Source organism: Brevundimonas sp. (assembly GCF_030682035.1).
GTDB lineage: Bacteria > Pseudomonadota > Alphaproteobacteria > Caulobacterales > Caulobacteraceae > Brevundimonas.
In genome coordinates this window covers 54,212-166,595 of the sequence record NZ_JAUXQZ010000031.1, presented here as the reverse complement: position 1 = coordinate 166,595, position 112,384 = coordinate 54,212, and the positions used below count along the sequence as shown (strand labels likewise).

At 67.3% G+C, this 112,384-nt stretch carries 111 protein-coding genes (2 of these 111 cut by a window edge); 55 read left to right on the top strand and 56 right to left on the bottom strand.

Annotated features, from left to right (window positions below; translation table 11 throughout):
• A protein-coding gene (locus Q8K49_RS09425) for a TetR/AcrR family transcriptional regulator (protein WP_305305522.1) crosses the window boundary here: on the top strand, positions 1-188 show its end. Its footprint begins 439 nt before the window's first position; only the last 188 of its 627 coding nucleotides appear in the window; its start codon lies beyond the left edge, outside the window; its stop codon occupies positions 186-188.
• 4 nt (positions 189-192) lie between these two features.
• Here the strand turns inward: Q8K49_RS09425 and pdxH are convergent, their stop codons facing one another.
• Positions 193-867, bottom strand: a complete 675-nt coding sequence (pdxH, locus tag Q8K49_RS09420) for a pyridoxamine 5'-phosphate oxidase (protein ID WP_305305566.1) — start codon at positions 865-867, stop codon at positions 193-195.
• Positions 868-954: 87 nt separating this feature from the next.
• Here pdxH and Q8K49_RS09415 point away from each other — a divergent pair, with 87 nt between their 5' ends.
• The 5 genes from Q8K49_RS09415 to Q8K49_RS09395 all read left to right on the top strand — a co-directional run bounded on the left by Q8K49_RS09415 (position 955) and on the right by Q8K49_RS09395 (position 4,563).
• On the top strand, positions 955-1,680 hold the full coding sequence (locus Q8K49_RS09415) for a DnaJ C-terminal domain-containing protein (RefSeq protein WP_305305520.1): 726 nt from the start codon (positions 955-957) through the stop codon (positions 1,678-1,680).
• 63 nt (positions 1,681-1,743) lie between these two features.
• Complete coding sequence (locus tag Q8K49_RS09410; RefSeq protein ID WP_305305519.1) at positions 1,744-1,953, top strand: type II toxin-antitoxin system VapB family antitoxin; 210 nt, start codon at positions 1,744-1,746, stop codon at positions 1,951-1,953.
• Positions 1,949-2,326, top strand: a complete 378-nt coding sequence (locus Q8K49_RS09405; RefSeq protein WP_370867761.1) for a type II toxin-antitoxin system VapC family toxin — start codon at positions 1,949-1,951, stop codon at positions 2,324-2,326. Before Q8K49_RS09410 ends, Q8K49_RS09405 begins: the two co-directional genes overlap by 5 nt.
• A 2-nt stretch (positions 2,327-2,328) precedes the next feature.
• A complete protein-coding gene (gene aroC, locus Q8K49_RS09400; RefSeq protein ID WP_305305515.1) occupies positions 2,329-3,414 on the top strand; it encodes a chorismate synthase in 1,086 nt (361 codons plus the stop codon).
• A gap of 453 nt (positions 3,415-3,867) precedes the next feature.
• A complete protein-coding gene (locus Q8K49_RS09395) occupies positions 3,868-4,563 on the top strand; it encodes a pirin family protein (RefSeq protein WP_305305513.1) in 696 nt (231 codons plus the stop codon).
• Positions 4,564-4,740: 177 nt separating this feature from the next.
• Here the strand turns inward: Q8K49_RS09395 and lon are convergent, their stop codons facing one another.
• Positions 4,741-7,137, bottom strand: a complete 2,397-nt coding sequence (gene lon, locus Q8K49_RS09390) for an endopeptidase La (protein WP_305305512.1) — start codon at positions 7,135-7,137, stop codon at positions 4,741-4,743.
• A 376-nt stretch (positions 7,138-7,513) separates the two neighbouring features.
• Entirely contained in the window at positions 7,514-8,788 is a 1,275-nt protein-coding gene (clpX, locus tag Q8K49_RS09385; RefSeq protein WP_305305510.1) for an ATP-dependent Clp protease ATP-binding subunit ClpX, read from the bottom strand.
• A gap of 189 nt (positions 8,789-8,977) precedes the next feature.
• On the opposite strand from clpX, the gene Q8K49_RS09380 reads away from it, so the two are divergent.
• Positions 8,978-9,619, top strand: a complete 642-nt coding sequence (locus Q8K49_RS09380; protein WP_305305508.1) for an HAD-IB family hydrolase — start codon at positions 8,978-8,980, stop codon at positions 9,617-9,619.
• 4 nt (positions 9,620-9,623) lie between these two features.
• On the opposite strand, the gene Q8K49_RS09375 is transcribed toward Q8K49_RS09380, so the two are convergent.
• From Q8K49_RS09375 to tig, 3 genes are all read right to left on the bottom strand, one after another.
• The gene (locus Q8K49_RS09375; protein ID WP_305305507.1) at positions 9,624-9,944 is read right to left on the bottom strand and encodes a hypothetical protein; all 321 of its coding nucleotides are present in this window, start codon (positions 9,942-9,944) and stop codon (positions 9,624-9,626) included.
• A 77-nt stretch (positions 9,945-10,021) separates the two neighbouring features.
• Positions 10,022-10,663: an ATP-dependent Clp protease proteolytic subunit gene (locus tag Q8K49_RS09370; protein ID WP_305305505.1), complete on the bottom strand. Its 642-nt coding sequence runs from the start codon at positions 10,661-10,663 to the stop codon at positions 10,022-10,024.
• 158 nt (positions 10,664-10,821) lie between these two features.
• Complete coding sequence (gene tig, locus Q8K49_RS09365) at positions 10,822-12,165, bottom strand: trigger factor (RefSeq protein ID WP_305305502.1); 1,344 nt, start codon at positions 12,163-12,165, stop codon at positions 10,822-10,824.
• Between the two features lie 194 nt (positions 12,166-12,359).
• Between tig and Q8K49_RS09360 the strand changes: the two genes are divergently transcribed.
• Complete coding sequence (locus Q8K49_RS09360; RefSeq protein ID WP_305305500.1) at positions 12,360-13,061, top strand: MBL fold metallo-hydrolase; 702 nt, start codon at positions 12,360-12,362, stop codon at positions 13,059-13,061.
• Positions 13,062-13,069: 8 nt separating this feature from the next.
• On the opposite strand, the gene Q8K49_RS09355 is transcribed toward Q8K49_RS09360, so the two are convergent.
• Positions 13,070-13,351, bottom strand: coding sequence for a hypothetical protein (locus Q8K49_RS09355; RefSeq protein WP_305305499.1), 282 nt, complete (start codon positions 13,349-13,351; stop codon positions 13,070-13,072).
• A gap of 141 nt (positions 13,352-13,492) precedes the next feature.
• Between Q8K49_RS09355 and Q8K49_RS09350 the strand changes: the two genes are divergently transcribed.
• Together Q8K49_RS09350 and Q8K49_RS09345 are read left to right on the top strand one after the other, a co-directional pair.
• Positions 13,493-13,654, top strand: a complete 162-nt coding sequence (locus tag Q8K49_RS09350; RefSeq protein ID WP_305305498.1) for a hypothetical protein — start codon at positions 13,493-13,495, stop codon at positions 13,652-13,654.
• Between the two features lie 119 nt (positions 13,655-13,773).
• Positions 13,774-13,998, top strand: a complete 225-nt coding sequence (locus Q8K49_RS09345) for a general stress protein (protein ID WP_305305496.1) — start codon at positions 13,774-13,776, stop codon at positions 13,996-13,998.
• 59 nt (positions 13,999-14,057) lie between these two features.
• Here the strand turns inward: Q8K49_RS09345 and egtB are convergent, their stop codons facing one another.
• From egtB to Q8K49_RS09330, 3 genes are all read right to left on the bottom strand, one after another.
• A complete protein-coding gene (gene egtB, locus Q8K49_RS09340; RefSeq protein WP_305305495.1) occupies positions 14,058-16,217 on the bottom strand; it encodes an ergothioneine biosynthesis protein EgtB in 2,160 nt (719 codons plus the stop codon).
• 101 nt (positions 16,218-16,318) lie between these two features.
• Positions 16,319-17,332: a low specificity L-threonine aldolase gene (locus Q8K49_RS09335; protein ID WP_305305493.1), complete on the bottom strand. Its 1,014-nt coding sequence runs from the start codon at positions 17,330-17,332 to the stop codon at positions 16,319-16,321.
• 4 nt (positions 17,333-17,336) lie between these two features.
• Positions 17,337-18,314: a mechanosensitive ion channel family protein gene (locus Q8K49_RS09330; protein ID WP_305305491.1), complete on the bottom strand. Its 978-nt coding sequence runs from the start codon at positions 18,312-18,314 to the stop codon at positions 17,337-17,339.
• 111 nt (positions 18,315-18,425) lie between these two features.
• Here Q8K49_RS09330 and Q8K49_RS09325 point away from each other — a divergent pair, with 111 nt between their 5' ends.
• Positions 18,426-19,031 (top strand): hypothetical protein, encoded by a 606-nt coding sequence (locus tag Q8K49_RS09325; RefSeq protein ID WP_305305490.1) that lies wholly within the window; start codon positions 18,426-18,428, stop codon positions 19,029-19,031.
• 73 nt (positions 19,032-19,104) lie between these two features.
• Here Q8K49_RS09325 and Q8K49_RS09320 read toward each other — a convergent pair whose 3' ends face one another.
• Positions 19,105-20,922, bottom strand: coding sequence for a response regulator (locus Q8K49_RS09320; RefSeq protein ID WP_305305488.1), 1,818 nt, complete (start codon positions 20,920-20,922; stop codon positions 19,105-19,107).
• A gap of 100 nt (positions 20,923-21,022) precedes the next feature.
• The gene (locus Q8K49_RS09315) at positions 21,023-21,331 is read right to left on the bottom strand and encodes a BolA family transcriptional regulator (RefSeq protein ID WP_305305486.1); all 309 of its coding nucleotides are present in this window, start codon (positions 21,329-21,331) and stop codon (positions 21,023-21,025) included.
• Positions 21,332-21,376: 45 nt separating this feature from the next.
• On the opposite strand from Q8K49_RS09315, the gene Q8K49_RS09310 reads away from it, so the two are divergent.
• Together Q8K49_RS09310 and cobS are read left to right on the top strand one after the other, a co-directional pair.
• Positions 21,377-22,048, top strand: coding sequence for a J domain-containing protein (locus Q8K49_RS09310; RefSeq protein ID WP_305305484.1), 672 nt, complete (start codon positions 21,377-21,379; stop codon positions 22,046-22,048).
• Positions 22,049-22,101: 53 nt separating this feature from the next.
• Complete coding sequence (gene cobS, locus Q8K49_RS09305; RefSeq protein ID WP_305305482.1) at positions 22,102-23,109, top strand: cobaltochelatase subunit CobS; 1,008 nt, start codon at positions 22,102-22,104, stop codon at positions 23,107-23,109.
• Between the two features lie 641 nt (positions 23,110-23,750).
• Here the strand turns inward: cobS and Q8K49_RS09300 are convergent.
• Positions 23,751-24,326 (bottom strand): DUF2239 family protein, encoded by a 576-nt coding sequence (locus tag Q8K49_RS09300; RefSeq protein ID WP_305305480.1) that lies wholly within the window; start codon positions 24,324-24,326, stop codon positions 23,751-23,753.
• Positions 24,327-24,682: 356 nt separating this feature from the next.
• On the opposite strand from Q8K49_RS09300, the gene Q8K49_RS09295 reads away from it, so the two are divergent.
• Positions 24,683-24,988, top strand: coding sequence for a CsbD family protein (locus tag Q8K49_RS09295; RefSeq protein WP_305305478.1), 306 nt, complete (start codon positions 24,683-24,685; stop codon positions 24,986-24,988).
• Between the two features lie 6 nt (positions 24,989-24,994).
• Here the strand turns inward: Q8K49_RS09295 and Q8K49_RS09290 are convergent, their stop codons facing one another.
• A complete protein-coding gene (locus tag Q8K49_RS09290) occupies positions 24,995-25,684 on the bottom strand; it encodes a TorF family putative porin (protein ID WP_305305476.1) in 690 nt (229 codons plus the stop codon).
• Between the two features lie 131 nt (positions 25,685-25,815).
• Here Q8K49_RS09290 and Q8K49_RS09285 point away from each other — a divergent pair, with 131 nt between their 5' ends.
• The gene (locus Q8K49_RS09285) at positions 25,816-27,465 is read left to right on the top strand and encodes an ATP-binding protein (protein ID WP_305305475.1); all 1,650 of its coding nucleotides are present in this window, start codon (positions 25,816-25,818) and stop codon (positions 27,463-27,465) included.
• A 30-nt stretch (positions 27,466-27,495) separates the two neighbouring features.
• Here the strand turns inward: Q8K49_RS09285 and clpA are convergent, their stop codons facing one another.
• From clpA to Q8K49_RS09270, 3 genes are all read right to left on the bottom strand, one after another.
• Positions 27,496-29,808, bottom strand: a complete 2,313-nt coding sequence (clpA, locus tag Q8K49_RS09280) for an ATP-dependent Clp protease ATP-binding subunit ClpA (protein WP_305305473.1) — start codon at positions 29,806-29,808, stop codon at positions 27,496-27,498.
• 12 nt (positions 29,809-29,820) lie between these two features.
• The gene (gene clpS, locus Q8K49_RS09275) at positions 29,821-30,156 is read right to left on the bottom strand and encodes an ATP-dependent Clp protease adapter ClpS (protein ID WP_305305470.1); all 336 of its coding nucleotides are present in this window, start codon (positions 30,154-30,156) and stop codon (positions 29,821-29,823) included.
• Between the two features lie 312 nt (positions 30,157-30,468).
• On the bottom strand, positions 30,469-31,008 hold the full coding sequence (locus Q8K49_RS09270) for a phasin family protein (protein WP_305305469.1): 540 nt from the start codon (positions 31,006-31,008) through the stop codon (positions 30,469-30,471).
• A 252-nt stretch (positions 31,009-31,260) separates the two neighbouring features.
• Here Q8K49_RS09270 and Q8K49_RS09265 point away from each other — a divergent pair, with 252 nt between their 5' ends.
• The 7 genes from Q8K49_RS09265 to Q8K49_RS09235 all read left to right on the top strand — a co-directional run bounded on the left by Q8K49_RS09265 (position 31,261) and on the right by Q8K49_RS09235 (position 38,407).
• Positions 31,261-32,673, top strand: a complete 1,413-nt coding sequence (locus Q8K49_RS09265; RefSeq protein ID WP_305305468.1) for a D-alanyl-D-alanine carboxypeptidase — start codon at positions 31,261-31,263, stop codon at positions 32,671-32,673.
• Between the two features lie 126 nt (positions 32,674-32,799).
• Positions 32,800-34,857 (top strand): TonB-dependent siderophore receptor, encoded by a 2,058-nt coding sequence (locus Q8K49_RS09260; protein WP_305305466.1) that lies wholly within the window; start codon positions 32,800-32,802, stop codon positions 34,855-34,857.
• A gap of 182 nt (positions 34,858-35,039) precedes the next feature.
• Complete coding sequence (gene rpsF, locus Q8K49_RS09255) at positions 35,040-35,429, top strand: 30S ribosomal protein S6 (RefSeq protein WP_056615127.1); 390 nt, start codon at positions 35,040-35,042, stop codon at positions 35,427-35,429.
• 12 nt (positions 35,430-35,441) lie between these two features.
• Positions 35,442-35,720: a 30S ribosomal protein S18 gene (rpsR, locus tag Q8K49_RS09250; RefSeq protein WP_284221729.1), complete on the top strand. Its 279-nt coding sequence runs from the start codon at positions 35,442-35,444 to the stop codon at positions 35,718-35,720.
• Between the two features lies 1 nt (position 35,721).
• On the top strand, positions 35,722-36,306 hold the full coding sequence (gene rplI, locus Q8K49_RS09245) for a 50S ribosomal protein L9 (RefSeq protein ID WP_305305460.1): 585 nt from the start codon (positions 35,722-35,724) through the stop codon (positions 36,304-36,306).
• Between the two features lie 119 nt (positions 36,307-36,425).
• Positions 36,426-36,806: a hypothetical protein gene (locus Q8K49_RS09240; protein WP_305305458.1), complete on the top strand. Its 381-nt coding sequence runs from the start codon at positions 36,426-36,428 to the stop codon at positions 36,804-36,806.
• A 110-nt stretch (positions 36,807-36,916) separates the two neighbouring features.
• Positions 36,917-38,407, top strand: a complete 1,491-nt coding sequence (locus tag Q8K49_RS09235; RefSeq protein WP_305305564.1) for a replicative DNA helicase — start codon at positions 36,917-36,919, stop codon at positions 38,405-38,407.
• A gap of 174 nt (positions 38,408-38,581) precedes the next feature.
• Here Q8K49_RS09235 and Q8K49_RS09230 read toward each other — a convergent pair whose 3' ends face one another.
• From Q8K49_RS09230 to Q8K49_RS09200, 7 genes are all read right to left on the bottom strand, one after another.
• Entirely contained in the window at positions 38,582-41,770 is a 3,189-nt protein-coding gene (locus Q8K49_RS09230; RefSeq protein ID WP_305305456.1) for a discoidin domain-containing protein, read from the bottom strand.
• A 146-nt stretch (positions 41,771-41,916) separates the two neighbouring features.
• Positions 41,917-42,741, bottom strand: a complete 825-nt coding sequence (locus Q8K49_RS09225; protein ID WP_305305455.1) for a carbohydrate ABC transporter permease — start codon at positions 42,739-42,741, stop codon at positions 41,917-41,919.
• On the bottom strand, positions 42,738-43,670 hold the full coding sequence (locus Q8K49_RS09220) for a carbohydrate ABC transporter permease (protein ID WP_305305453.1): 933 nt from the start codon (positions 43,668-43,670) through the stop codon (positions 42,738-42,740). Before Q8K49_RS09220 ends, Q8K49_RS09225 begins: the two co-directional genes overlap by 4 nt.
• Positions 43,667-44,941 carry an extracellular solute-binding protein gene (locus tag Q8K49_RS09215; protein ID WP_305305452.1) on the bottom strand — a complete coding sequence of 425 codons (1,275 nt, stop codon included), beginning with the start codon at positions 44,939-44,941 and terminating at the stop codon, positions 43,667-43,669. Before Q8K49_RS09215 ends, Q8K49_RS09220 begins: the two co-directional genes overlap by 4 nt.
• The gene (locus Q8K49_RS09210) at positions 44,938-46,383 is read right to left on the bottom strand and encodes a glucoamylase family protein (protein ID WP_305305451.1); all 1,446 of its coding nucleotides are present in this window, start codon (positions 46,381-46,383) and stop codon (positions 44,938-44,940) included. Before Q8K49_RS09210 ends, Q8K49_RS09215 begins: the two co-directional genes overlap by 4 nt.
• Positions 46,384-46,475: 92 nt before the next feature.
• Positions 46,476-49,457: a TonB-dependent receptor domain-containing protein gene (locus Q8K49_RS09205; RefSeq protein WP_305305449.1), complete on the bottom strand. Its 2,982-nt coding sequence runs from the start codon at positions 49,455-49,457 to the stop codon at positions 46,476-46,478.
• Positions 49,457-50,596: a LacI family DNA-binding transcriptional regulator gene (locus tag Q8K49_RS09200; RefSeq protein WP_305305447.1), complete on the bottom strand. Its 1,140-nt coding sequence runs from the start codon at positions 50,594-50,596 to the stop codon at positions 49,457-49,459. The genes Q8K49_RS09205 and Q8K49_RS09200 overlap by 1 nt, the downstream gene beginning before the upstream one ends.
• Before the next feature lie 205 nt (positions 50,597-50,801).
• Here Q8K49_RS09200 and Q8K49_RS09195 point away from each other — a divergent pair, with 205 nt between their 5' ends.
• Complete coding sequence (locus Q8K49_RS09195; protein WP_305305445.1) at positions 50,802-52,181, top strand: GH1 family beta-glucosidase; 1,380 nt, start codon at positions 50,802-50,804, stop codon at positions 52,179-52,181.
• A 36-nt stretch (positions 52,182-52,217) separates the two neighbouring features.
• Here Q8K49_RS09195 and Q8K49_RS09190 read toward each other — a convergent pair whose 3' ends face one another.
• Entirely contained in the window at positions 52,218-53,750 is a 1,533-nt protein-coding gene (locus tag Q8K49_RS09190) for a carboxylesterase/lipase family protein (RefSeq protein ID WP_305305444.1), read from the bottom strand.
• Positions 53,751-53,900: 150 nt separating this feature from the next.
• Here Q8K49_RS09190 and Q8K49_RS09185 point away from each other — a divergent pair, with 150 nt between their 5' ends.
• A complete protein-coding gene (locus Q8K49_RS09185) occupies positions 53,901-54,278 on the top strand; it encodes a response regulator (protein WP_305305442.1) in 378 nt (125 codons plus the stop codon).
• Positions 54,279-54,370: 92 nt separating this feature from the next.
• Here Q8K49_RS09185 and Q8K49_RS09180 read toward each other — a convergent pair whose 3' ends face one another.
• The 3 genes from Q8K49_RS09180 to Q8K49_RS09170 form a co-directional block, all read right to left on the bottom strand.
• The gene (locus Q8K49_RS09180) at positions 54,371-55,954 is read right to left on the bottom strand and encodes an NAD(P)/FAD-dependent oxidoreductase (protein WP_305305440.1); all 1,584 of its coding nucleotides are present in this window, start codon (positions 55,952-55,954) and stop codon (positions 54,371-54,373) included.
• A gap of 76 nt (positions 55,955-56,030) precedes the next feature.
• Positions 56,031-56,852 (bottom strand): DUF817 domain-containing protein, encoded by an 822-nt coding sequence (locus Q8K49_RS09175; RefSeq protein ID WP_305305562.1) that lies wholly within the window; start codon positions 56,850-56,852, stop codon positions 56,031-56,033.
• 180 nt (positions 56,853-57,032) lie between these two features.
• Entirely contained in the window at positions 57,033-57,806 is a 774-nt protein-coding gene (locus Q8K49_RS09170; protein ID WP_305305438.1) for a LytTR family DNA-binding domain-containing protein, read from the bottom strand.
• 142 nt (positions 57,807-57,948) lie between these two features.
• On the opposite strand from Q8K49_RS09170, the gene Q8K49_RS09165 reads away from it, so the two are divergent.
• Positions 57,949-58,935: a dienelactone hydrolase gene (locus Q8K49_RS09165; RefSeq protein WP_305305437.1), complete on the top strand. Its 987-nt coding sequence runs from the start codon at positions 57,949-57,951 to the stop codon at positions 58,933-58,935.
• Positions 58,936-58,999: 64 nt separating this feature from the next.
• Here the strand turns inward: Q8K49_RS09165 and queF are convergent, their stop codons facing one another.
• Positions 59,000-59,461 (bottom strand): preQ(1) synthase, encoded by a 462-nt coding sequence (gene queF, locus Q8K49_RS09160; protein ID WP_305305436.1) that lies wholly within the window; start codon positions 59,459-59,461, stop codon positions 59,000-59,002.
• Positions 59,462-59,692: 231 nt separating this feature from the next.
• On the opposite strand from queF, the gene Q8K49_RS09155 reads away from it, so the two are divergent.
• From Q8K49_RS09155 to Q8K49_RS09130, 6 genes are all read left to right on the top strand, one after another.
• Positions 59,693-60,619 (top strand): nitronate monooxygenase family protein, encoded by a 927-nt coding sequence (locus Q8K49_RS09155; RefSeq protein WP_305305435.1) that lies wholly within the window; start codon positions 59,693-59,695, stop codon positions 60,617-60,619.
• 30 nt (positions 60,620-60,649) lie between these two features.
• On the top strand, positions 60,650-61,357 hold the full coding sequence (locus Q8K49_RS09150) for a TorF family putative porin (RefSeq protein WP_305305434.1): 708 nt from the start codon (positions 60,650-60,652) through the stop codon (positions 61,355-61,357).
• 50 nt (positions 61,358-61,407) lie between these two features.
• Positions 61,408-61,620 (top strand): hypothetical protein, encoded by a 213-nt coding sequence (locus Q8K49_RS09145; protein WP_305305433.1) that lies wholly within the window; start codon positions 61,408-61,410, stop codon positions 61,618-61,620.
• 172 nt (positions 61,621-61,792) lie between these two features.
• Positions 61,793-62,005 carry a cold-shock protein gene (locus tag Q8K49_RS09140; RefSeq protein ID WP_055828888.1) on the top strand — a complete coding sequence of 71 codons (213 nt, stop codon included), beginning with the start codon at positions 61,793-61,795 and terminating at the stop codon, positions 62,003-62,005.
• Positions 62,006-62,254: 249 nt separating this feature from the next.
• A complete protein-coding gene (locus Q8K49_RS09135; RefSeq protein ID WP_055828885.1) occupies positions 62,255-62,467 on the top strand; it encodes a cold-shock protein in 213 nt (70 codons plus the stop codon).
• Positions 62,468-62,568: 101 nt separating this feature from the next.
• Complete coding sequence (locus Q8K49_RS09130) at positions 62,569-62,835, top strand: hypothetical protein (RefSeq protein ID WP_305305432.1); 267 nt, start codon at positions 62,569-62,571, stop codon at positions 62,833-62,835.
• Here the strand turns inward: Q8K49_RS09130 and Q8K49_RS09125 are convergent.
• From Q8K49_RS09125 to Q8K49_RS09115, 3 genes are read right to left on the bottom strand one after another with little or no spacing between them, the layout of a single operon-like run.
• On the bottom strand, positions 62,832-63,356 hold the full coding sequence (locus tag Q8K49_RS09125) for a hypothetical protein (protein WP_305305431.1): 525 nt from the start codon (positions 63,354-63,356) through the stop codon (positions 62,832-62,834). The two genes, Q8K49_RS09130 and Q8K49_RS09125, sit on opposite strands and share 4 nt — an antisense overlap.
• A gap of 7 nt (positions 63,357-63,363) precedes the next feature.
• Complete coding sequence (locus Q8K49_RS09120; RefSeq protein ID WP_305305430.1) at positions 63,364-64,530, bottom strand: cystathionine gamma-synthase; 1,167 nt, start codon at positions 64,528-64,530, stop codon at positions 63,364-63,366.
• Between the two features lie 4 nt (positions 64,531-64,534).
• Positions 64,535-65,938 (bottom strand): cystathionine beta-synthase, encoded by a 1,404-nt coding sequence (locus Q8K49_RS09115; RefSeq protein WP_305305429.1) that lies wholly within the window; start codon positions 65,936-65,938, stop codon positions 64,535-64,537.
• 113 nt (positions 65,939-66,051) lie between these two features.
• Between Q8K49_RS09115 and rnr the strand changes: the two genes are divergently transcribed.
• Genes rnr through Q8K49_RS09080 form a run of 7 tightly spaced genes read left to right on the top strand, consistent with a single transcriptional unit; the run spans position 66,052 to position 74,342 of the window.
• Positions 66,052-68,376: a ribonuclease R gene (rnr, locus tag Q8K49_RS09110; protein WP_305305428.1), complete on the top strand. Its 2,325-nt coding sequence runs from the start codon at positions 66,052-66,054 to the stop codon at positions 68,374-68,376.
• Positions 68,373-69,080, top strand: a complete 708-nt coding sequence (locus tag Q8K49_RS09105; RefSeq protein ID WP_370867759.1) for an NUDIX hydrolase — start codon at positions 68,373-68,375, stop codon at positions 69,078-69,080. The genes rnr and Q8K49_RS09105 overlap by 4 nt, the downstream gene beginning before the upstream one ends.
• Before the next feature lie 48 nt (positions 69,081-69,128).
• Entirely contained in the window at positions 69,129-70,124 is a 996-nt protein-coding gene (locus Q8K49_RS09100; RefSeq protein WP_305305427.1) for a 3-oxoacyl-[acyl-carrier-protein] synthase III C-terminal domain-containing protein, read from the top strand.
• The gene (locus Q8K49_RS09095) at positions 70,121-71,110 is read left to right on the top strand and encodes an NAD(P)-dependent oxidoreductase (protein WP_305305426.1); all 990 of its coding nucleotides are present in this window, start codon (positions 70,121-70,123) and stop codon (positions 71,108-71,110) included. Before Q8K49_RS09100 ends, Q8K49_RS09095 begins: the two co-directional genes overlap by 4 nt.
• Positions 71,107-71,949: an MBL fold metallo-hydrolase gene (locus tag Q8K49_RS09090; protein WP_305305425.1), complete on the top strand. Its 843-nt coding sequence runs from the start codon at positions 71,107-71,109 to the stop codon at positions 71,947-71,949. Before Q8K49_RS09095 ends, Q8K49_RS09090 begins: the two co-directional genes overlap by 4 nt.
• Positions 71,939-73,189, top strand: coding sequence for a cell division protein FtsA (locus tag Q8K49_RS09085; RefSeq protein ID WP_305305424.1), 1,251 nt, complete (start codon positions 71,939-71,941; stop codon positions 73,187-73,189). The genes Q8K49_RS09090 and Q8K49_RS09085 overlap by 11 nt, the downstream gene beginning before the upstream one ends.
• Positions 73,182-74,342 (top strand): ATP-dependent carboxylate-amine ligase, encoded by a 1,161-nt coding sequence (locus Q8K49_RS09080; protein ID WP_305305423.1) that lies wholly within the window; start codon positions 73,182-73,184, stop codon positions 74,340-74,342. The genes Q8K49_RS09085 and Q8K49_RS09080 overlap by 8 nt, the downstream gene beginning before the upstream one ends.
• A 12-nt stretch (positions 74,343-74,354) precedes the next feature.
• Here the strand turns inward: Q8K49_RS09080 and Q8K49_RS09075 are convergent, their stop codons facing one another.
• Entirely contained in the window at positions 74,355-74,975 is a 621-nt protein-coding gene (locus tag Q8K49_RS09075) for a glutathione S-transferase family protein (RefSeq protein ID WP_305305422.1), read from the bottom strand.
• A gap of 26 nt (positions 74,976-75,001) precedes the next feature.
• Positions 75,002-76,273 carry a NupC/NupG family nucleoside CNT transporter gene (locus Q8K49_RS09070; protein WP_305305559.1) on the bottom strand — a complete coding sequence of 424 codons (1,272 nt, stop codon included), beginning with the start codon at positions 76,271-76,273 and terminating at the stop codon, positions 75,002-75,004.
• Positions 76,274-76,432: 159 nt separating this feature from the next.
• On the opposite strand from Q8K49_RS09070, the gene Q8K49_RS09065 reads away from it, so the two are divergent.
• Positions 76,433-76,756 carry a hypothetical protein gene (locus tag Q8K49_RS09065; protein WP_305305421.1) on the top strand — a complete coding sequence of 108 codons (324 nt, stop codon included), beginning with the start codon at positions 76,433-76,435 and terminating at the stop codon, positions 76,754-76,756.
• The gene (locus tag Q8K49_RS09060) at positions 76,757-77,323 is read left to right on the top strand and encodes a DUF4349 domain-containing protein (protein ID WP_305305420.1); all 567 of its coding nucleotides are present in this window, start codon (positions 76,757-76,759) and stop codon (positions 77,321-77,323) included.
• Here the strand turns inward: Q8K49_RS09060 and Q8K49_RS09055 are convergent.
• Complete coding sequence (locus Q8K49_RS09055) at positions 77,320-78,201, bottom strand: branched-chain amino acid aminotransferase (protein WP_305305419.1); 882 nt, start codon at positions 78,199-78,201, stop codon at positions 77,320-77,322. The genes Q8K49_RS09060 and Q8K49_RS09055 overlap by 4 nt on opposite strands.
• An 88-nt stretch (positions 78,202-78,289) precedes the next feature.
• Here Q8K49_RS09055 and Q8K49_RS09050 point away from each other — a divergent pair, with 88 nt between their 5' ends.
• The 3 genes from Q8K49_RS09050 to Q8K49_RS09040 all read left to right on the top strand — a co-directional run bounded on the left by Q8K49_RS09050 (position 78,290) and on the right by Q8K49_RS09040 (position 80,995).
• Entirely contained in the window at positions 78,290-79,021 is a 732-nt protein-coding gene (locus Q8K49_RS09050; RefSeq protein ID WP_305305418.1) for a response regulator, read from the top strand.
• A 46-nt stretch (positions 79,022-79,067) separates the two neighbouring features.
• On the top strand, positions 79,068-80,411 hold the full coding sequence (locus Q8K49_RS09045) for an ATP-binding protein (protein ID WP_305305417.1): 1,344 nt from the start codon (positions 79,068-79,070) through the stop codon (positions 80,409-80,411).
• An 89-nt stretch (positions 80,412-80,500) separates the two neighbouring features.
• Positions 80,501-80,995: a hypothetical protein gene (locus Q8K49_RS09040; RefSeq protein WP_305305416.1), complete on the top strand. Its 495-nt coding sequence runs from the start codon at positions 80,501-80,503 to the stop codon at positions 80,993-80,995.
• Here the strand turns inward: Q8K49_RS09040 and Q8K49_RS09035 are convergent.
• The 3 genes from Q8K49_RS09035 to Q8K49_RS09025 all read right to left on the bottom strand — a co-directional run bounded on the left by Q8K49_RS09035 (position 80,992) and on the right by Q8K49_RS09025 (position 82,670).
• Complete coding sequence (locus Q8K49_RS09035) at positions 80,992-81,792, bottom strand: pyrroline-5-carboxylate reductase (RefSeq protein ID WP_305305415.1); 801 nt, start codon at positions 81,790-81,792, stop codon at positions 80,992-80,994. The genes Q8K49_RS09040 and Q8K49_RS09035 overlap by 4 nt on opposite strands.
• Before the next feature lie 4 nt (positions 81,793-81,796).
• Positions 81,797-82,300, bottom strand: a complete 504-nt coding sequence (locus Q8K49_RS09030) for a YbjN domain-containing protein (RefSeq protein ID WP_305305414.1) — start codon at positions 82,298-82,300, stop codon at positions 81,797-81,799.
• Positions 82,301-82,382: 82 nt separating this feature from the next.
• Positions 82,383-82,670, bottom strand: coding sequence for an accessory factor UbiK family protein (locus Q8K49_RS09025; RefSeq protein WP_305305413.1), 288 nt, complete (start codon positions 82,668-82,670; stop codon positions 82,383-82,385).
• 274 nt (positions 82,671-82,944) lie between these two features.
• On the opposite strand from Q8K49_RS09025, the gene lgt reads away from it, so the two are divergent.
• The 3 genes from lgt to pgeF are packed head-to-tail and all read left to right on the top strand — an operon-like array spanning position 82,945 to position 85,704.
• Positions 82,945-83,844, top strand: a complete 900-nt coding sequence (gene lgt, locus Q8K49_RS09020; protein WP_305305412.1) for a prolipoprotein diacylglyceryl transferase — start codon at positions 82,945-82,947, stop codon at positions 83,842-83,844.
• Positions 83,845-83,857: 13 nt separating this feature from the next.
• Positions 83,858-84,931, top strand: coding sequence for a class I SAM-dependent methyltransferase (locus Q8K49_RS09015; RefSeq protein WP_305305411.1), 1,074 nt, complete (start codon positions 83,858-83,860; stop codon positions 84,929-84,931).
• 2 nt (positions 84,932-84,933) lie between these two features.
• Positions 84,934-85,704 carry a peptidoglycan editing factor PgeF gene (gene pgeF, locus Q8K49_RS09010; protein ID WP_305305410.1) on the top strand — a complete coding sequence of 257 codons (771 nt, stop codon included), beginning with the start codon at positions 84,934-84,936 and terminating at the stop codon, positions 85,702-85,704.
• 12 nt (positions 85,705-85,716) lie between these two features.
• Here the strand turns inward: pgeF and lpxC are convergent, their stop codons facing one another.
• Together lpxC and ftsZ are read right to left on the bottom strand one after the other, a co-directional pair.
• A complete protein-coding gene (gene lpxC / locus Q8K49_RS09005; protein ID WP_370867758.1) occupies positions 85,717-86,622 on the bottom strand; it encodes a UDP-3-O-acyl-N-acetylglucosamine deacetylase in 906 nt (301 codons plus the stop codon).
• A gap of 294 nt (positions 86,623-86,916) precedes the next feature.
• Positions 86,917-88,512 carry a cell division protein FtsZ gene (gene ftsZ / locus Q8K49_RS09000; RefSeq protein WP_305305408.1) on the bottom strand — a complete coding sequence of 532 codons (1,596 nt, stop codon included), beginning with the start codon at positions 88,510-88,512 and terminating at the stop codon, positions 86,917-86,919.
• A 331-nt stretch (positions 88,513-88,843) separates the two neighbouring features.
• Here ftsZ and Q8K49_RS08995 point away from each other — a divergent pair, with 331 nt between their 5' ends.
• On the top strand, positions 88,844-92,548 hold the full coding sequence (locus Q8K49_RS08995; protein ID WP_305305407.1) for a TonB-dependent siderophore receptor: 3,705 nt from the start codon (positions 88,844-88,846) through the stop codon (positions 92,546-92,548).
• Between the two features lie 454 nt (positions 92,549-93,002).
• On the opposite strand, the gene ftsA is transcribed toward Q8K49_RS08995, so the two are convergent.
• The 13 genes from ftsA to Q8K49_RS08930 form a co-directional block, all read right to left on the bottom strand.
• Positions 93,003-94,331 (bottom strand): cell division protein FtsA, encoded by a 1,329-nt coding sequence (gene ftsA / locus Q8K49_RS08990; RefSeq protein WP_305305406.1) that lies wholly within the window; start codon positions 94,329-94,331, stop codon positions 93,003-93,005.
• Positions 94,332-94,345: 14 nt separating this feature from the next.
• Positions 94,346-95,233, bottom strand: coding sequence for a cell division protein FtsQ/DivIB (locus Q8K49_RS08985; protein ID WP_305305405.1), 888 nt, complete (start codon positions 95,231-95,233; stop codon positions 94,346-94,348).
• Positions 95,221-96,156 carry a D-alanine--D-alanine ligase gene (locus Q8K49_RS08980; RefSeq protein WP_305305404.1) on the bottom strand — a complete coding sequence of 312 codons (936 nt, stop codon included), beginning with the start codon at positions 96,154-96,156 and terminating at the stop codon, positions 95,221-95,223. Before Q8K49_RS08980 ends, Q8K49_RS08985 begins: the two co-directional genes overlap by 13 nt.
• 98 nt (positions 96,157-96,254) lie before the next feature.
• A complete protein-coding gene (locus Q8K49_RS08975) occupies positions 96,255-96,683 on the bottom strand; it encodes a type II toxin-antitoxin system VapC family toxin (RefSeq protein WP_305305403.1) in 429 nt (142 codons plus the stop codon).
• The gene (locus tag Q8K49_RS08970; RefSeq protein WP_305305402.1) at positions 96,680-96,997 is read right to left on the bottom strand and encodes a type II toxin-antitoxin system Phd/YefM family antitoxin; all 318 of its coding nucleotides are present in this window, start codon (positions 96,995-96,997) and stop codon (positions 96,680-96,682) included. The genes Q8K49_RS08975 and Q8K49_RS08970 overlap by 4 nt, the downstream gene beginning before the upstream one ends.
• A 38-nt stretch (positions 96,998-97,035) precedes the next feature.
• Positions 97,036-97,947 carry a UDP-N-acetylmuramate dehydrogenase gene (murB, locus tag Q8K49_RS08965; RefSeq protein WP_305305401.1) on the bottom strand — a complete coding sequence of 304 codons (912 nt, stop codon included), beginning with the start codon at positions 97,945-97,947 and terminating at the stop codon, positions 97,036-97,038.
• Positions 97,944-98,387: a DUF4375 domain-containing protein gene (locus Q8K49_RS08960; protein ID WP_305305400.1), complete on the bottom strand. Its 444-nt coding sequence runs from the start codon at positions 98,385-98,387 to the stop codon at positions 97,944-97,946. The genes murB and Q8K49_RS08960 overlap by 4 nt, the downstream gene beginning before the upstream one ends.
• Positions 98,387-99,820: a UDP-N-acetylmuramate--L-alanine ligase gene (gene murC, locus Q8K49_RS08955; protein ID WP_305305399.1), complete on the bottom strand. Its 1,434-nt coding sequence runs from the start codon at positions 99,818-99,820 to the stop codon at positions 98,387-98,389. Before murC ends, Q8K49_RS08960 begins: the two co-directional genes overlap by 1 nt.
• Positions 99,821-99,986: 166 nt before the next feature.
• Positions 99,987-100,646 carry an SMC-Scp complex subunit ScpB gene (gene scpB, locus Q8K49_RS08950; protein WP_305305398.1) on the bottom strand — a complete coding sequence of 220 codons (660 nt, stop codon included), beginning with the start codon at positions 100,644-100,646 and terminating at the stop codon, positions 99,987-99,989.
• Positions 100,643-101,464 (bottom strand): ScpA family protein, encoded by an 822-nt coding sequence (locus tag Q8K49_RS08945; RefSeq protein ID WP_305305397.1) that lies wholly within the window; start codon positions 101,462-101,464, stop codon positions 100,643-100,645. Before Q8K49_RS08945 ends, scpB begins: the two co-directional genes overlap by 4 nt.
• A gap of 181 nt (positions 101,465-101,645) precedes the next feature.
• Positions 101,646-102,695 carry a beta-N-acetylhexosaminidase gene (gene nagZ / locus Q8K49_RS08940; RefSeq protein ID WP_305305396.1) on the bottom strand — a complete coding sequence of 350 codons (1,050 nt, stop codon included), beginning with the start codon at positions 102,693-102,695 and terminating at the stop codon, positions 101,646-101,648.
• Between the two features lie 7 nt (positions 102,696-102,702).
• Positions 102,703-103,443 carry an SPOR domain-containing protein gene (locus tag Q8K49_RS08935; protein WP_305305395.1) on the bottom strand — a complete coding sequence of 247 codons (741 nt, stop codon included), beginning with the start codon at positions 103,441-103,443 and terminating at the stop codon, positions 102,703-102,705.
• A gap of 106 nt (positions 103,444-103,549) precedes the next feature.
• Entirely contained in the window at positions 103,550-104,740 is a 1,191-nt protein-coding gene (locus tag Q8K49_RS08930; RefSeq protein WP_305305394.1) for a deoxyguanosinetriphosphate triphosphohydrolase, read from the bottom strand.
• A gap of 63 nt (positions 104,741-104,803) precedes the next feature.
• Between Q8K49_RS08930 and erpA the strand changes: the two genes are divergently transcribed.
• From erpA to Q8K49_RS08910, 4 genes are all read left to right on the top strand, one after another.
• Positions 104,804-105,181 carry an iron-sulfur cluster insertion protein ErpA gene (erpA, locus tag Q8K49_RS08925; RefSeq protein ID WP_305305393.1) on the top strand — a complete coding sequence of 126 codons (378 nt, stop codon included), beginning with the start codon at positions 104,804-104,806 and terminating at the stop codon, positions 105,179-105,181.
• 184 nt (positions 105,182-105,365) lie between these two features.
• Complete coding sequence (locus tag Q8K49_RS08920) at positions 105,366-105,656, top strand: metalloregulator ArsR/SmtB family transcription factor (protein WP_305305392.1); 291 nt, start codon at positions 105,366-105,368, stop codon at positions 105,654-105,656.
• Positions 105,653-106,318 (top strand): SdpI family protein, encoded by a 666-nt coding sequence (locus Q8K49_RS08915; RefSeq protein WP_305305391.1) that lies wholly within the window; start codon positions 105,653-105,655, stop codon positions 106,316-106,318. The genes Q8K49_RS08920 and Q8K49_RS08915 overlap by 4 nt, the downstream gene beginning before the upstream one ends.
• A 30-nt stretch (positions 106,319-106,348) precedes the next feature.
• Complete coding sequence (locus Q8K49_RS08910; RefSeq protein ID WP_305305390.1) at positions 106,349-107,272, top strand: alpha/beta hydrolase; 924 nt, start codon at positions 106,349-106,351, stop codon at positions 107,270-107,272.
• Here Q8K49_RS08910 and Q8K49_RS08905 read toward each other — a convergent pair.
• Both Q8K49_RS08905 and Q8K49_RS08900 read right to left on the bottom strand, forming a co-directional pair.
• A complete protein-coding gene (locus Q8K49_RS08905) occupies positions 107,269-108,600 on the bottom strand; it encodes a dihydroorotase (RefSeq protein WP_305305389.1) in 1,332 nt (443 codons plus the stop codon). The genes Q8K49_RS08910 and Q8K49_RS08905 overlap by 4 nt on opposite strands.
• Before the next feature lie 32 nt (positions 108,601-108,632).
• The gene (locus tag Q8K49_RS08900) at positions 108,633-109,592 is read right to left on the bottom strand and encodes a glycosyltransferase family 9 protein (RefSeq protein WP_305305388.1); all 960 of its coding nucleotides are present in this window, start codon (positions 109,590-109,592) and stop codon (positions 108,633-108,635) included.
• A gap of 312 nt (positions 109,593-109,904) precedes the next feature.
• Between Q8K49_RS08900 and Q8K49_RS08895 the strand changes: the two genes are divergently transcribed.
• Both Q8K49_RS08895 and Q8K49_RS08890 read left to right on the top strand, forming a co-directional pair.
• Complete coding sequence (locus Q8K49_RS08895; protein ID WP_305305387.1) at positions 109,905-110,126, top strand: hypothetical protein; 222 nt, start codon at positions 109,905-109,907, stop codon at positions 110,124-110,126.
• A 31-nt stretch (positions 110,127-110,157) separates the two neighbouring features.
• Positions 110,158-110,946 (top strand): folate-binding protein YgfZ, encoded by a 789-nt coding sequence (locus Q8K49_RS08890; RefSeq protein ID WP_305305386.1) that lies wholly within the window; start codon positions 110,158-110,160, stop codon positions 110,944-110,946.
• Positions 110,947-111,003: 57 nt separating this feature from the next.
• Here Q8K49_RS08890 and Q8K49_RS08885 read toward each other — a convergent pair whose 3' ends face one another.
• Positions 111,004-111,231 (bottom strand): hypothetical protein, encoded by a 228-nt coding sequence (locus tag Q8K49_RS08885; RefSeq protein ID WP_305305385.1) that lies wholly within the window; start codon positions 111,229-111,231, stop codon positions 111,004-111,006.
• Between the two features lie 123 nt (positions 111,232-111,354).
• On the opposite strand from Q8K49_RS08885, the gene Q8K49_RS08880 reads away from it, so the two are divergent.
• Positions 111,355-112,005, top strand: coding sequence for a cyclase family protein (locus Q8K49_RS08880; RefSeq protein WP_305305384.1), 651 nt, complete (start codon positions 111,355-111,357; stop codon positions 112,003-112,005).
• A 118-nt stretch (positions 112,006-112,123) separates the two neighbouring features.
• Positions 112,124-112,384, top strand: the 5' portion of a protein-coding gene (locus tag Q8K49_RS08875; RefSeq protein ID WP_305305383.1) for a hypothetical protein. 93 nt of this gene lie beyond the right edge of the window; only the first 261 of its 354 coding nucleotides appear in the window; it begins with the start codon at positions 112,124-112,126; its stop codon lies beyond the right edge, outside the window.

Sequence of the window (112,384 nt, the reverse complement as noted above, 5' to 3'; positions counted from 1 at the left end):
TGTCGAAATCCGGAGCCTTGCGGCCGATAGACAGACCGTCCTGGGCGGCGGGGCAGCTGATGGGCATGGTCGAGCATCCGGTGTTCTTCGTGCCGCTGGTCACCGGTGACGAGATCAAGGTCCGCCGCTCGAACGCCGAGGTGGTCGAGGACGCGGTCGGGACGTTCCTGGCCCGTTACGGCGCCTGACGGTTCACGGCCAGAGGCGGGTCTTCGTCCAGCCCCCGCCGTCCCGGTCGAACCGCAGCCGGTCGTGCAGGCGGAACGGCCGGTCGCGCCAGAACTCCACGCTCTCCGGGACCACGCGCCAACCGGTCCAGCGCTCTGGCCGCGGCACCTCCCCCCCCTCCATTCGGGCGGTCTCGCGCACGACGGCGGCTTCCAGCGCAGCGCGGCTGTCCAGCGGCCGGGACTGGTCCGAGGCCCAGGCCCCGATCCGGCTCTCGCGGGCCCGGCTGGCGAAATAGACGTCAGCTTCCTCCGCCGTCACCGGTTCGACGGCGCCGCGCACCCGGACCTGACGCCGCAGCGACTTCCAGTGGAACAGCAGGGCCGCGCGGGGATGGACGGCCAGATCGAGGCCCTTGGCGCTTTCGCGGTTGGAATAGAAGGTGAAGCCGCGCGCATCGATGTCCTTGAGAAGCACGATCCGGGCGTCCGGCGCGCCGGACGCATCCACCGTCGATAGCGTCATGGCGTTGGGATCGTTCGGCTCGGTCCTTGTCGCGTCGCCCAGCCAGTCGACGAACAGGCCGATCGGCTCGGCGCGATCGAAGATGGTTTCGTCGCCATTGGCGGCCAGGGCGGCGGCATACTGCTCCGCATATTCCTCGCGGGTCGGGCTGGGGGGGATCAAATTCGCGGTCATGGAGTGCAGATAGACCCCCGCGGCCCGGCTGTGGAGAGGCTTCACAGTTAACCGGGCCTTGACCATGTGCAGGGCCTTACTGCGCCAATGCGCGCCCGATCGCACCCTGAAGTCGCCTCGACCCCCGAGGCCTACGCCCTGCTCGGCCTCACCGGCCCGGTGGACAACGAGGCGCTGACCGCGGCCTTCCGTATCGCCATCAAGGCGGCGCGGCCCGAAGCCACGGGCGGCAGCGAGGCGCGGTTCCGCAAGACAATCGCGGCCTGGCGACTGATCCAGCGGCAGTCGGCGCCCCTCGCGCTGGCCGCGCCTGCCACGCCGCCGCCCGCAACCCCGGTGCTGGCCATCAGTCCGCTCGACGCCCTGAAGGGCGGCGCGGTCGAGATCCGGCTGGGCGGACGCCTGCTGCGCGTCCGGGTTCCCGCGGGCCTGCGCACCAGCGAACATCTGCGGCTGAAGGCGGCTGGCGATGACGGGGCGGATCTGTATCTGCCGGTGCTGGTGCGCGGCGCTCACGGGCTGAACGCCGTCGGCGACGACCTCTACATGACCTGCCCCGTGTCCCCTCGCCTGCTAGAGGATGGCGGGCGGCTGGAGGTTGACACCCATGCCGGCGTGCGCTCGGCCTGGCTGGTCGCGGGTCATCAACCGCTACGGCTGCGGCTCAAGGGGCTGGGCCTGCCGGCGCGAGGAACGCGGCCCCAGGGGCATCTGTTCGTGACGCTGGAGCCGTCCGAAGACGCGCCCTCGGCGGCGGAGGACCTGCTGGTGCGGTTTACCCGCGCCTGGACCCCGGAGCGGCTGGCGGCGTGAGAGACTGCATCATTGCATCGCCGCATCAAAACGCGCACACTCTGATGCTGAAGGAGATGCGCGGTGAGAACCACCATAACGATTGACGATGAATTGCTCAGGGATGCGGCAGAGTTCTCCGGCCTGACCGAGAAGTCAGCCATCATCAACCGGGCCCTGAAGATGATGGTCGAATGGGAGGCCTCACGGAGGCTCGCCGCCATGGGCGGAACCATGCCCGACATCGAACTTCCGCGTCGACGTCGCCCAAGCGACTGGGAGCAGAACGATTAAGTTCGTTCTCGCCGATACGTCCGTCTGGATCGACCACTTTCGCGCGAGTTCGCCAGAGTTCGACGCCGAGTTGCGTCGCAAGAACGTACTCATGCACGAGTTCGTGAAGGGTGAGCTGAGCCTCGGAAATCTCGCAAGGCGACGACTGGCGCTGGCCATGCTGGATCGTCTGGACGGCATCTCTACCGCCCGCAACAGTGAGGTTTTGGAACTGGTCGAAGAGAACAAGCTCTTCGGACGCGGCATTGGGTGGGTGGATGTGCACTTGCTTGCCTCATTGCGACTTCGTGCTGATGTCCGCCTCTGGACGCGCGACAAGCGACTGTATCGGGCCGCCGAGGATCTGGGCTTCGGCGTCAGCGGGTTGCATTGATCATGTCCCACAATACCTTCGGCCATCTGTTTCGCGTGACCACCTGGGGCGAGAGCCACGGGCCGGCGATCGGTTGCGTCATCGACGGCTGCCCCCCCCTGATCCCCCTGACCGAGGCCGACCTGCAGCCGTGGCTGGACCGGCGCAAGCCCGGCGGCAGCCGTTTCGTCACCCAGAGGCAGGAGAGCGACACGGCGCGTATCCTGTCCGGCGTTTTCGACGACGGGAACGGGCCGGTCACCACCGGCGCGCCGATCGCCATCCAGATCGACAATGAGGACGCCCGCTCGAAGGACTATGGCGACATCGCCCGCGCCTTCCGGCCGGGCCATGCCGACTACACCTACCAGGCCAAATACGGCGTGCGCGACCATCGCGGCGGCGGCCGGTCCTCGGCGCGTGAGACCGCGATGCGGGTCGCGGCGGGGGCGGTGGCGCGCAAGGTGCTGGGCGAGACGGTGCGCATCCGCGCCGGCGTGGTCCAGCTGGGGCCGCACCGGATCGCGCCCGGGGCGGTGGATTTCGACGCGGTCCATGACAACGCCCTGTTCGCGGCCTCGGCGGCGGTCGTGCCGGCGTGGGAGACCTACCTCGACGGCGTGCGCAAGGCCGGGTCGTCGATCGGGGCCGTCGTGGCGCTGGAGGTCACCGGCCTGCCCGCCGGCTGGGGCGCGCCGGTCTATGGCAAGCTGGACGCCGAACTGGCGGCGGCGATGATGTCGATCAATGCGGTCAAGGGCGTCGAGATCGGCGCGGGCTTCGGCGCGGCCGAACTGACCGGCGAGGACAACGCCGACGCCATGCGGCTCGGCGAGGACGGCCGGCCGGTCTTCCTGTCGAACCACGCGGGCGGGGTGCTGGGCGGCATATCGACGGGCCAGCCGCTGACAGCGCGGGTGGCGTTCAAGCCGACCTCCTCCATCCTGACGCCGGGGCAGACCGTCACCCGCGACGGGGCCGAGACCGACGTCCGCACCAAGGGGCGCCACGATCCCTGCGTGGCCCTGCGCGGCGTGCCGGTGGTTGAAGCGATGGCGGCCTGTGTGCTGGCCGATGCGATGCTGAGGCACAGGGCGCAGGTGGGGTGAAACTCAGCGTCAGGGAACATCTTCGGCTTCTCTGTGAAATGGGCAACCCGGGTTGGGTTCTCCTGCCGATGCTTGGCGTCGGAGTGTTGGGCACGGCCGGACTGATCTGGCTTGGCACGTCTGTCAGCAACCGTGCGCCAATGGGTGATCCCGTGATCGTTCACGGGACTGTCGACCGCTTCACGATCCATCTGGGCAAATACTCCCGTACCGGCCATGCCCAAGTCACCGTCGAAGGCCGTACACGCTATTTTTTGCTCTCGGTCGCTGCGGATTGCAGGCGAGGCGACCGGTTTGACGTGTCGAAGCGTTCTCGCCCCTTCAAGTCCCCCTTGTTCTTCCCGGCGTCGGGCCAACCTTGCCACCGACCAAACACCCCTTTTCGACACTGACACTGTTACCTATATAGACGCCAGCGAGGTTCATAACCCTCGGAGTCCCGGGAGCATCCCCATGATCGACGTTCGACCCTTCAACACCCTCGGCGGCGGTGACCACGGCTGGCTGAACGCCAAACACCACTTTTCCTTCGCAGGCTATCACGACCCCTCGCGCATGAGCTGGGGCCGACTGCGGGTCTGGAACGACGACGAAATCGCCGCCCAGTCCGGCTTTCCGCCCCACCCGCACTCGGACATGGAGATCATCACCTATGTCCGCACCGGGGCCATCACCCATGAGGATTCCATCGGCAACCGGGGCCGCACCGGCGCGGGCGATGTGCAGGTGATGAGCGCCGGCACGGGCGTGCGCCACGCCGAGTTCAACCTCGAGAACGAGCTGACCACCCTGTTCCAGATCTGGATCGAGACTGACAAGCCGGGCGCCAAGCCGGACTGGGGCATGAAGCCCTTTCCGAAATCGGACCGGACCGGGAAATTCCAGGTGCTGGCCTCGGACGACCCGTCCGACGAGGCTCTGACCATCAACGCCGACGCCCGCGTGTTGGGCGCGACCCTGAAGGCCGGCGAGAGCCTGACCTACAGCCTCGCCGAGGGCCGCCGCGCCTATCTGGTGCCGGCGGTGGGTGCGGTCGAGGTCAACGGCGTGGCCCTGAACGCCCGCGACGGGGCGGCGATCAAGGACGAGGCGGAGATCACGATCACGGCGCGAGATGATGCGGAATTGGTGATGGTCGACAGCCTCTGAATCCCGGCGACTGTCGAGGGTGTCTCCGATGTCGGTGATGTCGAGGAATTGTCGACGATGTCGCTGGCCCGATGTCGAGGATGTCTTCGGTGAATTGTATTGGTCCGCCGGGGCTCCCTTCAGATAGAAAAACCCCGCCCGGATCGCTCCGGGCGGGGTTCTTTCTGTTTCAGACCGTCAGTGCGTCGCCACCACCGTGCCGACATCCTGGATCGGCGGAACCGCCGGCAGCGGATCGGCGGCCTCGTCCCATTCGACGGGGGTCAGCGAGCCGGTCAGGGCCCATTTCAGGGCCTCGTCAGCGGTCTTGATCGGGATGATCTCCAGCGCGCCCTTCACATTGTCGGGCACCTCGGCGAGGTCCTTCTCGTTCTCTTCGGGGATCAGCACCGTCTTGATGCCCGAGCGCAGGGCGGCCAGCAGCTTCTCCTTCAGGCCGCCGATGGCGGTGACCCGGCCGCGCAGGGTGATCTCGCCCGTCATGGCGATGTCCTTGCGGATCGGAATGCCCGTCAGGACCGAGACCATGGCGACCGTCATGGCCACGCCGGCCGAGGGACCGTCCTTGGGCGTGGCGCCGTCGGGGACGTGGACGTGGATGTCGGTCTTCTCGAACATCGGCGGCTTGACGCCGATGCTGAGCGACCGGGCCCGGACATAGGAGGCGGCGGCGGAGATGGACTCCTTCATCACCTCCTTCAGGTTGCCGGTCACGGTCATCCGGCCGCGGCCCGGCATCTTGATCGCCTCGATGGTCAGGATTTCGCCGCCGAACTCGGTCCAGGCCAGGCCGGTGACGATACCGACCTGATCCTCCTCGTCGGTCTCGCCGTAGCGGTATTTCCGCACGCCCGCATATTTGGCCAGTTTCTCGTCGTCGATGGTGATGGACAGCGTCTTCTCGCGGGCCATTTCGCGCACCGACTTGCGGGCCAGACCGCCCAGGGCGCGCTCCAGGGAGCGCACGCCGGCTTCGCGGGTGTAGTAGCGGATCAGGTCGCGGATCGCGCTTTCCGGCACGACGAACTCCGCCGGCTTGAGCCCGTTCTCTTCCGTCACCTTGGGCAGGACGTGCCGCAGGGCGATCTGGACCTTCTCGTCCTCGGTGTAGCCGCTGACACGGATGATCTCCATCCGGTCGAGCAGCGGCTGGGGCATGTTCAGCGTATTGGCCGTGGTCACGAACATGACGTTCGAGAGGTCGTAATCGACCTCCAGATAGTGGTCGCCGAAGGCGTTATTCTGGGCCGGATCCAGCACCTCGAGCAGGGCAGAGGTCGGATCGCCGCGCCAGTCGGCGCCCAGTTTGTCGATCTCGTCCAGCAGGATGAAGGCGTTGGTGGTCTTCACCTTCTTCATCGACTGGATGATCTTGCCCGGCATGGAGCCGATATAGGTCCGGCGGTGGCCGCGGATTTCAGCCTCGTCGCGCACGCCGCCCAGCGACATGCGGATGTACTCGCGGCCGGTGGCCTTGGCGATCGACCTGGCCAGCGAGGTCTTGCCGACGCCGGGAGGGCCGACGAGGCACAGGATCGGGCCCTTGAGCGCATTGGTGCGCGCCTGGACCGCCAGATATTCGATGATCCGTTCCTTGACCTTCTCCAGCCCGTAGTGGTCCTCCTCGAGGATCGCCTCGGCTTTTTCGAGATCAATAGCCTTGGTCTTGGCCTTGCCCCACGGGATCGACAGCAGCCAGTCGAGGTAGTTGCGCACCACCGTCGATTCCGCCGACATCGGGCTCATGTTGCGCAGCTTCTTGACCTCGGCCTCGGCCTTGACCCGGGCTTCCTTGGACAGGCGCGTCTTGCGGATGCGCTTCTCCAGCTCCATCACCTCGTCACGGGCGTCGTCGGTCTCGCCCAACTCACGCTGGATCGCCTTCATCTGCTCGTTCAGATAATATTCGCGCTGGGTCTTCTCCATCTGGCGCTTCACGCGCGAGCGGATCTTCTTCTCGACCTGCAGGACGGAGATTTCGCCCTCCATCAGGCCGTAGACCTTCTCCAGCCGGGCGGGGACCGCGATGGTTTCCAGCAGACCCTGCTTGTCGCCGATCTTGACCGACAGATGGGCCGCCACGCTGTCGGCCAGTTTGGATGGGTCGGTGATCTGGGGAATAGAGCTGAGGGCCTCGGGCGGCACCTTCTTGTTCAGCTTCACATAGTTTTCGAACTGTTCGATCACGGCGCGCAGCAGGGCTTCCGACTGGGCGGGCTCGCCCGGATCATCGGCGATCTCGACGGCCTCGGCCTCGAAATATTCGGTGCGGGCGGTGAATTTGGTCAGGCGCGCGCGGCTCTTGCCCTCGACCAGAACCTTGACCGTGCCGTCGGGCAGTTTCAGCAGCTGGAGCACGGTGGCCAGGACGCCGATCGGATAGATGGCGTCGGCCGACGGGTCGTCATCGACGCTGTTCTTCTGGGTGGCCAGCAGGATCTGCTTTTCGCCCTTCATGATCTCGTCGAGCGCCTTGACCGATTTCTCGCGGCCTACGAACAGCGGCACGACCATGTGCGGAAAGACGACGATGTCTCTCAGTGGCAGGACGGGCAGGGTTTTGGTCTCGGGCATGATGCAACTCTCACAGGGTCCTCGTTGATCTCGGACCCGCCGCGGCGGCGTGCGGAGCGCCTGCGCCCCGCCGTTTCGACTCGGCCCGCCATTGAGCGGCCTTCGGATGAGTATGTGGTTTACGGACGGCGCGGTTCAAGCGTGGCGGGCGCCGAACCACTCCTTCCATCCACAGGCGGCAAGGCTGCAACATCCAATGGGGTCGGGGGGCAACGGCGCATGGATCGTGCGAGAAACTGGCCGTTGCTGTTGTCCCTTGGCCCCGGCGCCCTGTTGCCGGCGCGCATCATTCCGGCTCCGGTGCGCATCACAAACCCAAGGAAAAGGGCGGGCCCGTCGCCGGACCCGCCCTTCTGGTCTTGTGACCCGGTCGGGATCAGGCCGCGCTGTCGGGGGCGGCCTTCTTGGACTTGGTTTCGGAATAGATCAGCAGCGGTTGCGCCTTGCCCTCGATGACCTCGGCGTTGACCACCACTTCCTCGACGCCTTCGAAGGTCGGCAGCTCGAACATCGTCTCCAGCAGGATGCCTTCGAGGATCGAACGCAGGCCACGAGCGCCGGTCTTGCGGGTGATGGCCTTCTTGGCGACCGCCACCAAGGCGTCGTCGGTGAACGTCAGATCGACGTCCTCCATCTCGAACAGGCGCTTGTACTGTTTGACCAGGGCGTTCTTGGGCTCGGTCAGGATGGTGACCAGGGCCGGCTCGTCCAGGTCTTCCAGCGTCGCCAGCACAGGCAGACGGCCGATGAATTCCGGGATCAGGCCGAAACGCATCAGATCATCCGGTTCGACGCCTTTGAGAATGTCGCCGGTGCGCCGCTCGTCGATTTCCTTGACCTTGGCGCCGAAGCCGATCGAGGCTCCGTCGCCGCGCGCCGCGATAACCTTCTCCAGACCGGAGAAGGCGCCGCCGACGATGAACAGGATATTGGCGGTGTCGACCTGCAGGAACTCCTGCTGCGGGTGTTTGCGGCCGCCCTGCGGGGGCACGGAGGCGACGGTGCCTTCCATGATCTTCAACAGGGCCTGCTGCACGCCCTCGCCCGAGACGTCCCGGGTGATCGAGGGATTGTCCGACTTGCGCGAAATCTTGTCGATCTCGTCGATGTAGACGATGCCGCGCTGGGCCCGCTCGACGTTGTAGTCGGACGCCTGCAGCAGCTTGAGGATGATGTTCTCGACGTCCTCGCCCACATAACCGGCTTCGGTCAGGGTGGTGGCGTCGGCCATGGTGAAGGGCACGTCGATGATGCGGGCCAGCGTCTGGGCCAGCAGCGTCTTGCCCGAGCCGGTCGGCCCGATCAGCATGATGTTGGACTTGGCCAACTCGACGTCGTTGTTCTTCGTCGCGTGGTTCAGGCGCTTGTAGTGGTTATGAACCGCGACCGAGAGCACCTTCTTGGCGTGCGACTGACCGATGACGTAGTCGTCGAGAACCTCGCGAATCTCCTTGGGCGACGGCACGCCATCCTTGGCCTTGGAGAACGAGATTTTGTGCTCTTCACGGATGATATCCATGCAGAGTTCGACGCATTCATCGCAGATGAACACCGTGGGTCCGGCGATGAGCTTGCGCACCTCGTGCTGGCTCTTCCCGCAGAACGAGCAGTAGAGGGTGCTTTTGGCGTCTGTGCCGGCGGCTTTGGTCATCGAGTCTTCTCACTCCCGCGGTTCACCCTGATATGGGGCTAACGCGCATCCTTCGCGTTTGATTCCCGGACAATGGGCGCAAAGGTCTTCAAAAATTGACAATCACCCATACCGAGGCCCGCCACAACCCCGCCCAAGCGTGGGCGGATACCGAAGCGGACGGTCGAATGTCGACGGAGATCGCGGCGAATGTCTGACATGGGAAGCCCTGCCCTGATTCACCAGCCGCACCGCAAGGATCGGGCCATCGTGGCGTTTGATTTCGACGGCACCCTGACGGTCAGCGACAGTTTCACGCAGTTTCTGCGCTGGCGGGCCGGTGCGGGCGGCTGGTTCATGGGGCTGGCCAGGATGGCGCCCGATCTGGCGGCCTATGCCGGTCACCGCGACCGCGGCCGCCTCAAGGCCGCCTCGGTGCGGGAGTTCCTGAAGAGCGTACCTCGGACCCAGCTGGAAGCCGACGCGGAAGCTTTCGCGGGCCAGGTCTGGCCCGGCTTCATCCGCCATGACGCCCTCGCCTGCTGGAAGGACTGGGGCGCGAAGGGGGCGTATCGCGTCATCGTCACGGCCAGTCCGGAGACCACCGTGGCTCCGTTCGCGCGGCGTCTGGAAGCGGACGCCCTGCTGGGCACGCCGTTGGCGTTCGACGCTGATGACCGGGTTACGGGCGCCTTCGCCGGCCCCAACTGTCGGGGCGAGGAAAAGGTGCGGCGGCTGCGGGCCGCTTTCGGGGAGGATATGCAGCTGGCGGCAGCCTACGGCGATACGACCGGGGACACCGAGATGCTGGCCATCGCCGACGAGGCCGGGTTTCGGCGGTTCAAGGGCTGACCGGCTAGCGGCCGTCCGCGTCCACATCGAACACCATGGCCTTGCCCCGCGATGTGGGGTTCCATCCCGCCTCGATCGCGGCGGCCACGGCGTTTCGCACGCTGTCCAGATCGACCCGCTGCTTCTCCATGTCCGGCCGTCCGTTCGGCCGCATCGGCATCGGGAACAGGACGACGGCCTCTCGGGGGAAGCCCTTCAGACGCAGGCTCAGCCCCATGCCGTCCCATTTGCCGCCCGGTAGCGGCCGGGGCTGGCGGCGGATTTCCCACTCGTAGGTGTCGCCGTCGACCTCGACGGTCCCGCTGGTTTCGCGCGTCTGTTCCATGGCGGCCTGATAGCATGAAAGACAAAGGGCGCGCCGGTCACGACGCGCCCTTCACCAACTTGCTGGTGGTGGACGGATCAGACCGTCTTGACCCCGTCGCCCTCGGCCTGCTCGCGGCGGTCGTAGACGTGGTCGACGATGCCCCAGGCCTTGGCTTCCTCGGAGCTCATGAAGTGGTCGCGGTCGAGGGTTTTCTCGACCTCTTCATAGGGCTGGCCGGTGTGATGGACGTAGATCTCGTTCAGTCGGCGCTTGGTGTAGCGGATGTCGGCGGCGTGCAGTTCAATGTCCGAGGCCTGGCCACGGAAGCCGCCCGAGGGCTGGTGCACCATGATGCGGGCGTTCGGCAGGGCCACGCGCTGACCGGCGGCGCCGGCGGCGAGGATCAGCGAACCGGCCGAGGCCGCCATGCCCATGCACACCGTCGAAACCGGCGAGCGGATGTATTGCATGGTGTCGTAGATCGCGAGCGCCGACGACACCTGACCGCCGGGGCTGTTGATATACATGCTGATTTCCTTCTTCGGGTTCTCCGATTCCAGGAACAGCAGCTGGGCGCAGATCAGCGAGGCCATGACGTCATCGAAGGGACCGGTCAGGAAGATGATCCGTTCCCGCAGCAGGCGCGAAAAGATGTCGAAGGACCGTTCGCCCCGACTGGACTGCTCGACCACCATGGGGACGAGGTTCATGTTCATCAGTTCGATGGGATCGCGCATGTGGGCCTTCTCGGGATGCTTGGGGCGCGACTCACCGGCCGCTCGCCTGTTGGACAGGATATCGCGTTGCGGAACCGTTGACGCAAGACGGGTCCTGAAAAGCAAATCCCCGCCCCGGAGACCAGGGCGGGGATGAAGGTCCCGATCGGGCTGAACGATCAGAGCTCGTCGTCTTCCTTGAGCAGGTCTTCCTTGGTGATCGGCGTGTCGGTCACCTTGGCGGTATCGAAGATCAGATCGCAGACCTTTTCCTCATAGATGGGGGCGCGCATCTGGGCGGCGGCGTTAGGGTTCTGGCGATAGAAGTCCAGCACCTGACGCTCCTGACCCGGATAGTTGCGGGCCTCGTTCATGATGGCGTTGTTCAGTTCCTGGTCGGTGACCTGGACGTTGTTGGCGCGGCCGATCTCGGCGAGCACCAGACCCAGACGCACGCGGCGCTCGGCGATCTTGTGGTACTCGTCCTTGAGCTTCTTGTCGGTCTTCTTGGCGTCTTCAGGCGGCAGACGGCCGGCGTCCTTGTCGGCCTGCACCTGTTGCCAGATGCCGTCGAACTCGGCCTCGACCATCTTGGGCGGCAGGGGGAAGTCGTGGGCCTTGTCCAGGGCGTCCAGCAGGGCGCGCTTCAGCTTGAAGCGGGCGGCGCCCGTGTACTGCTGGTTCAGATTGGTGCGCAGCAGCTCCTTCAGCTTGTCCAGCGACTCGATGCCGATCCGCTTGGCGAACTCCTCGTCAACCACGGCCGGGGCCTCGGCCTTGATGGCCTTGACCTTGACGTCGAAGGTCACGGCCTTGCCTGCGAGATGGGCGGCTTGGTAGTCCGCCGGGAAGGTCACGTTCAGGACCGTCTCGTCGCCGACCTTGGCGCCCTTGAGCTGCTCTTCGAAGCCGGGGATGAAGCGGTTGGAGCCGATCACCAGCTGCGTGTCTTCGGCGGCGCCGCCCTCGAAGGGTTCGCCGTCCAGCTTGCCGAGGAAGTCGATGGTGACCTCGTCGCCGTCGGCGGCCTTCACGGCCTTGCCCTTCTTGTCCGCATAGGACTTGGCCTGACCGGCCAATTCAGTGAGCGCCTCGTCCAGATCGGCGTCGGACGCCTCATAGGTCGGGCGCGCCAGCTTCAGCTTCTTGATATCGGTCGGGGTGAAGTCTGGCATGACCTCCAGGGCCATCTCGTAGGCCAGGTCTTCCGTGCCGGCGATGACCTTTTCCATGTCCGAGGTCAGCTTCATCTCGGCGGGCGCGGCCGGACGCACCTTGGCGTCGTCCAGGGCCTTCTGGCTCGAGCTGTTCAGCGCGTCGTTGACAATTTCGCCCATCAAGTCGCGGCCGAAGGTCTTTTTGACATGCGACATCGGCACCTTGCCGGGACGGAAGCCCTTCAGCTTCATCTGCGGCGCGACTTCCTTCAGCCTGGCGTCCAGCTTCTGGTTCAGCTCGGCGGCGGGAATGGTCACCGCGATCACGCGGCTCAGACCTTCGTTGGACTTTTCGACAACTTGCATGGCCGGGATTCTGACGCTCTGTGGCGGCGCCTTTGAGGCAGGCGCTGCGCTGTGTGGGTAAAGCAACAAGGGCCGCCCTTTGGAGGCGGCGCCTTTGAAGCCCGCCCTTATGTCGATGACGGTCCCAAAGGTCAACGTGAGACGCAGGACAAGGGACGGTTTCGGCGCAGGCCGCGGCAGGCTATCTGGATGGAATGACCTCCTCCCCCGCCCCGATCGGCGTCGCCGTCTTCCCGGTCACGCCTCTGCAGCAGAACTGCACCCTCGTCTGGTGCCGCAAGACCATGAAGGCCGCGATCATCGATCCGGGCGGGTCGGTGGACGGTCTGCTGGGCGCGGTGGCCAAACAGGGGCTGACGCTGGAGGCGATCTGGATCACCCATGGCCACCTCGACCACGCCGGCGGGGCGGCCGAGATGCAGGAGAAGACCGGCCTCGACATCATCGGGCCGCATCCGGACGACCAGTTCTGGATCGACGGCATCCCGGCCCAGGGCCAGCTGTATGGACTGCCCGAAGCGCGCAGCTTCACCCCGACCCGATGGCTGGCTGAGGGCGATGTGCTGACGCTCGGCGAGACGACGTGGGAAGTCTGGCACTGCCCCGGCCATACGCCCGGCCATGTGATCTTCTTCAACCGTGAGGCCCGGTTCGCCCAGGTCGGGGACGTCCTGTTTCAGGGCTCGATCGGCCGCACCGACTTCCCGCGCAGCGACCACGCCAGCCTGCTGCACGCCATCACCACCAAGCTGTGGCCGCTGGGCGACGACGTCACCTTCGTGCCGGGGCACGGGCCGACCTCGACCTTCGGGGCCGAGCGCCGCAGCAATCCATTTGTGTCCGACGCCGCCATGCGCGGGACGCCGATCGCCCGTCCCGCGACAGGGCCGTCCTGAGCCTCAACCTAGCGCGCAGCCAGCATGCCGATCACCACCCCGAGGGCGAGGGCATAGAGCGTCGCCTTGACCGGTTCGGCCTCGACTGACCCCCGAAGCCGGCTGACCCGATCCTGCCCCCAGTCGCGAACGAGGCCCGCGTCTTCCCGCACCGCGCGCCGCAGCGGACGGGCGCGACCTTCGCCTTCCAGCAGGAGGGCGTCAGCCTCTCGATCCAGGCGGGCCGAGGTCGAGTCTACATCCTCCTCGATGTCGTAGGCGAAGGTTTGTCCTGTGTAGGGCCCGGTCATTTCGTTGTCTTTCCGCTGGGAGATTTCGCCTGCTTCAATCCGCTCTGATCAGCCCGGTTCCGCCAAACACGGGATGGCGTCCAATCGTGATTGAACGGCGCCGGTCACCGCCGCGTTCTCCTTTCAAGAAGGAGCAAGACCATGACCTTTATCGAACCCGACAGCCCCGGCGGTCAGCCCGAGATCATGCCGCCTGAGACGCCGGGCCCGGACATCGATCCGTCCGGCGCGCCCGATGAAGTTCCGCAACAGGACCCGGGCGGCGGGGGTGATAACGACGCCCGGCCCTATGGCGGCAAGTGAGCGCCGATCGTCCAAACCCTGTGATTCGCTCGCAATTCCGTGACCGCCCATCCGGAACCGGAAGCGGTGCAGAGGGTTCATTCCCCGAACCGCCATCGACGTCACGAAAGGAACCTCCAATGGCTCAAGGTCAGCCCACCCGAGCCTCCGGTGTCTCCAAGCGGGGCTTCGCCTCGATGGATCCCGAACGTCAGCGCGAGATCGCCCGCAAGGGCGGCGCCAGCGTCCCCAGCGAAAAGCGCAGCTTCTCCCAGGATCGTAGCCTGGCCGCTCAAGCCGGCCGCAAGGGCGGCGAGGCCTCGCACGGCGCCCGCCCCCGCACGACGCCGCCCGTCGCCGACTAGGCGCGAGGCCCACCCATCCGAAGAAGGCGGCGACCACTCTGGTCGCCGCCTTTTTTCGTTCAATCTTCCAGCAGCGCCAAGGCCACCTTGGGGTCCGAACTGGTTTCGAACCCGGCCACGGTCCATCCGGCCGCCTCGGCCAGTTCGCGCACCGAGTCTTTGGTGTATTTCCGCGAACTCTCCGTATGGATGGTCTCGCCGCGCCTGAAGGCGATGCGGCGGCCGTCCAGCAGGACAGTCATGTCGCGGGTCGCCTCGAGATGCATTTCCATCCGCGACCCCGTGGCGTTCCAGGCGGCGCGATGGGCGAAGGAATCCACGTCGAACCCCGCTTCCAGTTCGCGATTGGCGCGAACCAGCAGATTGCGGTTGAAGGCGGCGGTGACGCCCGCGGAATCGGCATAGGCGGCGATCATCGTCTCCGGCGCCTTGACCAGATCGACCCCCAGGATGAACAGGGCGTCGGAACCCAGCAGGCCACGCGCCGCCGTCAGGAAGGCGATCGCCTCGTCCCGCTCCAGATTGCCTATGGTCGAGCCTGGGAAAAAGCCGACCCGCCGCCCCTGCCCGATCCCGGCCGGCAGCGCCCCCAGATGCAGGAAGTCGCCGACGAGGGGGGCGACCGTCAGCGCTGGATAGGCTTCTGCGATCCGGCGGGCGGCGGCATTCAAGGCGTCAGCGCTGATGTCGATCGGAACATAGGCGCCGAGGTCGGAGGCGGCGTCCAGGACGATCCGGGTCTTTTCGCTGGCCCCCGATCCGAACTCGACCAGGGCGGCGTCGGGCCCGAAGCACGCCGCCCATTCCGGGGCCACGCGCCGCAGAAGGGCCGCCTCCTGCCGCGTCGGATAGTATTCCGTCAGGCGGGTGATGGCTTCAAACAGCCGCGAGCCCTCGGCGTCATAGAACCATTTGGGCGAGGCGACCTTGGGAAAGCGCGACAGGCCGGCGATCAGATCGCGGCGGAAACGGGCCGTCTCGCCGTGATCCGTCGCGCGGACCAGCGGCGCAGGGGCGGCCTCGGCCAGCCGCAATCCCGTGAAGGCCCACCGCTGATGCGGATAGAAGAAGTTGCGGTAGCTGACTCGCGCATGTCCCTCGGGCGTGGCGAAGCTGGAGCCCCGCAGCACCATCTGGTTGGCCATGAATTTCCCGTTGTACTCCGACGCCGTACCCTCGGTCGGCCGGAAGCCCGGATAGGGAGCGTAGGCGCTGGCGGTCCATTGCCAGAGCTCGCCAAACGCATTGGAGAAGGCCTCGGGACGGCAGCGGACGCCATGCTCCCACTCCGCCTCGGTCGGCAACCGCTTGCCAGCCCAGCGGGCATAGGCGTCAGCTTCGTAGAAGCTGAGGTGGCGGACCGGCGACGTCGGCTCAACCGGAATGCGGCCCGTCAGACCCATGGTCGTCCATGCGTCGCCGTCACGGCGCCAGTAGAGGGGGGCGTCCCAGCCCTCGGCCTGAACCGTCGACCAGCCATCGGAGAGCCAAAGCTCGGGCCGGGCGTAGCCGTCGTCCGCGATGAAGGCGATCCAGTCGGCGTTGGACACCAGATCGTTGGCGAGAGCGTAGGGCTCCAGCCAGACGCGAAGCACCGGCCCTTCGTTGTCGAAGGCGAAGCCCGCGCCGTCGTGGCCGATCTCAACCAGACCGCCGTCGAACCGGCTGGTCCCGCCCAGCCCACGCTGCGCCGGACGCGCGCGCGGTTCGGCTTGATAGGCCGCGGGATCCAGCGGCGAGCAGGCCATCAGATTCAGCAGGTCCATCAGGAACAACTCCTGATGCTGCTGGTCGTGATTCAGACCGAGGGTGAACAGATATTGCAGCCGGGGATCGGTCGGTCCCTCGCCCAGCCAGACGGTCATGCGCCGGTCGATCTCGCGGCGATAGGCCAGCACCTCGTCCAGCGACGGCCGGGTCATCAGGCCCCGCACAGGGCGGTCCACCCGTGGTCCCAGCGCCTCGTAATAGCTGTTGAACAGGGTCTGGAAGCGCGGGTCGACCGGCTGGTAACCGGGCTCCTCCGCCAGAATCATGGCCTCGAAAAACCAGCTGGAGTGGGCCAGGTGCCATTTACCCGGGCTGCAATCGGGCATGGACTGCGCCGCGAGATCCTCCGGGCTCAGCCCTTCCGCCAGAATCGGCAGGGCGGCGCGGACGATCCGGAAGGCCATGAGGTCGTCGGCCGTGCGATTGGCGATACGCGATGGTGCGTTCATGTCAGTCCCCTCCGGTCCCCTGACCGATCGCCGCAAAGCGGGAATGGTCACGATTTGTTCTATCTAGGTGGGGCATGGCGACCGTTCAATGAACGACGCGCTCAAAGCGTTGCGATGGCCTGCAAAACTTCATCCACGGCCTCTTCGCGGGTCGCCCACGAACAGACGAACCGCACTGAACCGTCGTCGAAGCGATAGCAGGCCCAGCCGGCGTCGTTCAGCCGCTGGTGCGCCTCGGGCGGCATGCGCACGAACACCGCATTGGCCTCGACCGGATGGGCCAGGACGAAGGCCGAACGGGTGGCGATTCCCGCCGCCAGCCGTTCGGCCATCAGATTGGCGTGGGCGGCGCCGGCCTCCCAGTCGCCGCTCTCCAGCAGGCCCAGGATGGGGGCGGCCAGGAAGCGGGTCTTGGACGCAGTCTGCCCGGCCTGCTTCAGCCGGTTGTCGATCCGGCGGGCCAGCGACTTGTCGAACATGACGATGGCCTCGGCGCAGTTGGCCCCGGCCTTGGCCCCGCCGAAAACCAGCACATCGACTCCCAGCCGGGCGATCTGCGTCAGGTCGAAACCGGCCGCCGCCGCATTGGCCAGCCGCGCGCCGTCCATGTGCACGCCATGGCCCTTGAGCTTCGCCGGCTCGATCAGATGGCGCAGTTCCTCCTCGGTATAGACCGTGCCGTACTCGGTGGACTGGGTCAGGCTGAGGGCCGCGGGCGGCTGGCGGTGGCCGACCTCCGGCTCGTCCACAACGGCCTGTAGCGCCTTCGGCTCGATCTTGCCCGAGAGGCCCGGCAGGCCGATCAGGCCGACGCCCGAGCCGAAGAACCCCGGCGCGCCGGTCTCGTCGGTGCAGACATGGGCGGCGTGATGCGCCAGCACGGCCTCATGCGGCCAGGCCAGCATCGACAGGGCGATGGCGTTGGCGGCGGTGCCGGAAAAGACGAACCGTATCTCGGCATCGGCGTCCAGCCGGGCGCGGATCAGGTCGGCGGCGCGGGCGGTGACGTCGTCCGCGCCATAGGCCCGGGCATAGCCGTCATTGGCCGCGATCAGGGCCTCCAGCGCGGCGGGAGCCATGCCGGCGGTGTTGTCGGAGCCGAAGTCGTAACGCATGGAATCAGGCCTTTGGGCCCAGCCGGCGGCGGCGCGGGGCCGGCGCGGGAGTCTGGGGCTCAGGTTCGGGTTTTGACATTGCAGCCGGATAAAGCCCCGGCGCGGGCGGTTCATAGGCCACCGCGACCTGATGCGGGAAGGGGATTTCAACGCCGGCAGCGTCCAGCGCTTCCTTCACCCCTTGGGTCAGATCGGCCTTGACCTGCCACCAATCGTCGACCTCGACCCAGGCCTGCAGCGTCACCTCGACGGCGCTGTCCAGCAGGTTGGTGACCCCGGCCCAGGGTTCCGGATCCGGCAGCACCCCTTCATGCGCCTCCGCCACGCCCGCGATCACCGCCGTCGCCTGTTTCAGGTTGGCGCTGTAGCCGACGTTGAACAGGATCTCGATGCGCCGCGTCTTCTGGCCCGTGAGGTTGACGATGACGTCGCCCAGCACCTTGGAGTTAGGCACGACGATCTTGTGATTGTTGGCGTTCGACATCTGGGTCACGAACAGGTCAAGGCGCTGCACCGTGCCTTGGGCCCCGCCGACCTCGATGATGTCGCCGACCTTGTAGGGGCGCAACACCAGCAACAGCACACCCGCCGCGACGTTAGACAGCGTGCCCTGCAAGGCCAGACCGACCGCCAGCGAGGCGGCCCCCAGGACCGCAATGATCGAGGTGGTCTGGACGCCCAGCCGCTGGAGCACGGCGATGAAGCCGACGATATAGACAACGACCCGAACCACCTGAACGACGAAGCTGACCACCGTCCGGTCATGTTGGAAGCCCCGGACCCGCGACAGCATCCGTCGCGTGATCCCCGAGAGCCACCGCGACGCCAGCACGGTGGCGACCATGATGATCAGGGCGATCGACAGATTGACGGCGAAGTCGCCGGCCATATCCGTCAACTTGGCGATCATGGCCGTATCGACGGCGGCGGCTTTTTCACCCGCGGAGACGGCTTCGTTCAGGGTAGGAATGCGGGACGCCATGCGCCGGGTCTAACGCCTCTGCTCCGATTTGGAACCCCGGCGGTCCGCAAACGCTGCTCGACTGCGGCAGCGCGGGCGCGCGGGCGCGCAGGATTGATCCGGGGGGTTCCGATGAAGGCATCGTCACTAAAGGCCGGCGTCGACGTGCCCTGGGTCACCAGTTGGACCGGCGAGCCGCCCCTCGGGGTAGGCCCCTGCCCTTCCGTCGGCGGCGCGCTGGCTATCCTTCAGGCGGACAATCCCGGTCAAGGCAAGCCGCTGTATTCCCAGAACCATGCCGTGCGGCAGCGGCTGTCGGTCAGGGACATGCTGTGTCCGATGTGCGGCCAGCCGACCGGGGCGGAGGACCGCTGGACCCAGGTGGCGCATCCAGTGACCGCCGGCCGCCTGCGGGCGGACGGGCGAGGCCACAGGCTGCCGACAGACCTGACCGACGACAGCATATTGGTCGATGCCGGCGCCATCGCCCCCCTGCACCGCGCCTGTGTCGACCGGTCGCTGCGCTATTGCCCGCATCTCAAGGCCGATCCGCACATCGACGTCCGGCGCTTCCCCGACCGCTGGGTCGTCCTGCCGCTGGTGGCCCGCGCCGAGGCGGCTGCACAGCTGTTCCTGGCCCGGCCCACGCCGGCCCGGACGGCGGCGGTGATCGGCTTTCTGCAACTGTGCGGACTGACCGGTGAACGTGACCCGGGATGGCGACAGGCGAGCCGCTGACGGGGCCTCGGTTGAAAAGGCCGGCGATGGTGGCGAGGGCCACGTCGCTTCCGCTGCCGACGTACGGCCCGGATCAAGCGGCCGCGGCTGTCTCGCCGCTGTCGACCAGCGCCCGGATGGCCGTTCGCCCGCCGCCGACGCGGTTCATGACCTTGGCCAAGGCGGCGAAATCGATGGGCTTGTTCAGATAGGCGTCAGCCCCGGCGTCCAGCCCCGCTGCATGGTCCTCACGGCGAGCCGAAGCCGACAGGACGACGATCGGCGTGTCCTGATTCGGCCCCGAACCGGCTCGAATCGCCCGCGTGGCGGTCAGGCCGTCCATCACCGGCATGTTCACGTCCATGATGATCAGGTCGAATTGCTGCTCGCCGGCTGCCTCGATGGCGATCTGACCGTTCTCGGCCGTGGCCGAGGCATGGCCGGCGGAGCCCATCCAGGCCTCCAGGATCATCCGGTTGACCGGATGGTCCTCGACCACGAGGACGCTCAGCGCCCGGCCGTCCTCGATCTGGGCGTGGATCGGCTCGGCGGCGGCCTGGCGGGTCCATTCGACCACGTCTGTCTCGACCGAGAAGGTGAAGGTTGAGCCCTCGCCCAGGGTCGACACCACGCTGATGTCGCCCTCCATGATATTGGCCATGCGCCGCGAGATCGTCAGACCCAGGCCCGTGCCGCCGAAGCGGCGCGTCGAGGAGGCGTCGACCTGGGTGAAGGGCTGGAACAGCCGTTCCAGATCGTCCGGCGAGATGCCGGCCCCGGAATCGGTGACCGCAAAGTCGAAGCGCACGCGGCCGTTTTCCTGCCGCTCGCCGCGGACCAGATAGGAAACCTCGCCCTGGTCGGTGAATTTCACCGCGTTGGAGAGCAGGTTGTGAATGACCTGGCAGACGCGCAGCGGGTCGGCGCGCACCACGGCCGGAATGTCACCCTCGAAGCGGGCGGTGAAGGTCAGGCCCTTGGCCTCGGCCTGGGCCTGGAACGGGCCGGTCACCCGCTTGTGCAGGTCCTCGATCGACACATCGACCGTCTCGAAGGTCATCTTGCCGGCCTCGATCTTGGTCATGTCGAGGATGTCGTTGAGCAGGCTCAGCAGATTGTCGCCCGAGTTGCGAATAATCGACAGATACTCGCGCTGGGTCGGCTCCAGTCGGGTCGCCCCAAGCAGTTGGGCGGCGCCGAGGACGCCGTTCATCGGCGTGCGCAGCTCGTGCGAAATGACGCCGAGGAAGTTGGACTTGGCGTCGCTGGCGGCGTTGGCCTTGTCGCGCGCGGCCTCAAGCTCCCCAATCAGATGGGCCTGATGCTCCTGGAAGGCCCGGATCCGCTCCTCGCGCAGCATGGTCATCATGACCAGCACCACCAGGCCCGAGGCGGCCAGGGGGAAGACGGCGAGGAAGGGCCAGAACAACGGTCCGCCCCACATGCCGATCAGGATGACCGAAGCCGCCACCCCATAGGGCGATGAGATGACCAGGGCCTGCCGCCACGAACTGCGCAGCTGCGAGAACACCAGCACATAGCCGCAGACGAGCAGGGTCGCGGCGAGGGCGGGGCCGAAGAGGTGACCGGAATACCAGGCGATCAGGGGGGCCGTGGCCCAGGCGGCGGTGGTCGCGGTGGCGACGGCGGGGAATATGAGACCCCAGCCCGTGCCGACCCGGTTGCTGATCCGCTTCTCGACCGCGCCCCGGATGGCGCCGGCGGCGACGGTGCCGACGAACCACAGGGCCGCGGGGGTGAATCCGACCGTCGCCAGCAGGCCCAGGGCCCAGGTGCCGATGATCAGGTAGCGAAGATATTGGGTCTGGAGAATCGCGCGCAGAGCCTGCGCGGCCTCGCCGGCGCCGGGTTCGCCGTGGATCGACTTGCCGATGCCGTCAGATTCAACCATTGCGCCCAGCCCCTCAAAAAAGCCCAACCGAGACGCTAGGGCGAACCTTCTAAGACGAGATGAACGTGACGGTCCTGTCATGAACCGCGTTCGGCGAACCTCAGACGACCAGTGTTTCAGCCTCCGCCGGGGTCAAGGCCCGGATCGAAAGGGCATGGACCGGACCGGCCAGTTCGTCCCGCAAAAGGGCGTTGACCGCCCGCTGACGCTGCACCCTGCCCTGCCCCTCGAAAGCCGCCGAGACCACAGTGACGTTGAAATGGCTCTCGCCGCCGGGGCGCCCGTCCATGCCGCCTTCGTGGTGGTGACCGGCGTGTCGCCCACTGTCGTCCTCGATCTCCAACCGGTCCGGCAACAGGCCCGTTGTCAGTTTTTCCCGGATAATCGTCGCAATCGGGCCGTCCGGCATGGGTGTGTCCTTGTTGGTGACCAATTCGACCTTACACTTGCACCGATGTCATCCGAGTTTGAATACAAGCCCCGCTTCAAGGACATGCGGATCAAACCGCCGCGCCCCGAAGAGGCGGCGGCGGAGGCCGATGTCCTGCACCTCAAGCCCGGCGAAATCCGCTGCCAGTGGCCCGATTGCAGCAAGCCGGCGACGGCCCGCGCGCCCAAGTCGCGCGAGCGGCTCAATGATTTCTACGACTTCTGTCAGGGCCACGCCGGCGAGTACAACAAGGGCTGGAATTTCTACGCCGGCATGAGCGACGGCGAGGTCCGCGCGGCCAAGGAAAACGAGGCCATGACCGGCGGCCGCCCGACCTGGGAGATGAAGGCGGGCAAATTCAGCCGCGAGGCCGCCGCCTTCGCCTCGAAGATGGGCACGGCCAACACCAAGGGGGCCGGCAGCTGGCAGGACAGTTTCGGCCTGTTCGGTCGCCGTATGAAGGAGCAGGCCGGGCCCGCGGGCGAGGATGCGCACCGTCTCGGCAAGCTGGAACGCGCCGCCCTGTCGGTCCTCGACCTCGACGCCCGCACCAACAAGGCCGGCGTCAAGGCGCGCTATCACGAGATGCTGAAACGCTTCCACCCGGACCTGAACCAGGGTGATCGCGGCGCCGAGGCCAAGCTGCAAAGCGTCATCAAGGCCTACAAGACGCTGAAGAAGGCGGGGCTGGCCTGACAGGTTGCTTCCTGCGGGTTGAGCCCGACGCCCCACGCCTCTAAACGAGCGGCATGGCCCCTTCCCTGCTCGACGCCTCCCCCGATCCCCTGCTGACGCTGGAACCGCATCGCCGCGCCACCGTGCGCGAGATCTTCGGCGTCGATTCCGACATGACCGTGCCGGTCTTCACTGAGCGCGACAGCCATGTGCCCGAGATCGACGAGGCCTATCGCTTCGACCCCCAGACCACGATCGCCATCTGCGCCGGCTTCGCCTTCGACCGCCGCGTCATGGTCCAAGGCTATCACGGCACCGGCAAGTCGACCCATATCGAACAGGTCGCCGCCCGCCTGAACTGGCCGATGGTCCGCGTGAACCTGGACAGCCACGTCAGCCGCATCGACCTGGTCGGCAAGGACGCCATCGTCCTCAAGGACGGCAAACAGATCACCGAGTTCCGCGAGGGCATGCTGCCCTGGGCCATCCAGCGCCCGATCGCCCTGTGTTTTGACGAATACGACGCCGGCCGCCCCGATGTGATGTTCGTCATCCAGCGCGTGCTGGAGGCGCAGGGCCGTCTGACCCTGCTGGACCAAAACCGCGTCATCCGCCCGAACAAATTCTTCCGCCTGTTCTCGACCACCAACACCATCGGCCTCGGCGACACCTCGGGCCTGTACCACGGCACCCAGCAGATCAATCAGGGTCAGATGGACCGCTGGAACATCGTCACCACGCTCAACTACCTCGACCACGACGTCGAGGCCGAGATTGTCGCCGCCAAGGTCCCCGAATGGTCCGACGCCGACGGCCGCCGCCGCATCGCCGCCATGGTCCGCGTCGCCGACATGACGAGGAACGCCTTCATGAACGGCGACATCTCCACCGTCATGAGCCCGCGCACCGTCATCACCTGGGCCCAGAACGCGACCATCTTCGCCGGGGATGTGGGGTTGGCCTTCCGCCTGACCTTCCTGAACAAATGCGACGAGCTGGAGCGGCCGACGATCGCGGAGTTCTACCAGCGGGCGTTCGGGGAGGATCTGCCCGAGGCGGCGACGCGGGTGAAGGTGGGGTGATGACCACTGCTGACTATGCGACTCCCGCCGTCAGCGAGACCCCTCATCCGTCAGCCCTGCGGGCTGCCACCTTCTCCCGCAAGGGGAGAAGGGATGCGAATCGATGTCGATCCGGATTGTGCTACAATGGACTTGCCACTCGCGGGTTCGCCCGTTGGGCCTCAAGACCGGGTTCGCCCGGCCAGCCCCGCCAGGGCCATAACAAGCCGGGCGGGGGTTGCTTGTTTCAGGCGTCCGTTCGCTGCGCCGCCGCTTCCCGCTTGTCCGCCTGACGCTGGCGTTTCCAGAAGGCGCGTTTGGTCCAGCGGAGGTGTTTCCACCACTCCGTCGCCGCAACCAGTTGTCCCTTCTTCGCGGTGGCCGTGGGCTCAGTATAGCATGGCAGCCCCTGCCTGTTGAGCGTTGGCGCTTGTCATCCCGGCCGAAGCGAAGCGGAGAGCCGGGACGGACAAGCCACTCACCCGACCCTCCCGGAAGCCGCGAAGCGGTTATCCGGGAGACGGGCGGCCTTCGCGCCTGGCCTGACCTGTCTCCCGGATAGCGGCTGTCGCCGCTTCCGGGAGCGTCAGGTGTGGAGGTCCCACCGTCCCGGATCGCCGCTGACGCGGCGTCCGGGATGACAAGGCAATGACCTGTGCCGCTCACCCCGCCCCGTTCCGCCAAGCCCCCGCCGCCATCCCGCGCGCCGTCTCCCTTACCCCCTCCGGCCACCCTTCCACCGCCGCGTCGAACGCCGTCCAGTCCCCCGCGAACAGCATCCGCGTCGCCTCCTCATAGCTGGGCAAATCCCCGGCCAGCGCGGTCATGAAGCGGTACGCCGCCTCCTTCGAACGCCGCGCCCGGTCCGGCCCCTCCGCCTCGCGCAGCGCGCCCTCGACCAGTTTGCGCAGGGCCACCGACGCCCCGCCCGGCTGACCGGCCAGCCAGTCCCAGTGGCGCGGCAGCAGGGTCACCTCGCGCGCCGTGACCCCCAGCTTCGGGCGGCCCGGGCCGCGCTTTTCCGCCTCGGGCGCCGGGGTCAGCCGGGCCCTCGCTTCGTCCAGGGTTCCGCGCAGGTCCAGGTCCACCACCCGCCCCGTCGCCAGATCAATGACCAGCGACGCCGCGTCATCGCCGGCCGCCGTGCGCACCTCCCCCAGCACCTCCCCCAGCGGCCCGCGGGCGATCAGGCGGTCGGACGAGAAGACGACGACGGGCAGGTCGATGGACGCGGACATGGCGGGCTCCGGGCCGGCCGCGCCTGCGACCAGTATTGACGTAAGGGCGTCCTATCCTGCCGTTCCGGAGGGACCCGACGTTGGGAGACGCAGTGGATCAGGAGGACACAGTGACCGGGGCGAACGCTTCGGACGCTTCGGACGGTGTTTTCGAACCGCGCCCTCACCGGCACGGTTCTACCCGGGTTAAACCCCACCGGTCAATATCGTCCGGATATAATTGTTCGCCGCTCCAGCGTCAGGGCCCCGCTGCTTCCGAAAAACATCCGCCGCGGACCTCTTTCCGCCGGAACCGTCGGCGCCGACATGCACTTTCGCTGCAGGCCTCCCCGCCCGTTCAAACCAAGGATTTCCCCATGACCGACCAACGCATCGACGGCGCCGCCACCGAGCTCGAGGGCAAGGCCCAGGTTGGCCTCGGCCGACTGACCGGCGACGCCGGGCTGCAGCTCGACGGCCGAATCAACGAGGTCAAGGGCCGGGCGATGGACGCCTATGGCCGCGTCATCGACGGGCTGGACGGCCTGGTCGAAAAGGCCCCGGTTCAGTATCAGGACAAGGCTCGCCAAGGCCTCGACTTCGCCCGCCGCAAGCCGCTGCTGACCACCGGCATCGTCGCCGGTCTGGCCGTCCTGCTCAGCGGCCTCGGCCGCCGTCGCTAGGACGACCTAGAAATCCCAGAACACCGAGGCGACGACGGCGTTGTCCTCGGTGTCGCTGTCCACCCAGTCGACCCCGAGGGTGAAGACGCCCAACGGAGCCTTCGCGCCGATACGCCAGTCGGTCTTGCCGTCCGGGGCGAAGCCGCCGTCCTCATGGCCGATCATGGCGTGCACGCTGACGGGCCAGGCCTCGGGCGCGTATTCGGCGCGGGTCCAGACCCAGGTGTCGGCTTCGTCCCCCGTTCCGGTCTGGGACGGGGCCCAGACCACGCCGGTGGTGAAGGTCGCATCGCCGAAGGTGCGGCCTATCTGAAGCGGGAACTCGACGTAGTTCACCTCGTCGCCGTCGGGGTAGAGGTTGGACCAGACGCCGAGGTCGATATCGAAGCCCCCTGCCGATCCGGCCCAGCCGGCATACAGGGTGACCTCGATCTCCGCGCCGTCGCCGTCCGGACCGACGCCATATTCCTCGATACCCGAGGCCCAGACGCCGCCGTACAGGCCCGACGCGTGCAACAGGGTCGCGTCGCCCTGCAGGACCGGATCCCCGGCCGACAGGGTGTAGCCCCGGTCGCGATAGTCCGAGACGGCGCCGATGCGCCCCTCGACCGACCACGGCCCGGCCTCCTGCGCGAGCACCGGAACGTTGGACGCAAGCAGCGCCGCCAGACTCGCCGCGATGACTCGATAGATCATGAATCCCGCCCCATTCAACACCGGGGACCGTCACACAGCGGCGCGCAATCTTCCGTGTACGGACAAGGTTAACCGGCGATAACCGTGTTCCGTCACCTGACCTTATCGCCCGCCGTGCAACCGACTGAGGCATGTCGGGGCGTACAAGCACAGAGCGCAAGGACCTGAAGCGGATCATGGTGATCACGCTGGCCGCGCTGGCGCTCGTCTTCCTGGGCGCCGTGGGCCTGATGGCCTACGCCGCCGCCGGTATCGACCGCGTGCAGGCCGAAAAGGAACGCGAGCTGGCCCAGGTCCGCCTCGACCGGACGTTGGAAGGCCTGATCGAGAACATCAATTCCTCGGCCATCTGGAATGACTCGGTCACCGTCCTGACGGACAGGCCGGACCTGGAATGGCTCCAGATCAATTTCGGCGACTATTACGCCGACTTCATGGGTCACTCGGTGACCCTGGTCTATGATCGGCACGGCGACCTTATTCTGACCTCCCGAGACAGCGAGCCGGTGAACCCGGCCAGCGAACGGGCCTTCATAGACGCCGTCGCGCCGCTGGTGGCGGAGGTCCGTCGCCAGGCTGCGGCCAAGCACGACCGGCCCCGCATGAGCTTCGACGCCTCCGTCAATCACACCGCCCTCGTGCGCGCCGGCGCCGATATCTATCTGGTCGGATTTGGCACCGTGGTGCGCGAGGATCTGGCGGCGCCGCGGCTGGACAACGACCCCGTCATCGTCTCCGCCAAGCCGATTTCCGAACTCCTCACCGCTCTTGAAAAGGACCTGGCGATCAAGAGCCCCACACTCACCCGGGCCTGGCCCCCGCAGGACAATCGAGGCCACCTTGTGCTAAGGGGCCCGAACGATGTGGTCCTGGGCCAGGTTCTCTGGACGCCCGACCGGCCCGGCCTCTCTGTCCTCAAGGGCGCCGCGCCCGCGGTCGCCGGGCTGATCCTCTTGCTGGTCGCCGCCGCCGTGGCGCTGTTCCTGCGGGTCCGCGGCATCGTGCGACGGCTGGAAGAAAACGAACTGGATCTGACCGAAGCCCGCGACCGGGCCGAGGGCGCCAACATCGCCAAGACCCGCTTCCTCGGCGTGATGAGCCACGAGCTGCGCACGCCCCTGAACGGCGTACTGGGCATGGCCGAGATCCTCGCCATGGGCGAACTCGACGCCCGGCAGCGAAGCCAGCTGGGCGTGCTGAAACAGTCCGGCGAGAACCTGCTCAGCCTGATTGAACGCATCCTGACTGTCGCCAAGCTGGAGAAGGGCGAGATGGTCCCCGATCCGACCGGCATCGACGCCGTCACTCTGATCCAGGCCGTCGCGAATGCGCACCGGGCCGCGGCAGAGCGCGCCGGACTGACCCTGATCACGGAGACTGACAGCTCCATTCAGGGCCTATGGAGGCTGGACGGCGACTACCTTCGAGAGGTCCTCGGGCATCTGGTCGAAAACGCCCTCCAGCACACGCCCAAGGGGACCGTGCGGCTGACAGCGCGAGCGACCGGTTCGGAGCTGTTGTTCCGGGTCGCGGACACCGGGGTCGGCATCGCACCGTCCCGCCTGCCTGAGCTGTTCGCGAAATTCGTTCAGGCCGACGATTCGCACACCCGCGCCAACGAAGGGGCCGGGGTCGGTCTGACCCTCGCCCGCGGCCTGGTCGAGGCCATGGGCGGCCACATCCGCGCGATGAGCACGCCGGGATTGGGATCGACCTTCACCGTCCACCTTCCGGCCGAACGGACCGCCGCCGCGGAGCCGGCCGAGCAACAGGCCGCCTGAGGCTTCAGCCGTTCCTCTATGCCGGCCCGGTCAGTCCGCGGCCTGCGCCTCGATCGCCTTGGCCTGCGCCGCGCTCGGTCCGGCGATGTCGAAGGCGATCTTGCCGTCGGTCAGGGTGACCTTCACATGGCCGCCGCGCGTCAGGCGTCCGAACAGGATGTCGTCAGCCAGCGGCTTCTTGATGTGCTCCTGGATGACCCGGGCCAGCGGCCTCGCGCCATACAGTTCGTCGAAGCCGTTCTTGGCCAGCCAGTCGGCCGCCTCGTCGGTCAGTTCGATGGTGATGTTGCGGTCCGCCAGCTGGGCCTCCAGCTGGATGATGAATTTGGTCACCACCGACTTGATCGTTTCGGCGTCCAGCGCCTTGAACGCCACGATGGCGTCGAGACGGTTGCGGAACTCGGGCGCGAACAGCCGCTGGATGGCCTTGTCGTCCTCGCCCTCGACCTTGCCCCGGCCGAAGCCGATGGAGGCGCGGGCGTTGTCGGCGGCCCCGGCGTTGGTGGTCATGATCAGGATGGTGTTCCTGAAATCGACCTTCTTGCCGACCGCGTCGGTCAGCATGCCGTTGTCCATCACCTGCAGCAGGATGTTGTAGACGTCGGGGTGGGCCTTCTCGATCTCGTCCAGCAGGACCACGGCGTGCGGATGCTGGTCGACGGCGTCGGTCAGCAGACCGCCCTGATCGTGGCCGACATAGCCCGGAGGCGCGCCGATCAGCCGGCTGACGGTGTGCCGCTCCATGTACTCCGACATGTCGAAGCGCAGCATCTCGATGCCGAGGGTCGAGGCCAGCTGTTTGGCCACCTCGGTCTTGCCCACGCCCGTCGGGCCACTGAACAGGAAGGCGCCGATCGGCTTCTGCGGATCGCGCAAACCCGCGCGGGCCAGCTTCATGGCCGCCGAGACCTGCTCGATGGCCGATGACTGGCCGAACACGACGCGGTTCAGGTCGGCGTCCAGCTGGCGCAGGCCCTCGGTGTCGGACTTTGAGACTGACTTGGCGGGGATGCGGGCCATGCGGGCGATGACGACCTCGACCTCCTTCTGGCCGATGACCTTCTTCCGCTTGGCTTCGGACAGCAGCATCTGGCTAGCGCCGGCCTCGTCGATGACGTCGATGGCCTTGTCCGGCAGTTTGCGGTCGGTCATGTAGCGCGCCGACAGCTCGACCGCCGTTCGCAGAGCCGCGTCGGTGTAGCGGACCTTGTGATGGCCTTCGTAGGAGGTCTTCAGCCCCTTCAGGATCTTGATCGTGTCCTCGACCGTCGGCTCGTTGACGTCGATCTTCTGGAAGCGGCGGGCCAAGGCCCGGTCCTTCTCGAAATGCTGGCGGTACTCCTTGTAGGTGGTCGAACCCATGCAGCGCAGGCTGCCCGACGCCAGAGCCGGCTTCAGCAGATTGGACGCGTCCATGGCCCCGCCGCTCGTCGCGCCCGCGCCGATCACCGTATGGATCTCGTCGATGAACAGGATGGCGTTGTCGTGCGTCTCCAGCTCCTTGACGACCTGTTTCAGCCGCTCCTCGAAGTCGCCGCGATAGCGGGTGCCGGCCAGCAGAGCCCCCATATCGAGGCTGTAGATGGTGGCGCCTTCCAGCACCTCAGGGACCTCGTGGTTGACGATCTTGCGGGCCAGGCCTTCGGCGATGGCGGTCTTGCCGACCCCGGGGTCGCCCACCAGCAGCGGATTGTTCTTGGTCCGCCGGCACAGGATCTGGATCGCCCGTTCGACCTCGGCGTGACGGCCGATCAGGGGGTCGATCTTGCCCTTGCGCGACTTTTCGTTGAGGTCGACGCAATAGGCCTCCAGCGCCTCTCCGCCCGTCTTGGCGGCGGCCGCGTCATCAGCATCCTCGGGCGACGAGCCGGTCTTGGCCGGACGGGTCTCACCCGAACCGCCCGCCTTCTTGGCGATGCCATGGGCGATGTAGTTGACCGCATCGTAGCGAGTCATGTCCTGCTCCTGCAGGAAGTAGGCGGCGTGGCTCTCGCGCTCGCTGAAGATCGCGACAAGGACGTTCGCGCCCGAGACCTCCTCCCGGCCCGAGCTCTGGACATGGATCACCGCGCGCTGGATCACGCGCTGGAAGCCGGCCGTCGGCTTGGCGTCCTCGCCGTCGCTGGTCGCCAGGGCCGCCAGGTCAGTGTCGACATAGAGAGTCAGCGCCGTCTTCAGATTGACGAGGTCGACGTTGCAGGCCGTCATCACATTGGCGGCGTCCGGGTCATCAACCAAGGCCAACAGCAGGTGTTCGAGGGTAGCGTACTCGTGCCGGCGCTCATTGGCGTAGTGCACCGCGCGGTGCAGGGTCTCTTCGAGAGGACGAGAAAACGAGGGCATGGACAGATCCTCTCAGTCTTTTTCCATCGTGCATTGCAGAGGGTGCTGGTGGCGGCGGGCGGTCTCGATCACCTGCGCGACCTTTGTTTCGGCCACCTCGTAGGTGAAGACCCCACAGACCCCGACTCCATGCTGGTGCACATGCAGCATGATGCGAGTCGCGGCCTCGCGGTCCTTCTGAAAGAACCGCTCCAGCACATAGATGACGAACTCCATCGGCGTGTAGTCGTCGTTCAGGATGAGCACCCGATACAGCGAGGGCTTCTGAAGCTTCGGCTTGGTCTCGGTGACCGTGGCGGCCCCGAGGCCTCCACCTTCCTGTTCACCTGGCCTGCGGGACGGCGGCATTCGTATTCCGGATTGGGAGAGTCGATGGATCAGATAGGGAATGATGGCGTGAATTGAAGGCGCGGCAAGTCACAGGTTTGAGGGACCGCCGATTCTCCCTCCCCTTTATGGGGAGGGACGGCGAGGCGAAGCCGAGCCCGGGTGGGGAAAGGCGAAACATCCACCGGCCCGGCTTGCCGCTGCAATTCCCCACCCGGATCGCTGCGCGATCATCCCTCCCCACTTTGGGGGAGGGAGACACGAAAAAGGCCCCGGCGTTTCCACCGGGGCCTCTCGTATGCTCAGACAACGCTTACTGAAGCTGTGGTCGCCTTAACGGGCGGCCTGGAACTTTTCGACCGAGGCGGTGACGCGCTCGTTGATCGGCTGGAAGCTGTTCTTGACCGAGGCGGTCACGACGTCGGTCGCGCGGGTGACTTCGGCCAGATAGGCTTCGGTCGCCGACTTCGCCCAGGTCGTCTGCAGCTCGAGCAGCTCCTGGATCGAACGGGCCTGCGACATGGACTTGGCGGCGGCGACGCCGTCTTCCCAGGACTTCCTGGTGAAAGCGACCGACTGGGCCGACAGGGTCTCGGCGCCCTTCTGGGCGGCGGCGGCCGAGGCGACCAGGGCTTCCAGGTTCTGCTTGCCCTGGACGTTCAGCTCGGTCAGGCCAGCGGCCGACTTGTCAGCGACTTCGCGCAGCGCCTTGGCGCCGGCGGCTTGAGCTTGCTCGGCATTGGCCTGGAACGTGGCCTGGGCCTTCTCGGCCGAAGCCTTAACGGTAGCCGTAGCGGTCTCGACGTTCTTCTTCACGGTGTCCGTGGCGGTTTCGACGGTCTTCTTGACGGTGTCGGCGGTGGTGTCGGCCATGATGGTCTCCAGTGTCGTTGCGCGGCCGGGGACGGCCTGTGATGTCCTCCGCGAGGAGCCAGTCCATCGCGACAGACGCTCATATGGTGCAAGTGCGAATGGACGTCAACAAAAAATGGTGCGATGCACAAAAGTTCACAAAATCGTTGACGGGTTGTTTACTCTCACGAAACCGAAATGCCGCATGTTAGCCTTTCGTCAGCGTCGCGTGGTGGGGCCGCCGTCGCGCTAAATCTCTTGTGAGGCCTGTCTTTGCCGCTCACCACCCTGATCCGTCGCGGATTTCTGTCGATCGTTCTGGCCATCGCCGTGATGATGACGCCGACGCACGCGCCGCTGGCCCAGTCGTCGGACAGTTCGCGCTATGCCGCCATCGTAGTGGACGCCGAGTCGGGCGAGGTGCTGTTCGCTCGGCACGCCGACAGCCGCCGCTATCCAGCCTCCATCACCAAGGTGATGACGCTGTATCTGACGTTTGAGGCGCTGTCGGAGGGCAAGGTCAAGCTCGACGACGTCCTGACCGTCTCACCCCACGCTTCCAGCCAGCCACCCTCCAAACTGGGCCTCGCCGCAGGCCAAACCATAACCCTCGACAACGCCATGCGGGCCACGGCCGTGCGGAGCGCCAACGACATGGCAGTGGCCTTGGCGGAACATATCGGCGGGTCCGAGTCACGGTTCACCGCCCAGATGACGCTGAAGGCCCGCGAGCTGGGCATGAGCCAGACGCGCTACGTCAACGCCAACGGCCTGCCCGACGCCCGTCAGCTGACCTCGGCGCGCGACCTCGCCATCCTGGCCCGCGCCATCATGCGCGACTACCCGCAGTACTACCGCTATTTCGGCCTGCACGATTGGGCCTACAATGGCCGCGACTACCGCAACACCAACGGCCTGCTGCGCGGCGGCGCCGGCTATGACGGCATGAAAACCGGCTACACCAACGCCTCGGGCTATAATCTTGCAGCATCGGCGGTGCGCGACGGGCGCCGGATCATTACTGTCGTCCTGGGCGGACGTTCGACCGCCAGCCGCAACGCCCACGTCGCCGCTCTGATGGATACGGGCTTCGAGGTCGAACGCGCCCGCGCCCGCGGTGAGACGATCCAGGTGGCCCAGACCTTCTTCGAGGCGCGCGGCTTCGGCATCGGCCCGGATAGCAATGGCCCGATCGAATACGCCGTCGCCGATGACGAGGACGACGAGACCGGCGCTGGGTCCAGCGCACCGCCGTCCGGCTATGTGGCCTACGCCGCCCTCCCCGCCAGTGCACCGCCTGCCTCGGGACGTCCCGCCGCCGTTGAGCGACCCGCCGATGTGACCGCCATCCTGAACGGCGGGTCGACGGGTCCGGCTTCGGTTGCCAACCCGCCGCGGCCCCGCCCCCCCGCGCGGCCTCCGGCACGGGAACCGGCCCGCGAGCCCGCCGGCCGCTGGTCGGTCCAGGTCGGCGCCTTCCGCGATGAGACTGTCGCCCGCGACTGGCTGACCGAGATCAGCCGCCGCTTCCGCAATCAGTTCACTTCGGCCGAACGGACGGTCCAGAACGCCGAAGGCTGGTACCGGTCCCGCTTCACCGGCATGACCGAACAGGGTGCTCAAGGGGCCTGCACCGCCCTCGCGGAACGCCGGGTCACCTGTATGGTCGTTCGGCCCCAGGAGTAGGCGGGTCTCCTGGCGCCGGTGGCTGTCCGCAGCCTCGGCTGATTACAAATCCGACAGGTTACGGTCGCGTCGAGGACACAATGCTCGTCAAGGTTCGCCGCCGAAACGGGTGGGGAATCAAGACATATGGCCGGAATACGCGGACGCTGGCGACTGCTCGGCGCGTCGATCCTCCTACTGTCGGCGCCGATCGCCGGCACGGCGGCGGCCCAGACTCCGGCTCCGGCCTTGGCTGATCCCAACGTCACCCCCTACGCCCCGCCCTGGTTCGCCGAGTATCGCCCGGTCACGGCGCTGGACATGATCGGCCGCATTCCCGGATTTCAGTTCGACGGCGGCACGTCTGCTCGAGGCTTCGCCGGCACGGCCGGAAACGTCTTGATCGACGGCGAACGTCCGCCGACCCGCAGCGACGCCCTGTCCACCGTGTTGTCGCGAATCCCGGCCTCCCAGGTGCTTCGGATCGACATCGTGCGAGCCGGAGCCGGGGGTATAGACATGCAGGGCAAGGCGGTGGTCGCCAATGTCATCCGGCGGCCCGACGGGGGCGTGACAGGCGCCGTCTCCGCCAACGTTTCAGTGTCTGACCGGGGGCGTCTGTCGTCAGGCTTCTCCGTCCAGGCCCAACGCCAGCGAGACGGTCGCTCCTTGGACGGCGCCCTGCAATTGAACGCGGGCGAGAACGAAGGCGAAGGCAGCCGCGTCCGCATCGCCCCGGACGGCCAAGTGCTTCTGCGAGGCGTAAGCCGGAATGAGAACGAACATCAATCGGCCCAGGCCACGACCGTCTATGAAGGCCCCCTGGCCGGCGGGCGTATCCGGGCCAATGCCCTGATCGCCTTCAATACCGGCGTCTTCGAGGGGCTCGACACCCTGACTGTTCCCGTGGGTGAGGAACGCTCGTTGGGCGAAAACGACAACCTCAAGGGCGAGGCGGGCCTGCGCTGGAACCGCAACCTGCCTCGCGGCATGACCCTCGAACTGATCGGCTTCCAGCAGCTTGCGCGGTCCAATGGCGATTTCACCTACGACACGTCGTTCTTCACCTCCGACACCCTGTCGGAAACGACGTCGGGTGAAAGCATCGTCAGCGCCGCGCTCAAGTTCGCCCCCGTGGGCAGGTGGAGTTTCGAAACCGGTTCGGAGATCGCCCTGAACTGGGTCGAGAGCAGTTCCGCCTTCGGCTTCAACAACTCGCCGGTGCTGTTGCCGGGCGACGATACGCGGGTGGAGGAACTGCGCAACGAGACCTTCGCCACCGGGGTCTGGACGCCGCGGCCCAACCTGAGCGTAGAAACGACCCTTCGCTATGAAGTCTCGCGCATCACCGCCACCGGCAACGCGGGCGACGCCGAGACACAGCTCAGCTTCCTGAAGCCCCGGCTGAACGTGGCTTGGGCCCCCGCTCCCGGCCATCAGCTCAATTTCAAGCTCGAACGCAACGCCGACCAGCTGTCGTTCGGCGCCTTCACTGCCTCGGCCTCGTTCAACACCGGCATCTTCGGCCGCGGCAACCCGGACCTGCGTCCGGCCCAGGTATGGCTGGCCCAGGCACGGTACGAACGGATCTATGACCGGCAGGGGTCGTTCCTGGCCGAGCTGACCCATGAGCAGATCGATGACGTCCTCGGGCAGGTCATTGTCCTGGAGACGCCCCCCGGGGCGCCCGGTCCTATCGCCTTCAACATCACCCGTAACGTTGGCGACGCCGTCCGCGACACTCTGAAGCTGAGCAACCGGTTGCCACTGGACCGATACGGCATGACCGGCGGCATTCTGACCGCAAGCCTCCAGTGGCGCCGCTCACAGACCGAAGACCCCGTCACCTTCACCGACCGCCGCCTGTCCGACGAGCAGCCGTTCAGCTGGAACCTCGGCTTGAGCCAGAATCTGGTCGCCCGGCGCATCAGCTGGAACGTCAACGTCTCCAGCGGTATCGAACAGGAATCCTTTGCCCCGCGAACCCTGTCCAGCTTCCGCACCGGCCCTAGCTTCCACGCGGGATTGACCTATCGTCCCGACGCGACACTCAGCATTTCCGGCAGCCTGTTCGTCAGTGACGGGTTCGAGAGGGATTTCACGCTGTTCAGCGCTCCCCGGCCCACCGGCGCCGTCGCCTATGACGAACGAAGCACGTCTCCCGGCCAGATTCAGGCCTCGATCTTCGTGCGGCGCGCCTTCTGAGCTCCGACACCGGTTGCCTCCCCGGCCCTTTTCCCCTATACGCGCCGCCTTTCCAGGGCTTCGGTCCTGACGCGGAGTTCCAAAGGGTTCGGGAAGTCATCCCGGCCGCCGCTTCAGGATCCATCGTGGGAGAGGACTTACCCGGTCCCCTCGCGCCGACGCCCTACAAGGGAGACTACCGCATGGCTCTTTACGAGCACACGGTCATGTCGCGCCAGGATATCAGCGCGCAACAGGCCGAAGCGCTGAACGACACCATCAAGGGCTTGATCGAAGCCGGCGGCGGCACCGTCGCCAAGATCGAGTACTGGGGTCTGCGCAACCTGACCTACCGGGTCAAAAAGAACCGCAAGGCGCACTATTCGCTGCTCGCCGTCGACTGCCCGCCCGCCGCCATGGCCGAAGTGGAACGTCAGCTGTCGATCAACGAGGACGTCCTTCGCTGGCTGACCGTCCGCGTCGAGGAACTCGACCTGGAACTGTCGCCCCTGCTGGCCCGCCGCGAACGCGAGCGCGAACGTGAGCGTGAGCGCACGCCCCGCGACGACGCCGCCGCCGAAGCCACTTTTTAAGGAACCCGGAACATGACCGACACCACCGCCCCGTCGCCGGGCGCGCCGGCCGGCTCCGGCGCCGCCGGACGCCGCCCCTTCTATCGTCGCCGCAAGGTTTGCCCGTTCACGGGCGAAGGCGCGCCGAAGATCGACTACAAGGACGTCAAACTGCTGCAACGCTACATCAGCGAGCGCGGCAAGATCGTCCCGTCGCGTATCACCGCCGTTTCCCAGATCAAGCAACGCGAACTGGCCAAGGCCATCAAGCGCGCCCGCTATCTGGCCCTCCTGCCCTATGTGGTGAAGTAAGATGAAGGTCGTTCTGCTTGAGCGCGTCGATAATCTCGGCGCCATCGGCGATGTCGTGTCCGTCAAGGACGGCTTCGCCCGCAACTTCCTTCTGCCGCGCGACAAGGCCCGTCGGGCCACGTCGGCGAACCTGAAGGCCTTTGAACTCGACCGCGCCGCCATCGAGGCCCGCAACGAGAAGAACAAGACCGACGCCGGCACGATCGGCTCCAAGATCGACGGCCAGACCTATGTCATGATCCGGCAAGCCGGTGAGACGGGTCAGCTGTACGGTTCGGTCGCCGCTCGTGACATCGTCGAGGCCGTCGTGGCCGAAGGCGGCAAGATCGAGCGCAGCCAGATCGTGCTCAACACCCCGATCAAGACCCTGGGCGTTCACGAGATCACCGTGCGTCTGCACGCGGAAGTCTCGGCCACCGTCAAGATCAACATCGCCCGCTCGGCAGACGAAGCCGAACGTCAGGCGAAGGGCGAGGACGTGATCAAGGCCGCCTATGACGAGGATCGCGAAGCGGCTCTCGAACAGGCCAAGGACATGGTCGCCGGCGGCGCCGGCCAACAGGACGGCCTCGGTTCGGAAGCCTGAACCGACACCATCTGGTAACGAGTCAGTGATCGGGCGCGTCCAGTCGGGCGCGCCCTTTCTCTTGGCCGCTATACAGCCGCAAAGTCACGGCCAAGCTGAGCCGTCCGGGGAGATTGACCATGAAGAAGCTCGCACTCATCGTCGGCTTGGCCGGCTGTCTGGTTGCTGGATCGGCCTCGGCCCAGTCCACCATGACGCTCGACGACTTCGTCACCCGCGCCAATCGCATCCCGCTCAACCCGACCGCCATGCTGCGTCCCGACGCGCACCGGCTGAAGGGCGAGGCGGAGCGCGCCTTCCGGACCATCGGACAGGAAATTGACAGCGCCCGGACTGCCGGGCGCCCACCCCCCGCCTGCCCGCCGGAGCGGATCAATCTGGACGTCCGCCAGCTTCTGGCGTTTCTCAACGGGATTCCCGAGGCCCGTCGTGAGCGGATGAGCGTCACCGACGGCATACGGAACTGGATGCGTTCCCGGTACCCTTGCCCGGGCGGTTAACTGATCCGGCTACGGAATTCCGGAACGTCCACAGAGCCGGCTTGTTTTCCCCGACGACGGTTGCGTCCAAGCATGACGTAGGGGCCGTCTAGGGGCACTAGATGCCCCCGATGAACGCCCTGTCCCCCCTCGCCTTCCCGTCGCCGATGGATTCCGGGTCCATCCCTTCGATGCCCCACAATCTCGAGGCCGAACAGGCGCTTCTGGGATCGCTGATGTTCGACAACGCCGTGTTCGAGCGGCTGTCGGACCGGTTGCGCGGCTCCCATTTCTACGAGCCCTTCCACCAACGCCTGTATGAGGCCATCGAGGACCATATCCGCCAGGGCATGTTGGCCGAACCGACCATTCTGATGGAGCGGTTCAAGCTGGACCCGGCCTTTCAGGAGTTCGGCGGCCTGCGCTATCTCGCCGATCTGGTCGACCGCGCCCCGCCCGCCGCCAACGCCCCCGACTACGCCCGGGTGGTCTATGACCTGGCCCTGCGCCGCGACCTGATCCGCATCGGCGGCGAGATCGTCCGCGAGGCCCCCCAACCCGAAACCGCCGCCATCGACCAGATCGAACAGGCGGAGCAGCAACTCTACACCCTCGCCGAGACAGGCAAGCCGTCCTCCGGCTTCGTCAGCTTTTCCAGCGCTCTCAGCGGCGCGGTGCAGATGGCGGCCGAGGCCTATCAGCGCGACGGCAAACTGGCCGGACTGGCTACCCATCTGACCGATCTGGATTCCAAACTCGGCGGCCTGCACCCGTCCGACCTGCTTGTCCTCGCCGGCCGTCCGTCGATGGGCAAGACCGCGCTGGCGACCAATATCGCCTTCAACATCGCCCGCAACTACCGCTGGGAGCCGACGCCCGAGGGCCGCAAGACGGTCAGCGGCGGCGTGGTCGCCTTCTACAGTCTGGAAATGAGCGCCGAGCAGCTGGCCATGCGGATTCTGGCCGACGCCTCGGGCGTGTCCTCGGACAAGCTTCGCAAGGGCGAGATCGACGCCGCCGACTTCGGCCGCATCCGCGAGGCGGCCGTCGAGATCGGCGAGAGCCCCCTCTACATCGACGCCACCGGCGGCCTGTCGATCTCCAAACTGGCCGCCCGCGCGCGCCGGCTGAAGCGGCAGGAGCACGGCCTCGACCTGATCATCGTCGACTATCTGCAGCTGATCACCGTCGGCGAGGGCAACAACCAGAAGAACCGGGTGCAGGAGGTGTCGGAGATCACCGGCGCCCTCAAGGCCTTGGCCAAGGAGCTCAGCGTGCCGATCCTGGCGTTGTCGCAGCTGTCGCGTCAGGTCGAGCAACGCGAGGACAAGCGGCCCCAGCTGTCCGATCTGCGCGAATCCGGCTCGATCGAGCAGGACGCCGACTGCGTCATGTTCGTCTATCGCGAAAGCTACTATCTGGGCCGCGCCGAGCCGCGCGAAGGTTCGCCCGAACACCTGCAATGGCAGGAGGACATGGACCGGCTGGAGCACCAGGCCGAGGTCGTCATCGGCAAGCAACGCCACGGCCCGATCGGCATCATCAAGCTCAGCTTCGACGCCAATACGACCAAGTTCGGAAACCTGGCCCAGGGGCAGCGGTACGAGGGGTACGGAGATTAGCGTCCTTCTCCCCTTGCGGGAGAAGGTGGCCGAGCGGAGCGAGGTCGGATGAGGGGTCTCACCGGCCCTGCCTGTGGTCGGTCCAAGTTCGGGCGATGACTCCCGCCGCCACGGGAACCCCTCATCCGTCAGCCTTCGGCTGCCACCTTCTCCCGCAAGGGGAGAAGGAAGACCTCAGCGCATCTCGACCCTTCGCGCCCCGCCTGGAATCATCAGCTCCGACCCGTTCCAGTCCGCCGCCCGTCCGTCTATGCGCACCCGCGCCGGCGGCGTTTCGCCGGCGGGCCACTGGATGACGAAGCCGCCCGACGGCGTGACCTGTCCGTCCAGGGTCAGCAGCCAGCCGTCGCGCATCTGGCGCAGGTTGTAGGTCAGTGGCCCATAGGCCGTCCGCACGTTCGTGACCCCGACCCCCTCGCCTTCCAGCCAGGCCGTTGGCACGCCCGCCGCCAGCACCAGGGCATGGTCGCGGTCGCGGTCATAGACCAGCAGGTCCAGCGTCGATCGGATGTAGTCCGAGCTGATCCAGGCGTGGGGCATGTCGCCGATGAAGCGGGGCTCGCGCTCGTCGCGGCCGACCACCTCGGCCCAGCCGTTCCAGGCCCGGGGACGCATGTCGGCAAGATAGAAATCGAGCGCGCGCAGGGCGTCCCCACGGCGCCCCAGACGAACCAGGGCGCCGACGTTTCTCAGTTCGTAGGGGGTGTAGTCGCGCCACGCCTGCCGGTTCTCCTGCCGGGCGGTGAAATTCTCCCACCATTTGTCGAAGGTCCGCGTCAGCAACTCTTGCGGCAGGTCGTCGATCAGGCCGGCGGGCGACAGGGCGATGGTGGTCGAGGTGGCGTCGAAATCACCGCGGTCGGCGGCGCCGGCGATCCAGTCGATGCCATGCACGCGCGCCGTCCCCTCGATCGAGGCCATGATGTCGGTGCGGAACTCGGCCTCGGCGGCGCGGATGCGGGCGGCGGCGGCGGTATCGCCCAGCGTCTCGGCGATGAAGGCGGCGTCGCGATAGCCGAGCAGGCCCCAGAAATCGTCCCAGTAGCTATAGGCGATCCGGTCGGAATAGCCCTCGTGGCTGATCGTCGGCGGCAGCAGGCCGTAGAGGTGGCGCTGATCCGCCGCTTCGTACGCGGCCGTTCGGGTCGAGGCGCGCAGCGTGTCCATATAGGCGATCGCCGCCTGCACCTGCGGCCACACCTCGCGCAGCAGGGCGGCGTCGCCGGTATAGCGGTACGTTTCGGCGGCGAGGAAAACGAACTCGCCGTGGCTGTCGTTCTCGGGCACCGGATCGGCCCCGCGCGCATCGGCGCAGCACGGCACCTTGCCGTTGTCGAACACCAGCGGCGCGAACCAGCGCAGATAGTCGGCGGACAGATCGGCATGGCCGAGCCGGTTCAACCCCTCGGCCATCATGGCCCCGTCGCGGATCCAGCTGCGGTTATAGCTGCGGGTCCCCGGCTGCAGGATCGGCCCCTGCCGCGACATCAGCATATGGGCCAGCGAGGTGCGCATGACGTCCTCGATGCGCTGCGCCTGCGGCGGCAGGGTCAGGTCGAAACGGTCGAGCTTCTCGCGCCAGCCGGCGGCGACCCGGTTGCGAGCGGCCTGGAGCGTCCCCGCCACGTCGGCGACCGGCGCCAGATCGGGCGTCGGTCCGGCCAGACGGGTCACAAGGCCGAACGTCCGGGTCTCACCGGGTTGCAGAGTGACGTCATACAGCAGGGCGCCCGACATAAGAGCGCCGCTGTCGGAGTCCACATATCGCTCGGCCGGATCGCGCGGGCGATCCGCGGCGGTAAGCAGGCTCTGCGGGTCCGCGCCGGCGGCGAAGGTGCTTGCCACCACGCCGTCGGGCGCCGTGAGGCTGCTGACACGAATGGCGTCGTTCAGCACCAGGGTCGAGCCTGTCCAGTCGATCTGTTCGATCGGCCCGACCCCCCCTGGAATGGCCAGAAACTGCGATGGCCCGTTGACCTGGAACGGCCGCGCCATCAGCGCCAGCGTCAAGTTCCGGGGGCGGTTCGAGGTGTTGGTCAGTGCATACCGTCCGTACAGCTGTGCCTGCTCCGGCGTGCCCTCGGCGAAGGCCGTGACGGCCAGCGTCCAATCGTCGAAGGTCCAGGTCACGGTCGGGATCGGCAGGTCGCCGTCCTGCAGGCTCTGGCTGATGCTCACATCCGCCCAGGTCACCAGACGTCCGTTGTCCAGCACGAACGGCTCGATCGACGGCCCGCCGCGGCGCAGTTCGATGGCCCCGTCCTCGCCGATCAGCCCGCTCTCGCCGCCACCGTCGACGCCGACGAGGGTCCAGTAGGGCTGTTCGCCGACGAAACCCCGCGGATACAGGCCCCGACGGTTCTCCCCGGCCACCGCGCGCATGAAGGCCGTCGGGCTCTCGCCGAACGACAGGGGCTCGATCTCGAGGCTGTTCAGCGCATAGGCACCGATCGGTCGATCGCCGCCGACCGCCGGGACCGGCGAACGCAACTCAAGCCGCAGCCAGCGCGCCGAGGCCTCGGGCGTGCGCAGCCAGTCGACGCCGCCGTCCCCACCGGCCACCGCCGCCAGCTCGCGCCAGTCCCGCTGGTCCGAAGACGCCATCAGCCGGTAGCGCGAGGCCGCCGCCCGCTCCGCCCAGCGCAGGGTGACGCCGCCGAACTCGCGCTCATAGCCGAGGTCCAGCGTCAGGCTCTGCGCGTCCGCCCCGCTCGACCGCCAGGCCGTCGCCGGATCGTCGTCCACCGCGCGGGCGGCGACGTTCAGCCCTTCCTCGCTTGTCGCGCTCGCGACCGGCCGTGGCGGCACGGAGGGTTCGGGCGGCAGCTCCCGCAGCTCCAGCTGGTCGATCTCGATCCAGCCGGCCCCGCCCTCGCCGGCGGTGACCACGAACTCCATCCGTTCGGCCCCGCGGAAGGTGCGGTCCGGGTTCGGGCCCCAGGCCCAGATGATCTGGCGCGCCTTGATGGCATAGCGGGTCCATTCGGCGTTGGCCTTGAAGCCCCTGATCTGGCGCCAGTGGACGTTGTCGCCCGAGGCGTCGACGAATTTGATCTCCAGCGTATTGGGCACCATCTCGCCGCGCAGCCAGAAGCTGATCTCATAGTTTTCGGGGACGTCCAGATCGAGGGCCCGAGCCGCAAAGGCGTAGCCCGACCGACCGTTGAAATCATAGGTCAGCCGCATGGCCCGGCCGTCGTGGCCCTCGACAGTCGAAATGGTCGAGGACACGTCCGTCGAGGCGTCGGCGGCCCAAGAGGTGAGTGTCTCGAAAGGGTCGAGCACGCGGGAGGTCTGGGCGTGGGCGGGGGTCGCCAGAACGAAGGCGGCGACAGCGGCCAGCAGCGAACGGGCAGACAGCATCAGCTCGACTCCATCGTTCCTCCCCTTCAGGGGAGGGGGACCATGCGAAGCATGGTGGAGGGGCGCCAGCCCCGAACACCGGTGGAGGGGAAACACCCCTCCACCGCCTTTCAGGCGGTCCTCCTCCCCCGTTGGGGGAGGAGGACCTACCCCTTCACGCTCCCGGCCAGCATGCCGCGGATGTAGTAGCGTTGCAGGGCGAGGAAGAGGATCAGGACCGGGGCGACGGTGATGACGGCGCCGGCCATCATCATCTCGATGTCCTGCACATGCTCGCGCGACAGGGCCGCCAAGGCCACCGGCAGGGTGTAGTTGGACTGGTCCGTCAGGATGATCAGCGGCCACAGGAAGTCGTTCCAGCTGCCCAGGAAGACGAACAGGGCCAGCGTCACGATGATCGGTTGCAAGGTCGGCAGGACCACGCGGCGGAAGATCTGGCCTTCCGAGGCGCCGTCGATACGGGCGGCCTCCAGCATCTCGTCGGGGATGCTCAGCGCGTACTGGCGCACGAGAAACAGACCGAAGATCGAGGCCAACCACGGCACCAGCGCCCCGGCATAGGTGTTCACCAGCCCCAACTGCTTGAGCATCAGGAACAGCGGCAGGGTGCCGATCTGGGCTGGCACCACCAAGGCCGCAACCAGCAGCTGGAACACCTTGTCCCGGCCCTTGAAGGCCAGTTTGGCGAAGGCGTAGCCGGCCGGGACGGTGAAGGCCAGGGCCAGCCCGGTGGCCATCGAGGCCAGGGCGAAGCTGTTCCACAGATAGCGGCCCATCCCCTGGGTCAGGAACAGGTCGCGATAGTGTTCCAGCGTCCAGGTCCTGGGCAGCAACGGCGGCGGGAAGACCGCCGCCTCGCCGGTCGACATGAAGCTGACCGACACCATCCAGGCCAGCGGGAACAGGACCGCCAACGCGATGAAGGCCACCGCGAGGTTCAGCAGGATGGCATTGACGGTCCGGGCCCTCATTCGTAGGCCCCCATCTTTTTGGCGACCGCCAGCTGCACCAGGGTCACAGCCAGGATGCACAGGAACAGCACGAAGGCGACGGCGCTGGCGGAGCCGAGGTTCCACCATTTGAAGCCCTCTTCGTACATGAAGTAGAGCACGGTCACGGTGGACTGCGCCGGTCCGCCCTGGGTCATCACATAGGGCTCGGCGAACAGCTGGAAGAAGCCGGCGACCGAGATGATCGAGACCAGCAGCAGGGTCGGGGCGATGGCCGGCAGGGTGACGTGTTTGAACTGCTTCCACGGCCCGGCCCCGTCGATGCGCGCGGCCTCGTAGAGGTCGTCCGGCACGGTCTGCAGAACCGCGAGGAAGATGAGCATATTGTAGCCGAAGATCTTCCAGACCACGAACATCAGGATGGCCGGGATCGAGGTCGAGGGCTGGCCCAGCCAGTCGACGGCGGGCAGGCCGAGGCTTTGGATCGCCCAGTTGATGACGCCGTATTTGGTGTGCAGCAGATAGTTCCACAGCACCGCCGTGGCCACGAGGGTGGTGACATAGGGGGCGAAGAACATCACCCGCCACAGCGGCCGCCACTTCACCACCCGCGCATTGAGGATCACCGCCGCACCCAGCGAGGTGATGATCGACAGCGGCACGCCGATGACGGCGAACAGGCCGGTGTTCTTCATCGCCGTCCAGAACAGCGGATTGCCCAGCAGCCGCTCATAGTTCTGCAGACCAACGAAGCGGACGTTGCCGATATCGGCCAGGGCGTAGATGTCGAAATCGGTCAGGCTGAGCAGCAGGGCCGAAAAGACGGGGATGGCGAAGAAGACGCCGATGGCGATCAGGGAGGGGGCGACGAAGCCCCAGGCCGCCCGCTCGCGCGACCGACGGGTTCCGGCCTTGCGGACGGGCTTGGCGATGACGGCGGTGGCGCTCATACCGCCCTCCCCTGTTCGATCATCCAGCGGCGCTTCTCCAGCAGCCGGTCGGCGCGGCGGTCGATCTCGGCGGCGGCGGCGCGGGGGATATACTCGCCGCGCACCATCCGCTCGGCGACGATCTGCATCTCGGTGACGATCCGCTCCCATTCCGGCACCTTGGGCACGGCCTTCGCTCGCGCCAGCTGGCCCTTGAAGGCGGCGATATAGGGGTCGTTGGCGACCCCGGGGGCGGCCCAGGCGCTCTCGCGCGCCGGCAGATCACCGGTGATGACATTGAATCGCGCCTGCACCGCCGGGTCGGACAGGAAGCGCACCAGTTTCCACGCCGCCTCCTGATGCGGCGAACGGCGATAGACCACCAGCGACGACCCGCCCGGCGCCGAGGCCCCCGGCCCCGTCGGTCCCGGCACGCCCGAGGTCATCCAGCGCGTGGTCGGCTTCAGCCGGTCCTTGAACTCGCCGATGGTCCAGGGACCGGAGAAATAGAAGCTGAAATACCCCCGCTCGAACTCGGTCCAGACGTTGGAAATCTGCGTCGAGGAGGCGACCGGAGCCAGACCCTCGTCGAACAGGCTCTTGTAGAATTCCAGGGCGGCGATGAAGGAGGCGCTGGAGAAGTTCCCGCGTGTGTCGCGGTCGCGCAGCAACGCTTCGGTCCCCTGCAGGCCGAAGGTCAGCAGCTGTTCGAACTCATTGACCGGCAGCAGAACCGCGAAGGCCCCGGGACCGGCGACCCGCTTGACCGCATGCATGGCGGCCTTCCAGCCGTCCCAGGTCTGGGGCACGGCGTCGAAGCCGGCCCGTTCCAGCATGTCGGAGCGGTAGTAGATCAGCCGGGTGTCGACGTACCAGGGCGTGCCCACCACCTGCCCGCCGATGCGGTTGGTCTCCAGAACGGCCGGGAATTGGTCGGTCAGCAGGTCCGCCGCCGACGCCGGCACCGGGCTGATCGCCCCTATCGCCGCCATTTCCGACACCCAGGTGTTGCCGACCTGGCTGAGGTCCGGCAGCGACGATCCGGCATAGGCGGTCAAGAGTTTCGAATGGGCGGCGGTCCAGGGCAGCGCTTGCACATTGACCGTGATGCCGGGGTTCAGCCGTTCGAACTCGGGCAAAATCTGCGGGACATTGGTCGCCTCATTGCCCATGGCCCAGAAAGAGAGGCGCGTCCTTCCGTCGTCGCGTCGACCGCAGCCCGCCACACCGGACGCGGCGGCCCCGGCCAGCAGGCCGAGCGTCGCGCGTCGATCCGGCCGGAGAGCTGTCATACGGTGTCCAGCCAACCGCCGTCGAACCCGGCCCGCTTCAGCCCCCGCGTCAGGTTGGGCTCGCCCCGCATCCGCTTCCAGACAGCGTCGGAGCGATGGTTCTCGATCATGATGACGATCGGGCCTTGGTCGATGCCCAGGTAGTCGCCGTCGACCCAACCCACGCCCGGCACGATCCGTCCGTGCTGCAACCGGCCCTCATGTTCCGTCAGGGTCGGATTGAAAGAGTCGAGGAAGCCGTATTCGGTATAAACTCCTGCCCCGTACCGCGCCTTCAGCGCCTTCAGACAGGCGGTGACCGCGGCCGGGGCGAACGGCATCGAGGCCATGGCCGCCGTCGGCGCGATCGTGCCGTCGTCGCGGTCGCCCGGGCCACGCGCGGAATAGCTGAAGAACTCGCGCTCGCGCCCGCCGATCACCTGTTTGAAATCGCCGGGGCCGTCGCAGGCCGTCAGGCCCCAGACCTCGGCCGAATAGCCGGCCCAGCCCAGCGGGTTGTCGATGGCGTATTTCTGCTGGGCCTCGACCGCGCGGACGCTGTTCTGGAAATAGTCGAACGCGCCGATCTCGGCCGACTTGGCCCGCAGCCAGGCGTCGCGGATGCCGCGGTAGTCGACGTACATCTGGCTGTACTGGTGCCCGAACAGGGGCGCGAAGGCCAGGTGCGGCGGACCCCAGCGATCGGTCCAGCTGCGGTCATAGACGCTGCACCATTCGTCCCAGACGGAAGCCGGAACCGGATGGGTCGCGCTGCCGATGGCCAGCAGCAGGACCAGCATCCCTTCGTTATAGACATGCCAGTCATGCGGAATATGCCCGGTCTCCGGGTGCCAGCCCATCGAGATGCGGTTGGGCCGGACGACCGCCCAGTCCCATTCAATCCGGTCATAGACCGCCTGGGCCAGCCGCCGGATTTCGGCCTCGTCAGCATGGTCACCGTCGAACCAGCGCGCCGCGAACAGCATGCCTGCGACCAGCAGGGTTGTGTCTACTGTCGACAGTTCGGTGCGGCCGAACCGGTGGCCGGTCCCCATGTCCAGGAAATGATAGAAGAAGCCCTTGTAGCCGGTGACGCCGGTCGCCTGCGGCCCCTGAGGCGCATCATGGAAGAAGCGGATGGTGGTCAGGGTGCGCTCGCGCGCCTCGGCCCGGGTGATCCAGCCCCGCTCGACCCCGACCGGCCAGCAGGTCAGGGCGAAGCCGACGGCGGCCACCGACGAGAAGGACTCGGTCGGCCAGCGGTCCGGCGTCAGACCGTTGGACCGGTTGGTGACATGGGTGAACCAGCGGAAGGTGCGTTCCTGCAGTTCGTCAATTTCGGGGTCGATCCGCGCCGACATCGGCCGCATCGCTTCAAGGCCAGCCATCGGTCCGCAGGCCGAAACGCCCAGCGCCGTCGCGCCGGCGACCGTGGAACCCATAAGAAACCGACGACGATTCATGGGCTCCATCCTCATACTCCAACGCACGACGGTCAAAAAAGTCGACCGCCCCCCGTCAGGATCGGGGGACGGCCGTCAGGCTCGGGCAGGACCTACCAGCGGTAGCGCATGCCGATCTGGAAGCTGCGGGTCGGCAGGAACTGTCCGCGCGGTGCGCGGTATTCCGACGAGCACAGGCACTGTTCGAAGTTGGAGTAGTTCTCGAAGTTGAACACGTTGATCGCGTCCAGGATCAGTTCGACCGACTGGCCATTGAACACCTCGAACGACTTGGTCAGGCGCAGGTCGACCTGGCGGAAGGCGAAGGAGTTCGGGAAGAAGAGGAAGTCCTCCTTGTCCGGCCGGCCGCCGTTCCAGCAGATGTCCGGATTGGATGCTCTCGGGCAGACGTACTGGTGGAAGGGAAGGCCCGAGCCGAGGGTCAGGATGCCTGAAAGGCGGAAGTCGAACGGCAGGGCGACGATGCCCGACGCCACGATCCGGTGCCGTTCGTCCTGGTTGGTCGGGAAGGTCGGAGACAGGCCCGGGCGGTTGTAGTCGAAGTCGAAGCCGGTGAGGCCGTTGTCGCGACTGCCGTTACGCTCGGCTTCCGACAGGGTGTAGGTGAACTGCATCCCCCAGCCGCTGTCGGTGTCGAACGGCTTGTCGATCGTCAGATACATGGCCTTGAAGGTCTGTTCGGCGTCGTTGTTGCCGAAGAAGATCAGGTTGCGGAACTCCGGATGTCCGACCGAACCGGGCGTCGGACCCGAGAAGCGGTTGCCCGTCTCCGAACCGGCGTTGGCGATATACCAGGCGAACAGGTTTTCGGTCTTGCCGTAGGCGAAGGTCAGGGCGGTCTGGAAGTCGCCGAACTTCTGGCGGATGCCAAGGTTGAACTGGTCGGTCCGCGGCGGCTCCATGTCGTTGTTGATCAGGAAGATTTCGCCGGACCCCGGCGTTGCGGCCAGCAGGGGATCGAGGCCGGCCGGAGTCAGATAGGTCGAGTTCCAGGCGACGGTGTTGACGCCGCCGCGCATGCCGCCGGCCACGGAGAAGAAGATCTCCTTGTTGAACTGGAAGGGCTTGAAGCGCTCGTCGAAGGCGAAGTTGAAGCCGACCCGGTCGTAGTAGCGACCGGCGCCGCCGAAGATCACCGTCCGTTCGTCGTCGAAGACGTCGTACGAGAAGCCGATGCGCGGCTGGAAGGCGCCGGTGAAGGCGTCACGGCCGTCGGTGATGTAGTCAGCCGGGTTGAAGTAGGAGGGGAAGTCGTAACCCGGCAGGGCCTGGATTCTGTTCAGCGTGTCGCGGATGGCGGCGGGCGTCGAATAGTCGTTGTTGACGGCGTTGTCCTCATAGTCCCAGCGCAGGCCGAGGTTCACCTCCAGTTGGCTGGAAATCTGCCAGTCGTCCTGGATGTAGAGGCCGAAGACATTGTTATCAACATCGGCGGGCGCGACGGCGGTTCCCAGTTCGACACGGACCGGGATGTCCCGACTGCCGTTGATCTCGGGCCGCGCGTCGACGTCGAAGATGAACTGCGGGTTCCGGCCAAACTGCTTGTTCACATACATGTTTTGGGCGGAAAATTTTACACCCATCTTGATGGTGTGCTGGCCGTTCCATTCGATGTCGTTGAACGTCAGGTCGTCCCGGAACGTGAAGCTGCGCTGGCGGATGTCCTGGTTATTGCTCTGGCCGCCGGTGTTGAACACCGTGTCTTCGCGGTTGAACACGTTGTACTGGAAGCCCGGCAGGCCACCGTTGTCGTCCCGGAAGATGACGTACGACCGGCCGTAGTCGGAGAAGTTCAGAGCCGTCGGATTGTAATTGTACTCATAGATGTCGAACTGGGCCTCGTTGAGGAAGCCGTCGCCCTGGTATTGGTGGCGCAAGACCACCGAGGAAACATCGGTATTGATCTCGTTGGCGCGGCTGTAGGCGTTGTTGCCGCCGAAGTCGCGGATATCGGCCTCGGTGCGGTAGGTGGCGCTGAGGTCGAGGCGCTGACGGTCGTCGATCGACCAGGACAGCTTGCCGAAGAACAGGTCTTCCTCGAACGGCGCGTCGAAGGTCCCGGTGTCGGCGCCGAACAACGGCGCGTAGGCCGCACGGAACAGGGCGACGGTGTTGCGGCGGGTCTCGTCCTTGCGCTCATAGGCGCCGAAGAAATGCAGCCGATCCTCGATGATCGGTCCGCCGACCGAACCGCCGTACTGTAGCCGCTCGACGCCCACTTCGCGGCCTTGGTAGTCTTCAGAGGTCCAGTCGCTGTCCTGATAGGTGATGAAGGCGTCGCCGGTCAGCTCGTTGGTGCCAGAACGGGTCACCGAGGTGATGATCGAGGACGAGGCCTGCTCAAACTCGGCCTTGAAGTTCTGGGAGATGACCCGGAACTCCTGGATGGCGACCTGCGGGAAGGGGTTGCCGCGACTGTCGTCCTGACCGCCGACGCCGCCGTCGATGATGGTCGACTTCTGGTTCTGGCCGTCGATGAAGACGTTGATGGCCGAGGCGCCCTGGCCCCCGGCGGAGATGGTGCGTTCGGTCTCGCCCTCGGTGACCCGCACGCCGGGCGCGAGCGCCGCGAAGTTCAGGAAGTTGCGGCTGATCTGCGGCAGGTTGTTGATCTGGGTCTGGCTGACGTTGGTCGCGACTTCCGAGGTCCGCACCTCGAAGATGCGGCGGCCGGTGACGATCACATCATCCAGTTCGGATGCGCCAGCGTCGCTGGAACCGGTTACAACCGGGGCCACATCAAGATCGAGCGTGGCCACCTGGCCCAGGGCGATGGTGATCAGATCCTCGACCGACTGGCCGTCCGCCGTCGTGACGTTGATGCGGTAGGTGCCGGGACGCAGACCCGAGAGCACATAGCCGCCGTCGTCGCCGATCCGGCCCCGGCTGACATAGCCGGTAGCGACTTCGGTCGCCGTGATGCTGCCGCCGGTCTCGACCGCCAGGCCTTCATAGATCGTCCCCCGGAGGGTGGACGTGGCGCCCTGGGCCGAGGCCCCGCCGGCGCAGGCCAGCGAGACGGCCATGGCGAGAGCCGAGGCGGCCCCCAGATACTGGATGGACTTGCGGGTCATCAGGAATTCTCCCCCTTTAGAGATGGCGTTTCGGCAAGGGCGCGAAGGCGTCCGCCGGAGTTGGATGGGCCGGATTGGGCTTGGTGTTGTGTCGCCGGATTGCTTGATGGGCGTACGACCAGTTCAGGGCGCACGATCTCGCAGGCGGTGTCGGCGACGGCTTCGCCCGCTGCGTTAATGAGGCGGACCAGTCGCTCAAGCGCGTTTCGTCCGGTCTCGGCGATATGAATTCTCAGGGTGGTCAGGGCGGGTCGGACGAGGCCGGCGAGGGGGACATCGTCAAAGCCGATGATGGCGATGTCTTCCGGGACGCGCAGACCCGCGTCCTGCAGCGCCAGCATGGCGCCCACGGCCATGTTGTCGTTGCCGGCGAAGACCGCGTCCGGGCGCGGTTCGCGTCGCGCCAGCGCCGCGCCCGCAGCCTGGCCCGACGACTGGGTGAACGCCCCCTCGACGACCGATGTCGGCAGGCCCGCTCGCGCCATCGCCTCGAGATAGCCGGCCAGACGCGCCTCGGCTTCGAGGTTGCCGGCCGGACCGGCGATGTGGGCGATGCGAAGGCGGCCCGTGGCGACCAGATGCTCGACCGCCAGAACGGCGCCGCCGTGGTTGTCGACGACGATGGAGGGCCGGCCCGCGTCGGCGCCGCCGTTCATCAGCAGGATCGGCGTGCGCCCGGCCTGGCCTGCGGCGAGATTGGCGGCGTCGAGATGGGGCGACAGCACGATCAGGCCATCGACCCGTCCACGCATGGAACGGATCGCGGCGGAGGCTTCCTCCGCGTCGTCATGCGAGCTGGAGACGATCAGGTGATAGCCCAACGACCGGGCGGCCACATCCATGCCGCGGATCAGTTCGGAGAAGAACTCTCCGTACAGGTCCGGCAGGATCACGCCGATCGTCTGGGTCTTGCTGGTCGACAGGCTGCGCGCGCCGGAGTGGGGTACGTACTGCAGCGCCTCGGCGGCCTCGAATACCCGCTTCCTGGTCGCCTCGGTCACCGGCCCGGCGCCGTTCAGGACGCGCGAAACAGAGGCGACGGACACACTGGCCCGGTCGGCGACGTCGCGAATCGTGGCGGCCTTCATGCCGCCGCCGCCACGCAGATATGCTGGATCGCCTTCAGCGCCAAAGTCCATCCTCCCTGAGCGTTTCCAGTCCCGGCCCGCTTTGCGCGAGTCCGTCCGAAAAAACCGTGTAACCGATTACATGACACACTAGCCATGGACCCCGCAAGTGCCCTAGTTTGGCCACACCGAGGTTGTGCTGACGGCGTGACACGCGTACCGACCGCCGCCAAACCGGGCTTCCAGTCTGCGTTACCGCTCTTCAAGGCTTTGCACTATGACTTCAAATAACACAGACAACTATCGGTTTCCTGAGGGTTTTCTGTGGGGGGCCGCGACGGCTGCCTACCAGATTGAAGGCTCGTCCATGGCGGACGGCGCGGGGGCCTCGATCTGGGACCGGTTCAGTCACACCCCCGGGATGATGCTGAACGGCGACACCGGCGACGTAGCTTGTGACCACTACAACCGCTGGCGCGAAGACATCGCGCTGATGACCCGCCTGAACCTGCAGGCCTACCGATTCTCGGTCAGTTGGAGCCGGGTGATGCCGGAGGGGCGCGGGGCCATCAACGCCAGGGGCCTGGACTTCTACGACAAGCTGATCGACGGCCTGCTCGAGAAGGGCATCGAGCCGCTCTGCACCCTGTATCACTGGGACCTGCCGGCGGCGCTGGACGATCGCGGCGGCTGGCTGAACCCCGACATCGCCGACTGGTTCGCCGACTACGGCCAGGTCCTGTTCGAGAAGTTCAAGGGCCGGGTCAAGACCTGGGGCACGATCAACGAGCCGTGGGTCATCGTCGACGGCGGCTATCTGCACGGCGCCCTCGCACCCGGCCACAAGTCGGCCTTCGAAGCCATGATCGCCGGCCATAACGTCTTGCGCGCGCATGGCGCGGCGGTGAAGCGGTTCCGCGAGGTCGGCCCAAAAAGCGAGATGGGCCAGATCGGCATCGTCCTCAACATCGAGCCGAAATACCCGGCCAGCGACAAGCCCGAGGACGAGGCCGCGCGCAAACGCGCTGAGGCCCAGATGAACCGCTGGTTCCTCGACCCCCTGATGGGCCGCGGCTATCCCGCGGAGTTGAAGGACGTCTATGGCGAGGCCTATCGCGAGTTTCCGCAGGAAGACTTCGACCTGATCGCCCAGCCGACCGACTGGATGGGGCTGAACTGGTACACCCGCTCGGTGCCCGAGAACGCGCCCGATGCCTGGCCGGTGCGCGCCCGCCCCGTGAAACAGATCCAGCACGCCCACACCGAGACCGGCTGGGAGGTCTATCCCCCCGCCCTGACCGATACCCTCGTCTGGCTGCACGAACAGACCAACGGCCTGCCGCTGATGGTCACCGAGAACGGCTCCGCCTGGTACGATCCGCCCCACGCCATCAACGGTCGCGTCCACGATCCGATGCGCGTCGAATATCTGAAGAACCACCTCAAGGCCCTGCACGACGCCATCGGCAAGGGCGTCGATATCCGCGGCTATATGGCCTGGTCCCTGCTCGACAATCTGGAATGGTCGCTGGGCTATTCCAAGCGGTTCGGCATCACCCACGTGAATTTCCAGACGCAGGAGCGGACCATCAAGGACTCCGGCCTGCTCTATGCCGAGGTGATCAAGACCCACGGCGCGGTGCTGGGCACGCTGTGACTGTCTCCCTCCCGAAGCAGGGAGGGCGACCACCGCTTATCGCAGCCGTCCGTAGAAGGCCTCGATCAGGTCCATCCGGTGAGCGAGCGGGATCGGAGCCGCCACGGGCCCGTCATTGGTGAACTCCAGCAACCGGTCCCGCTCGGCCCCGAACTCCGGCCACACGGGACGCCCGGGAGCGTTCGGGTCGCCTTTCGCCGCGAAGGTCGTCCAGTAACCGGCCATGGCGTCCGCCACCCGGTCGTCCCGCTCGCCCATCGGCCGCCCGACGGTGAGCAGATTGTCGAACACATAGGGCCGCTCCGACGCATGGGTGGCGCCGCCGCTGGGCTCGGGGTTGGACTCCGCCACCACGTCGAACCGGTACAGATACGTCGGATGCCCGTTGGCCGCGTGCAGTCGCGCCAGATGGCGCAAGGGCTCATTGAAGACCAGGTCACTGACGACGTGCTGGTCATAGCCCTCCGGCCCGCCATACGCCCCCAACAGGGCCTCATGCTCGGCCTCCGTCATGGCGTCGTCCGTACGGCCATAGGCGCCGGCGTCGGACGGCCTGATCCACCAGAACTCGGCGCTGTTGGCGCCGAGGATCAGCGGCACGGAGGCCTGCCGTCCCGCGGCGAAGGCCTCGACCACGTCCTCGGTCAACACGACGCCGTCGACGATCAGATTTTCGCTGTAAAAGGCAGGCATGGGGCCAAGCAGCCGCTCCGCCGGAACAGCGCGCAAGTCCTCCGCCGTCACCTCCCCCGGCAGGCCCGCGCCGCGCACCCAGGCCCGTCCCAGCGACTGCGCCGAGGGACGACCGGGGCGATCCAGCGCCAGTTCGGCCGACCGCTGTCGCCCCATGCCCGACTGCACCACCGCTCTGTGGAACAGGCCGCGCGCGGACCGGGCGACCATCAACTGGGTCACGGCGACGCCGCCCGCCGACTCGCCGAAGATCGTCACATTCGAGGGATCGCCGCCGAAGGCCGCCGCATTGTCGCGCACCCACCCAAGGGCCGCGATCTGGTCCATCAGACCGTAGTTGCCGCCGGGTTCATCCGGCGCCCGATCCGCCGCCAGCGCCGGATGATCGAAGAAGCCCAGCCGCCCCAGCCGATAATTGACGGTCACGATCATCACGCCCCGCCGCGCCAGTCTGGTCCCGTCGTACAGCGCCGCCGTGCCCGAGCCGTTGTTGTATCCGCCGCCGTGGATCCAGACCATGACCGGCAACGGCTCGGCGCCGCGGGTCTCCGGCGTCCAGACATTCAGCGTCAGACAGTCCTCGCTCATCGGCAGGGGGCCGACGCCCGGGTCGCCGTTGGACGGCGGCTGGATGCAGATGGCGCCGACCTGGCCCGCATCGCGGTCTCCCAACCACGGCCTGGCGGGTTGCGGCGGACGCCAGCGCAGCGGCCCGACCGGCGGCGCGGCGTAGGGAATGGCCTTGAAGCTGGCGACGCCGTCCGCCTGCCGGCCGACCAGCCGTCCCTGCTCGACCGTGGCGCGAGGGGTTGGATCGGAAGGCGAAGCCGGAGTCATCATCTGCACCGCCGCTGTGAGGATGGAGGCGAGGATCATCGATCGACCCTAACCGGCTCCGGCCCCCAATGGCCATCCGGACAGCACCCGACGCCGAAAACAGCAACTGGCGGACGCGATCGAAGTCCATTACGCATTCGCGTAGCCGGGCACGGTCATTTTCCGTTCGCCTGATCGAGGAAAACATTCATGAGCCAACCGCTCTCGGCCCGCCGCGTCCTGTTGGTGGAAGACGAGGCGCTCGTCGCCATGCTGCTGGAAACCATCCTCGAGGACATGGGCTGCGTCCCGGTCGGTCCTGCGGGGACGGTTGAGGAAGGACTGGTCTTGGTCGCCGACCCGGGGCCGCTGGACGCCGCCCTGCTCGACGTCAATGTCGCCGGCCGTCAGGTGTTTCCGATCGCCGAGGCGCTGAAGGCCCGCGGCGTGCCCTTCGTCTTCTCGACCGGCTATGGCGAAAGCGGCCTGCCCGACGAATGGCGCGGCCATTCCACGGTGCAGAAGCCCTTTACCGAAAGCGCCATCCGCGCAGCGCTGATGAAGGCGATGGGGGTGGAGCAGGTTTAGGGCCAGGCATCAGGCATCAGGCAACAGAGACGTCTTCCGTTTGGCGTGCAGAGGCGGCGCCCGGGCCTCCGCCATTGCCTGATGCCTGTTGCCTACTGCCTCAAATCCCTCAGCACCGCGCGCGCCGCATTGTGTCCCGGCGCGCCGGTGACGCCGCCGCCCGGATGCGCCCCTGATCCGCACAGATACAGTCCGGGCACCGGCATCCGGTGATCCGCGTGCCCCAGCACCGGGCGGGCGCTGAACAGCTGGTCCAGGCTGAGTTTGCCGTGGAAGATGTCGCCGCCGACCAGACCGAAGCGCCGCTCCAGATCGCGCGGACCCAGCGCCAGCCGCCCGACCACCGACGCCTTGAACCCAGGCGCATGGCCGTCGACCGTCTCGATCATCAGGTCCGCCACCGTGTCGCGGTGTTCGTCGCCCAGCGCCGGATCGACATGCTGGCAGAACAGGCTGGCGACATGCTGTCCGGCCGGAGCCAGACTGTCGTCCAGGGTCGAGGGGATCAACATCTCGACGATCGGCTTCGACGACCAGCCGTTCAGCCGCGCCTCGGCATGGGCCCGGTCCATATAGGCCAGCGACGGCGCCATGATAATCCCCGCGGTCAGGTGGTCGCCCGTCCCCGGCAGGGCGGTGAAGCTCGGCAGCTCGGACAGGGCGACGTTCATCCGGAACGTCCCGGAACCGGACTGGTAATTCCCGATCCTCTCCTTGAAGTCCGCCGGTACGAACGCGTCGTCCACGAACCGTTCGAACAGCAGGCGCGGATGCAGGTTCGACACCACCGCCCGCGCTCGCACCACATCCCCGGCCTCGGTCACCGCGCCGACAGCCCTGCCCTTTTCGGTCAGGACCGATGCGATCGGCGTCTCCAGCCGCACCTCGACGCCCTGTTCGGCGCAGGCGGCGGCCATGGCCTGGGTGATAGCGCCCATGCCGCCGATGGCGTGGCCCCACACCCCCTTGCGACCGTTCACCTCGCCGAAGACATGGTGCAGCAACACATAGGCCGAGCCCGGCGTATAGGGGCTGGCGTAGTTGCCGACGACGCTGTCGAAACCGAACAGGGCCTTGATCGGATCGCTCTCGAACCACCCGTCCAGCCAGTCGCCCGCCGACTTGGCGAATAGGTCCAGCAGGTCGCGCCGCCCCGTGACGTCCAGCCCCGCCGCCTGCTTGCCCAGCGACGCGCCCTTCAACAGTTCGGGCAGCATGGCCATCCAGCCGCCTTCCACCATGTTGGGCGGAGCCTTCAGGATCCAGTCGCGCAGCACCGCCGCCACGACCTCCAGCCGCGCCTCGTATTCAGGCAGACGTTCGGCGTCGCGCGCCGAGAATTTGGCCAGTTCTCCCTGCGTCCGCCCCTCGCCCGCGAGGAAATGGCGGCCGTCATCGAACGGCAGGAAGTTGGAGACCTTGCGCTCAACCACGGTCAGGCCGTGCCGGGCCAGCTCCATGTCGGCGATGACCTTCGGATTCAGCAGGCTGACGGTGTAGCTGGCGGTCGAGTTACGGAATCCCGGATGGAACTCCTCCGTCACCGCCGCCCCGCCGACGACGTGCCGCCGCTCCAGCACCGTGACCTTCAGCCCGGCCTTCGCCAGATAGAAGGCGCAGACCAGCCCGTTGTGGCCCCCGCCCAGGATGACGACGTCGGTGGTGGTGGTGGTCATGCAGGGGCTAGGTTCTAGGGGTTAGGTTCCAGGGAGGATCACCGGTGTAACCGGCCTGATGCATCTTCCCTAGCCCCTAGACCCTGGAACCTGGAACCTCCTCTTCCGGCCGATGCACCAGCGACACCAGCACCACGCTGATCATCATCAGCAGGAACCAGCTGCCCAGTTTGGCGACCGACACCATTTCCCAGCCGTCGTCCTGCCCCGGATAGACCCAGGCCCGGGCGTAGGTGCCCAGATTCTCGGCCAGCCAGATGAACACCGCGACCAGGAAGAACCCCAGCAGGAACGGCATCCGCCGCCGCGCCCGGTCCGGCGTGAAATAGAACCAGCCGCGCCCGAACAGCACCGCCGTAAGGGCGAACAGACCGAGCCGGACGTCCGGCAGCCAGTGATGGGCGAAGAAATTGACGTAGATCGCCGCCGCCAGAACCCAGGTCGTCCACAGCGGCGGATAGTGGCGGAACCGGATGTCGAAGATGCGCCAGATACGGGCGATGTAACTCCCGACCGCCGCATACATGAAGCCCGAGAACAGCGGCACCATGCCGATGCGCAGGATGCTGTCCTCCGGGTATATCCACGAGCCGGCTTGCGTCTTGAACAGCTCCATGATGGTGCCGACGACGTGGAAAACGAAGATCACCCTCGCCTCCTCCCAACTCTCCAGCTTCAACGCCAGCATGGCTGCCTGGATCGCCAGTGCCCCGACCACAAGAAAGTCGTACCGGCTGACCGGCGCGTTGTCCGGCCACCACAGATGCGTCCCCAGCAGCAGCGCCAGCATCGCCCCGCCGAACAGACAGGCCCAGCCCTGTTTGATCCCGAACATCAGGAATTCGAAGGCGTAGCGGGACCAGGCGCGGCGGTCGGCCGCGGTCTGGAGGCGGAGCAACCAGTGGCGGCCCCAGGTTTCGAGGGGGAGGCGGGGGGATTCGGTCACGCGAGCAGTTTAGCCTCGCGGCGCGACTAGCACACCGAACATCTGATCCAGCTCCACGGAGCACGGGCGGCGACGACCGGGTATCCGTTCGCCGGGATCCCGGGTCCCGCCATCCTCCCCCGCCGGAACGGATCAGTTCGCGGACGCCGCAGCCAGCCAGCCCTCTTCCCGCAAGGCCCCGACCCGCGCCCGGGAGACTGGAACCTCCAGACCGTCGGTCAGCCGCAGTCGCAGCTTGCGCCCGTCCTCGACCACGCCGGCGATGGACGCACGCGCCACCCACCAGGAGCGGTGGGTCTGCACGCCCTCGACGTTCTTCAGTCCCGCCATCGCCTGGGACAGGGACATCAGCACCAGGGCGGAGCCCTGCGGCGTGTGCACCCGGACGTAGTGATCCTCCATCTGCAGACACAGCACCGTCCGACCCAGGCGTCGCGGCAGCCGATCACGCGGGTCGGCGGAAGATGTGTCGGGTCTTGCGGGGACGGCCTCGCGAGATCGCACGGCCCACAACATGCCCAAGGTCGCCAGGGTGCTGATCACTAGGCCTTGGCCATACCATTCCAGCCAGCCGACCTCACCGACCACGGGCCACAGCCTGACCGCCAGCGCCCGGCTAAGCACGGCTGGCAGGAGGGTCAAGACGGCGATGGCCGGCGGGGTCCACAGCCAGGCCGAAATACCGCGGCCGTTCGCCCACCGCTTCAGGATCGGCAGGCTGACGCCGAAGGCCAGCCATCCGCCCCACAGACAGACCACCCAATAGGCCGCGCGCACCGGCAAGGACCCGTTCAGATAGCTGCCGAACGGACCGATCGCGCCAAGCGTCAGCCCAATGGCGGTCGAGACGGCGAAACCCACCGCCGCCGGGCGCCATCGCCTGTCCTTCGCCCGAGTCGATCCCATGGCGCCACCCTAGCAAGCGCTGCGGGCGATTGCAGCCGTTCGCCCGGCCACGAACCCGTTCGCCCGTTCGCCCATCTTCGCTGGCGCGCTGACCTGGAGCGGCCTTACACAGCCCCATCACCTGCCGCCGAAAGCCCTTTCAATGTCCACAGCCTCCCTGATCGCCGCCGCTTCCGTCCTGCTGGCCTCCTGCGCCACAGCCGCCACGACTGCGGCCCCGAGCCCGCCCCAAACCGCCCCGCAGCCGGCTGCGCAGGTGGGTCCGTCGATCCGGGACGGCGTGGCCTTCTCTCGCCTGACCTTGATTGACGGCGATCAGCCCGCCATCGAGGCGGGCGTCTGGTATCCGGCCGAGGCCGCCACGGCACCGCGCCCGCTTATCGTCATCTCCCATGGCAACGGCGGCGATTTTCGCAGTCACAGCGACACGGCCCAGGCCCTAGCCAAGGCCGGATTCATTGTCGCGACGCTGACCCACACCGGCGACAACTGGCGCGACCAGAGCCGCGCCACCGATGTCGTCGACCGCACCCGCCAGCTGTCGGTCCTGATCGACCACATGCTGGGCCAATGGGAAGGACGGGCCGGGATCGACGCTGGGCGGATCGGGGCATTTGGATACTCCGCCGGCGGGTTCACCGTGCTGGCGGCGGCGGGCGGCGATCCCGATCTGACGCGACTGGTCGATCACTGCCGAGCCAATCCGGCCTTCTATGATTGCCGCCTCGTGGGCCGGCATCCAGAGACGATGACCGGTGGCCGGAGCGTGCCACGCCTGCCGCACGACACCCGCCTCAAGGCCCTTGTCGTCGCCGCCCCGGCGCTGGGCTTCACCTTCACGCGTGAGGGCCTGGCCGATGTAACCCAGCCGGTTCAGCTGTGGCAGGCGGGGAGCGACCAGATCCTGCCCTCGCCCTTCTACGCCGAGCCGGTGCGCGACGCCCTGCCGCGTCAGCCAGAGTATATTCGTGTCGAGGGTGCCGGCCATTTCGACTTCCTGCCGCCCTGCTCACCCGAACTGGCCGCCAACGCCCCGATGATCTGCGCCCCGACCCCCGACTTCGACCGCGCCGCATTTCACGAAGCCCTGAACCGCGAGATGATCCGTTTCTTCAGGACCCATCTCTGACGGCGCACGGCGGCGGGACCTACCCGCCGGAAGCAGGCTTTCCGAAAGTCTCGGATGCGGCCCCCTAACCCCGCCCGCGGTACGCCGGCACGCCCTGATCCGGCAGCCACAGCCCCTCCGGCGGCGCGCCAGTCTGCCAGAAGACGTCGATCGGGATGCCGCCGCGCGGGTACCAGTACCCCCCGATCCTCAGCCATTTCGGCTGCAGCAGGTCGGCGATCTTCCTGCCGATGGCGACGGTGCAGTCCTCGTGGAAGGCGCCGTGGTTGCGGAAGGCGGTCAGGTACAGCTTCAGGCTTTTGGACTCGACCAGCCAGTCGCCCGGCGCATAGTCGATGACGATATGGGCGAAGTCCGGCTGGCCCGTCACCGGGCACAGGCTGGTGAACTCCGGCGCCGTGAACCGGGTCAGATACAGCATCCCCGGATGGGGGTTGGGCACCCGCTCCAGCTCGGCCGTTTCCGGCGATGTGGGCTGGACGGTGTGCTGGCCGAGCTGGTGCAGGCCTGAGGTGTCGGTGGTCATGCAGGCGCTGTAGCTGGTTCGCCTGTCGGCGTCATCCTCGGGGTGTGGGGGGTGGGGGGTGGGGGGTGGGGTTCACAGTTGTCTCTGGCGACGGACGCCAAGCCCCCACCCGTCCCCCTTCCTTCTTCTCTTTTCCACACCCCACATCCCACTCCCAACACCCCTCGCCCCAACTTGCTTTCCCCGCAGTCACCCCGCTATCCGTAGTCAAAGACAACGGGGAGCACCGCCATGGCCATTCCGGCATCGCTGCAAAAGGGACTGAAGCTGCCGGTCATCGCCGCGCCCATGTTCCTGGTCTCGGGGCCGGGTCTGGTGGTCGAGGCCTGCAACGCCGGGGTGATCGGGACCTTCCCGTCGCTGAATCAGCGCTCGACCGAGGGCTATCGGGAGTGGCTGCACGAGATCAAGGCGCGGCTGAACCCCGACGCCGCGGCGTATGGCGTCAACCACATCGTCCATCCGACCAATCCGCGGCTGATGTCCGACATGATGGTTTCGGTCGAGGAGAAGGTGCCGCTGATCATCACCTCGCTGGGCGCGGTACGGGACGTGGTGGACGCCGTTCACGGCTACGGCGGCGTGGTGTTCCACGACATCGCCAATGTCCGTCATGCGAGGAAGGCGGCCCAGGCGGGCGTCGACGGCCTGATTCTGGTGGCCAACGGCGCGGGCGGCCACGCCGGCGTGGTCAACCCCTTCGCCCTGGTCGAGGAGGTGCGCTCCTTCTACGACGGGACCATCATCCTGTCGGGCTGCCTGTCCACCGGCGGGGACGTGGCGGCGGCGACCATGATGGGCGCCGACTTCGCCTATATGGGCACCCGTTTCATCTCGACGACCGAGTCGATGGCCCAGTCCGAGTACAAGCAGATGATCGTCGAGGCCGGCGCCTCGGACATCACCTACACCCCCGCTGTCTCAGGCATTCCGGCCAATTTCCTGACGCCGTCGCTGGTCGCCAACGGCATCGATCCGAAGTCCCTGCCCGAGCACAAGCTCGACATGGCCGACGAAGCCAAGGCCTGGAAGACCGTCTGGTCCGCCGGTCAGGGATCCGCGGGGGTGCGCGACGTGCTGCCGGTGGCGGCGCTGGTCGCCCGGCTGCGCGAGGAACATTCGCAAGCCTGTGATAAATTCGACAAGAACCGGCTCTAGACCCCGCCTCGTTCAAACAAGGCGACTCACATGCTCCGCACCCTGACGACCGCCGCCGCGGCGACCGCCTTGCTGGCCACGGCCGGCGGCGGCGCCGCCGCCCAGGAGGCGCCCTCCCCTTCCGGCAGCTGGTCCTTCGCCGTCGGCGCGGCCACGGACAACCGCTCCAAGGGCGCCTCCAAGACCGACGGCGAAGCCTTCGTCTGGGGCGAGGCCGAATGGGAGAACGCCTCGGGCCTGATTTACGCCGGCTCCGGATTCCAGACCATCCAGAGCTCCAGCGGCTCTGATCTGGAAGTGGAGATCGGCGCGGGTGTCCGGCCTGAGATCGCCGGCTTCGACCTCGACCTCAACGCCACCTACAAGTCCCAGATCGACGCCGCCTCCGGCTATGATGACAACGCCTGGGAACTGACCGCCGACGTCAAACGCTCGATCGGTCCGGCCAGCGGACGCGTCCGCTTCCAGTATTCGCCTGACGGCATGGGCGGAACCGAGGCCTGGACCTGGGTCGAGGCACGCCTCGGCTGGGACTTCACCGACAAGCTGGAAGGCACGGCCGCGATCGGTCGTCGCGAGCAGGACAACAGCCTCGACTACACGGCCTGGAACGCGGGGGTCACCTACGCCGTCACCGACCACATCGACGCCGACCTGCGCTACTACGCCACCGACGCCGATGTGCCGGGCGAGCAATATGCGGACGCCCTCGTGGCGGGGATAAGCGTCGCCTTCTGACGCCGCGATCCTTTTCTCGCTTTTCCCGCTGAGCGCCCTATTTAGGGAAGATGAGCAACCATCGTCCCACGACCCTTGAACGCGCCTATGAACTGGCGCGCGGCGGCGGCTGTCGCACCGTCGGCGAGATCAAACAGGCCCTTCAGTCAGAGGGCTTCGAGCGCATCCAGGACTCCCTGTACGGCCCGACCCTTACGGCCGCCCTGCGCAAGCTTTGCCAGGAACACTATGTCGCCGCTCCAGAGGGCGAAGCGGCCGAATAGCCAGGCTGGACGCCCGCCTTGATTTTGGCGCGCCGCCGGTCCAAAAGCGTTTTGTCGAGCTCTCTGCGAAACGCCACCCTCTGCTTTCGCACTGAGGTCTAGCCGCTCCTTTCAGACCCGACAGACCGCAGGGGCTTTTCCTTGTGGCCAACTGCTAGCGGAGGTCCTGAAAATGGCTACCGGCACTGTAAAATGGTTCAACTCAACCAAGGGCTACGGCTTCATCCAGCCTGACGACGGCGGCAAGGACGTTTTCGTCCACATCTCGGCCGTCGAACAGGCGGGCCTGCGCGGCCTGGATGAAAACCAGAAGGTTTCCTACGAAATCGAGCGCGACAAGCGTTCGGGCAAGGAATCCGCTGGTCAGCTGAAGACCGAAGGCTGAGTTCACGCGCCCTCACCGGCGCATGATTTCGACGGCGGCGGGGGCGAGAGCCTTCGCCGCCGTTTTGCTGTCGGGAAACACCGAGCTTGCTATTTGGCGGCAAAGCGCCCATTTGGGGCTTCGTCGATCTCACTGCGAAACGCTGCTGCCCCTTTGCATCGCGCACCGAGGTCCAAAGCCGATCCATTCAGACCCGACAGGCCGATCCGGAACCTCTTCCGGCGGTCAACGCCTAACGGAGGTCTCAAAATGGCTACCGGCACTGTAAAATGGTATAACTCCACCAAGGGCTATGGCTTCATCGCCCCTGACGACGGCGGCAAGGACGTTTTCGTCCACGCCTCGGCCGTTGAAACGTCCGACCTGGGCACGCTCAACGAAAATCAGAAGATTTCCTACGAAGTCGAACGCGACTCGCGTTCGGGCAAGGAATCGGCCGGTCGCCTCAAGGCCGCCGAATAGTTTCCGACAAGCGACCCTGCCGGGGTTAATCCCCAGCTGACGGAAGGGCCGGCCGCCGAACAGGCGCCGGCCCGACTGTTTTTCAACTCCAGGAGATGCCGATGACCCCGCTGGCCGAAAAGCTCCCGACCATGAGCGACCCCGACCTGAAGGCGCTGCGCCTCAATGCGGTCCGCCTTTCCGAAAGCGGCTCTCCGACCAAGATGGCCACCGCCGCCGAACTGGTGCCCCTGATCGACGCGGAAGTCGCCCGCCGCGCCGCGGACAAGACCACCACCGCCGTCAAGAAACCCCGCGCCCCGGCCAAGAAGAAGGTCGTCCCCGCCACCGGCCACCAGACCGCCCTGCCGGATTCGAAAGCCGCCTAGTCAGCCGTTGGGTCGATCTTCTGAACGATCCGACCAGTCCGTGCTGGAAGTGAGACTAAGACTTCCAACCTTGGACTCTGCCGTTTTCCGTGTAGGGGGCGGTGGTTAGAAATCTCGCCCCACCAATAGCTGCAATGATACTCGTAGGTTCGGTCGGACGTTGCGTAGTCGAGCCAGTTTCGATCCAGCGTAACGAACTCGGTCGCCTTGATTTCGATGATATTTATGGGCCCGACCACTCCACCTTTGGTGTTCAACCCATGCCAAACGGCTTCTTCCTGAGATAGCGCCGCGAACAGCACGTTGAGACGGGAAGGACGAGACTTGAAACGGCTCTCCTGGCGCACGGCTTCGATCGCATTTTCTCTGTGATCAGCGCTGGTCCATTGCTCAGCCGGTGCGTCGAACGCCGTGGAATAGATGCGCCCGAAACGCGACCGGCCCAAGTTATCTGGTTCGATGACTTGGTCTTCGACGAGGCTGCAAGCTCTGTCCGCGTGATAGAATAGGTACTCGGTCACTCAGTGCCTATCCTCCGAGCGCCTGATCCAGATCCGCGATCAGGTCCTCGACGTCCTCGACCCCCACCGACAGCCGGATCAGGTTCTCCGTCACCCCGCCCGCTTCGCGCACCTCTTTCGGCACCGAGGCGTGGGTCATGATGGCCGGGTGGTTGACCAGACTTTCGACCCCGCCCAGCGATTCCGCCAGGGTGAAGACCTGAACCCGCTCCAGAATCCGTTTCGTCCGCTCCAGATCGTCGTCGATCAGGACCGTGACCATGCCGCCGTACCGGCCGTTCATCTGACGTGACGCCAGATCGTGCTGCGGGTGGCTGACCAGTCCCGGATAGATCACCTTGGCGATCCCCTTCCGCTCCTCCAGCCAGCGCGCCACCGTCAGGGCGTTCTCATTGTGCGCCTTCATGCGCAGGCCCAGGGTCTTCAAGCCGCGGTTGGCCAGGAAGGCGTCGAACGGCCCCATGACGCCGCCGACGGAATTCTGGAGGAATTTGATCTCCTTCGCCAGCTCGGGGTCCGCAGTCACCAGCGCGCCGCCGATGATGTCGGAGTGGCCGTTCAGATATTTGGTCGCCGAATGCATGACCACGTCGGCGCCCACCTTCAGCGGCTGCTGGCTCCACGGCGTGGCGAAAGTGTTGTCGACAATCAGCAGCAGGCCGTGAGCTTTCGCAATCTTCGACAGGCCCGCGATGTCGGCCAGCTTCATCAGCGGATTGGTCGGGGTCTCGGCCCAGATCAGCTTCGTCTTCGGCGTTATGGCGGCTTCGACCTTTGCCAGATCGCTGAGGTCGACATAGGCGAAATCCAGCCCCATCGAGCGCCGCCGCACCCGCTCGAACAGGCGCCACGAGCCGCCATACAGGTCGTCGCCGGTGACGATGTGCGACCCGGCGTCCAGCAGCTCCAGCGCCGTCGAGGTCGCCGCCATGCCGCTGGCGAAGCCGAAGCCGTGGGTGCCGCCCTCCAGATCGGCCAGACAGGCCTCGAACGCCTCGCGCGTCGGGTTCTTGCCGCGCGCATACTCATAGCCCTTGTTCACGCCCGGGCTTTCCTGGGCATAGGTCGAGGTGGCGTAGATCGGGGTCATCACCGCGCCCGTGGTCGGGTCGGGACGCTGGCCCGCGTGGATGGCGCGGGTCGAGAAACCCTGGCTGTTCTTAAGGTTGGTCATGGGTTTAGCGGTTCAGGCTCAGATGGTTGATCAGATCGGTACGGGTAATCAGGCCCACGAACTTTTCGCCGTCCAGCACGATCGCCACACGGTCGCGGTCAAACAGGGGGATCAGGGCATCCAGACTCTCACCCACCTGCACCGTATCAAGGTCGCGGGTCATCGCCGACGCGACCGGCCGGGCGAACCGTTCCTTGCGGGTGATCTCGTCCGTGTTCATGACGTGGACCAGGTCGCTCTCGTCCAGAATCCCGACCAGCCGGCCGTCCTGAATGATCGGCAGTTGCGAGACATCGGCGCCGCGCATCCGCTTGAAGGCCGTGTCGAGCGTGTCGTCCGGTCCGGCGACGACCACGTCCCCATTTTCGTATTTGCGGCTGATCAGGTCCGACAGATCGCCGTGCATCGGCTGGCCGCCAAGGCCCTGGTCGGCCAGCCAGGCGTCGTTATACACCTTGGACAGGTATTTCGCCCCGGTATCGCAGACGAAGGTGACCACCCGCTTCGGTTCGGTCTGCGCGCGGCACCAGCGCAGGGCGGCGGCGATCAAGGTGCCCGACGACGAACCGGCCAGCACACCTTCCTTCAGCAGCAGTTCGCGGACGGTGGCGATCGCCTCGGCGTCGGAGATGGAATAGGCCTTGTCGATCAGGTCCATCTTGGCCGTGTCGGGCACGAAATTCTGGCCGATGCCCTCGACGGTGTAGCTGCCTTCCGGCCCCGGCACGCCGTCATTGACGATCCCCGCAAGGGTCGAGCCGACCGGATCGGCGAGAATGACCTTTGCGTCCGAACCCACGCTTTTCAGATACTGGGCGATGCCGGTGATCGTGCCGCCCGAGCCGATGCCGGCGACGAAGGCGTCAAGGTCGCCGTCCATCTGCTCCCAGATCTCCGGGCCGGTCGTCTTGAAATGGGCTAGGGAGTTGGCGTCGTTGGCGAACTGGTTGACGTAGAAGCCGCCCGGGATCTGCTGCGCCAGCCGCTCCGCCATGTCGGTGTAATATTCAGGATGTCCGTGCGGCACGTCCGAACGCGTCAGGCGGACATCGGCGCCCATCGCCCTGAGATGCTGGATTTTTTCCTTGGACATCTTGTCCGGGATGACCAGAAGCACCTTATAACCCTTGGCCTGACCCACCAGCGTCAGCGCCAGACCCGTGTTGCCGGCCGTCGCCTCGACGATCGTCCCGCCGGGCTTCAGAAACCCCTCCGCCTCCGCCGCTGCGATCATGGACACGGCGATGCGGTCCTTGATCGATCCGCCCGGGTTCTGGGCCTCCAGCTTCAGGAACAGACGGCACGGGCCGGTATCGATCTTCGTCACCTCCACCATCGGCGTCTTGCCGATCAGATCCAGCAGGGAACCGGTCGGACCGGTCAGGACGGGCGTGGGGGCCAGCGACATTCAAACACTCCAGGGGGTTTCGGGCCGGAAGCTAGGCGCGCGCCCTCATCACGACAAGCCGCGCAAGATTTCGCCTCTCGAAGAGGTGGGACGTGCGGTATCAAAGGACTCACATGACAAAATCACCCTCCCGGCCCCCGGCCGGACTCCCCGACAAGGCCACCCTGCTCGCCTTTCTGCGCGAGGCAGGCTCGGCCGAGAAGGCCGACATCGCCCGCCACTTCGGCCTCAAGGGCAATGAACGCCGCATGCTGCGCGAAATGATCCGCGAGCTGGAAACCGACGGCAAGCTGGGCAAGCGAGGCCGCAAGGGCTTTGCCGAGGTCGGCGCCCTGCCCCCGGTCGGCGTCGCCGATGTGGTCGAGCGCGACCTCGACGGCGAACTCTATGTCCGTCTGGTCGAGGCCTCGACCGACGCCCCGCGCGCCCTTCTGGTCCCGGACAACGGCGGCAAGACCGGCCCCGCGCCCGGCATGGGCGACCGCGTCCTGGTCAAGTTCGCGCGCGGCGAGGACGGCTGGGAAGCCCGGCTGATCAAGAAGCTGGACGCCGGCGCCAACAAGGTGCTGGGCGTCATCCGCAAGTCCAACAAGGAGGTCCGGGTCGAACCCGTCGACCGCAAGTCGAAAGACGTCCTGATCGTCCCCCACGCCCAGGCCGAAGGCCTGCGTGACGGCGACCTCGTGCTGGCCGCCATCGAGAAGGGCGACCAGCGATACGGGCCTAAACGCGGCAAGATCCTCGAGAAGATCGGCCATGAGGGCGACGCCCGCGCCGCCTCCCTGATCGCCATCGCCGCCCACAACGTCCCGATGGGCTTCTCGGAAGCCGTCGAGAAGGAGGCCGAGGATCAGGAACTGCCCTCGCTGAAGGGCCGCGAGGACCTGCGCGACCTGCCGCTGATCACCATCGACCCCGCCGACGCCCGCGACCACGACGATGCCGTCTACGCCATGCGCGACGAGGATCCGAAGAACCCGGACGGCTGGATCGTCTGGGTCGCCATCGCCGATGTCGCCGCCTACGTCCGGCCCGGGACCAATCTGGACCGCGAGGCGCGCGACAAGGGCAACTCCACCTACTTCCCCGACCGCGTCGAGCCGATGCTGCCGGAACGCCTCTCCAACGGTCTGTGCAGCCTGAAGGAAGGCGAGAACCGCGCCTGCATGGCCGTGCGCATGGTCTTCGACAAGGACGGCAAGAAGACCGGCCACAAGTTCGTGCGCGGCCTGATGCGGTCGCAGGCAAAGCTCAGCTACGAACAGGCGCAAGCCGCCATCGACGGCCAGACTGACGACACAACCGGCCCGATCATGGCGGCGATCCTCGATCCGCTGTGGAACGCCTATCGCACCATGCTGAAGGGCCGGCTGAAGCGCAGCCCGCTGGCCATCGAGAGCCCCGAGCGCCGCATCCGCATGAACGCCGAGGGCCAGATCATCTCGATCGAGCCCCGCGTCAGCCTCGAGGCCCACCGGCTGATCGAGGAGATGATGATCCAGGCCAATGTCTGCGCCGCCGAGACGCTGGAGCAGAAGAAGACGCCCCTGCTGTACCGCGTCCACGATGCCCCGAGCCAGGAGAAGCTGTTCAACCTCGGCGACTTCCTCCAGACCATCGGCAAGCCGTGGACCAAGGGCGAGCCGGCCACCACCAAACGGTTCAACAAACTGCTGGACGAGACCCGCGGCGGCGACCACGCCGAGGTCGTCAACGAGGTGGTCCTGCGCAGCCAGATGCAGGCCATCTATTCGGCCGAGAACGTCGGCCATTTCGGCCTCAACCTCGACCGCTACGCCCACTTCACCTCGCCGATCCGGCGCTATTCCGACCTGATCGTCCACCGCGGCCTGATCCGGGCGTTGGGGCTCGGCAAGGACGGGCTGACCGACCGCGAGGTCTCCGAACTGCCCGCCATCGCCGAACAGGTGACCATGACCGAGCGCCGCTCAATGGCCGCCGAACGCGCCGCCATGGACCGCTACATGGCGGCCTTCCTGCAGGAGCGGGTCGGGGCGACCTTCCCGGGCCGCATCACGGGCGTGACCCGCTTCGGCCTGTTCATCCGGCTGGAAGAGACCGGCGCGGACGGCTTGGTGCCGGTATCCTCGCTGGGGACAGAGTATTTCACCCATGATGACAAATCCCATGCCCTGGTCGGCGAGCGCAGCGGCGCCCGCTGGACGCTGGGCCGGAACGTCGAGGTTCGGCTGAAGGAGGCGACGCCGATCACCGGCGGTCTGGTATTCGAGATGCTGTCCGACCCGGCCCCGCGCGATCCCAACGCCCCCGCCCCCCGTCTGGGCCAACGCGCACGCGGTCCCGGCGGCGGCGGTTTCCCCAAGCGCGGCGGCAACCGGCCGGGTGGTCCCAAGCCGCCGAAGGGCGGACGGCCGTCGGGTGGGCTGAAGGGGGTCCGCAAAGGCAAGCGGCGGTGAACCAACCCTTCGACTCCGCTCGCGACCTGACCGACGCCCCGCGCGTCGGCGGCCGCCAGACGCCTAAGGACGCCGCCACCCTGATCCTGACCCGAGTCCGACAGGGTGAGGCCGAGGTGCTGATGGGCCGCCGCGCGCCCGGCCATGTCTTCATGGCCGCCAAATGGGTGTTCCCCGGCGGGCGGCTCGACCGAACAGACTTCAGCGCCGCTTCGGCCAACGACCTGCCCGCGGCGGACGCAACCCGCCTGACGCGTGAGGTTCCGGCCCGCCGCGCTCGTGCTTTGGCCCTCGCCGCTGTGCGCGAGACCTTCGAGGAGACAGGCCTGCTGCTCGCTGCGCCCGCGCCCGCGGCCCCGGTAGCCGGTCCGTGGCGCGAATTCCGGGCCGCCGGGGCCCTGCCCGATCTGGCCGCCCTGTCCTATGTCGCCCGCGCCGTCACTCCGCCGGGACGGACCCGCCGGTTCGACGCCCGCTTCTTCATGGCCGACGCCCGCGCCTTGCTGCATCCCGAGCCGACCGCGGGTTCCGGCGAACTGGACGAGATCGCCTGGCTGCGGCTGGGGGACACGCGCTCACTGGACCTTCCGGCCATCACCCGGTTCGTGCTGGGCGAGGTCGGCGAGCGCCTCGCCCATCCGGACCGGCCCCTGCCCTATGTCCGCATGGTGCGCGGCCGGCATGTGATTGAGCATCAGGGCTGAGGCCGCAGGCGGATGGACGACTTCCGACGGCAAGGCTAACCTGACCCCATGACGCCGATGATCCTGGCTGGCCTTGGGGCGTATTCCCCGCGTGAACACCGGTCTTCGCAGGCGCTGGACGCTGTGTTCGGTCAGCCATCAGGCTGGACCGAGGCCCAGTTCGGCATTGCTTTCCGTGGCGTCGCCGCCCCCGACGAAACCACCTCCATGATGGGGGCGGAGGCCGCAAGGCGAGCCTTGGCGATGGCGGGTTGGGAGCCGGGCGATATCGATGTCCTGATCGGGGCTTGCGGGGTGATGGAACAACCCATCCCGGGCGTCTCGGTCCTGATTCAGGATGCGCTGAGCCTCGGCCAGTCCGGCATCTGGGCCTTTGACGTCAACCAGACCTGCCTGTCCTTCGTGACCGCGCTCGACGTCGCCGCCATGGGCTTCGCCACCGGTCGGTTCCGCCGCGCCCTGATCGTGTCCAGCGACATCCCGTCGTGCGGACTGGACTGGGACACGCCCGCCTCCGCCGCCATCTTCGGCGACGGCGCGGCGGCCGTGTGCGTCGAGGCGGGCGACGACCCCCATGGCCCCGCGCTGCTGGCCCGCGGCTTCGAGACCTATGGCGCGGGCAAGGAACTTGCCGCCGTCCGCTCCGGCGGAACCCGCGTTCGTGTCGAGGATGGCTTTGAGGCCTTTTGCGACGGCGCCCGCTTCCGGATGGACCCGTTCGGCATCTTCAAGGCGGCCTCGCGAACCCTGCCCGCCCTGGTCGATCGCGTTCTGGGCGAGGCGGGCCTGACCCGCGAGAGCGTCGATGTCATCGTGGGCCACCAGGCCAGCCGACCCGCCATCGAACACGCCCGCCGGCTCATGGGCGGCGATCCCGAGCGGGTGATCGACATCTTCGCCACGCGCGGCAACCAGATCGCAGCGTCCTTGCCGACGGTGCTGGCCGAGGCGCACGCGACAGGGCGGCTCGGTCCCGGCAAGACCATCCTGCTTCTGGGCACGGCGGCGGGGATCAGCCTCGCCGCGATGGTGCTGCGAACGTGAGCCGCCGCGCGCTGGTCACCGGCGCGACCGGCGGCCTCGGCCTGACGCTTACGCAGGCCTTGCTGGACAACGGCTACGCGGTGCGTGCCACAGGGCGCAGTCCGACCGCGATAAATCGCCTGCGCGAGATCGGCGCCGATGCGATCGCGGGCGATCTGTTCGAGCTCGGCCCGGACGGCCTGTGCGGGGACATCGACGTCGTCTTCCACGCCGCGGCCCTGTCCAGCCCCTGGGGCCCGGACGCCGACTTCCAGCGCGCCAATGTCGATCTGACTCGCGACCTGCTCGACGCCGCGCAGCGGTCGGGCGTCGGATCGTTCGTCTTCGTCTCATCCCCCTCGGTCTATGCCCGCTGGGCCGACCAGACCGGACTGACCGAAGACACGCCGTGGCCGGAGCGCCCCCTGAACGCCTATTCCCGTACCAAGGGCGAGGCCGAGCGGCTCGTCCTCGCGGCGGACGCGCCCGGCTTCCGCACCGTGGCCATCCGCCCCCGCGCCATCATCGGCCCCGACGACGCAGTCCTGCTGCCGCGCATCCTGCGGCTGATCAGGCGCGGGCGGGCCCCCCTGTTCCGCGATGGACGGGCCTTGGTAGAGCTGACTGATGTGCGTGACGCGGCGTGCGCGATCCTGCTCGCGGACGTCCACCGCGAGGCGGCCGGCGGGCAGGCGATCAACATCAGCGGGGGCCAGGCCCTGCCGATCCGCGATCTGGTTCACCGGCTGGGACAGGCGCTCGGGGTCGAGGTCCGCACCGTCTCCATCCCGCTCGTCCTGGGACAGCTCCTGTCAGTCGGCGCCGCCGCCCTGGGCCGTGTTCTGCCCGGCCGGCCCGAGCCGGTGCTGACGCCCTACACCCTGTCCACCATGGCCTGGTCGCAGACATTCGACCTCAGCAAGGCCCGCCGCCTGCTCAGCTATGAACCGGCTCATGACGCGGTCGCGACGGCGCTGGCGATCGCGCCCGGGCTGGCCACGTCGTGAAGCGCTGCCGGGTCCATATCCTGCGCGCGGGGGCCTGTTCGCACCCCGCCGTCATGACCCGCCGCGACGCCGGATTGGCTCCCGCCGTCTTCCCCGCCCTGGCGGCTCTCATCGTCCATCCGGACGAAGGGCCCATGCTGTTCGACACCGGCTATGACCCCGCCTTCTTCGCGGCGACCCGGCCATTCCCCGAACGCCTCTACCGCTGGGCGACACCGGTCAACCTTGAGCCCGGACAGGCCGTCGCCGATCAACTGCCCGCCTTCGGCTATACACCCGACGACATCCGCGCCGTCGTGGTCTCCCACTTCCACGGCGACCACATCGCCGGCCTGACCCGCTTTCCCAAGGCCCGCATCTTCTGCGCCCGCGCCGGGCTGGTGGAGGTCCAGAGAAAAGGCCGCGTCTCCCGCGTCCGCCGCGGAGTGCTGGCCGCCCTCGCGCCGGCCGACATCGACGCCCGCGCGGTCTTCTTCGAGGATAGGCCGCAGCTCGCCCTCGGGCCGGACATGGCCCCGTTCGAAACAGGCGCGGACCTGCTGGGTGACGGCTCCCTGCTGGCTGTCCAGCTGCCCGGCCACTGCCCCGGCCACTGGGGCCTGCTGGTCCGGCAGGCGGACGACCGAACCCGCTTCCTGATCGCCGACGCGGCATGGTCGAGCGGCGCCGTGCGCGACGACGTCTCGCCGCCGCGCCTGACCACCGCCCTGCTGGGCCAGACCCGGCCGTACCGTGAGACCCTGAACGCCCTGCACCGGCTGTGGGCGCGCAATCCCGAACTGATCGTCACCCCCTCCCACTGCAGCGAGGTCGAGATCGAGACGGACGATGTCGACTGACCGGTTCGCGGTCCTGCGGGCCTGGCTCGCGGCCCGCTGGAGCGGCTGGAGCCTGCGCACGCCCGCCGATGTCGAGCGGCAGCAGGCCCGGCTTTGGCGAGCGATGGCCTCCATTGTCGCCCGGACCGAGGCGGTCAGCGCCCTCGCGGGTCGCCCGCTGCCAGACTTCCCCATCATGGAACCCAACACCCTGCGCGAGGACTTCGACGCCTGGAACACTCTCTGCCTGACGCGGGCTGAGGCCGAGGCCGCCGCGCTGGCTGGAGAAGCAGGCGGTTCAGACGAAGTCCGGCCGGGCGTCGTCGCCGGCTTCTCCTCGGGCTCTTCGGGACGCCCCGGCCTGTTCGTGACCAGCGCGGCGGAGCGCGCCGGCTGGGTGGGCCATATCCTCGCCCGCCTGCTGCCGGCCGATGCCCTGCTGCGCCCCACGCGGATCGCCCTGTGCCTGCGCGCCGACAACCGCCTGTACGGAGATGTCGCCGCGGCAGGTCCGTTCCGCTTCCTGTTCGTCGGCCTCGACGTCCCGGGGCCCGAGCGGTTCGCGCGGCTGCGCGCCTTCACCCCGGACGTGCTGATCGCCCCGTCCCAGGTGCTGGCCGATCTCGCCCGCCGCACCGACCCCCCGTGGCCGCTCCGCCGTCTCTTCTACGGCGCCGAACCGATGGGCGAGGCCGAGCGCGGCTGGATCGCGGCGGCGCTCGGCGTCCGGCCCGACCCGATCTATCAGGCCACCGAGGGCTTCCTCGGGGCGCCGTGCCGCCTCGGGACACTGCATCTGAACGAGGATGTGCTGATCATCGAGCGCGAGCCCGTGCCGGGGACCAATCGCTTCCTGCCAATCGTCACCGACCTGCGCCGCACCACCCAGCCGATGATCCGCGTCCGCCTGCCCGACCTGCTGGAGCCGTTGGCGGCGCCCTGTCCCTGCGGCTCGCCGCTGACCGCCGTCCACCCGGTGGAGGGCCGGCTGGAGGACCTGTGGCGCTGGCCCGGCGCCGTGATCTGCCCGCGGACGGCCGAGTCCGCCGTCAGCGCCGCCCTTGGCCCTGGACTCGACTGGCGCGCGCTCGCCACGCCGCGCGGCGTCAAGGTCGAGGCCGATCCGGAAGGGATCGAGGCCGCGCAGTCGGCGCTTCAGACCCTTCTCGCCGAGCATGGTGTGGACGTCCCCGTGACCGCCGGCGGGCGCCCGGTGCCGGACGGGGTCAAGCGGCGGCGGGTGCGCTGGTCCGATGGCTGAGCGCGTCCTTATCACCGGCGCCCGGGCCGTGGCGGCGCTGGATATCGCCCGCAGCCTGCGCGCCGCCGGCTATGAGCCGCATCTGGCCGATTGCAGCCCGGCCTGGATGGCGCGGGCCTCCCGCACCGCGGCCCACGTACACCGGTACGCCTCGCCGGTGGCGCGGCCCGCCGCCTTCGCCCGCGATATCCGCGGCCTGATCGCCCGGCTCGATCCCGTATGCATCATCCCGACCTGCGAAGAGGTGTTTCACCTCGCCGCCCTGGCGGAGGCCGACGACTTCTCAGACCGGTTGTTCGCCCCGCCGCCGGACCGGCTGTCGACCCTGCACGCCAAGGACCGCTTCGCCCTCCTATGCCGCCGTCTCTCTCTGCCCGTACCCGACACCACCGTGGTCGCCGACCGGGCGGCGCTGGCGGCCTTCCCGGGCGGCACCGCCGACCATGTGTTCAAACCGGTCTGGTCGCGCTTCGGCGCCCGAACCCTTGTCGCCCCCGCCCCCTCGGAGCTCGCCGGCGTCGCGCCATCTACCGACGCGCCCTGGGTCGCCCAGCGCCGGATCATCGGCGAGGAAGTCAGCTTCTACGCCGTCTGCCATGAGGGCCGGATCGCCGCCTTCTGTGCCTATGGTTCTGACTGGCGGCTGCCCGGTGGCGCCAGCTACGTCTTCCGTCCACTCCCGGCAGACCAGACCGCGCGGCTGCGACCGCTGGCCGACGCCCTCGCCGCCTTCGCCGGGACCGGTCAGATCGCCTGCGACGCCATCATCGACGCCGACGCACAGCCTTGGTTGATCGAGTGCAATCCGCGCGCGACCAGCGGGGTCCACCTGTTCGGCCGCAGTGCAGCCTTCGGCCGGGCGCTGATGGGTTGCGGCGAGGTCGAGCCGGTCACCGGCGCACGCCACCTCTCCTCGGCCCTCTGGCTCCACGGCCTGCCGACCGCGCTGCGGGACGGACGGCTCGCGGACTGGCGTACGCAGAGACGGCGGGGTTGCGACGCCGTGGCCGCTCCGGGCGACGGGCTGCCGGTGCTCGGCGCCCTGGTCGACGCCGCGATCTTCGGCCTGCGCGCGCTCCGGACCGGCCTCCCCCTCACCGAGGTCATGACCACCGACATCGAATGGAACGGCCGCCCTTTCGAGCCCGACTAGACCGATTTCGTTCTATGCGCCCGCCGCCGCCGCGGGTCGCGCCCGGCAGTCCGCCAGCCAGCGCGCCAGATGGGTCAGTTCCTCGGGCGGCCGGTACTTGATCAGCCGCGCGAAATCCAGACCGACGACGGCGACAATGTCGGCGATGGTGAATCTGTCCGAGGCGATGAACTCATGATCGGCCAGTCGCCGGTCCAGCGCCTTCATGAATTTCTCGGCCGCGACCCGATTGTACTCCGCCAGTTGCGGAATCTGGACGGCCTCCAGCGCCGCCAGCGCCGGGTGGGAATGGCGCACGCTCAGCATGATCGGATTGGCCAGATAGAACTCACACCGGCGGGTCCACATCTCGATCACCGCCTGTTCGCGCGCGTCGCGTCCGAACAGGTTGGGCTCGGGATACAGGGCCTCCAGATAGCGGCAGATGGCCACCGATTCCGAGACCGTGGTCCCGTCCTCCAGTTCCAGCGCCGGAACGTGCGGCACGCCGACCCGGGCGCGGTATTCGGCCGTCTTGTGCTCGCCGGTCAGGATATCGACCTCGATCAGCTCGACGTCCTCGATGCCCTTCTCGGCCATCACCCAGCGGACGCGGCGCGGATTGGGCGCGCGGTGAGAGGTGTAGAGTTTCATTGCGGCCTCCGTTGCTTATTGCAACGCTACAGGCCGAAGATGCGTCCCGGCAAGGCCCCGACCACACAGGCGGTCATCACTGTGGCCAGGAAGCCGGCGAACAGCCCCTTCCACACGAGGCCCAACACCTCCTCGCGCCGCTCAGGCATCAGCACGCTGAGCCCCGTTACAGTGATGCCGACCGAACCGATATTGGCAAAGCCGCACAGGGCATAGGTCATCAGCATCCGGGTCCGCTCGCTCATCGCCCCGGCCGGGACATTGCCCAGTTCGATAAAGGCCTTGAATTCGGTCTGGGTCAGCTTGACCCCCAGCAGCCAGCCCGCCTTGCCCGCCTCCGCCCATTCGACTCCGGACAGCCAGGCGACCGGCATGAACAGCCAGCCCAGCAGACGCTCGATCGTCACCGGGCCGTCGAACAGCCAGAACCCGCCGAGCATGACGTTGATCAGGGCCATCAGGGCGACGAAGACGATCAGCACCGCCGAGATGTTCAACACCACCATCAGACCGTCGGCCGTGCCCTTGACGATGGCGTCGATGGCGCTGTCGTATTTCAGCGCCGAGCCGTGGTCCGCCCCGGCGCCGCCCTCGCCCGCCGTCTCCGGGATGATGATGCGCGCCAGCAGGACGCCCGCCGGGGCGGAGACGATCGAGGCCACCAGCACATGGCCGGCGGCGTTCTGCATCACCGGGGCGAGGATGGCCGCATAGGCCACCATGGTCGAACCGGCGACGGTGGCCAGCCCGACCACCATCATCAGGAACAGCTCGGACCGCGTCAGCTTGTCCAGATAAGCGCGGATGACGAGTGGGCTCTCGACCATGCCGAGGAAGATATTGGCCGCCACCGCCAGCGCTGAGGCGCCGCCCAGCCCCATAGTCCGCTGGAACAGTATGCCGAACCCGTGGGTGATCCACTTCAGGATCTTCCAGTGCCAAAGCAGCGCCGACAGGGCCGAGATCACCAGAATCATCGGCAGGACATTGAAGGCGAAGGTGAACAGGGCCGGCGGGTTCGCCACCGAATAGGGCTGATCGCCCCCGGCCAGATATCCGAACACGAACTGTGCGCCCTTGGCCGAGGCCACGGTCAGGCCGCCGACGGCGGCGTTGATCCCGCCCAGGATCGACTGCGAGAACGGATTGAACAGAACCAGCACGAGGGCCGCCTGGACCGCGATCGCGCCCAGCGCCAACCGCCAGGGAAAAGCCTTGCGGTTCTCGGACAGGCCCCAGCAGGCCGCCACGATCACGATCAGTCCCAACAGGCTCTGAAGGTTCAGCACACTGAACATGGACATGGTTCCCCACCGGCCCCCGCCGGCCCCGTCCCCTTGAACGCCACGCAGGCTATTATGGCAAGCCGCTGTTTCGCTCGTTTCCAGCCCTGAATCTGTCGCGATCCACGCGCGTCATCACGAAACCGTGATCATCACGGGACAGGGAGAAAGACGATGCGCAAGGCTTTGATGCTGGCCTCGGCCGGCCTGATCGTATTGGCCGGATGTTCGCCGGCGAGTGACAAGGCGGAAGAGTATTCAGCCGAGGGGGCCCCCGCCGCCGACGCTTCGGCCGAGGCACCCGCGGACGCCGCCGCCACGAACGCACGGAACGTCGCCGCGCCGTCCACTGTGGTCGCGCGCCCGGCTCCCCTCGCCCCCGTGGCGCAGATCGCCTACGCCTACAGCTACGCCCTGTCCCTGCCGCGCGATCGCGGAGCGGAAATGATGAGCCGGCACGAACTGGCCTGCGTCTCCGCCGGTCCGGGCTTATGCTAGGTGATCTCGGCCCAGGCTGACTGGACCGCGCGCGAGCCCGGCGGGCGGCTTGAACTGCGCGGCCAGCCCGAATGGATCAACCGCTTCCGCAGCGGTCTGGCCCTGGACGCCCGGAATGCCGGTGGTCGTCTGGACGAGGCCGTCACCGACGGCGAGGACGTCACGCGCGGCGTCGACACGGCCACGACCGGGGCGAAGACCACCGCCTCCCTCGCCGACCGCATCCGCCAGCTTCAGGCGCGATCGGGCGGGACTATGGCCCAGCGGCTCGAAATCGAACGCGAGCTGGCTGAGCTGCAACAACAGTATGACGCCCAGCAGATTGAGCTGCGCGCCCTCAATGACCGGGTCCAGTCGGCCCGGCTGACGCTCGACTACCGCCAGGGCGGGGTGATGGCCGCCGACAGCCCGACGCGCCCGGTCGCCCGCGCGCTCAGTGACGCCTTCGGCCTGTCGATGGGCATGCTGGCCCTGCTGATCACCGCCGGCTCTGTGCTGCTGCCGATCGTGGTCATCGGCGGCGCGGTGTGGTGGGGAATCCGTCGGCGGAAGCCTGCGTCAGCCTAGATCTGACCCCGCACCAGCCGGCTGTACTCATCCATCAGGCTGAGGCTGAGGTCGCCCGGGGTGAAGCGGTCGTCGCCGATCTCGCTCACCGGGGTGATCTCGGCCGCCGTGCCACACAGGAAGCATTCGCTGAATCCGGCCAGCTCCTCGGGCCGGATGTGGCGAACCTCGACCTCGAGCCCGCGCGCGGCCAGCATTTCCAGCACGGTCTGACGGGTGATGCCGTTCAGGATCGCCCCGTCGGCCGGGGGGGTGATCAGCCGACCGTCCTGCACGAAAAAGACATTGGCTCCGGTCGCTTCGGCGACAAAGCCGCGCCAGTCCAGCAGCATGGCGTCGGCATAGCCGCGCGCTTCGGCGTGATGGCGGTTGATGGTGCCGATCATGTACAGCCCCGCCGCCTTGGCCTCGGTCGGGGCGGTCTCCGGCGACGGCCGCTTGTAGGGCGCCCAGCACAGGCGGATGCCTTTCGCCTTGGTTTCAGCATCGAAATAGCTGGGCCAGTCCCAGACCGCGATGGCCACGTGTGTCCGTGTCTGCTGCGCCGAGACGCTGACCTGTTCCGACCCGCGGAAGGCGATGGGGCGCACATAGGCCTCGGTCAGGCCGTTTCGAACGCAGGTCTCCTTGCAGGCGTCGTTGATCTGCGCCACCGTGAACGGAATCTGGAAGTCGAGCACCTCGGCCGAACGGAACAAACGGTTCGTATGCTCCGTCAATTTGAAGATCTGGCCATTGTACATTCGCTCGCCTTCAAAAACCGAAGACGCATAGTGCAAAGCGTGGGTCAAAACGTGCACGCGGGCTTCCCGCCAGGGCACAAAATCGCCGTCCATCCAGATCCAACCGTCACGATCGTCGATAGGAACGAAGGCCATTGAATAACGTCTCCCGCGCTGATCACCGGGTTAGAGCCGCCGGAATCGCTCAGGTCAACGGCTGGACGCGCCCTTCGGCCGCTTCGGCATGAGCGACGTCCGCTCCCATGGCCGTTCGGGCCCGATTGCCGGCGCCGGCGCCGGTCGGCATCTGCTTGTCGTCGACGACGACGACCGCATCCGCGAACTGCTGAAGGAATTCCTCGCTCGCGAAGGCTACCGCGTCACCGGCGCCGCCCACGCCGCCGCGGCCAGGCGCTTGATGGAGCTGATCGAATTCGATCTGGTGGTGTTGGACGTGATGATGCCGGGCGAGAGCGGCTTCGACCTGACCACCTGGGTCAGGTCGAAGGCGGAGACGTCCAGGACCCCGGTCCTGCTGCTGACCGCGCGCGGCGATCCAGACGACCGGATCGAGGGCCTGTCGCGCGGCGCCGACGACTATATGTCCAAGCCGTTCGACCCCCGAGAACTGGCCCTGCGCGTCGACGCCATCCTGCGCCGCACCGGCGGCAAGCCCCTGACCCCGCGCGAGATCAAGCTGGGACCGGCGGTGTTCGACATGGATCGGCTGGAGCTGATGCGCGACGGCAAGATGCAGCGCCTGACCGAGGCCGAGGCTCAGTTGCTCAAGACTCTCGCCATCCACGCCCACTCCGCCGTGGAGCGTATGAGCCTGTCGCCCGACACCGCCGACATCACCGGCCGCGCCGTGGACGTGCAGGTGACCCGCCTGCGCCGCAAGCTGGAGGCGGACCCCAAGAACCCGCGCTACCTCCAGACCGTGCGCGGCGTCGGCTACATGCTGGCCCCGGACTGATGAAGGCGAACCATCACTTCCCTTCCCCCCTTGCGGGGGAAGGCTCGTGAGATTGCTGCCTGCTTCCCTCTGGCCGCGATTCCTCAAGCGGCGCCTGCCGACCTCGCTCTGGGGGCGGTCGCTGCTGATCATCGTCCTGCCGGTGCTGGTTATGCAGGTGGCCGTCACCTGGGCCTTCTTCGACATGCATTGGCAGACGGTGACGGCGCGTCTTTCCGACGGCCTTGCCGGCGACATCGCCTGGGCCGCCGAAAGCTGGCGCGATGACCCGACACCGGAAAACCTCGCTGTCATCTCCGAACGGGCTCAGCGCTCAATGTCGTTGTCGGTCGACCTGCGCGATGGCGACGTCTTGCCGCGCGAACAGGAGCGCGGCCCCATCGGCGTCGTCGACCGCACCCTCGAACAGGCGCTGGCCACGCGGCTGGACCAGCCCTTCTGGTTCTCGACCACCCAATATCCCGCCTATGTCGACATCCGGGTCCAGCAGCCCGAGGGCGTGCTGCGCATCATCGCCCCGCGCGAACGCGCCGTGGCCACCCAGGCCCACATCTTCGTCCTGTGGCTGACCATCGCCACCGTTCTGCTGATGGGCGTGGCCATCCTGTTCATCCGAAATCAGGTCCGCGCCATCGAGCGGCTGGCGGACGCCGCCGAGGCCTTCGGCCGGGGAGAGACCAGCGAACATTTCAAGCCGCATGGCGCGCGCGAGGTCCGCGCCGCCGCCAATGCCTTCCTTGCGATGCGCGAGCGGATCCAACGCCATATCGACCAACGCACCGCCCTGCTCGCTTCGGTCAGCCACGACCTGCGCACGCCCCTGACCCGGCTGCGGCTTGAGCTGGCGCTGGCGCCGCCCTTCAAGCGGGCCAAGGCCATGGAGGGCGACCTCGATGAGATGGAGCACATGATCGACGAATATCTCGCCTTCGCCCGCGGCGAGGCCGGCGAGGCGGCGCAGTCCGTGTCGATTCTTGACCTGCTGGCCGTCGCGGCCGAGGACGTCCACCGCGCCGGGGCCGAGGTCGAGGTGGTCGCCGCCGCAGACCTGACGGCCACCCTGCGCCCGCTGGCCTTCAAGCGGGCCCTGACCAATCTGGCCGGCAACGCCGCCGCCCATGGCGAGCACGTCCGCCTCAGCGCCCGTCCCCTGCCCTCGGGCGGGCTCGAGGTCGCGGTTGAGGACGACGGCCCCGGCATTCCGGACGACATGCACGAGGAGGCCTTCCGCCCGTTCTCGCGTCTCGATGCCTCGCGCAACCAGAACCGCAAGGGCGTCGGCCTCGGCCTCGCCATCGCCCGCGACGTGGCCCGCGGACACGGCGGCGACATCACCCTCGAACGCAGCGACATGGGCGGGTTGCGGGCGATCATCCGCCTGCCCGGCTGATATTCCTTCCCCGTCATGGGAGGGGGAGGATTGCGAAGCGGGACCGTTGATCCCACCTTTTGATCGCGACAGGACCAACGGAGGACACCATGCGTAAACTCGCCATCTTCGCACCCCTCGCCGCCGTACTGGCCTTCAGCGCCGCCCCAGCCATGGCCGAGCCCGCGTTGATCAGTGTCAGCCTCGGTCCCGACCTTCAGGACAAGGCCGAGGAACTGGGCCCGCGCGAGGTTCAGGAACAGGCGGATCGGCTGGCCGAACTGGTCGGCCGCGCCCTCGCCCGCGATGGCGACCTTGACGGCGCGCGGATCGAGCTGGTGCTGACCGACCTGCGGCCCAATCGGCCGACCTTCCAGCAGATGGCCGACCGTCCCGGACTGGATGGCCACCGCAGCCGGTCGATCGGCGGCGCGGCCATCGAGGGCCAGATTACGACGGCCGACGGCCGGACCGTCCCGGTCCAGTACGACTGGTATTCCCACAGCCTGGCGGATGTACGCGGCTTCACCACCTGGCAGGACGCGGACCGCGCCTATCGCCGGCTGGCCGACAATCTGGCCGGCGGCCGCTACGTCACGCGCTAGAAACTTCGCGCTCGCTGCACGGCGGCCCTGACCGCGGCGCTGGCCGCCCGGTCGAGGTCGCCGCTCGCCGCCATGGCGTCCAGCCCAGCCCGCGTCGTGCCGCCCGGCGAGGCTATGCGGGCGATCAGGGTCTCCAGCGCCTCGCCGGTCTCGATGCCCGCCCCGGCGGACCGCAGGGCCCCGCGCGCCAGCCGCATCGCCGCGTCTGCTGACAGCCCCTCGGCCTCGCCTGCCCTCGCCAGCGCCTGCACGAAGGCGTGAATGAAAGCCGGGGCCGATCCCGCCGTGGCGGTGGCTACATCGATATGGGCTTCGAGATTCAGGTCCACGACTTCGGCCATGGCTTCAAACAGTCTGCGCGCTGTCTCGCGCGCGACGGGGTCGTCGGACCACAACGCCGCCACGCCTCTACCCTGCGCCACCGCCGTGGTGGGCATGACCCTTGCGACCGGACGCCCCGCCAAGGCGATGATGTCCGACGCCGCCACGCCCGCCATCACCGAGACGACGACGGCTTCGGCATTCAGATGCGTTGCCAGCGGGCTCAGGGCGTCGCGCCAGTTCGCAGGCTTGACCGCCAGAATCAGAGCCCGCGCGTCGGCAAGGGCGGCCAAGGATGGATTCACCCGCGCGCCCTGCGCCCGCGCGGTCTCGGCGGCCGGCTTGTCCGACGGGGTCAGGATCATCAGATCGTGCGCCGCGACAGCGCCGGTCTTCAGCCAGCCTTCGAGGATCGCCGAACCCAGCCGTCCGCATCCGACGAGGGCGACGGGTCCGACGCTGGCGGGTGCGTTCATGGCCTTAGGCCGTGCCGACGGTCTCGAACAGGCAGGAGTCGATCGCTTCCTGCGGCTTCTTGTTGCCGCGGATCATGAAGTCGAAGGCGGGATAGTATCGGTCCGCCGCCTCGACCGCCGCGTCGATCATCGAGGCCGCCTGGGCCAGGGTCGGGCGTTCGCCCATCGGCAGGGCCAGCGAATGGCGGAAGACGATTTCGCCGTCGTCGGCCCAAACCTCGAAATGACCCATCCAGGTGCGCTGGTTGATCAAACCGACCAGTTCATAGGCGGCAGCCCGGCGGGCTCTGGACGCCTGCAGGTCCAGCGCGCAGCACAGCTGCAGGCAGTCGCCCTCGGGCCGCCAGGCGAACCACAGCTCGTAATCCTTCCAGTCGCCGGCCAAGGCAAAGGCCAGATCGCCCTCGTCGGTACGGTCGAACGGCAGATTTTCGGCCACCAGGACGTGCTCCACGACGTCCAGCGGATCGTAGGGAACATCGACTTCTTCGGGTCGAACGGCGTCCATCAAGGCATCCCAGGCGAAAAAACAAGCATGGCGCGCGACTCACGTCCCATGTCGGGACGGTAGGCGGGTTCGCAGATTCGGCTCAACCGACTGCGTCCTGAGGGGGAACGGACGCTGTGGACGTTCCCGTGGCAGGCTTCTTTGCCGTCTTTACAGGCGACTTCAGCGCCGCGACCTCGGCACGCAGGGCCGCGATCTCGGCCTTCAAGGCGTCGAACTCGTCGCGGCGGACCAGATCGAGGTCGGCGGCCATCCGGTCGGTGCCGGCGCGGAAGGCGGTTTTGGCCTCTTCGCCGGCCGCCTGGGCCAGACCCATGGCCCCGGTCGTCAGCTTGGCGAACTCGTCGAGAAGGGGGTTGCGGGTCTGCATGGAACTCTCCGGCTCGAACCAACGAGCGTCGTTAACGAAGGTTCACCCGATATGGTGAATGAAACCTTGCTTTCCATGCGACCGGTGGCCTGATTTGGGCGGTGGCGGGTGGTTGAGGAATTTTCAGGGCTCGGCGATCTCCGCTCGGGAGATCGCTCAAATTCTGAACTTCGGCGATTTTTGTGGATTCGGGTCGATTCGACGCGAAGCAAAAATGGCCACGGATGGCGACGCTTGCTAAACCTCGGCCAACGAAACGCCGTCAGGAGGCCCCGTGCCCTTTCCCGAATTCGATCCGGTGCTGTTCAGCATCGGCCCGCTGGATATCCGCTGGTACGCCCTGGCCTACGTCGCGGGCATCGTCCTGGGCTGGTGGTATGCGGCGCGTCTGATCAAGAACACGGCGATCTGGGCGCCGGGCAAGCCGCCGATCTCGACGCCGCAGCTGGACGACCTGATCCTGTGGATCACGCTCGGCATCATTCTGGGCGGTCGGTTCGGCTACGCCCTGTTCTACAAGCCGGAACTGTACGGCCACCTGTTCACCGGCGCGAGCTGGGGCGAACGGCTGGGCCTGTTCCGGCTGTGGGACGGCGGCATGTCCTTCCACGGCGGCATGATCGGAACGACACTGGCGGTGCTGATCTTCGCCTGGCGCACAAAGCTGCGTACGCTCAGCATCGGCGACATGGCGCTGGCCGCCGCGCCATTCGGCCTGTTCTTCGGTCGCATGGCCAATTTCATCAACGGCGAGCTCTGGGGGCGCGAGACAACCGTTCCCTGGGGCGTCAATTTCTGCAGTAATCGCGCGCGCGAGGCCTATGGCGCAACCTGCAACTTCTTCCAGAATGGCAGTTGGATCGGTCCCGGCGACGTGGTCCGCCACCCCAGCCAGCTTTATGAGGCCGGGCTGGAGGGCATCGCCCTGTTCGTCATCCTTTGGCTCGCGGTCTACAAATGGCGGCTACTGGCCAAGCCCGGCTATGTCACCGGCATCTTCCTGTTCGGTTACGGACTGGCGCGAGCGTCGCTCGAGAATTTCCGCCAGCCCGACGCCGGGCTTGAAAACCTGCCGCTGGGCCTGACCATGGGCATGTTCCTGTCGATCCCCATGATGCTGATCGGGGCATGGCTGATCTGGCGCGCCTGGAACCGGCCGCCGGTCGCCGCCTGACGCCTGACGCCTCATGTCGCTGAAAGATCGACTGGCCCGCGAGATCGTCCTGACCGGGCCGATGACGGTGGCCGACTATGTCACCCGCTGCCTGCACGACCCGGAGGGCGGCTATTACGCCACCCGCCCGGCCATCGGCGCGACCGGCGACTTCATCACTGCGCCGATGATCAGCCAGATGTTCGGCGAGCTGATCGGTCTGTGGGCGGTCGAGCTGTGGCGGAGACTGGGCGCGCCCGAACGGGTGCGGCTGGTCGAGGTCGGGCCCGGCGACGGGACGCTGATGGCCGACGCCCTGCGCGCCGCGCGGCTGGACCCCGAGTTCCTGCGCGCCGTCGATCTGATCCTGATCGAGCCCAGTCCACCGCTGCGCGAAGCCCAGGCCAGGATGCTGGCCGACAGTGACATCCACCCGCGCTGGGTCGCCTCGCTGGACCGGATCGAGACCGACGCCCCGGTGATCCTGATCGCCAATGAGGTGCTGGACTGCCTGCCCGCGCGCCAGTTCGTCAGGACCGAAGACGGCTGGGCCGAGCGCCGCGTGGGCGTCGCCGACGACGGTGAGCTGATTTTCGGTCTGGTCGAGATCACCGGCGGCTTCAAACGCCCGGAGTTCGCGGTGGAACCCGGCCAGACGGTCGAGATCTCGGACCAGCAGGCCGCCTTCGGGCGTGACCTCGCGGCGCTGGTCAAGATCGCCTCCGGCGCGGCCCTGCTGATCGACTACGGCCGCGCCCGGGCCGAGACGGGCGACACACTCCAGGGCCTGCGCCGCCATCAGAAGGTCGATCCGCTGGACAGTCCGGGCGAGGCCGACCTGACCCAATGGGCCGACTTCCCCTCAGTGCTCGAGGCCGCAATCCACGCCGGGGCCGACGTCACGGGCACGATGGGACAAGGGGAGTTCCTGAACCTGCTCGGGATCGCGGCCCGCGCCGACCGACTGAAGGCCGGACGTCCCGACGCCGCCCCGGTCATCGACCGTCAGCTGGCCCGGCTGACCGCCGATGACCAGATGGGAACCCTGTTCAAGGCCTGCGCGATCCTTTCGCCACGGTCGCTGGTGGTGCCGGGATTTGAGATGTAGCCATGATGCTGACCCCCATCACCCATCCGCTGCTGGACCGCGCCGGCGTCCGGTACGGCTTTTTCACCCGCGCGGGCGGGGTTTCGACCGGCCTGTATGAGGGCCTGAACACCGGCGTAGGCTCGAAGGACAATCCTGCCGCCATCGCCGAGAACCGCCGCCGGATCGCCGAACACCTGGGCGGCGTCCCCGACGATTTCGCCGCCTGTTTCCAGATCCATTCCGCCGTCGCCCGCGTCGCCGAGACCGGCTGGAAGGGCGCGCGGCCGGAGGGCGACGCCGCGGTCACCGCCATCCCGGGCGTCATCTGCGCCGTCCTGACCGCCGACTGCGCCCCCGTCCTGCTGGCCGACCCCGAGGCGGGCGTCGTCGGCGCTGCCCATGCGGGCTGGAAGGGGGCGCTGGACGGCGTCGTCCATTCCACCGTTGCCGCCATGCAGGCCCTCGGCGCCGAGCCCCGCCGCATCGTCGCCGTCGTCGGTCCCTGCATCGCCCAGGCCTCCTATGAGGTCGGAGCCGACTTCCAGGACCGGTTCGACCACCACGACCCCGGCAGCGCCCGCTTCTTCGCGCCGGGTGAAACCACGGACAAGCGCCTGTTCGACCTGCCCGCCTTCGTCCTCTGGCGTCTGGAGCAGGCCGGAGTCGCCGACGCGGCCTGGACCGGCGACGACACGCGCACGGACGCCGTGCGGTTCTATTCGAACCGGCGGGCGCATCTGAACGGTGAAGCCGATTTCGGGCGGCTGATGAGCGCGATCAGCCTGGGCTGATCCGGGTGCTGATCAGCCCGCCATCGCCATCTCGGGCACGCGCGTCACTTCGCGCCACGCTTGCGGGTTGGCAAGCAGTTCGCGGACCAACAGGTTGTTCATGTGGTGGCCCGCCTTGACGCCCTCGTAGCGGCCCAGCAGGGGCGCACCCAATACGTACAGGTCGCCGATGGCGTCCAGCGCCTTGTGCTTGACGAACTCGCGCTCCATCCGAAGCCCGCCGGGGTTCAGGATCTGGTCGCCGTCGATGACCACGGCGTTCTCCAGCGAGCCGCCGCGGGCCAGACCGGCGCGGCGCAGGGCCTCGACCTCATGGGCGAAGCCGAAGGTGCGGGCGGCCATGATCTCGTTGCGGAAGGTTTCCTCGTCGACGACGAAATCCACCACCTGATTGCCGATCACCGGCGTATCGAAGTCGATCTCAAACCGCATCTCATAGCGGTCGCAAGGCAGCAGGGCGGCGGTCTTGTCGCCTTCCCGGACCCGGATCGGCTCGAGGATTTCGATATAGCGGACCGGGGCTTCCTGACGGCGGAAGCCGGCGCGGTCCAGCAACTGGACGAACTGCAACGCCGAACCGTCGAGGATCGGCAGTTCGGGGCCGTCCACCTCGACGACGACATTGGATATGCCGAGGGCCGCGAAAGCCGCCATCAGGTGTTCGATGGTCGAGAGCTGAACGCCCGCGGCGTTCTGGATCATGGTGTTCAGGCGGGCGTCGACGACGGCCTCGCCCGAGACCGGAATACGGTTGTCACGGTCCTTGATGTCGGTGCGCACGAAGACGATGCCGGTGCCGACCGGAGCCGGACGCACGGCCAGACGCACCCGGTCGCCCGTGTGCACGCCCACGCCCGCAATGATCGCGGGGGCGACGGTCGTTTTCTGGCGATGGTCGATTCTGACCGACAAACTCATACCCAATGCAGTTTTTGCGCTCCGCCTTTCTGTGCGGAGTTCGCCCCACAGACCGTCTAGCCGCCCCCTGGCAAGGGCGAAATGAAAGTCGGGTTTCGGATTGTTTCCGTTTGATGAACCATGTCTCGTCCCCCGAAGCGGCGCGGATCAGGTCCGAGGGATTAGGCACCAGGGACCAGGGATTAGGGGAAAGCAGGTTCGGGCGCCGGAAGCCGACTATCCCGCCCTTTCATCGCCAAACGAAAAGGGCGGCCCCTGCGAGCCGCCCTTCCCTAATCCCTAATCCCCCAATCCCTAGTTCGCGAGGCGTCTCAGGAAGGACGGGATTTCCAGATCATCCTCGGCCTCACCCGGCTCGAGAGCCGGCTGCGTCTGGCTGGTCGCGCGCATTTCGGTCGTCCGCGACGGGGCTGGATAGGTCGGCTGGGCCGGTTGGCGCTTGCCGCGGCCGAACAGGCTCCATCCCGACTTGCGGTGGTCCCGGTCATCATAGTCATCGTAGGCCCGCTCGTCATGCTGCGGCGTCGGCTGTGGGGCGGTCGAGCGATCCATATACAGGTCGCCCTGCGCCACCGGCGCGGCGGCTTCCGCGACCGTGTGGCTGCGCGGTGCGGACTCATATTCCTCGACCCAGGGATCGACGATCGGCTCGAGGGCGCGTTCCTCGGCGACGTGGATCACAGGTTCCGGGCGCGGCTCGAAACGGGGTTCGGGGGCGCGGGCCGCAGTGCCATAGGTCGCCTGGTTGGACTGAAAGGTCGGAACGATCGGCGCGGCTTCCGCCTGACGCGATGTCTCGGCCCGGGCCGGCTCGCGGACGGGGTCATGACGCACGGGCTCCGCACGCGACGCGGCATGGGCCGGGGTCGGGCGGCGGGTGTCGAACACCGAGGTCGCGGCGTTCGGCGTGGGCTTGACCGCGGCCAGGTCTTCCATGCCGGTGGCCACGACCGAGACGCGGATCTTGCCGTCCAGGGCAGGATCGAAGGCGGCGCCGAAGATGATGTTGGCGTCGGCGTCCACCTCGCCGGCGATGGCGTTGGCGGCTTCATCGACTTCCAGCAGGGTCATGTCCATGCCGCCGGTGATGTTCACCAGCACGGCCTTGGCGCCCTTCAGCGACGTCTCGTCCAGCAGCGGGTTGGCGATGGCATTCTGGGCGGCCTGCAACGCGCGGTCCTCGCCCGAGGCCTCGCCCGTGCCCATCATCGCCTTGCCCATTTCGGACATGACGGCGCGGACGTCGGCGAAGTCGAGATTGATCAGGCCCGGCAGGATCATCAGGTCGGTGATCGAGCGCACGCCCGAATGCAGCACCTGGTCGGCCATGCCGAATGCGTCGGCGAAGGTGGTGCGTTCGTTGGCGACGCGGAACAGGTTCTGGTTCGGAATGACGATCAGGGTGTCGACGTAGCGCTGCAGCTCGGCGATGCCCGCGTCGGCCAGACGCATGCGGTGACGGCCTTCGAAGGTGAAGGGCTTGGTCACGACGCCAACCGTCAGGATGCCCCGGTCGCGGGCGCATTTGGCGATGACGGGCGCGGCGCCGGTGCCGGTGCCGCCGCCCATGCCGGCGGTGATGAAGACCATGTGGGCGCCGTCCAGGTGCCCGTAGATTTCCTCGGCCGATTCCTCGGCGGCGTTCATGCCGACTTCGGGATGAGCGCCCGCGCCCAACCCTTGGGTAATCGTCTCGCCCAGCTGGATGCGGCGGTCGGTCTTGGCGAACGACAGATGCTGGGCGTCGGTGTTGGCCACGACGAACTCGACCCCTTCAAGGCCCGCGTCGATCATGTTGTTCACGGCGTTTCCACCGGCGCCGCCGACACCGAAAACGACGATCCGCGGCTTCAAATCCGTGGCTTGAGGACGCACCAGCGAGAGAGACATTCTATTCCGACCTTATCCGACCCTGCCCCTGCAGTCCGATGCGAAAACCCCGCCGTTTCGCATTGGTTATGAGCGCGTTAAGGAAGCGCCCGAACTGCTTAAAGGAGTGTTACCCGATAGGCTGAGTCGCGACCGTAGCGAAAGCCGTTCGGTCATAAACCGGCGCTTAGGCCCGCGAGGCGAAAATGTGGCATTTGCGCACCATTTATGACACATATTGTCGCATTGCGGCAGGAAAGAGTTGCCGCTGCAATGCGATCCTGCAAACACCGTATGATACGCTGCCTTATTCTGGCCGTTGTCACAATAAAAGGGCTCATTTGATATGACCGTGAAATCCACTCTCTTGGGCACCTCCATCCTCGCGAGCGTGCTTTGCTTCGCGGTACTGCCCGCCCATGCACAGACGGCCGTCAGCGGATCCCCGGCGTCGCAGCAGACAGAGGACCAGCCGAGCGAAATCGACGAAGTCGTCGTCACCGGCTCGCGGCTACGCCGCGAGCGTTTCGACAATCCCACTCCGGTTCTGACCGTCAGTGAGGAAGAGTTCGAAAAGACTGCCGTCGGCAACGCCATCGACGTGATCGAGGACATCCCGCTGGTGGGCGCCGGGTCCAACTCGCGCGGCGCGAATACGCAGTTCGGTGACAACTTCGCCTTCGCCGACCTGTTCAACCTCGGCACCCAGCGCACCCTGACCTTGGTCAACGGCCGTCGCTTCATCTCGGGCAACCAGAATTCCGTCTTCGTTCCTGACAACGCCACCGGCGCCCAGGTCGACATCACCTCCCTGCCGCCCTCGCTAATCCAGCGCGTCGAGGTCACGCCCCTGACCGGCGGCGCCATCTACGGCGCCGATGCCGTCGGCGGCGTCATCAACTTTGTCCTCAAGGACGACTTCGAGGGTCTGGACGTCCTGACCCAGTACGGCATCACCGACTACGGCGATGGCCAGCGCTATCGCGGCGCCGTGACATGGGGCACGAATTTCTACAATGACCAGGCCAACATCACCCTGGCGCTGGACTACTTCAAGCAGGAGCTGATCCCGATCGGTGGCGATCGTGACTATACGATCAATCCGGGCGGCATCCTGAACCCCCGGAACTCGCAGATCCGACGAGACGGGACGTTCGGCGATCCGCGGGCGCCTGCCTCTGTCTTCCTGCCCGGCAATGAAGACTTCCAGCCTGGCGCGATCTTCGCTCGGGACCTGACCAACGGTTCGTTCTCGGCCGGCGGTCTGCTGATGACCGGAAACTCCTTCCAGCTTGGCGCCTCGAACAACTCCTTCTTCATCCCGCAAACGGCCGTGGCGGCAGCGCTGGCCGGCCGGGATGCCGAAGGCTTCACCGTCTTCGCCCCAACCAGCCTGCCAGCCGGTATAACGGCGGAGTCGGTCATCCTCCGCTTCGCGCCCGGAACCAACCCCGCCACTCTGACCGCGGCCCAGCGCAATGCTCTGGCCGTCAATCTGCTGCAGCGTAACCGCCCGACGCCCCAAGAGTATTTCGCGGCCAATCCGGGCGTGAGTCCGCTGTTGTTCATCGGCACCTTCTACGGCGCCCAAGGAGCCGGGGCCGGATCGCCGCTCGGCTTCCTGCCGACCATCCGGAACACTGATCCGGCAACCTCGGCCTTGTTCCCGCGTATTGCGGTGCCGCTGCAGTTCAACAGCTCGGGCACCCTCGTGCCGTTCAACATCGGCGATCCCGCCCTGGGCACCCTGGGCACCGGTGTGGGCGGCGATGGTTTCTCGAACGCCGCGCGTGGATACGGCAACCTGCAGTCATCGACCGAGCGTGCCAGCTTCTCGGCCCTGACCCGCTTCGACATCACCCCCAGCATCACCTACAAGGGTGAGTATCTCTACAGCGATATCCAGTACCGCTCGATCGGCGCCGCCAACTCCAACGCGCCGGCCGGTTCGACCACCGCCGGCAACCGCAACATTCCGGTCTATATCGACCAGAACCCCTTCTTCGCTTCCAACCTTCCGGCCATCAACGCCCTGGTCGCTCAGGGTCTGACCATTCCGACTCTCAACGGTCAGCGCGTCCTGTATGTCGGTCGCGCGCTCGCCGACATCGCCGGCCCGACCAGATCCGGCAATGACGTCCAACTGTTCCGCACCGCCCAGTCTCTGGAAGGTCAGTTCGGTCTCTGGGACCGCCGGTTCTACTGGGACGCCGCCTACGTCTACGGCCAGAACGACATCGAAAACTTCGGCACAGCCATACTCGACCACGAGTTCGCCATGGCCGTCGATGTCGTGACCGGCCCCAACGGCCAACCGGTCTGCCGTCAACAGACCCTGGCCAACCCGGAAAGCATCGCGAACCGCGACCCCTCCCTCGCGAATATCGCCACCTTGGTGGGCCTCGTTCCCAGCAGGGACGCGGTGGCCGCCTGCATCCCCTTCAGCATCTTCGGCGAGAACAACGCCACGGTGACCGATGCCCTGCGCGACAACCTCCTCGGCGACACCGGATCGGCCAACGAAGGTCGCCAGCATTATCTGGCGGCATCCCTCGGCGGCGAAATCTTCCGCCTGCCAGGCGGTTGGATCAGCGCCGGCGCCCAGATCGAGTGGCGCAATGAATCGCTGAGGTTTACGCCCAACCGCGATGCCGCGCTGGGCCTGGGCCGTAGCGCCGTCATCCCGGGGAGCTTCGGCGAGACGAGGTTCCTGGAGTACGGCTACGAGGTCTCGATCCCGATCTTCGGCGAGGGCTTCAACTTCCCGCTTTTCGAGGCGCTGGAACTCAGCGGCGCCTACCGGATCGTCGATCGGGACGGCAGGACCACGACGGCGGGCGTCGCCGATTCGCCCGGCACCACCGATGACGTCTATCAGGCCAGCCTGCGCTGGCAGGTCAGTCAGGACCTGCAGTTCCGGGCCAATAAGTCGACCTCGGTGCGATCGGCCTCGATCACCGAACTGTTTGGTTCGCCGCAGTCCGCCTTCACCGGCGCCAACCTGATCCCCTGCTCGACCACCACGATCGGTCAGGGACCAGCCCCGGCCATCCGTCGGGAGAACTGCATCCAGGCGGCGATCCTGACCGGGGCGGCTTCCAATCGCGCTGAGGCCGAAACCTTCCTCGCCAGCTATGTCAGCGTGGCGGGTACGCGTCCTGCCGCCGTGACCGGCAACCCCTTCCTCTCCAACGAGGAATCGGAAGCCTTCGGCTACGGCGTCACCTTCACCCCGCGCTGGATTCCGCGCCTGACCCTCGCCGCCGACTATTACGACGCGGAAATCACGAATCAGGTCGGCTTGGTCGGTCCGAACACGACGACGAACGCGTGCTTCGACTCGGCCGACTTCCCGGGCTCGTTGCTGAACGGCACCCCGGCCTGCGACCTGTTCCAGATCGGGGTCCGCGGACCTGACGGCAACTTCATCAACCCCGTGAACAGCCCGCTGACCGGTCGTCCGGCGTCTCCGGTCACCAACCCCGGCGCGCCCTCGGTCGTCAACCAGCCGTTCCAGGCATCGTGGTTCGCCTTCTCGAACCTCAACCTGGCCTCGACCCGTCTGCGGGCCCTCACCCTTGAGGCGCGCTACAACTTCTCGATCGAGGAGGCGTTCGGCGCCTGGGCGTCGAATTGGGGCGACATCTTCCTGTCGGGTTCGGCCTATCAGCTGCAACAGTACGACGTATCCCCCAGCGGAACCTTCCTCGACACCAACAAGCAAGCCGGTGAAGGCGGCTTCGCCGATTGGGAGTTCCGCGGCGACATCAACCACCGGATGGGCCGCTTCGACCACCGCCTGACCATGCTTTACGCCAGCGGCACGGTCGCCAACATCCAGACCAACCGGGCCACCTTCCCCGAGCAGACCGACGGCTTTGAGCTGGATGGTGTACTGTTCGCCAACTACACCGCAGCCTACGAGCTGCGGGACAACATCAACATCCGCATGACCGTGAACAACCTGTTCAACACCCGCGGTCCGCGCGAGGACATCGGTATCGTCTCCGACGCTGTCGGCCGGAGCTACCTGTTCACCTTGAGCGGCTCCTTCTAGGGAACCGCCCATCGTCGAAATGACTGCGCCGGCGGGACTTGCTCCCGCCGGCGTTTTCTTTTGGGCTCAGACGAGGTTGAGCCCCAGACTTGAGCCGAGGCGTCATCCCGGACGCCGCGGCCGCCCCGCGCGCGTGACGCTCATGAAATTATGGTCGCTTTCAGCGGAAAACCTCCGGCCCGTTCAACGCCCTGCGCTTTCAGCGCTCGGAGTTGCGCACCCCGGGCCGAACCCGCGGTACAATGGCCGGTCATCATTCCGGTCTTTGACAATCGAACCGCCACGGCGCCAATCAAGGCGAAGCCGGCCCCGACGACCGCCTTGCACCGATTGCACCATTTGCACTGTTTTTTCGGGTGCAACGCCGCCGACGTGGTCCTGCCCCCGGCGCAGCGTTATTTGACGATGGCGTCGAACGCGGGTCCGGCAAGGCTTTAGCCGGGCAAAGCCGTGGCTACAGGTTCTCGCGCAGCCAGCCTGCGGCCCGGGCCACGACGCCGCCCCGGTGAACGCGGGGCGCATCGGCCGCCGAAATCTGGCGTGACATCAGTTTGCGGGCCGAGACCGCCTCGCGCGGCCCATAGGCGGCGCGCAGCAGAACGCCCGCCGCCGAACAGAAGGCCGGACCCGAGGCGGCGTCGGCCAGGTGGGGCGCGCGCTGGGGCTTGCCGAGCCGCACGGGGCGGTCGAACACCCGGATCGCCAGCTCCCGTACGCCGTTCAGCTGGCTGGCCCCGCCGGTCAGCACCAGACCTGCGCCGGGCTCCAGGCCCACGCCGGCGTTGCGCAGCCGGTCACGCAACAGCTCCAGCGTCTCCTCGACCCGCGGGGCGATGACGGTCTTCAGCATGGCGCGCTGGACGAAGATCGGGCCGGCCGAGGCGTCCTCCCCGCGCGGCGGGGCCTCCAGCATCTCGCGGTCCTCATGGGCGTTGGCCATGGCCGAGCCATGCAGGGTCTTCAGACGCTCGGCCCCGGCCCTTGAGGTCGACAGGCCGCGGGCGATGTCAGCGGTGACATGATCGCCGCCGACGTTCAGCGACTCGATATGCAGCAGCGAACGCCCGCCCCAGACCGCCGCCGAGGTCGAGCCGCCACCCATGTCGATACAGACACAACCGAGGTCCATCTCATCGTCTTCCAGCGCCGCCAGGGACGACACCACCGGCGCCGCCGCCACGCCCTGAAGATCGAGATGGGCCAGCTCGAGACAATGACTCAGCCCGTTGAAGGCGCTCTCGGCCATGGACACGACCAGCAGGTCCAGCCCAAGCGAATGGCCCTTCATCGAGCGCGGATCATGCACGCCGCGCGCGCCGTCGACCGACCAGACGATCGGCAGGACATGGATGGGCCGACGGTTGGGCAGGCGGATCTGGGCCAGAGCCATGCCGATAGCCCGCGCCAGATCGGCGTCTCCGACGGGGTTGGCCCCCAGCGAGACCCGGGCCTGAACCCGGTGGCTGGCCATCTGACCGATGGCCGTGGTCACGACAACGCCCGAGACCGGGCAGCCGGCGGCGCGTTCGGCGCGCTCGACCGCATGGCCGATGGCCTGCGCCGCCTCATCCATATTGACGATGCCGCCGCCGCGCACGCCGCGCGACTGGACGTGCCCCGCCCCGGCGACCCGGATAGTGCGGTCAGCGTGGCGCACGCCGTCGGCTTTCATGATGAAACAGGCGACCTTGGACTGCCCGAGGTCGAGCGCGGCGACCACAGGCGCCCTGCCCGCCTTCTGGCCCGCGCTATCCACAGACTTGTCCACAGACCGTCCGGTCATACGTCTTCCCCGCTCTACGCTTCGCCAGCGGAGGGCCGGACGGCGACCTCCTCGGGCGTTCTCAGGTCAATCCGGGCGAAACCCAGCTCCAGCAGCCGCTCGCGCTGGTCCAGCGCGTCCAGCTGGATCAACGCCGCCTCCTGGTTGGAGGCGGGCAACTGGATCAGGCTGCCGTCCTTGAGCCGCAGGTCCCAGCGCCGCTCATCCACCCGCACCAGGGCCTCGACCCGGCTCTGCAGCCGGGGGCGCTGGGCGATCAGGGGCAGAACCTCGGAGGCGGCCTGTTCGGCGCCCTTGCCGACGACCAGCGGCAGGTTCGGATACCGGCCGGCGTCGGCCCCGGCGATCACCGCGCCGTGGCTGTCGATGACCTGGTTCACGCCGCCGGTCTGCCAGACGGCCAGCCGGTCATGCTCGATGACATGGACGATCAGGGTGTCGGGCAGCAGGCGCACGACGCGCGCGGACTTGACCCAGCCGATCGCCTCGACCCGCTCGCGCACCGCGTCGAGATCGATCGAGGTCATCGGCTGGTCAGCCGACAGCTGCACAGCCTGCTGAATGGCGCGGGTGGCCTCGGGGCTCTCGCCCTCGATGAAAACCTTTTCCAGCTTCAGGCCGAGACCGGCGGTCATGCCGTCCATGCCCTGGCTGATTGAGGCGCTGATGCGCTCGGCCCGCGCCCCTGTGGCCAGCACGCCCGCCAGCACCAGGGCGCCGGCGGCGATCGAAATCACGACTGCGCGGGGGGACAGATCCAGCCGGCCCAGCGCCGCCATCTTCCCGGGCGTAGCCTGGGCGTTGCGCGGCGCGCGACCGCGTCCCTGGGATTTGGGAGCCGCGCCGCGTTTTGCAGGCTGGTTCGAACTCTGTCGCCGACCGCCGCGAACTACCGCGGGCATGAGGCGTCCTCCACCATCCACCGTACCAGGGTTTTATAATCCATCCCGACATGGGCGGCCTGCTCGGGACTGAGCGAGGTCGGCGTCATGCCGGGCTGGGTATTGACCTCCAGAAGGACCAGTTCGTCCTTAATATCGTCATAACGAAAGTCAGATCGGGACACGCCGCGGCAACCCATGGCGGTGTGCGCCAGCTCGGATTCGCGCAGCGCACGCTCGAACACATGAGCCGGCAGGATCGCCGGCAACACATGGCTGGAGCCCCCCGGGGCGTATTTGGCCTCATAGTCATAGAAGCCCTTGGCCGGGGTGATGTCGGTGATGGTCAGGGCGCGCGGTCCCGACTTCTCCCCAAGCACCGTGACGGCCAGCTCCTTGCCGGCGATGAAGGGCTCGACCATCACCTGTTCGCCATAGGTCCAGGATGCCTCGCCGGGGGCCGCGCACGGCGGCTCGCCCTCGCGGACCAGATAGACTCCGACCGAGGACCCTTCGGCGTTGGGCTTGATCACATAGGGCGGGGGGATGACGTGGGTGCGCGACACCGCGTGGCGGTCGAACAGCCCGCCCCCGGGCACCACGACTCCCGCGGCCTTCAGCACCGCCTTGGACTTGTCCTTGTCCATGGCCAGGGCCGAAGCCAGCACGCCGGAATGGGTATAGGGAATACCCAACGTCTCCAGCACGCCCTGGACGCAGCCGTCCTCGCCCCATTCGCCGTGCAGGGCGTTGAAGACGACATCGGGTTTCAGCGCGGCCAGCACCTGGGCCAGATCACGCCCGGCGTCCACGCGGTTGACCCTGGCCACCTGCCCTTCCAGGGCGTCGGCGCACATCGCGCCGGAAGACAGGGACACCTCTCGCTCGGACGACAGTCCGCCCATCAGGACGGCGACGTGCAGGTCTGCGAACGGGCGGGTCATGGAAGGATCAACTCAGAGCGGGCGGCCGATCCCCTTGATCTCCCATTCCGGGTTTACGTTCAGTTTACTTTGCAGGGCGTCGGGCGCTTTCGTGGCGCTCAGGCTTCGAATATCCAGGGATTGAGCACCGGCACGCCGAGGCGCGCGAAATGCTTGACGTTGCGGGTCACGACGACCAGCCCGTGGGTGATCGCGGTGGCCGCGACGAGGGCGTCGATCAACGGTTCCTTCACGCCCGACATCCGGGCCTGGTACATGAACCGACCCCAGAGGTGGGCTGTCTGGTCATCGACGCCAAGGATGCGACCCTCAAACTGTGGCAGAAGGGTTCCGACCAGCCAAGCCTCCAGATCGACCCCGTGCCTGTTGATCGCCTTGTGCTCGATGCCGGCGCGGATTTCAGCAATGACCGCGACGCTGATCCAGGCCTCGCTGGCCGGAACCGCCCTGAGCCAGCCGATGACCCCTTGATGCGGCGGAACCTTGGTGAGCTCCGACACCACATTCGTGTCGATCAGAAAGTTCAATCGTCGTGCCCGAACAGCGGCTCACGCAAACCGCCGGGCATGTGCTCAAGAACCAGCCCGCTGCCGATCAAGGGCTCAAAGACATCGAAAAGACTCGGCCCGGAGCCGGGCGTGGTAGGGTTGCCTTGGCAACGCGCCTGCCAGTCCTCAACCGACACGACGACAACCTCATCCTTGCCGTAGCGGGTCACCCGCTGCGGAACGCCGGCCTTCGCCTTCGCCACGACCTCGCTGAACCGGGCCTTGGCCTCCGCGACGGACCACTCAGCATCTTGTGCTGGCCTGGAATAGACGGGGCGCTTCATGTTGGTCATGATAGTCATAACACTGCTGCCGATCAAGCTGGCGCGGCTCAGGCCGGTCGACCAATGCGTTTGATCTCCCAGTCGAGCGGCACGCCAGTCTTGGCCAGTACATCGGCCCTCACCGCATCGCCCAGCCCCTCGATATCCGCGGCGGTCGCGTCGCCGGGGTTGATTATGAAATTGCTGTGCAATTCACTGAACATGGCCCCGCCTCCGGTGGCCATGAACAGTTTGCCGCGCCAGCCCGCCTCATCGACCAGTTTCCATGACGAATGGCCCGGCGGATTCTTGAAGGTCGAGCCACCGGTCTTCTCCCGGATCGGCTGGGTCAGTTCGCGGCGCGCGGTGATCTCGGCGATCTTCGCCGCCACGGCCTCCGGATCGGCGGGCGTCCCGCGATAGGTCGCCTCGATCCAGATGATGTCCGCCGGCGCCTTGGAGTGGCGATAGGTGTAGCCGAAATCGGCCACCACATACTCGACCCGCTGGCCCGACCGCGTCAGGCCCCGGGCCGAGACCAGAATGTCCTTCGTCTCGGCGCCGTAGCAGCCGGCGTTCATGGTCAGGGCCCCGCCGACGGTGCCCGGAATGCCCGCATAGAACTCCAGACCGCCCAGCCCCGCCTTCGCCGAGGCCCGCGCCACCATGGAGTCCAGCGCGCCGGCGCCCGCCGTGATCGTGTCGCCCTCGGTCGTGATCCCGGCGAAGGGCCGCCCGGCCAACCGCACGACCGCGCCCTCGACCCCGCCGTCGCGGACGATGACGTTGGAGCCGACGCCCAGCACCGTCGCCGGCACGGCCGGGTCCAGCGCTTTCAGAAAGTCGGCCAGATCGTCGGCATCAGCCGGAATGAACAGCACATCGGCCTTCCCGCCCACCCGGAACCAGGTGAACGGCCCCAGCGGCTCGTCGCGCAGCAGCTTGCCGCGGACGGGGGGGAGTGAGTCGAGCCACATCATTTCGCGAACCGGCCCGCATAGGTACGGAACGCTTCCTCGGAGCCGCCCGCTTCCGTCTCGATCATGGTGTAAAACTGGTCTTCAAGGCCGTCGAAACATGTATCTTCAAGATCGCTGAGCCGCTGATCTCTCACATTGCGATCTCGGGGAAACGGGGATCCAAGCAGGTTGATAGCTTCCGCTACGATCGCCGCTGTTTGGGGCATACCCAACGCAGTGAAGCCATCGACAGCCTCTGGTGCGAGCACGCCGGCGCTGTTCGAGAATAACTGCCAAAACCCACCATTACCGACTTCGCAATCGATCCACGTCGCAGCGTAGAGATGCCGAACATGTGCGGGCATGGCATTCAGCCTGGCCTGTGTTGCCTCCACGTCTTCCAATGAGATCTCGGAGTTCCAAGCGTCGTCGATTAGAGACCAGACCAAATCTGTCGGCATCAGGCCTGCATCCCCTCCAACTGCCCCGGCAGCGCATAGGCCCACTGGGTGATGTCCCCCGCCCCCAGCAGCACCACCAGATCGCCGGCCTTCGCCTCCGCCGCGATCACCCCCGGCAGGGCCTCAACACTCTCCAGCGGCTGCACCGAGCGATGCCCGAACCGCCGGATGCCCTCGACGAGCGCGTCCTTGTCGATCCCCTCGATCGGCGTCTCGCCCGCCGCATAGACGTCGGCCACGAACACCGCGTCGGCGTCCGAGAAACAGGTTGAGAACTCCTCCATCAGCGATTCCAGCCGGGTGAAGCGGTGCGGCTGGACCACGGCGATGACGCGGCCCTCGGCGACCTGTCGCGCGGCCTTGAGCACGGCGGCGATCTCGACCGGGTGGTGGCCATAGTCGTCGACGATGCGCACCCCGCCGACCACGCCGGTGGTGGTGAAGCGCCGCCGCACGCCGCCGAACCCGGCCAGACCGGCCTTGATCGCCTCATCCGACACATCCAGCTCCCGCGCCACGGCGATGGCGGCCAGCGCGTTGGAGACATTGTGCCATCCCGCCATGGGCAGATGCAGGCCCTCGATCCGGATCGGCTCGTCCAGCGCGGCCAGACCCTGCTTCTGGATCACCACGTCGAAGCGGCAGCCGTCGGGCATCATCTGGCAGTTGTCGGCCCGCACCATGGCCTGGGGGTTGATGCCATAGGTCACCAGCCGCCGGTTATCGATCGAGGCCACCAGCCGCTGCACCTCCGGGTGGTCGAGGCAGACGGCGGCGAAGCCGTAGAAGGGGATGTTCTCGACGAAGTCCACGAACGCCTTCCGCACCCCGTCGAAGTCGCCGTAGTGGTCCAGATGCTCCGGATCGATATTGGTGACGATGGCCACGGTGGACTTCAGGCGCAGGAAGCTGCCGTCGCTCTCGTCGGCCTCGACCACGATCCAGTCGCCGTCGCCGACCTTGGCGTTGGTGCCATAGGCGTTGATGATGCCGCCGTTGACCACGGTGGGGTCCAGCCCGCCGGCGTCCAGGATGGCGGCGACCATCGAGGTCGTGGTGGTCTTGCCGTGCGTGCCCCCGACCGCGATCGAGAACTGCAGCCGCATCAGCTCGGCCAGCATCTCGGCCCGGCGGACCAGCGGGATGCGCCGCTCGCGGGCGACCATCATCTCGGGGTTGGTCGGCTTGACCGCGGTCGAATAGACCACCGCCGAGACGCCGTCGCCGATATGGGTGGCGTCATGGCCGATGAAGACCCGTGCCCCCAGCTTCTCCAGCCGTTCGGTGTTGGCGCTGGCCTTGGCGTCCGAGCCCTGCACCGAATAGCCGATCTTGAGCATGATTTCGGCGATGCCGCTCATGCCGATGCCGCCAATGCCCACGAAATGGACGGGGCCGAGGTCGAACGGCACGGGGCGAAGGCGAGCGATCATTGGAAGCGATTAGCAAGGGTCGGAGCGGAATGCATCACCCCTCCACCACGCTTCGCGTGGTCCCCCTCCCCATCGCTGCGCGACAGGGAGGAGACGGCTGCTGTCTCCTCCCCATCTTGATGGTGAGGGGGACCATCCGAAGGATGGTGGAGGGGCGCCCGGGAGCTCAGTCCTCAGCCACGAAATCCCGGGCAAACTCGGGCGCGTCCTCGTCGCCGGGCAGCAGGGGTTCGTCGTCGCCGTCCGTGGCGCGCGACGGGTCCGGAACTTCGAAGCCGACCGGGATCGACAGGTCCAGCAGGCCGGCCGCCTTCATCTCCCGCACGCCGGGCAGGTCGTACAGGTTGGACAGGCCGAAATGCTCCAGGAACCGGTCGGCGGTGCCATAGGTCACCGGCCGTCCCGGTGTCCGCCGCCGCCCGCGCAGCCGCACGAACCCCATCTCCAGCAGCAGATCCAGCGTACCCCGGGACAGGGAGACGCCGCGCACGCTCTCGACCTCGGCGCGGGTGCACGGCTGGTGATAGGCGATGATGGCCAGGGTCTCGAGCGCCGCCTTCGACAGCCGCCGCGGCTCCTCGCGCTCCTCGGTCATCAGGAAGGACAGGTCCGGCGCCGTGCGGAAGCGCCAGCGGTCGGCGACGCATTCCAGCTCGACGCCCCGGCCCTGATAGCGTTCGCGCAGGGCCGAGATGGCGCCCCCGACGTCAGCGCCCTCGGGCAGCCGCCGCGCGATCTCCGCCGCCGACAGCGGACCCGCCGCGGCGAACAGCAGGGCCTCGACGCGGCGTTCGATCTCTCCGTGATCGGGGGCGAACTGGATCACGGCACCAGCTCCAGTCCCTGACCCCGCCCGCGCCGCTTCAGATACAGGTCCGCGAAGGCGGCCGCCTGTCTCACATCCATCGCCCCCTCCTTCACCAGCTCCAGACTGGCCGACAGGGTCGAGGCGGTAAAGCTGGCCTGGGTCGGACCGTGCAGGCCGTCGTGGGCGGGCGCCACCTGTTCCAGGGGGGTCCATTGCTCAAGCCGGGGCAGAACCTCCCTCAGCCAGTCGCGCGCCGCCTCGAGAGCGAAGGCCTCGACCCGCTGGCCGGGATTGTAGTGGCGCTGCTCCTCGCGCCGCCGCTGCGTCACATAGGCGGCCATCAGCTCATACAGGCTGGCGTCGATGCGGTCGGAGGGCACGATCACTGTCGCCTGCGGATCGCCGCGGGTGAAGACGTCGCGCTTCAGCTGCGGCCGGGCGGTGATCGCCTCCACCGCCTTGCGCATCGCCTCCAGCTTCTGCAGCCGGAAGGCCAGGGCCGCGGCCATCTCCTCGGCAGGCAGTTCGTCGTCCTTGCCCTTGTCGGTGCGCGGCAGCAGCAGCCGCGACTTCAGATAGGCCAGCCACGACGCCATCACCAGATAGTCCGCCGCCAGCGAGAAATTGCGCCGCCGCGCCTCGTGAACGAAGGCCAGATACTGTTCCGCCAGCCGGGTGATCGACAGCTTCAGCAGATCGACCTTCTGCGTCCGCGCCAACGCCAGCAGGACGTGGAGCGGCCCTTCATAGCCGTCCAGATCGACAACGAAGGCCTCCCGTTCGTCTACCTGTTCGGCGGCGGTGAAGTCGAGATTGGGCTGGAAGGCGTCGGTCACTGAACGATCTCCTTCCCCCCTTGCGGGGGAAGGTGGGCCGCGGAGCGGCTCGGATGGGGGGTCTGGTGCAGCGGACAGTATGGTTGGAAGTTCGCCAATCGGACAGCCCGGCGTTTCACCCCCCATCCGTCAGGCTCCGCCTGCCACCTTCCCCCGCAAGGGGGGAAGGGAAACGAGGTTGTCATGCCTGCGCCTCCCCGACATCCGGCCCCTTGGCGGCCTCCAGTTTTCCGGCCAGCATGGCGGCGAACCGCTCGCGCGCCTCGCGCTCCTCCAGCGGCTCCGGCGTATGGACGACCCGGGCCATGGCGGCGGCCGCCCGTTTCGCCGCCCTGCCCTTCAACCTGCCAGTCCCTTCGGCCACCTGTCGCATCTCGTCGAGCGCGCCGTTGCAGTGCAGGACCACGTCGCAGCCCGCCTTGAGCGACGCCTCCGCCCGCTCCCTCAAGGTTCCCGACAGCGCCTTCATCGACAGGTCGTCTGTCATGATCAGTCCGCCGAAGCCGAGGTGGTCCCGCATCAGCCGGATCGTCTTCTTCGAGGTCGTCGCCGGCCGTTTCGGATCGATGGCGTCGAACACCACATGGGCCGTCATGGCCATCGGCATGTCCGACAGCGCCTTGAACGGCGCAAAGTCCCAGCCGTCCAGGGTCGCGAAATCCGCATGCACCACCGGCAGGTCGTGGTGACTGTCGGCGAAAGCCCGCCCGTGGCCCGGCATGTGTTTGATCACCGGCAGGACGCCTCCGGCCAGAAGGCCTTCCGCCGCCGCTCGCCCCAGCTGGGCCACTGTCGCGGGGGCATGGGCATAGGCCCGGTCGCCGATGATCTCATGAGCGCCGGGTACGGGCGCGTCGAGCACCGGCAGACAATCAACATTGATTCCCACCGCCTTGAGGTCATGCGCCATCAGCCGCGCGCCCAGCCGGACCAGTTCGCGCGCCGTCAGCGGGTCGTTGGTCGCCTTGAGATAGGCCTCGCCCGGTGGATATTTCGGCCAGTGCGGCGGCCCCATCCGCTGCACCCGACCGCCTTCCTGATCGATCAGGATCGGCGCCTCCGCGTCGCCGATGCTCGCGCGTAGTTCATCGGTCAGGGCCCGCACCTGCTCCGGGCTGTCGATATTGCGGCGGAACAGGATGAAGCCCCACGGCCGAGCCTCGGCGAAGAAGGCGCGTTCCGCCTCCGTCAGCCGATGGCCGCTACAGCCGTAGATCGCCGCCGAGGTCACCGATCGATCAGCGCACGAAACAGTCGCCGCCGGCGGCCTTGATCGCGTTGCACAGGCCGGTCGCCTGATCGCGGCTCAGGCCGGTGACGGTGGTGCGATAGACCGTCGAGCCGTTCGAGGCCGTGACCTCCTGAACCCGCTTTTCAGCCCCGGCGGTGAACTGGGGATAGCGGCCGACCATGGCGGCGAACTCGCGGTCCGCCAGACTCGGCGTCGAGAAGGCCCCGATCTGGACGCCGGACGTCCCGCCGACAGTCGCCGGGGCGCGAGGTTCGGTCCTGGCGGGCGGCGGCGTCACGGGCGTCGGGCGTGGCGCGACGGGCGCGGTCGTTCCGGCCGGACGCGGCGCGGGACGCGGCTGGGCGACTTCGGGCGGCGGAGTGAAAGTCGGAGCCGTGGTCGGGGCTTCCGCGGCGTCATAGACGTCGATGCCGGCTTCCGGGTCGATCGGCTGGGCCTCCAGCGGCGCGTCGGCCTTCATCTGTACGACGGGTGTACCCACGGCGGGCGGTGCGTCATTCGAGGAGCGCGGCCCGGCGCGGTAATAGACCACCACCGCGATGATCAGGACCAGCAACACCACGCCCGAGATGATCAGCGTCATCGGCGGCGCCTTGGCCCCGCCTCCTCCGCCGGCCCGGCGCGCGTCGTAGCCGCCACGGTTGAACGGCAGATCGTCGTCGGTCGGCGGCGTATAGGCGCCCCGGTCGCGGCCCTGGTTCGGACGATAGGGATCTTCGTTGGACATGGCCGCGCCTTCCGTCGGGTCCGCGCGAATCGAAGCGCGGAACGGACACTCTATCCCGGTCCAAGTCCTTTTTCAGGCCGGGAGAAGCGGGGAAGGACTCAATCCCCTACAAATCCAGCGCCAGGTCGAGGCTGAACAGCTTTCTGTGTTCCTCGATGGCGTAGCGGTCGGTCATGCCGGCAACATAGTCGCAGACCGCTCGCGCCCGCTTCGCCTGATCCGCCACGTCCGCCCGACCCGACCATTCGGGCGGCAGGGTCGCAGGCTCGGCCATGAACAGCTGGAACATCTCGCCCAGAAGCCGCCGCGCCTGGCTGCGCGTCCGGTTGACGCGATAGTGGCGGTACATCCGCTCGAACAGGAATTTCCTCAGAATGCCCAGATCCGCCAGCATGCCGGGCGAAAACGCCACCAGCATCCGGCCGGCGGTCCGCACCGCCTCGGTCGAGCGGATATCGTCCGCCGCAATCCGCGCCTCGGTCTCGGCCAGCACGTCCTCGACCATCGCCCCGATCATGCGCCGCACCGCCTCGATGCGGATCATCCGGTCGTCAATGTCGGGCCAGTCCTTGCGCACCCCGTGCAGCACCGGCCCGATCAGCGGCACGTCGCTGAGGTCGTCCAGCGTGAACAGCCCCGCCTGCACCCCGTCGTCGACGTCGTGATTGTTGTAGGCGATGTCGTCCGCGATCGCCGCCGCCTGCGCCTCCAGCGAGGCGAAGGTGTCCAGCCGCAGGTCCCACGCCGGCGCCCCGTGATCCACAGTGTAGTCTGCGATGGCCTTCCACGCCGGCTCGTCCAGCCGGTGCGACACCGGCCCGTTGTGCTTGACCACCCCCTCGACGGTTTCCCAGCTCAGGTTCAGCCCCTCGAATTGGGGATAGCGATGCTCCAGCCGGGTCACCACGCGGAAGGTCTGGACGTTGTGGTCAAAGCCGCCCCACGGCTCCATCCGGGCCTGCAATTCGTCCTCGCCCGCATGACCGAACGGCGGATGGCCGAGGTCGTGGGCCAAGGCCACGGTCTCGGCCAGGTCGGTGTCCAGTCGCAACGCATGCGCCAGAGACCGCGCGATCTGCGCCACCTCCAGCGAATGGGTCAGGCGAGTGCGGTAGTGGTCGCCCTCATGGGCTACGAAGACCTGGGTCTTCTCCTTCAGGCGGCGAAAGGCGGTGGCGTGGATGATCCGGTCGCGATCGCGGGCGTAGGCATTACGCGTACGGCTGATCGGTTCGGGCGTCAGCCGGCCGCGGCTGTGCTCGGGGTATTCGGCATAGGCGGCGCGCTCGGGGATCAACGTCGGCTGCTCATTCGGCTGCGGGCCTTTGCGATCGGCCCTGCGCGCCTCATATAGCCCCCTGTGAGCACCGTCCAATCCGCACCCCTGTTCCAGATATCGCCGTCCGCCGGCGGGCACGGCCTGACCCTGTCCGACAGCGCCGCAAGACGCTTGACCGAACTGGGCCGGGACGAGGGTCATCCGGTCCTGCTGCGCGTCGCCGTCGACGGCGGCGGGTGCTCGGGCTTCCAGTACCGGTTCGAACTGGTCCAGTCCGCCGAGCCCGACGACATCCGCATTGAGGCCGGCGGTCAGGCGGCCATCGTGGACCCCATCTCCCTGCCCTTCCTCAAGGGCTCCGAGATCGCCTTCGTCGACGACCTCGCCGGCGCCCAGTTCGTGGTCAGGAACCCGAACGCCGCCTCCTCCTGCGGCTGCGGGGTGAGTTTCTCGATTTAGCCAGCCTATTCCTCCCCCATCGGGGGAGGGGGACCGCGTAGCGGTGGAGGGGGCCAACCTCGGACACTGGCGGATGCGGTTAGCCCCCTCCACCACCCTTCGGGCGGTCCCCCTCCCCCGGCGCTATGCTTGGGGGAGGAACAACGCTTGCTATTAGGGTATTTCCTAATTAGCGTCCTGCCTTATGAACCTGCTGTTCAAAGCCCTGTCGCATCCGGTCCGCCGCCGCATCATCGACATGCTGCGCCAGGGACCGATGGCCTCCGGCGACATCGCCGCCGCCTTCGACATGAGCTGGCCCACGATCACCGGCCACCTCAATGCGCTCAAGGAGGCCGGACTGGTCTCGCCCGAGCGCGAGGGGGCCTCGATCCGCTACCGGCTCGAGATTTCGGCCGTGGAGGAGGCTCTCGCCTTCCTGCTGGCCCTGACCGGCGCCCGCGCCGACGACCCTGAAGAGGAGCCCCGCACATGACCCGCCTCGCCGCCGCCGACCGCGCCACCCTCGCGATCACCGTCATGATCGTGACCGCCGGCGCCTGGATCGTCCTCGCCGGGCCGTCCGAACTGATGCCTTATCACTATGGCTTCGACGGGCAGGCCGACGCCTGGACCGGGCGTGAGGCGATCGGCGCCGGCATCATCGGCTTCGGCCTGCTCACCGGCGTACTCGCGGGCGGCATGGGTCTCGCGGCCGGGCGCAGCGGAAGTCCCGCCCGGGTCCGCGCCATCCGCTCGGGCCAGCTGCTGATCCTGCTGACCTTCCTGACCCTGGCGCTGTTCGCCGGCGTGGCGAGCGTGACCGGCCTGACCTCGCTCGGCGCCGCCGCGCCGATGGCCGGTCTGTCCGTCCTCTTCCTGATCGTGGGCGCCGTGGCCGGCCGCGTCGGCCCCAATCCGATCGCCGGCGTTCGCACGCCCTGGAGCCTCAAGAGCCGCCTCGCCTGGGACCGCTCCAACAGGCTGGCCGGACGGCTCTTCTTCCTTATCGGCCTGTCTGGCCTCGTCGCCGCCCCCGTCGCCCCGCAGCCGCTCGGCTATCAGATCCTGATCGGCGCGGTGGTCGCGGCCGCCTTCCTCGCGGTCGCCGAAAGCTGGCGCGTCTGGCGCACCGATCCCGACCGCCAGCCCTTCTGAACCCGCCCCGTAGAGCCACGGAGACCCGCCATGCTCAGCCTGATTCTCGCCGCCCTCCTGTCCGACCCGGTCGCTGCGCCGGTCGTCCTGCCGTCAGAGCCCGCCCCGCTGCATGGGACCCTGCTGGCTCCGGAAGGTTCGACCCGGGCCGTCGCCCTGATTATCGCCGGCTCCGGTCCCACCGACCGGGACGGGAACAGCCCGCTCGGGGTCTCGGCCTCCAGCTACCGTCTGCTCGCTGAGGGTCTGGCCGCCCACGGCGTCGCCACAGTCCGCGCGGACAAGCGCGGCGTCGGCGCAAGCGCCTACCCCGGTATGGCGGAAGCGGACCTGCGCTTCACCGACTACTCGGATGACGCCCGCGCCTGGGCCGCCGAGGCCGCCCGGCTGACCGGCCAACCCTGCGCCTGGCTGATCGGGCACAGCGAGGGTGCGCTGGTCGCCCTGGCCGCCGTGGCCCGCGGTGACGACGCCGTCTGCGGCCTCGTGCTGCTGTCCGGAGCGGGCCGGCCGGTTGGCGCGGTCCTGCGCGAGCAACTGGCCAACGCCCCCGAACCCCTCCGGGGGCAGGCCATGGCCATCCTCGCCGAGCTCGAAGCCGGACGCCCGGTCACGGACGTCCCGCCGCAGCTGGCCGCCCTGTTCCGCCCCTCAGTCCAGCCCTACATGATCTCGTGGCTGCCGCTGGACCCCGCTGAAATGGTCGCCGCCTGGGACGGGCCGGTGATGATCGGTCAGGGTACGACGGACATCCAGGTCGGCCTGACCGACGCGAGGGCCCTGGCCGCCGCCCGTCCCGACGCCCGTCTGGCGATTTGGGAGGGAGTCAACCACCAGCTGAAGATCGCGCCCGCCGACCGCGCCGCCAACCTCGCCACCTACAGCGACCCGACCCTGCCGCTGGCGCCGGGCGTCGTCGACGACGTGGCGGGCTTCATCCTGCAGCCGCGCTAGGCCAGCGTCTCCTGAAACCGCACCGGTCGCCCATGGGCCGAGCCGATCAGCGCGCCGTCCCTCATCACCACCCGGCCGCGCACGATTGTGGCCACCGCCTTACCCGTCGCCTCAAAGCCGTCGAACGGGGTCCAGCCGCAGCGGCTGGCCATGTCCGCATGGCGGATGACGTGTCGGGCCTTCAGGTCCACGATCGTCAGGTCCGCGTCATAGCCCTCGGCCATCCGGCCCTTGCCGGCGATACCGAACACCCGGTTGGCCCCGTGCGAGGTCAGGTCGATGAACCGGTCCAGGCTCAGGCGGCCGTGGGCGACATGGGTCAGCATCACTGGCACCAGGGTCTGAACGCCCGGCATCCCTGACGGCGAGGCCGGATAGGGCTTGGCCTTCTCCTCGATCGTGTGCGGGGCGTGGTCCGAGCCGAGCACGTCGAACACTCCTTGCTCGATCCCGGTCCACAGGCCCGCGATATGGGTCGCGTTGCGGATCGGCGGATTCATCTGGGCATAGCCCTTGAGCCGCTCATAGGCCTCGTCCCCGTCCAGGGTCAGATGCTGCGGCGTCGCCTCGGCGGTGGCCACATCCTTGTGATCGGCCAGGAAACGGACCTCCTCCGCCGTCGAAACGTGCAGCACATGGATCCGGGCGCCGACCTCCCGCGCCAGGCCCACCAGCCGCCGCGTCGAACGAATCGCGCTCTCGGCGTCGCGCACCTCGGGGTGGCTGGTCCAGTCGCCGGGCCGGGCCAGCGGCCGCCGCTCAACCAGCCGGTACTCATCCTCGGAATGGAAGGTGGCGCGCCGCTTCACATGGCGCAGCACCTCGCGCACGCCGTCGTCGTCTGCGACCAGCAGGGTCCCCGTCGAGGCGCCCATGAACACCTTGACCCCGCAGCAGCCCGGCAGCCGCTCCAGCTCGGCGAGGTATTTCGCATTGCCGTGGGTGCCGCCGATGTAGAAGGCGTGGTCCGTCCACATCCGGTCGCGGGCGCGGACCAGCTTGTCGGCCAGGGCGTCCGGGTCGGTGGTCGAGGGCTCGGTGTTCGGCATTTCGAACACGGCGGTTACCCCGCCAAGAGCGGCGGCGCGCGAGCCGCTCTCGAGGTCCTCCTTCCACTCCAGCCCAGGCTCGCGGAAATGGACCTGGGTGTCGATGACGCCGGGCAGGACGGTCAGGCCATGAGCGTCCACCACCTCACCCGACGAAGCCTGCGACAGGTCGCCGATGAAGACGATCCTGCCATCGGTCACGCCGACATCGGCCATGCCGCGGCCCGCGTGATTGGCCACTTCGCCGCCGCGGACGATCAGGTCGTAAGTCTGGGTCATGCGCGTCCCATACCCCTACGCGCCTGAACGATCTAGGCCGTCGCGCGCTCGGCCAGCAGCTTCGTCGCCGCCTTCAGCACCCGGTCTGCCGGCAGGTCGTTCATGTGCTGGATGGCCTGATTCAGGTTGGGGTCGATCTTGCGGAACTCATCGACCGAGCGGGGACCGCGCACCGCAATCCCCCCCCATGGGCCGTGCTCCACCTCGTCCGACGGCCCGAACGCCGCCACCACCGGTGCCCCGGCGGCCACGGCCAGGTCAGTCCAGATCGTATCCGCCCCGACATAGAGCGCCGCCCGCCCGAGGGCCGCGACCGTCTCCAGCCGGCTCAACCTGCCCTGAAGCTCGGTCACCCGGTTGCGCGGCAGCGACAGGCGGATGACGTGGGCCGCGTCGCGGGCGTTGTCGTCGCCGACCACGATCACCCGCCCGCCCTCCAGAGGTCCCCCGTCGCCGACCATGGCGACCGCCACCTTGGCGTAGCGTTCCGACGGCCAGACCTTGCCCATCCAGTCCGCGCCGGGGCCGATGGCGAGCAGGGGAACATCTTCCGTGGGGATCAGGGCGTCCGCGGCCGCCTGCGAGATCTCTGAGACGAACAGTTTCGGCCCCGGGACATCCTCAAGCTGCAGCACCCGCGCCGCCTGCTCCACCGCATGGACCCCGGCCTCCCAAGCGCCGCGCACGGCCCGCTTCTGCCGCTTCAGCTTGGCCGACAGGGTAGTGCCCCGCATGTCGACGACCAGCCCCCAACGCGTCTCCCGCACCTTGTTCCACAAACCCAACCAATCCAGTCGGCTGTCGCGCTCCAGCACGATCAGCCGGTCCAGCCGCGGCGTATCGGCGAACAGGGCCGCGCTCTTCGGCGATCCGACAACCGTGAAGCTCGCCTGCGGCATGGCCTCGACCATATAGGCGAGCACCCCCGATGACAGGATCGCGTCGCTCGCGTCCGCCTCGGCGATGTAGAGGATGGGGAACCGTCCGGCCATGGATTGGACCGTATACGGATTCTCGGTCTGTCAGCGTCGCCGGGGTCGCGTTCCCGCGACATATGCGTAAGTTCGCTGTGGACGAGGGAGATTCCATGAAAGTTCGATCTGTCTGGACAGCTGGCGCACTCACCCTGTTGATGTGCGCGGCATTCGCCTCGCCTACTCCCCAAGTTGCGCATGAAGCCCCTCCCGGCGAGGGCGTCATCTGCGCTTGGGCCATCTACAGTCTGGTCGAGGAGGTCGGGCGCCGCTGCGCCCCCGGACCGTTACCCGGAGGCACAGGCGGAGCTGCGCCGGACCGTCCAAAGGTTGGACGACTACGTCCAGGCCAATTCGGAGCTCACGCCCGAGCAGATCGCGCAGTTCAAATCAGAACAGGCCCACGTCGGCGCACCTGAAGCGGAACTCTGCCGGGGTGACGCCTTGGAGATGTTCGAACATCTGGGCCGGGTCGATCCGGTCGAGTTGAGAACCGGTATTGATGCGTTGGTCGCCCGTCCCGCCGCACCAACTTGGGGCACGTGCCTGTAGGAACGGAGCCGCGGCACCCTATCTAGACCCCATGACCGCCCGTATAGCCCACCTCGAGAGCCGCGCCCTGATCCGGGTCTCGGGCCCGGACGCCCGCCCCTTCCTGCACACTCTGCTCACCCAGGACGTCGAGACCCTCACCCCCGGCGACCTGCGCTTCGGCGCCCTGCTCTCCCCGCCGGGGCGGCTGCTGTTCGACCTGTTTCTGTGGGGCGAGGCGGACGCCGTCGTGCTCGATGTCGCCGCCGACCGGCGCGACGCGCTGCTACAGCGGCTGGCCATGTATCGGCTGCGGGCCCAGGTCGCGGTCGAGGCGGACGACCGCCCCGTCTTCGCGGCCTGGAGCGGCGCGGCCGATGGTTTCACCGCCGACCCGCGCGTCCCCGCTCTCGGAGGGCGGCGCTATGGCGACGGCGTCGCAACAGACGCGACCGAGGACGACTATCAGGCTCACCGTCTGTCCGTCGGCGTCCCCGAGCCTGCCGCCGACTGCCCGTCCGACAGGACCTTTCCAATCGAGGCGAATTTCGACCTGCTGAACGGCATCGACTTCCAGAAGGGCTGTTTCGTCGGCCAGGAGACCACCTCGCGCATGAAGCGGCGGGGGGCGATCAAGACCCGCATGCTGCCCCTCGCCTTTGACGGCCCCCTGCTCCCCTTCGGGGCCGAGGTGCTCAACGGCGAGCTGCGCGCCGGCGAGGTGCTCAGCGGGCGCGACGGCGCAGCCATGGCCCTGCTGCGGCTCGACCGGATCGGGGGCGACCTGACCGCCGATGGGCGGCGGGTCAAGGTCCGGCGGCCGGACTGGTCCGGCCCCTAGAACGAAAAACGCGCCCGAAGCGGACTTCGGGCGCGTCTCTTTGTGGTCGTGGGTCGATTACTCGGCGGGAGTCTTGATGGCGGCGTCGACATTCTCGGCCGCCTGGTTGGTTGCAACGGCGGTATTGTCGGCCGCCGCGTCGACGTTGGCGGCGGTGTCGTTGGCGGCCGAGGCGACCGTCTCGCCGGCCGCGTCCGCGGTAGCGGCGGCGTTCTCTTCAGTCTTCGGCGAGCAGGCCGTCAGGGCAAGGGCGGCCGCGGCAGCGGCGAACAGGGCGATACGCATGGAAATCCTCCTTATGGGAGATACGGTTGTTCAGGCTTGGCCATGACTTGTCCAGTCCGATTGCGCTTTGACCCCGGCCGACGGGGCCATCATCATCGGGTTTTCCAGTCAGGGAGCCCCCGCATGCCGCTGATCGACCTCAGCCACACCATCGAGGACGGCATGATCACCTACAAAGGCCTGCCCGCGCCGCTGGTCTGCGACCATCTGAGCCGCGAGGCCTCACGCGCCAACTACGACGCCGGAACCGAATTCCAGATCGGGCGCATCGAAATGGTCGGCAACACCGGCACCTATCTGGACACGCCCTTTCACCGCTACGCCGACGGCGAGGATCTGAGCGACGTCGGCCTCGAGCGCGTCGCCGCCCTGCCCGGCCTCGTGGTCCGCGTCCCTGACGTTCAAGCGATCGACGCCAACCGGTTCGCCGATTTGGACGTGTGCGGCAAGGCCGTGCTGGTCCACACCGGCTGGGCCCGTCATTGGCGCACCGAGGCCTATTTTGAGGACCACCCCTTCTTGACCGAAGCCGCGGCCGCCCTGCTGGTCGAAGCCGGCGCGGCGCTGGTGGGCATCGACTCCCACAATATCGACGACACCCGCACCCGCACCCGGCCGACGCACACACTTCTGCTCGGCGCCGGCATCCCGATCTGCGAACATATGCGCGGCCTGGAGTTGCTGCCTGACGCCGGATTCCGCTTCACCGCCGCCCCGCCGAAGGTCAAGGCGTTCGGAACATTTCCGGTACGGGCGTTCGCCGAAATGGGCTGACGGCGATTCAAGGATTTTCAGCGCCAGTCGAATTATTGCGCCATCTTCTCGACGCGGTTCACCCATCGGTGATACGCAGGAAGGGCGCAGGGGGCGCATCTCTCAAAGGATCAGTAATATGTTCAAGGCTCTCGCACGCCGCGCCGTACTGGCGACCGCCATATCGGCTGTCGCTTTCGGGACGATGGGCTTCCAGTCCAACGATGGCCAGGACCGTCGTGTTCGCATCATCAACGCCACCGGCGTCACCATGACCCATTTCTACGCCTCGAGCTCGGGCGAGGACGATTGGCAGGAAGACATCCTCGGACAGGACGTGCTGCTGGCCGGCGCCTCGGTCCGGATCAACATCGACGACGGTTCGGGCGCCTGCATCTAT

Coding starts and splice junctions, on each gene's coding strand:
- pdxH (WP_305305566.1), bottom strand. CDS start 867: ATGACCGCGAATTTGATCCCCCCCAGCCCGACCCGCGAGGAATATGCG.
- Q8K49_RS09415 (WP_305305520.1), top strand. CDS start 955: ATGCGCGCCCGATCGCACCCTGAAGTCGCCTCGACCCCCGAGGCCTAC.
- aroC (WP_305305515.1), top strand. CDS start 2,329: ATGTCCCACAATACCTTCGGCCATCTGTTTCGCGTGACCACCTGGGGC.
- Q8K49_RS09395 (WP_305305513.1), top strand. CDS start 3,868: ATGATCGACGTTCGACCCTTCAACACCCTCGGCGGCGGTGACCACGGC.
- lon (WP_305305512.1), bottom strand. CDS start 7,137: ATGCCCGAGACCAAAACCCTGCCCGTCCTGCCACTGAGAGACATCGTC.
- clpX (WP_305305510.1), bottom strand. CDS start 8,788: ATGACCAAAGCCGCCGGCACAGACGCCAAAAGCACCCTCTACTGCTCG.
- Q8K49_RS09380 (WP_305305508.1), top strand. CDS start 8,978: ATGTCTGACATGGGAAGCCCTGCCCTGATTCACCAGCCGCACCGCAAG.
- Q8K49_RS09375 (WP_305305507.1), bottom strand. CDS start 9,944: ATGGAACAGACGCGCGAAACCAGCGGGACCGTCGAGGTCGACGGCGAC.
- Q8K49_RS09370 (WP_305305505.1), bottom strand. CDS start 10,663: ATGCGCGATCCCATCGAACTGATGAACATGAACCTCGTCCCCATGGTG.
- tig (WP_305305502.1), bottom strand. CDS start 12,165: ATGCAAGTTGTCGAAAAGTCCAACGAAGGTCTGAGCCGCGTGATCGCG.
- Q8K49_RS09360 (WP_305305500.1), top strand. CDS start 12,360: ATGACCTCCTCCCCCGCCCCGATCGGCGTCGCCGTCTTCCCGGTCACG.
- Q8K49_RS09355 (WP_305305499.1), bottom strand. CDS start 13,351: ATGACCGGGCCCTACACAGGACAAACCTTCGCCTACGACATCGAGGAG.
- Q8K49_RS09350 (WP_305305498.1), top strand. CDS start 13,493: ATGACCTTTATCGAACCCGACAGCCCCGGCGGTCAGCCCGAGATCATG.
- Q8K49_RS09345 (WP_305305496.1), top strand. CDS start 13,774: ATGGCTCAAGGTCAGCCCACCCGAGCCTCCGGTGTCTCCAAGCGGGGC.
- egtB (WP_305305495.1), bottom strand. CDS start 16,217: ATGAACGCACCATCGCGTATCGCCAATCGCACGGCCGACGACCTCATG.
- Q8K49_RS09335 (WP_305305493.1), bottom strand. CDS start 17,332: ATGCGTTACGACTTCGGCTCCGACAACACCGCCGGCATGGCTCCCGCC.
- Q8K49_RS09330 (WP_305305491.1), bottom strand. CDS start 18,314: ATGGCGTCCCGCATTCCTACCCTGAACGAAGCCGTCTCCGCGGGTGAA.
- Q8K49_RS09325 (WP_305305490.1), top strand. CDS start 18,426: ATGAAGGCATCGTCACTAAAGGCCGGCGTCGACGTGCCCTGGGTCACC.
- Q8K49_RS09320 (WP_305305488.1), bottom strand. CDS start 20,922: ATGGTTGAATCTGACGGCATCGGCAAGTCGATCCACGGCGAACCCGGC.
- Q8K49_RS09315 (WP_305305486.1), bottom strand. CDS start 21,331: ATGCCGGACGGCCCGATTGCGACGATTATCCGGGAAAAACTGACAACG.
- Q8K49_RS09310 (WP_305305484.1), top strand. CDS start 21,377: ATGTCATCCGAGTTTGAATACAAGCCCCGCTTCAAGGACATGCGGATC.
- cobS (WP_305305482.1), top strand. CDS start 22,102: ATGGCCCCTTCCCTGCTCGACGCCTCCCCCGATCCCCTGCTGACGCTG.
- Q8K49_RS09300 (WP_305305480.1), bottom strand. CDS start 24,326: ATGTCCGCGTCCATCGACCTGCCCGTCGTCGTCTTCTCGTCCGACCGC.
- Q8K49_RS09295 (WP_305305478.1), top strand. CDS start 24,683: ATGACCGACCAACGCATCGACGGCGCCGCCACCGAGCTCGAGGGCAAG.
- Q8K49_RS09290 (WP_305305476.1), bottom strand. CDS start 25,684: ATGATCTATCGAGTCATCGCGGCGAGTCTGGCGGCGCTGCTTGCGTCC.
- Q8K49_RS09285 (WP_305305475.1), top strand. CDS start 25,816: ATGTCGGGGCGTACAAGCACAGAGCGCAAGGACCTGAAGCGGATCATG.
- clpA (WP_305305473.1), bottom strand. CDS start 29,808: ATGCCCTCGTTTTCTCGTCCTCTCGAAGAGACCCTGCACCGCGCGGTG.
- clpS (WP_305305470.1), bottom strand. CDS start 30,156: ATGCCGCCGTCCCGCAGGCCAGGTGAACAGGAAGGTGGAGGCCTCGGG.
- Q8K49_RS09270 (WP_305305469.1), bottom strand. CDS start 31,008: ATGGCCGACACCACCGCCGACACCGTCAAGAAGACCGTCGAAACCGCC.
- Q8K49_RS09260 (WP_305305466.1), top strand. CDS start 32,800: ATGGCCGGAATACGCGGACGCTGGCGACTGCTCGGCGCGTCGATCCTC.
- rpsF (WP_056615127.1), top strand. CDS start 35,040: ATGGCTCTTTACGAGCACACGGTCATGTCGCGCCAGGATATCAGCGCG.
- rpsR (WP_284221729.1), top strand. CDS start 35,442: ATGACCGACACCACCGCCCCGTCGCCGGGCGCGCCGGCCGGCTCCGGC.
- rplI (WP_305305460.1), top strand. CDS start 35,722: ATGAAGGTCGTTCTGCTTGAGCGCGTCGATAATCTCGGCGCCATCGGC.
- Q8K49_RS09240 (WP_305305458.1), top strand. CDS start 36,426: ATGAAGAAGCTCGCACTCATCGTCGGCTTGGCCGGCTGTCTGGTTGCT.
- Q8K49_RS09235 (WP_305305564.1), top strand. CDS start 36,917: ATGAACGCCCTGTCCCCCCTCGCCTTCCCGTCGCCGATGGATTCCGGG.
- Q8K49_RS09230 (WP_305305456.1), bottom strand. CDS start 41,770: ATGCTGTCTGCCCGTTCGCTGCTGGCCGCTGTCGCCGCCTTCGTTCTG.
- Q8K49_RS09225 (WP_305305455.1), bottom strand. CDS start 42,741: ATGAGGGCCCGGACCGTCAATGCCATCCTGCTGAACCTCGCGGTGGCC.
- Q8K49_RS09220 (WP_305305453.1), bottom strand. CDS start 43,670: ATGAGCGCCACCGCCGTCATCGCCAAGCCCGTCCGCAAGGCCGGAACC.
- Q8K49_RS09215 (WP_305305452.1), bottom strand. CDS start 44,941: ATGACAGCTCTCCGGCCGGATCGACGCGCGACGCTCGGCCTGCTGGCC.
- Q8K49_RS09210 (WP_305305451.1), bottom strand. CDS start 46,383: ATGAATCGTCGTCGGTTTCTTATGGGTTCCACGGTCGCCGGCGCGACG.
- Q8K49_RS09205 (WP_305305449.1), bottom strand. CDS start 49,457: ATGACCCGCAAGTCCATCCAGTATCTGGGGGCCGCCTCGGCTCTCGCC.
- Q8K49_RS09200 (WP_305305447.1), bottom strand. CDS start 50,596: ATGGACTTTGGCGCTGAAGGCGATCCAGCATATCTGCGTGGCGGCGGC.
- Q8K49_RS09195 (WP_305305445.1), top strand. CDS start 50,802: ATGACTTCAAATAACACAGACAACTATCGGTTTCCTGAGGGTTTTCTG.
- Q8K49_RS09190 (WP_305305444.1), bottom strand. CDS start 53,750: ATGATCCTCGCCTCCATCCTCACAGCGGCGGTGCAGATGATGACTCCG.
- Q8K49_RS09185 (WP_305305442.1), top strand. CDS start 53,901: ATGAGCCAACCGCTCTCGGCCCGCCGCGTCCTGTTGGTGGAAGACGAG.
- Q8K49_RS09180 (WP_305305440.1), bottom strand. CDS start 55,954: ATGACCACCACCACCACCGACGTCGTCATCCTGGGCGGGGGCCACAAC.
- Q8K49_RS09170 (WP_305305438.1), bottom strand. CDS start 57,806: ATGGGATCGACTCGGGCGAAGGACAGGCGATGGCGCCCGGCGGCGGTG.
- Q8K49_RS09165 (WP_305305437.1), top strand. CDS start 57,949: ATGTCCACAGCCTCCCTGATCGCCGCCGCTTCCGTCCTGCTGGCCTCC.
- queF (WP_305305436.1), bottom strand. CDS start 59,461: ATGACCACCGACACCTCAGGCCTGCACCAGCTCGGCCAGCACACCGTC.
- Q8K49_RS09155 (WP_305305435.1), top strand. CDS start 59,693: ATGGCCATTCCGGCATCGCTGCAAAAGGGACTGAAGCTGCCGGTCATC.
- Q8K49_RS09150 (WP_305305434.1), top strand. CDS start 60,650: ATGCTCCGCACCCTGACGACCGCCGCCGCGGCGACCGCCTTGCTGGCC.
- Q8K49_RS09145 (WP_305305433.1), top strand. CDS start 61,408: ATGAGCAACCATCGTCCCACGACCCTTGAACGCGCCTATGAACTGGCG.
- Q8K49_RS09140 (WP_055828888.1), top strand. CDS start 61,793: ATGGCTACCGGCACTGTAAAATGGTTCAACTCAACCAAGGGCTACGGC.
- Q8K49_RS09135 (WP_055828885.1), top strand. CDS start 62,255: ATGGCTACCGGCACTGTAAAATGGTATAACTCCACCAAGGGCTATGGC.
- Q8K49_RS09130 (WP_305305432.1), top strand. CDS start 62,569: ATGACCCCGCTGGCCGAAAAGCTCCCGACCATGAGCGACCCCGACCTG.
- Q8K49_RS09120 (WP_305305430.1), bottom strand. CDS start 64,530: ATGACCAACCTTAAGAACAGCCAGGGTTTCTCGACCCGCGCCATCCAC.
- Q8K49_RS09115 (WP_305305429.1), bottom strand. CDS start 65,938: ATGTCGCTGGCCCCCACGCCCGTCCTGACCGGTCCGACCGGTTCCCTG.
- rnr (WP_305305428.1), top strand. CDS start 66,052: ATGACAAAATCACCCTCCCGGCCCCCGGCCGGACTCCCCGACAAGGCC.
- Q8K49_RS09100 (WP_305305427.1), top strand. CDS start 69,129: ATGACGCCGATGATCCTGGCTGGCCTTGGGGCGTATTCCCCGCGTGAA.
- Q8K49_RS09085 (WP_305305424.1), top strand. CDS start 71,939: ATGTCGACTGACCGGTTCGCGGTCCTGCGGGCCTGGCTCGCGGCCCGC.
- Q8K49_RS09080 (WP_305305423.1), top strand. CDS start 73,182: ATGGCTGAGCGCGTCCTTATCACCGGCGCCCGGGCCGTGGCGGCGCTG.
- Q8K49_RS09075 (WP_305305422.1), bottom strand. CDS start 74,975: ATGAAACTCTACACCTCTCACCGCGCGCCCAATCCGCGCCGCGTCCGC.
- Q8K49_RS09070 (WP_305305559.1), bottom strand. CDS start 76,273: ATGTTCAGTGTGCTGAACCTTCAGAGCCTGTTGGGACTGATCGTGATC.
- Q8K49_RS09065 (WP_305305421.1), top strand. CDS start 76,433: ATGCGCAAGGCTTTGATGCTGGCCTCGGCCGGCCTGATCGTATTGGCC.
- Q8K49_RS09055 (WP_305305419.1), bottom strand. CDS start 78,201: ATGGCCTTCGTTCCTATCGACGATCGTGACGGTTGGATCTGGATGGAC.
- Q8K49_RS09050 (WP_305305418.1), top strand. CDS start 78,290: ATGAGCGACGTCCGCTCCCATGGCCGTTCGGGCCCGATTGCCGGCGCC.
- Q8K49_RS09040 (WP_305305416.1), top strand. CDS start 80,501: ATGCGTAAACTCGCCATCTTCGCACCCCTCGCCGCCGTACTGGCCTTC.
- Q8K49_RS09035 (WP_305305415.1), bottom strand. CDS start 81,792: ATGAACGCACCCGCCAGCGTCGGACCCGTCGCCCTCGTCGGATGCGGA.
- Q8K49_RS09030 (WP_305305414.1), bottom strand. CDS start 82,300: ATGGACGCCGTTCGACCCGAAGAAGTCGATGTTCCCTACGATCCGCTG.
- Q8K49_RS09025 (WP_305305413.1), bottom strand. CDS start 82,670: ATGCAGACCCGCAACCCCCTTCTCGACGAGTTCGCCAAGCTGACGACC.
- Q8K49_RS09015 (WP_305305411.1), top strand. CDS start 83,858: ATGTCGCTGAAAGATCGACTGGCCCGCGAGATCGTCCTGACCGGGCCG.
- pgeF (WP_305305410.1), top strand. CDS start 84,934: ATGATGCTGACCCCCATCACCCATCCGCTGCTGGACCGCGCCGGCGTC.
- lpxC (WP_370867758.1), bottom strand. CDS start 86,622: ATGAGTTTGTCGGTCAGAATCGACCATCGCCAGAAAACGACCGTCGCC.
- ftsZ (WP_305305408.1), bottom strand. CDS start 88,512: ATGTCTCTCTCGCTGGTGCGTCCTCAAGCCACGGATTTGAAGCCGCGG.
- ftsA (WP_305305406.1), bottom strand. CDS start 94,331: ATGACCGGACGGTCTGTGGACAAGTCTGTGGATAGCGCGGGCCAGAAG.
- Q8K49_RS08985 (WP_305305405.1), bottom strand. CDS start 95,233: ATGCCCGCGGTAGTTCGCGGCGGTCGGCGACAGAGTTCGAACCAGCCT.
- Q8K49_RS08980 (WP_305305404.1), bottom strand. CDS start 96,156: ATGACCCGCCCGTTCGCAGACCTGCACGTCGCCGTCCTGATGGGCGGA.
- Q8K49_RS08970 (WP_305305402.1), bottom strand. CDS start 96,997: ATGACCAACATGAAGCGCCCCGTCTATTCCAGGCCAGCACAAGATGCT.
- murB (WP_305305401.1), bottom strand. CDS start 97,947: ATGATGTGGCTCGACTCACTCCCCCCCGTCCGCGGCAAGCTGCTGCGC.
- Q8K49_RS08960 (WP_305305400.1), bottom strand. CDS start 98,387: ATGCCGACAGATTTGGTCTGGTCTCTAATCGACGACGCTTGGAACTCC.
- murC (WP_305305399.1), bottom strand. CDS start 99,820: ATGATCGCTCGCCTTCGCCCCGTGCCGTTCGACCTCGGCCCCGTCCAT.
- Q8K49_RS08935 (WP_305305395.1), bottom strand. CDS start 103,443: ATGTCCAACGAAGATCCCTATCGTCCGAACCAGGGCCGCGACCGGGGC.
- Q8K49_RS08920 (WP_305305392.1), top strand. CDS start 105,366: ATGAACCTGCTGTTCAAAGCCCTGTCGCATCCGGTCCGCCGCCGCATC.
- Q8K49_RS08915 (WP_305305391.1), top strand. CDS start 105,653: ATGACCCGCCTCGCCGCCGCCGACCGCGCCACCCTCGCGATCACCGTC.
- Q8K49_RS08910 (WP_305305390.1), top strand. CDS start 106,349: ATGCTCAGCCTGATTCTCGCCGCCCTCCTGTCCGACCCGGTCGCTGCG.
- Q8K49_RS08905 (WP_305305389.1), bottom strand. CDS start 108,600: ATGACCCAGACTTACGACCTGATCGTCCGCGGCGGCGAAGTGGCCAAT.
- Q8K49_RS08900 (WP_305305388.1), bottom strand. CDS start 109,592: ATGGCCGGACGGTTCCCCATCCTCTACATCGCCGAGGCGGACGCGAGC.
- Q8K49_RS08890 (WP_305305386.1), top strand. CDS start 110,158: ATGACCGCCCGTATAGCCCACCTCGAGAGCCGCGCCCTGATCCGGGTC.
- Q8K49_RS08885 (WP_305305385.1), bottom strand. CDS start 111,231: ATGCGTATCGCCCTGTTCGCCGCTGCCGCGGCCGCCCTTGCCCTGACG.
- Q8K49_RS08880 (WP_305305384.1), top strand. CDS start 111,355: ATGCCGCTGATCGACCTCAGCCACACCATCGAGGACGGCATGATCACC.